The sequence below is a fragment of the Bacillus sp. FSL L8-0167 genome, from assembly GCF_038630295.1.
Taxonomy (GTDB): domain Bacteria; phylum Bacillota; class Bacilli; order Bacillales; family Bacillaceae; genus Bacillus; species Bacillus safensis.
Genome location: NZ_CP152027.1, coordinates 1,324,557 through 1,439,899 on the forward strand (window position 1 = coordinate 1,324,557; position 115,343 = coordinate 1,439,899).

121 protein-coding genes (2 of these 121 cut by a window edge) are annotated in these 115,343 nt (G+C 41.1%); 97 read left to right on the forward strand and 24 right to left on the reverse strand.

Annotation, left to right across the window (positions count from 1 at the left end; translation table 11 throughout):
* Both MHB66_RS06735 and MHB66_RS06740 read left to right on the forward strand, forming a co-directional pair.
* Positions 1-82, forward strand: partial view of an N-acetyldiaminopimelate deacetylase gene (locus tag MHB66_RS06735; RefSeq protein ID WP_034281599.1) — the final stretch only. The gene continues 1,049 nt to the left of window position 1, outside the view; 82 of the gene's 1,131 nt are visible here — the last part of the coding sequence; the start codon falls outside the window, past its left edge; the stop codon is at positions 80-82.
* Between the two features lie 50 nt (positions 83-132).
* Positions 133-375 carry a YkuS family protein gene (locus MHB66_RS06740; protein ID WP_024424725.1) on the forward strand — a complete coding sequence of 81 codons (243 nt, stop codon included), beginning with the start codon at positions 133-135 and terminating at the stop codon, positions 373-375.
* 22 nt (positions 376-397) lie between these two features.
* On the opposite strand, the gene MHB66_RS06745 is transcribed toward MHB66_RS06740, so the two are convergent.
* Positions 398-1,207, reverse strand: coding sequence for a mechanosensitive ion channel family protein (locus tag MHB66_RS06745; protein ID WP_024424726.1), 810 nt, complete (start codon positions 1,205-1,207; stop codon positions 398-400).
* A 271-nt stretch (positions 1,208-1,478) separates the two neighbouring features.
* On the opposite strand from MHB66_RS06745, the gene ahpA reads away from it, so the two are divergent.
* From ahpA to rok, 3 genes are all read left to right on the forward strand, one after another.
* Positions 1,479-2,021 (forward strand): biofilm-specific peroxidase AhpA, encoded by a 543-nt coding sequence (ahpA, locus tag MHB66_RS06750; RefSeq protein ID WP_003211758.1) that lies wholly within the window; start codon positions 1,479-1,481, stop codon positions 2,019-2,021.
* A gap of 82 nt (positions 2,022-2,103) precedes the next feature.
* Positions 2,104-2,562, forward strand: coding sequence for a TlpA disulfide reductase family protein (locus MHB66_RS06755; protein WP_024424727.1), 459 nt, complete (start codon positions 2,104-2,106; stop codon positions 2,560-2,562).
* A 481-nt stretch (positions 2,563-3,043) separates the two neighbouring features.
* Positions 3,044-3,616 (forward strand): transcriptional regulator Rok, encoded by a 573-nt coding sequence (gene rok / locus MHB66_RS06760; RefSeq protein ID WP_024426871.1) that lies wholly within the window; start codon positions 3,044-3,046, stop codon positions 3,614-3,616.
* A gap of 47 nt (positions 3,617-3,663) precedes the next feature.
* On the opposite strand, the gene MHB66_RS06765 is transcribed toward rok, so the two are convergent.
* On the reverse strand, positions 3,664-4,581 hold the full coding sequence (locus tag MHB66_RS06765; protein ID WP_046310808.1) for a hypothetical protein: 918 nt from the start codon (positions 4,579-4,581) through the stop codon (positions 3,664-3,666).
* 85 nt (positions 4,582-4,666) lie between these two features.
* Between MHB66_RS06765 and MHB66_RS06770 the strand changes: the two genes are divergently transcribed.
* The 6 genes from MHB66_RS06770 to moaD are packed head-to-tail and all read left to right on the forward strand — an operon-like array spanning position 4,667 to position 8,801.
* On the forward strand, positions 4,667-5,248 hold the full coding sequence (locus MHB66_RS06770; protein WP_046310811.1) for a molybdenum cofactor guanylyltransferase: 582 nt from the start codon (positions 4,667-4,669) through the stop codon (positions 5,246-5,248).
* 29 nt (positions 5,249-5,277) lie between these two features.
* On the forward strand, positions 5,278-6,294 hold the full coding sequence (locus tag MHB66_RS06775; protein WP_046310813.1) for a thiazole biosynthesis adenylyltransferase ThiF: 1,017 nt from the start codon (positions 5,278-5,280) through the stop codon (positions 6,292-6,294).
* A gap of 9 nt (positions 6,295-6,303) precedes the next feature.
* Positions 6,304-7,581, forward strand: coding sequence for a gephyrin-like molybdotransferase Glp (gene glp / locus MHB66_RS06780; RefSeq protein WP_046310815.1), 1,278 nt, complete (start codon positions 6,304-6,306; stop codon positions 7,579-7,581).
* Positions 7,563-8,087 carry a molybdopterin-guanine dinucleotide biosynthesis protein B gene (mobB, locus tag MHB66_RS06785; protein ID WP_034281948.1) on the forward strand — a complete coding sequence of 175 codons (525 nt, stop codon included), beginning with the start codon at positions 7,563-7,565 and terminating at the stop codon, positions 8,085-8,087. The genes glp and mobB overlap by 19 nt, the downstream gene beginning before the upstream one ends.
* Entirely contained in the window at positions 8,084-8,575 is a 492-nt protein-coding gene (locus MHB66_RS06790; RefSeq protein ID WP_034281605.1) for a molybdenum cofactor biosynthesis protein MoaE, read from the forward strand. The genes mobB and MHB66_RS06790 overlap by 4 nt, the downstream gene beginning before the upstream one ends.
* Entirely contained in the window at positions 8,568-8,801 is a 234-nt protein-coding gene (moaD, locus tag MHB66_RS06795) for a molybdopterin converting factor subunit 1 (protein ID WP_034281607.1), read from the forward strand. The genes MHB66_RS06790 and moaD overlap by 8 nt, the downstream gene beginning before the upstream one ends.
* A gap of 47 nt (positions 8,802-8,848) precedes the next feature.
* Here the strand turns inward: moaD and MHB66_RS06800 are convergent, their stop codons facing one another.
* Positions 8,849-9,226 carry a hypothetical protein gene (locus tag MHB66_RS06800; protein ID WP_034281609.1) on the reverse strand — a complete coding sequence of 126 codons (378 nt, stop codon included), beginning with the start codon at positions 9,224-9,226 and terminating at the stop codon, positions 8,849-8,851.
* A 517-nt stretch (positions 9,227-9,743) separates the two neighbouring features.
* Between MHB66_RS06800 and MHB66_RS06805 the strand changes: the two genes are divergently transcribed.
* The 8 genes from MHB66_RS06805 (at position 9,744) to lepB (ending at position 18,036) form a co-directional block, all read left to right on the forward strand.
* Positions 9,744-10,370 carry a YIP1 family protein gene (locus MHB66_RS06805; protein WP_034281610.1) on the forward strand — a complete coding sequence of 209 codons (627 nt, stop codon included), beginning with the start codon at positions 9,744-9,746 and terminating at the stop codon, positions 10,368-10,370.
* 9 nt (positions 10,371-10,379) lie between these two features.
* Entirely contained in the window at positions 10,380-11,486 is a 1,107-nt protein-coding gene (locus tag MHB66_RS06810) for an efflux RND transporter periplasmic adaptor subunit (protein WP_034281611.1), read from the forward strand.
* Positions 11,483-12,184 carry an ABC transporter ATP-binding protein gene (locus MHB66_RS06815; RefSeq protein ID WP_034281612.1) on the forward strand — a complete coding sequence of 234 codons (702 nt, stop codon included), beginning with the start codon at positions 11,483-11,485 and terminating at the stop codon, positions 12,182-12,184. Before MHB66_RS06810 ends, MHB66_RS06815 begins: the two co-directional genes overlap by 4 nt.
* Positions 12,171-13,364, forward strand: a complete 1,194-nt coding sequence (locus tag MHB66_RS06820) for an ABC transporter permease (protein ID WP_034281613.1) — start codon at positions 12,171-12,173, stop codon at positions 13,362-13,364. Before MHB66_RS06815 ends, MHB66_RS06820 begins: the two co-directional genes overlap by 14 nt.
* A 318-nt stretch (positions 13,365-13,682) precedes the next feature.
* Positions 13,683-14,438, forward strand: a complete 756-nt coding sequence (locus MHB66_RS06825; RefSeq protein ID WP_034281614.1) for a DeoR/GlpR family DNA-binding transcription regulator — start codon at positions 13,683-13,685, stop codon at positions 14,436-14,438.
* Positions 14,435-15,346, forward strand: coding sequence for a 1-phosphofructokinase (gene pfkB, locus MHB66_RS06830; protein WP_034281616.1), 912 nt, complete (start codon positions 14,435-14,437; stop codon positions 15,344-15,346). The genes MHB66_RS06825 and pfkB overlap by 4 nt, the downstream gene beginning before the upstream one ends.
* 13 nt (positions 15,347-15,359) lie before the next feature.
* A complete protein-coding gene (locus MHB66_RS06835) occupies positions 15,360-17,252 on the forward strand; it encodes a PTS fructose transporter subunit IIABC (RefSeq protein ID WP_024424741.1) in 1,893 nt (630 codons plus the stop codon).
* Positions 17,253-17,463: 211 nt separating this feature from the next.
* On the forward strand, positions 17,464-18,036 hold the full coding sequence (lepB, locus tag MHB66_RS06840) for a signal peptidase I (protein WP_029706712.1): 573 nt from the start codon (positions 17,464-17,466) through the stop codon (positions 18,034-18,036).
* Positions 18,037-18,099: 63 nt separating this feature from the next.
* On the opposite strand, the gene MHB66_RS06845 is transcribed toward lepB, so the two are convergent.
* The gene (locus MHB66_RS06845) at positions 18,100-18,375 is read right to left on the reverse strand and encodes a hypothetical protein (protein WP_034281618.1); all 276 of its coding nucleotides are present in this window, start codon (positions 18,373-18,375) and stop codon (positions 18,100-18,102) included.
* A gap of 143 nt (positions 18,376-18,518) precedes the next feature.
* Here MHB66_RS06845 and MHB66_RS06850 point away from each other — a divergent pair, with 143 nt between their 5' ends.
* On the forward strand, positions 18,519-20,138 hold the full coding sequence (locus tag MHB66_RS06850; RefSeq protein WP_024426884.1) for an ATP-binding cassette domain-containing protein: 1,620 nt from the start codon (positions 18,519-18,521) through the stop codon (positions 20,136-20,138).
* A gap of 35 nt (positions 20,139-20,173) precedes the next feature.
* Here MHB66_RS06850 and MHB66_RS06855 read toward each other — a convergent pair whose 3' ends face one another.
* The 3 genes from MHB66_RS06855 to mreBH form a co-directional block, all read right to left on the reverse strand.
* Positions 20,174-21,406 (reverse strand): aminopeptidase, encoded by a 1,233-nt coding sequence (locus MHB66_RS06855; protein ID WP_046310819.1) that lies wholly within the window; start codon positions 21,404-21,406, stop codon positions 20,174-20,176.
* A gap of 107 nt (positions 21,407-21,513) precedes the next feature.
* A complete protein-coding gene (locus MHB66_RS06860) occupies positions 21,514-21,645 on the reverse strand; it encodes a protein YkpC (protein ID WP_003210922.1) in 132 nt (43 codons plus the stop codon).
* A 74-nt stretch (positions 21,646-21,719) separates the two neighbouring features.
* On the reverse strand, positions 21,720-22,727 hold the full coding sequence (mreBH, locus tag MHB66_RS06865) for a rod-share determining protein MreBH (RefSeq protein ID WP_024424745.1): 1,008 nt from the start codon (positions 22,725-22,727) through the stop codon (positions 21,720-21,722).
* A 276-nt stretch (positions 22,728-23,003) separates the two neighbouring features.
* Here mreBH and MHB66_RS06870 point away from each other — a divergent pair, with 276 nt between their 5' ends.
* The 5 genes from MHB66_RS06870 (at position 23,004) to ade (ending at position 28,278) form a co-directional block, all read left to right on the forward strand.
* Complete coding sequence (locus MHB66_RS06870; protein WP_024424746.1) at positions 23,004-23,282, forward strand: AbrB/MazE/SpoVT family DNA-binding domain-containing protein; 279 nt, start codon at positions 23,004-23,006, stop codon at positions 23,280-23,282.
* A gap of 145 nt (positions 23,283-23,427) precedes the next feature.
* The gene (locus MHB66_RS06875) at positions 23,428-24,738 is read left to right on the forward strand and encodes an ATP-binding protein (protein WP_046310821.1); all 1,311 of its coding nucleotides are present in this window, start codon (positions 23,428-23,430) and stop codon (positions 24,736-24,738) included.
* 4 nt (positions 24,739-24,742) lie between these two features.
* The gene (locus MHB66_RS06880; RefSeq protein ID WP_046310824.1) at positions 24,743-25,579 is read left to right on the forward strand and encodes a gamma-glutamylcyclotransferase family protein; all 837 of its coding nucleotides are present in this window, start codon (positions 24,743-24,745) and stop codon (positions 25,577-25,579) included.
* 37 nt (positions 25,580-25,616) lie between these two features.
* Positions 25,617-26,285 (forward strand): TrkA family potassium uptake protein, encoded by a 669-nt coding sequence (locus MHB66_RS06885; protein WP_008345123.1) that lies wholly within the window; start codon positions 25,617-25,619, stop codon positions 26,283-26,285.
* Positions 26,286-26,547: 262 nt separating this feature from the next.
* Positions 26,548-28,278 carry an adenine deaminase gene (gene ade / locus MHB66_RS06890; protein WP_046310827.1) on the forward strand — a complete coding sequence of 577 codons (1,731 nt, stop codon included), beginning with the start codon at positions 26,548-26,550 and terminating at the stop codon, positions 28,276-28,278.
* Between the two features lie 92 nt (positions 28,279-28,370).
* Here ade and rnjA read toward each other — a convergent pair whose 3' ends face one another.
* Both rnjA and MHB66_RS06900 read right to left on the reverse strand, forming a co-directional pair.
* Positions 28,371-30,038, reverse strand: coding sequence for a ribonuclease J1 (gene rnjA, locus MHB66_RS06895; protein WP_012009818.1), 1,668 nt, complete (start codon positions 30,036-30,038; stop codon positions 28,371-28,373).
* Positions 30,039-30,043: 5 nt separating this feature from the next.
* A complete protein-coding gene (locus tag MHB66_RS06900; RefSeq protein ID WP_008345114.1) occupies positions 30,044-30,253 on the reverse strand; it encodes a DNA-directed RNA polymerase subunit epsilon in 210 nt (69 codons plus the stop codon).
* 397 nt (positions 30,254-30,650) lie between these two features.
* On the opposite strand from MHB66_RS06900, the gene MHB66_RS06905 reads away from it, so the two are divergent.
* Complete coding sequence (locus tag MHB66_RS06905) at positions 30,651-31,430, forward strand: Cof-type HAD-IIB family hydrolase (protein WP_046310830.1); 780 nt, start codon at positions 30,651-30,653, stop codon at positions 31,428-31,430.
* A gap of 37 nt (positions 31,431-31,467) precedes the next feature.
* Here the strand turns inward: MHB66_RS06905 and def are convergent, their stop codons facing one another.
* Complete coding sequence (def, locus tag MHB66_RS06910) at positions 31,468-32,025, reverse strand: peptide deformylase (protein WP_024424751.1); 558 nt, start codon at positions 32,023-32,025, stop codon at positions 31,468-31,470.
* Positions 32,026-32,136: 111 nt separating this feature from the next.
* Complete coding sequence (locus MHB66_RS06915; protein ID WP_117733043.1) at positions 32,137-32,313, reverse strand: YjcZ family sporulation protein; 177 nt, start codon at positions 32,311-32,313, stop codon at positions 32,137-32,139.
* Positions 32,314-32,545: 232 nt separating this feature from the next.
* Between MHB66_RS06915 and MHB66_RS06920 the strand changes: the two genes are divergently transcribed.
* From MHB66_RS06920 to lpdA, 5 genes are all read left to right on the forward strand, one after another.
* Positions 32,546-33,214, forward strand: a complete 669-nt coding sequence (locus MHB66_RS06920; RefSeq protein WP_046310835.1) for a YkyA family protein — start codon at positions 32,546-32,548, stop codon at positions 33,212-33,214.
* A gap of 409 nt (positions 33,215-33,623) precedes the next feature.
* Positions 33,624-34,739, forward strand: coding sequence for a pyruvate dehydrogenase (acetyl-transferring) E1 component subunit alpha (gene pdhA / locus MHB66_RS06925; protein ID WP_024424754.1), 1,116 nt, complete (start codon positions 33,624-33,626; stop codon positions 34,737-34,739).
* Positions 34,740-34,742: 3 nt separating this feature from the next.
* Positions 34,743-35,720: a pyruvate dehydrogenase complex E1 component subunit beta gene (gene pdhB / locus MHB66_RS06930; RefSeq protein ID WP_012009824.1), complete on the forward strand. Its 978-nt coding sequence runs from the start codon at positions 34,743-34,745 to the stop codon at positions 35,718-35,720.
* 107 nt (positions 35,721-35,827) lie between these two features.
* Complete coding sequence (locus MHB66_RS06935) at positions 35,828-37,168, forward strand: dihydrolipoamide acetyltransferase family protein (protein ID WP_034281632.1); 1,341 nt, start codon at positions 35,828-35,830, stop codon at positions 37,166-37,168.
* A gap of 4 nt (positions 37,169-37,172) precedes the next feature.
* The gene (gene lpdA / locus MHB66_RS06940; RefSeq protein WP_024426892.1) at positions 37,173-38,585 is read left to right on the forward strand and encodes a dihydrolipoyl dehydrogenase; all 1,413 of its coding nucleotides are present in this window, start codon (positions 37,173-37,175) and stop codon (positions 38,583-38,585) included.
* Between the two features lie 126 nt (positions 38,586-38,711).
* Here lpdA and MHB66_RS06945 read toward each other — a convergent pair whose 3' ends face one another.
* Positions 38,712-39,092, reverse strand: coding sequence for a hypothetical protein (locus MHB66_RS06945; RefSeq protein WP_227001729.1), 381 nt, complete (start codon positions 39,090-39,092; stop codon positions 38,712-38,714).
* A 316-nt stretch (positions 39,093-39,408) separates the two neighbouring features.
* On the opposite strand from MHB66_RS06945, the gene MHB66_RS06950 reads away from it, so the two are divergent.
* Positions 39,409-39,528, forward strand: a complete 120-nt coding sequence (locus MHB66_RS06950) for a GapA-binding peptide SR1P (protein ID WP_003212464.1) — start codon at positions 39,409-39,411, stop codon at positions 39,526-39,528.
* Positions 39,529-39,571: 43 nt separating this feature from the next.
* Here MHB66_RS06950 and MHB66_RS06955 read toward each other — a convergent pair whose 3' ends face one another.
* Positions 39,572-41,044, reverse strand: a complete 1,473-nt coding sequence (locus MHB66_RS06955; protein WP_108909025.1) for an aminotransferase class I/II-fold pyridoxal phosphate-dependent enzyme — start codon at positions 41,042-41,044, stop codon at positions 39,572-39,574.
* A 190-nt stretch (positions 41,045-41,234) separates the two neighbouring features.
* Here MHB66_RS06955 and MHB66_RS06960 point away from each other — a divergent pair, with 190 nt between their 5' ends.
* Positions 41,235-41,504, forward strand: a complete 270-nt coding sequence (locus MHB66_RS06960) for a UPF0223 family protein (protein WP_034281639.1) — start codon at positions 41,235-41,237, stop codon at positions 41,502-41,504.
* Positions 41,505-41,531: 27 nt separating this feature from the next.
* Here the strand turns inward: MHB66_RS06960 and MHB66_RS06965 are convergent, their stop codons facing one another.
* On the reverse strand, positions 41,532-42,167 hold the full coding sequence (locus MHB66_RS06965) for a DUF1054 domain-containing protein (RefSeq protein ID WP_024426894.1): 636 nt from the start codon (positions 42,165-42,167) through the stop codon (positions 41,532-41,534).
* Positions 42,168-42,454: 287 nt separating this feature from the next.
* Here MHB66_RS06965 and MHB66_RS06970 point away from each other — a divergent pair, with 287 nt between their 5' ends.
* Together MHB66_RS06970 and MHB66_RS06975 are read left to right on the forward strand one after the other, a co-directional pair.
* Positions 42,455-42,643, forward strand: a complete 189-nt coding sequence (locus tag MHB66_RS06970) for a hypothetical protein (protein ID WP_024424761.1) — start codon at positions 42,455-42,457, stop codon at positions 42,641-42,643.
* 133 nt (positions 42,644-42,776) lie between these two features.
* Positions 42,777-43,583: an inositol monophosphatase family protein gene (locus tag MHB66_RS06975; RefSeq protein ID WP_046310839.1), complete on the forward strand. Its 807-nt coding sequence runs from the start codon at positions 42,777-42,779 to the stop codon at positions 43,581-43,583.
* A 129-nt stretch (positions 43,584-43,712) separates the two neighbouring features.
* Here MHB66_RS06975 and MHB66_RS06980 read toward each other — a convergent pair whose 3' ends face one another.
* Positions 43,713-44,348, reverse strand: a complete 636-nt coding sequence (locus MHB66_RS06980; protein ID WP_034281643.1) for a hypothetical protein — start codon at positions 44,346-44,348, stop codon at positions 43,713-43,715.
* A 275-nt stretch (positions 44,349-44,623) separates the two neighbouring features.
* On the reverse strand, positions 44,624-44,803 hold the full coding sequence (locus MHB66_RS06985) for a DUF5325 family protein (protein WP_034281645.1): 180 nt from the start codon (positions 44,801-44,803) through the stop codon (positions 44,624-44,626).
* A 113-nt stretch (positions 44,804-44,916) separates the two neighbouring features.
* Here MHB66_RS06985 and typA point away from each other — a divergent pair, with 113 nt between their 5' ends.
* On the forward strand, positions 44,917-46,755 hold the full coding sequence (gene typA, locus MHB66_RS06990; protein WP_041084955.1) for a translational GTPase TypA: 1,839 nt from the start codon (positions 44,917-44,919) through the stop codon (positions 46,753-46,755).
* Positions 46,756-46,809: 54 nt separating this feature from the next.
* Positions 46,810-47,133, forward strand: coding sequence for a YlaH-like family protein (locus MHB66_RS06995; RefSeq protein ID WP_003210819.1), 324 nt, complete (start codon positions 46,810-46,812; stop codon positions 47,131-47,133).
* A gap of 31 nt (positions 47,134-47,164) precedes the next feature.
* Here the strand turns inward: MHB66_RS06995 and MHB66_RS07000 are convergent, their stop codons facing one another.
* Both MHB66_RS07000 and MHB66_RS07005 read right to left on the reverse strand, forming a co-directional pair.
* On the reverse strand, positions 47,165-47,398 hold the full coding sequence (locus tag MHB66_RS07000) for a YlaI family protein (RefSeq protein ID WP_223250959.1): 234 nt from the start codon (positions 47,396-47,398) through the stop codon (positions 47,165-47,167).
* Between the two features lie 99 nt (positions 47,399-47,497).
* Positions 47,498-48,115, reverse strand: a complete 618-nt coding sequence (locus tag MHB66_RS07005) for a YhcN/YlaJ family sporulation lipoprotein (protein ID WP_034281647.1) — start codon at positions 48,113-48,115, stop codon at positions 47,498-47,500.
* A gap of 140 nt (positions 48,116-48,255) precedes the next feature.
* Here MHB66_RS07005 and MHB66_RS07010 point away from each other — a divergent pair, with 140 nt between their 5' ends.
* Positions 48,256-49,578 carry a PhoH family protein gene (locus MHB66_RS07010; protein WP_034281649.1) on the forward strand — a complete coding sequence of 441 codons (1,323 nt, stop codon included), beginning with the start codon at positions 48,256-48,258 and terminating at the stop codon, positions 49,576-49,578.
* 15 nt (positions 49,579-49,593) lie between these two features.
* On the opposite strand, the gene MHB66_RS07015 is transcribed toward MHB66_RS07010, so the two are convergent.
* On the reverse strand, positions 49,594-50,076 hold the full coding sequence (locus tag MHB66_RS07015; protein ID WP_034281650.1) for a hypothetical protein: 483 nt from the start codon (positions 50,074-50,076) through the stop codon (positions 49,594-49,596).
* Between the two features lie 120 nt (positions 50,077-50,196).
* Here MHB66_RS07015 and glsA point away from each other — a divergent pair, with 120 nt between their 5' ends.
* The 5 genes from glsA (at position 50,197) to MHB66_RS07040 (ending at position 58,012) form a co-directional block, all read left to right on the forward strand.
* The gene (gene glsA, locus MHB66_RS07020) at positions 50,197-51,126 is read left to right on the forward strand and encodes a glutaminase A (protein ID WP_034281651.1); all 930 of its coding nucleotides are present in this window, start codon (positions 50,197-50,199) and stop codon (positions 51,124-51,126) included.
* Between the two features lie 122 nt (positions 51,127-51,248).
* Entirely contained in the window at positions 51,249-51,530 is a 282-nt protein-coding gene (locus MHB66_RS07025; protein WP_003212509.1) for a YlaN family protein, read from the forward strand.
* 209 nt (positions 51,531-51,739) lie between these two features.
* The gene (gene ftsW, locus MHB66_RS07030; RefSeq protein WP_046310843.1) at positions 51,740-52,951 is read left to right on the forward strand and encodes a putative lipid II flippase FtsW; all 1,212 of its coding nucleotides are present in this window, start codon (positions 51,740-51,742) and stop codon (positions 52,949-52,951) included.
* A gap of 79 nt (positions 52,952-53,030) precedes the next feature.
* Positions 53,031-56,477 (forward strand): pyruvate carboxylase, encoded by a 3,447-nt coding sequence (gene pyc, locus MHB66_RS07035; protein ID WP_034281655.1) that lies wholly within the window; start codon positions 53,031-53,033, stop codon positions 56,475-56,477.
* Between the two features lie 98 nt (positions 56,478-56,575).
* A complete protein-coding gene (locus tag MHB66_RS07040) occupies positions 56,576-58,012 on the forward strand; it encodes a deoxyribodipyrimidine photo-lyase (RefSeq protein WP_227001716.1) in 1,437 nt (478 codons plus the stop codon).
* 37 nt (positions 58,013-58,049) lie between these two features.
* Here MHB66_RS07040 and MHB66_RS07045 read toward each other — a convergent pair whose 3' ends face one another.
* The gene (locus tag MHB66_RS07045; RefSeq protein ID WP_034281657.1) at positions 58,050-58,973 is read right to left on the reverse strand and encodes a heme A synthase; all 924 of its coding nucleotides are present in this window, start codon (positions 58,971-58,973) and stop codon (positions 58,050-58,052) included.
* Positions 58,974-59,366: 393 nt separating this feature from the next.
* Between MHB66_RS07045 and cyoE the strand changes: the two genes are divergently transcribed.
* From cyoE to ctaG, 6 genes are all read left to right on the forward strand, one after another.
* Complete coding sequence (gene cyoE, locus MHB66_RS07050; RefSeq protein ID WP_034281660.1) at positions 59,367-60,284, forward strand: heme o synthase; 918 nt, start codon at positions 59,367-59,369, stop codon at positions 60,282-60,284.
* 279 nt (positions 60,285-60,563) lie between these two features.
* Positions 60,564-61,631 carry a cytochrome c oxidase subunit II gene (coxB, locus tag MHB66_RS07055; protein ID WP_034281662.1) on the forward strand — a complete coding sequence of 356 codons (1,068 nt, stop codon included), beginning with the start codon at positions 60,564-60,566 and terminating at the stop codon, positions 61,629-61,631.
* A 175-nt stretch (positions 61,632-61,806) separates the two neighbouring features.
* Positions 61,807-63,678, forward strand: coding sequence for a cytochrome c oxidase subunit I (gene ctaD / locus MHB66_RS07060; protein WP_034281664.1), 1,872 nt, complete (start codon positions 61,807-61,809; stop codon positions 63,676-63,678).
* Positions 63,675-64,298: a cytochrome c oxidase subunit III gene (gene ctaE, locus MHB66_RS07065; protein ID WP_087977219.1), complete on the forward strand. Its 624-nt coding sequence runs from the start codon at positions 63,675-63,677 to the stop codon at positions 64,296-64,298. The genes ctaD and ctaE overlap by 4 nt, the downstream gene beginning before the upstream one ends.
* A gap of 2 nt (positions 64,299-64,300) precedes the next feature.
* Positions 64,301-64,630, forward strand: a complete 330-nt coding sequence (gene ctaF, locus MHB66_RS07070) for a cytochrome c oxidase subunit IVB (protein WP_024426910.1) — start codon at positions 64,301-64,303, stop codon at positions 64,628-64,630.
* 30 nt (positions 64,631-64,660) lie between these two features.
* Complete coding sequence (gene ctaG / locus MHB66_RS07075; protein ID WP_034281665.1) at positions 64,661-65,539, forward strand: cytochrome c oxidase assembly factor CtaG; 879 nt, start codon at positions 64,661-64,663, stop codon at positions 65,537-65,539.
* Positions 65,540-65,609: 70 nt separating this feature from the next.
* Here ctaG and MHB66_RS07080 read toward each other — a convergent pair whose 3' ends face one another.
* Positions 65,610-65,975, reverse strand: coding sequence for a YugN family protein (locus MHB66_RS07080; RefSeq protein WP_024426911.1), 366 nt, complete (start codon positions 65,973-65,975; stop codon positions 65,610-65,612).
* A gap of 161 nt (positions 65,976-66,136) precedes the next feature.
* On the opposite strand from MHB66_RS07080, the gene MHB66_RS07085 reads away from it, so the two are divergent.
* From MHB66_RS07085 to coaD, 9 genes are all read left to right on the forward strand, one after another.
* The gene (locus MHB66_RS07085; protein WP_029707658.1) at positions 66,137-66,559 is read left to right on the forward strand and encodes a CBS domain-containing protein; all 423 of its coding nucleotides are present in this window, start codon (positions 66,137-66,139) and stop codon (positions 66,557-66,559) included.
* 122 nt (positions 66,560-66,681) lie between these two features.
* Entirely contained in the window at positions 66,682-67,725 is a 1,044-nt protein-coding gene (locus MHB66_RS07090) for a CAP domain-containing protein (protein WP_024426913.1), read from the forward strand.
* A gap of 110 nt (positions 67,726-67,835) precedes the next feature.
* Entirely contained in the window at positions 67,836-68,249 is a 414-nt protein-coding gene (locus MHB66_RS07095; RefSeq protein ID WP_024426914.1) for a YlbD family protein, read from the forward strand.
* 19 nt (positions 68,250-68,268) lie between these two features.
* Positions 68,269-68,517 carry a YlbE-like family protein gene (locus MHB66_RS07100; RefSeq protein WP_024424278.1) on the forward strand — a complete coding sequence of 83 codons (249 nt, stop codon included), beginning with the start codon at positions 68,269-68,271 and terminating at the stop codon, positions 68,515-68,517.
* Positions 68,518-68,590: 73 nt separating this feature from the next.
* Positions 68,591-68,998, forward strand: coding sequence for a hypothetical protein (locus MHB66_RS07105; RefSeq protein WP_024426915.1), 408 nt, complete (start codon positions 68,591-68,593; stop codon positions 68,996-68,998).
* Positions 68,999-69,055: 57 nt separating this feature from the next.
* A complete protein-coding gene (locus tag MHB66_RS07110; protein ID WP_007499807.1) occupies positions 69,056-69,505 on the forward strand; it encodes a YlbF family regulator in 450 nt (149 codons plus the stop codon).
* A 65-nt stretch (positions 69,506-69,570) separates the two neighbouring features.
* Positions 69,571-69,843: a YlbG family protein gene (locus MHB66_RS07115; protein WP_024424276.1), complete on the forward strand. Its 273-nt coding sequence runs from the start codon at positions 69,571-69,573 to the stop codon at positions 69,841-69,843.
* A 280-nt stretch (positions 69,844-70,123) separates the two neighbouring features.
* Positions 70,124-70,711, forward strand: coding sequence for a 16S rRNA (guanine(966)-N(2))-methyltransferase RsmD (rsmD, locus tag MHB66_RS07120; RefSeq protein ID WP_254967935.1), 588 nt, complete (start codon positions 70,124-70,126; stop codon positions 70,709-70,711).
* A 1-nt stretch (position 70,712) separates the two neighbouring features.
* On the forward strand, positions 70,713-71,195 hold the full coding sequence (gene coaD, locus MHB66_RS07125) for a pantetheine-phosphate adenylyltransferase (RefSeq protein ID WP_024426917.1): 483 nt from the start codon (positions 70,713-70,715) through the stop codon (positions 71,193-71,195).
* 13 nt (positions 71,196-71,208) lie between these two features.
* On the opposite strand, the gene ylbJ is transcribed toward coaD, so the two are convergent.
* Positions 71,209-72,417: a sporulation integral membrane protein YlbJ gene (ylbJ, locus tag MHB66_RS07130; RefSeq protein ID WP_046310846.1), complete on the reverse strand. Its 1,209-nt coding sequence runs from the start codon at positions 72,415-72,417 to the stop codon at positions 71,209-71,211.
* Between the two features lie 156 nt (positions 72,418-72,573).
* Here ylbJ and MHB66_RS07135 point away from each other — a divergent pair, with 156 nt between their 5' ends.
* Positions 72,574-73,353: a patatin-like phospholipase family protein gene (locus MHB66_RS07135; protein ID WP_041117300.1), complete on the forward strand. Its 780-nt coding sequence runs from the start codon at positions 72,574-72,576 to the stop codon at positions 73,351-73,353.
* Positions 73,354-73,357: 4 nt separating this feature from the next.
* Positions 73,358-74,386: a SepM family pheromone-processing serine protease gene (locus tag MHB66_RS07140; RefSeq protein ID WP_046310849.1), complete on the forward strand. Its 1,029-nt coding sequence runs from the start codon at positions 73,358-73,360 to the stop codon at positions 74,384-74,386.
* Positions 74,387-74,619: 233 nt separating this feature from the next.
* On the opposite strand, the gene MHB66_RS07145 is transcribed toward MHB66_RS07140, so the two are convergent.
* Positions 74,620-75,867: a nucleotidyltransferase gene (locus tag MHB66_RS07145; protein ID WP_046312219.1), complete on the reverse strand. Its 1,248-nt coding sequence runs from the start codon at positions 75,865-75,867 to the stop codon at positions 74,620-74,622.
* Between the two features lie 206 nt (positions 75,868-76,073).
* On the opposite strand from MHB66_RS07145, the gene MHB66_RS07150 reads away from it, so the two are divergent.
* From MHB66_RS07150 to gerR, 3 genes are all read left to right on the forward strand, one after another.
* Positions 76,074-76,592 (forward strand): DUF177 domain-containing protein, encoded by a 519-nt coding sequence (locus MHB66_RS07150; RefSeq protein ID WP_019743276.1) that lies wholly within the window; start codon positions 76,074-76,076, stop codon positions 76,590-76,592.
* Between the two features lie 21 nt (positions 76,593-76,613).
* Complete coding sequence (gene rpmF / locus MHB66_RS07155; protein WP_008354700.1) at positions 76,614-76,787, forward strand: 50S ribosomal protein L32; 174 nt, start codon at positions 76,614-76,616, stop codon at positions 76,785-76,787.
* A gap of 138 nt (positions 76,788-76,925) precedes the next feature.
* Positions 76,926-77,465 (forward strand): sporulation-specific transcriptional regulator GerR, encoded by a 540-nt coding sequence (gene gerR, locus MHB66_RS07160; protein WP_034281678.1) that lies wholly within the window; start codon positions 76,926-76,928, stop codon positions 77,463-77,465.
* A 46-nt stretch (positions 77,466-77,511) separates the two neighbouring features.
* Here the strand turns inward: gerR and MHB66_RS07165 are convergent, their stop codons facing one another.
* Positions 77,512-77,991 (reverse strand): N-acetyltransferase, encoded by a 480-nt coding sequence (locus MHB66_RS07165; RefSeq protein WP_007499784.1) that lies wholly within the window; start codon positions 77,989-77,991, stop codon positions 77,512-77,514.
* 210 nt (positions 77,992-78,201) lie between these two features.
* On the opposite strand from MHB66_RS07165, the gene MHB66_RS07170 reads away from it, so the two are divergent.
* The 34 genes from MHB66_RS07170 to sepF all read left to right on the forward strand — a co-directional run.
* The gene (locus tag MHB66_RS07170; protein WP_034281680.1) at positions 78,202-79,101 is read left to right on the forward strand and encodes a 2-dehydropantoate 2-reductase; all 900 of its coding nucleotides are present in this window, start codon (positions 78,202-78,204) and stop codon (positions 79,099-79,101) included.
* A gap of 65 nt (positions 79,102-79,166) precedes the next feature.
* Positions 79,167-80,786, forward strand: coding sequence for a bacillithiol biosynthesis cysteine-adding enzyme BshC (bshC, locus tag MHB66_RS07175; RefSeq protein WP_046310853.1), 1,620 nt, complete (start codon positions 79,167-79,169; stop codon positions 80,784-80,786).
* A gap of 128 nt (positions 80,787-80,914) precedes the next feature.
* The gene (gene mraZ, locus MHB66_RS07180; RefSeq protein ID WP_003211163.1) at positions 80,915-81,346 is read left to right on the forward strand and encodes a division/cell wall cluster transcriptional repressor MraZ; all 432 of its coding nucleotides are present in this window, start codon (positions 80,915-80,917) and stop codon (positions 81,344-81,346) included.
* Positions 81,347-81,412: 66 nt separating this feature from the next.
* A complete protein-coding gene (gene rsmH, locus MHB66_RS07185) occupies positions 81,413-82,345 on the forward strand; it encodes a 16S rRNA (cytosine(1402)-N(4))-methyltransferase RsmH (RefSeq protein WP_034281682.1) in 933 nt (310 codons plus the stop codon).
* Between the two features lie 37 nt (positions 82,346-82,382).
* The gene (gene ftsL / locus MHB66_RS07190) at positions 82,383-82,730 is read left to right on the forward strand and encodes a cell division protein FtsL (RefSeq protein WP_024424265.1); all 348 of its coding nucleotides are present in this window, start codon (positions 82,383-82,385) and stop codon (positions 82,728-82,730) included.
* A 7-nt stretch (positions 82,731-82,737) separates the two neighbouring features.
* Positions 82,738-84,888: a penicillin-binding protein gene (locus tag MHB66_RS07195; protein ID WP_046312222.1), complete on the forward strand. Its 2,151-nt coding sequence runs from the start codon at positions 82,738-82,740 to the stop codon at positions 84,886-84,888.
* A gap of 128 nt (positions 84,889-85,016) precedes the next feature.
* Complete coding sequence (locus tag MHB66_RS07200; protein WP_046310856.1) at positions 85,017-86,936, forward strand: stage V sporulation protein D; 1,920 nt, start codon at positions 85,017-85,019, stop codon at positions 86,934-86,936.
* Between the two features lie 211 nt (positions 86,937-87,147).
* Complete coding sequence (locus MHB66_RS07205; RefSeq protein WP_046310858.1) at positions 87,148-88,623, forward strand: UDP-N-acetylmuramoyl-L-alanyl-D-glutamate--2,6-diaminopimelate ligase; 1,476 nt, start codon at positions 87,148-87,150, stop codon at positions 88,621-88,623.
* A gap of 135 nt (positions 88,624-88,758) precedes the next feature.
* Positions 88,759-89,733 (forward strand): phospho-N-acetylmuramoyl-pentapeptide-transferase, encoded by a 975-nt coding sequence (mraY, locus tag MHB66_RS07210; RefSeq protein WP_003211854.1) that lies wholly within the window; start codon positions 88,759-88,761, stop codon positions 89,731-89,733.
* On the forward strand, positions 89,734-91,089 hold the full coding sequence (gene murD, locus MHB66_RS07215; protein WP_080943444.1) for a UDP-N-acetylmuramoyl-L-alanine--D-glutamate ligase: 1,356 nt from the start codon (positions 89,734-89,736) through the stop codon (positions 91,087-91,089).
* A 59-nt stretch (positions 91,090-91,148) separates the two neighbouring features.
* A complete protein-coding gene (gene spoVE, locus MHB66_RS07220) occupies positions 91,149-92,249 on the forward strand; it encodes a stage V sporulation protein E (RefSeq protein WP_024424259.1) in 1,101 nt (366 codons plus the stop codon).
* Between the two features lie 197 nt (positions 92,250-92,446).
* Entirely contained in the window at positions 92,447-93,541 is a 1,095-nt protein-coding gene (gene murG, locus MHB66_RS07225; protein ID WP_046310860.1) for an undecaprenyldiphospho-muramoylpentapeptide beta-N-acetylglucosaminyltransferase, read from the forward strand.
* A 31-nt stretch (positions 93,542-93,572) separates the two neighbouring features.
* Positions 93,573-94,484 (forward strand): UDP-N-acetylmuramate dehydrogenase, encoded by a 912-nt coding sequence (gene murB / locus MHB66_RS07230; RefSeq protein ID WP_034281685.1) that lies wholly within the window; start codon positions 93,573-93,575, stop codon positions 94,482-94,484.
* A gap of 125 nt (positions 94,485-94,609) precedes the next feature.
* A complete protein-coding gene (locus tag MHB66_RS07235; RefSeq protein ID WP_046310863.1) occupies positions 94,610-95,389 on the forward strand; it encodes a cell division protein FtsQ/DivIB in 780 nt (259 codons plus the stop codon).
* On the forward strand, positions 95,386-96,075 hold the full coding sequence (locus tag MHB66_RS07240) for a DUF881 domain-containing protein (protein ID WP_034281688.1): 690 nt from the start codon (positions 95,386-95,388) through the stop codon (positions 96,073-96,075). Before MHB66_RS07235 ends, MHB66_RS07240 begins: the two co-directional genes overlap by 4 nt.
* 20 nt (positions 96,076-96,095) lie before the next feature.
* The gene (locus MHB66_RS07245) at positions 96,096-96,821 is read left to right on the forward strand and encodes a DUF881 domain-containing protein (protein WP_034281689.1); all 726 of its coding nucleotides are present in this window, start codon (positions 96,096-96,098) and stop codon (positions 96,819-96,821) included.
* Positions 96,821-97,189: a small basic family protein gene (locus MHB66_RS07250; RefSeq protein WP_003210988.1), complete on the forward strand. Its 369-nt coding sequence runs from the start codon at positions 96,821-96,823 to the stop codon at positions 97,187-97,189. Before MHB66_RS07245 ends, MHB66_RS07250 begins: the two co-directional genes overlap by 1 nt.
* Before the next feature lie 159 nt (positions 97,190-97,348).
* The gene (gene ftsA, locus MHB66_RS07255; RefSeq protein ID WP_034281692.1) at positions 97,349-98,671 is read left to right on the forward strand and encodes a cell division protein FtsA; all 1,323 of its coding nucleotides are present in this window, start codon (positions 97,349-97,351) and stop codon (positions 98,669-98,671) included.
* A 33-nt stretch (positions 98,672-98,704) separates the two neighbouring features.
* A complete protein-coding gene (gene ftsZ / locus MHB66_RS07260) occupies positions 98,705-99,850 on the forward strand; it encodes a cell division protein FtsZ (RefSeq protein ID WP_024426931.1) in 1,146 nt (381 codons plus the stop codon).
* Between the two features lie 302 nt (positions 99,851-100,152).
* The gene (locus tag MHB66_RS07265; protein ID WP_046310866.1) at positions 100,153-104,469 is read left to right on the forward strand and encodes a S8 family peptidase; all 4,317 of its coding nucleotides are present in this window, start codon (positions 100,153-100,155) and stop codon (positions 104,467-104,469) included.
* A 250-nt stretch (positions 104,470-104,719) separates the two neighbouring features.
* On the forward strand, positions 104,720-105,649 hold the full coding sequence (spoIIGA, locus tag MHB66_RS07270) for a sigma-E processing peptidase SpoIIGA (RefSeq protein ID WP_046310869.1): 930 nt from the start codon (positions 104,720-104,722) through the stop codon (positions 105,647-105,649).
* A gap of 58 nt (positions 105,650-105,707) precedes the next feature.
* Positions 105,708-106,427 (forward strand): RNA polymerase sporulation sigma factor SigE, encoded by a 720-nt coding sequence (sigE, locus tag MHB66_RS07275; protein WP_007499746.1) that lies wholly within the window; start codon positions 105,708-105,710, stop codon positions 106,425-106,427.
* 143 nt (positions 106,428-106,570) lie between these two features.
* Positions 106,571-107,350, forward strand: a complete 780-nt coding sequence (sigG, locus tag MHB66_RS07280) for an RNA polymerase sporulation sigma factor SigG (RefSeq protein ID WP_024424250.1) — start codon at positions 106,571-106,573, stop codon at positions 107,348-107,350.
* Positions 107,351-107,500: 150 nt separating this feature from the next.
* Positions 107,501-108,439 carry a sugar-binding transcriptional regulator gene (locus MHB66_RS07285; RefSeq protein ID WP_046310871.1) on the forward strand — a complete coding sequence of 313 codons (939 nt, stop codon included), beginning with the start codon at positions 107,501-107,503 and terminating at the stop codon, positions 108,437-108,439.
* A gap of 244 nt (positions 108,440-108,683) precedes the next feature.
* Entirely contained in the window at positions 108,684-109,928 is a 1,245-nt protein-coding gene (locus MHB66_RS07290; protein WP_024426935.1) for an SAF domain-containing protein, read from the forward strand.
* Between the two features lie 12 nt (positions 109,929-109,940).
* Positions 109,941-110,372: a transcriptional regulator GutM gene (locus tag MHB66_RS07295; RefSeq protein ID WP_024424247.1), complete on the forward strand. Its 432-nt coding sequence runs from the start codon at positions 109,941-109,943 to the stop codon at positions 110,370-110,372.
* A gap of 18 nt (positions 110,373-110,390) precedes the next feature.
* Positions 110,391-110,921: a PTS glucitol/sorbitol transporter subunit IIC gene (locus MHB66_RS07300; RefSeq protein WP_024424246.1), complete on the forward strand. Its 531-nt coding sequence runs from the start codon at positions 110,391-110,393 to the stop codon at positions 110,919-110,921.
* Positions 110,922-110,934: 13 nt separating this feature from the next.
* Positions 110,935-111,945, forward strand: a complete 1,011-nt coding sequence (locus MHB66_RS07305; RefSeq protein ID WP_024426936.1) for a PTS glucitol/sorbitol transporter subunit IIB — start codon at positions 110,935-110,937, stop codon at positions 111,943-111,945.
* Between the two features lie 24 nt (positions 111,946-111,969).
* Positions 111,970-112,326, forward strand: a complete 357-nt coding sequence (locus MHB66_RS07310; protein ID WP_007499733.1) for a PTS glucitol/sorbitol transporter subunit IIA — start codon at positions 111,970-111,972, stop codon at positions 112,324-112,326.
* 131 nt (positions 112,327-112,457) lie between these two features.
* A complete protein-coding gene (locus MHB66_RS07315) occupies positions 112,458-113,234 on the forward strand; it encodes an ABC transporter ATP-binding protein (RefSeq protein ID WP_041118122.1) in 777 nt (258 codons plus the stop codon).
* Between the two features lie 79 nt (positions 113,235-113,313).
* Positions 113,314-113,550, forward strand: a complete 237-nt coding sequence (locus tag MHB66_RS07320; RefSeq protein ID WP_008344958.1) for a YlmC/YmxH family sporulation protein — start codon at positions 113,314-113,316, stop codon at positions 113,548-113,550.
* A 235-nt stretch (positions 113,551-113,785) separates the two neighbouring features.
* Positions 113,786-114,625, forward strand: a complete 840-nt coding sequence (gene pgeF, locus MHB66_RS07325) for a peptidoglycan editing factor PgeF (RefSeq protein ID WP_200896492.1) — start codon at positions 113,786-113,788, stop codon at positions 114,623-114,625.
* A 6-nt stretch (positions 114,626-114,631) separates the two neighbouring features.
* Positions 114,632-115,321, forward strand: a complete 690-nt coding sequence (locus MHB66_RS07330) for a YggS family pyridoxal phosphate-dependent enzyme (protein WP_046312227.1) — start codon at positions 114,632-114,634, stop codon at positions 115,319-115,321.
* A gap of 1 nt (position 115,322) precedes the next feature.
* Positions 115,323-115,343, forward strand: partial view of a cell division protein SepF gene (sepF, locus tag MHB66_RS07335; RefSeq protein ID WP_024424241.1) — the 5' end (the start) only. Its footprint extends 438 nt past the window's final position; only the first 21 of its 459 coding nucleotides appear in the window; the start codon lies at positions 115,323-115,325; its stop codon lies beyond the right edge, outside the window.

Sequence of the window (115,343 nt, forward strand, 5' to 3'; positions counted from 1 at the left end):
AAAGCTCCAGCCTGATGAAAACGCGATTGAAACAGCTGTGAATGTCATGACGGCTTATTTTAAAAAGCAAGCTGGGGAATGAATAATCGAGCTGCCTCCTGTACACCTTATGAACAGGAGGTGTTCTTGATTATGACAAGAATTGGTGTAGAACAATCTTTATCCGATGTAGAAGAACTATTGAAGCAAAAAGGATATGATGTCGTACGTATTCAAAATGAACAGCAAATGGATCAGTGTGACTGTTATGTCGTCACAGGACTAGATTCAAATGTTCTTGGCATTTCAGACACAACAACAAAGGCATCTGTTATTACAGCATCAGGTATGACGGCTGATGAAATTTGCCAAGAAGTAGAACAGCGTGTTCAATAAAACAAGAAAAAGAACCGGTAGATTATGATCCCGGTTCTTTTTGCTCTTTTTCTATATCGAGTACTTCTTTCATTTTTTTGCGCAAGATTCGTTCCACTCGCCATTGCTCCATTGTTTCAGTTTTCGCTATGATGCGCAGCACAAGGGAAGAGGAACCGAACGCCTCTACGCCGACAACTTGAGGACCTTCGATAATTTGAGGAGTTTCCTCCCGTACCTCATCACAGGCAGCTTGGAGGGCTGTGATCATCTGATCCACATTTTCATCCGGTGACAGCTCAATATCAACGAGTGCCTGCATCGTCCCTCTTGAATGATTGCTTACATTCAGTATGCTGCGATTTGGAATGAAATGAAGGGTGCCGTCAAAGCTTCGAAGCTGCGTGGTTCTTAGGCCAATTTGTTCGACAATCCCATCGAAGCCAGCGACCGTTATATATTCTCCTACATCAAATTGTTTTTCCAATAATATAAAGAATCCAGTCACAATATCACTCACTAACCCTTGAGCGCCAAAGCCGATCGCAAGTCCCACAACGCCCGCACCTGCCAGTAAAGCGGTCGGGTTATAATGAAATAAGTCGAGGATCATCACAACTAGAATAAAAATCAATAAGTAGGCGAAAATATTTAACGTCAAACTTTGCAGTGTCTGAGCTCTTGATAAAGAGACCTCATGCTTTTCAGCGAATGTTGAATAAGCGCGCTTAATCATCTTGTTTCCTATGGCTCTGATGATAAAGTAAATGGCAAAAATGGCGACTAGTTTTAGCAAAATCATACTGCTATTGAGGATAATGGAAACCCAATCTACTTGTTGAAATGCTCTCATAATCTTCAAAACCTTTCTATGTATGCTCTAAAAGAGAAGCTAATCATTTGTTCCCTTATGCAAGTCATGTTAAACTTTTGATAAGTAGAGCAGGAATTGTGACAAATCGTTAATTAAATTTATTATTAATTAATATTGACTAAAAATCGCATAAGTATTATAATTGTAATTGTGAAGTTATTAACTAAATGAGAATTTTAAGTTTTGATTCTCATTTTATATACAGCTAAGAAGACTGTATAAAGATATTATTTTTTGGAGGGATTTACATATGGCAGAGCGTTTTGTAGGAAAACAAGCTCCACGTTTTGAAATGGAAGCAGTACTTGCTAACAAGGAATTTGGTAAAGTAAGTTTAGAGGAAAACATGAAGAATGACAAATGGACAGTTCTTTTCTTCTATCCAATGGATTTCACATTTGTTTGCCCAACTGAAATTACAGCAATGAGCGATCGTTATGACGAGTTCGAAGATTTAGATGCAGAAATCATTGGTGTATCTACTGATACAATCCACACGCATCTTGCTTGGATCAATACAGACCGTAAAGATAATGGTCTAGGTGAATTAAAATACCCGTTAGCTGCTGATACTAACCACACAGTATCTAGAGAATACGGCGTTTTAATCGAAGAAGAAGGAATTGCTCTTCGCGGTTTATTCATCATTAACCCAGAAGGCGAACTACAATACCAAACAGTATTCCACAACAATATCGGTCGTGATGTAGATGAGACATTACGTGTTCTTCAAGCATTACAAACTGGTGGACTTTGCCCAGCGAACTGGAAACCTGGTCAAAAAACACTTTAATTGATAACTGAAGAAACAGGAGGGTCTAACTGATGTTAGACCTTTTTGTTTCGACACATACAATGGATGGAGGCGCTTCATAATGAAATTACGTCAACCAATGCCAGAACTAACTGGTGCAAAAGAATGGTTAAATGGAGAAGTAACAAAAGAAGATTTGATTGGTGATAAACCAACATTGATTCATTTCTGGTCAGTCAGCTGTCATCTTTGTAAAGAGGCAATGCCTCAAGTCAATCAATTCCGTGATGAATACAAGGATCAATTAAACGTTGTGGCAGTTCATATGCCTCGTTCAGAGGATGACCTAGATCTAGAAAAAATCAAAGAAGTTGCGAAAGAGCATGAAATCACGCAGCCAATCTTTGTGGACAGTGATCATCACTTAACAGAAGCCTTTGAAAACGAATATGTACCGGCATATTATGTATTTGATAAAACAGGTGCTTTGCGCCACTTCCAAGCCGGCGGAAGCGGAATGAAAATGCTTGAAAAACGTGTCAATCGAGTGCTTTCTGAGTCTGAAAAGGCTGCAGAATAAGCTTTTCCCCCATAAATGGGGGTTTTTTCATGGACAAAATTAGGAAGCATATGGCTTCGGATGAGTTTTTATGTAGGTGTTATTCCTAAGAAAAGAGAAAATGAGGGAGTTTATTAAAAAATATCCCTGAAACAAAAAGGTATAACGACCTATTTACATTTTTGTTTTGAAATGAAAATGTAAAGATTTTAACTTTTTACTATTCAGAACGTTTTTGCACAAAAGAAATTTCAGTTAGGTAAATAACTATATAAATCAAGTAGTATAAGCGTTTATTCAATTTTTTTACAATATTTTAAGGTTTGTCAAAAGCCTATAGTGGCAATGAAATGGGTGCCGATTTTTCCTCTTTGGCAAAATTTTAGTTGAAAATACCTATCTGTTAGCAAACTGTAAAATGATAAAAAAATAGTTGATAAAATTAGTTTTCTAATCTAATATTTACTATAGAATATTTTTTATATGATGAGGGGGAAATCCATTGTTTAATGAGAGGGAAGCGTTACGTTTACGATTGGAACAATTAAACGAGGCAGAAGTAAAGGTCATCCGTGAATATCAAATTGAGCGAGATGCGATTTATGCAAAATTAAGAGAATTAGACCGTCAAGGAACAGGTCTAGTGTCAGATACAAAAAAAGAAGTACGTACAGAGAGAAAGACGGATTCACTGCCTGTATTAGCTGAGCTTGCTGCGCAAGAAATGAGAAGCTACCAGCAGCCGGCACAACCACAATCATCATCTTTAGGAACAGGACAGCTAAACGGTGCGCCTGTAGGTATTCCTGAAGGATCGACAAGACGCAGAAGAGGCACAGCTCGTCCTGGCTCTAAGGCAGCGAAGCTTCGTGAAGCTGCGATTAAAACGTTAAAGCGTCATAATGCAGCGATTAAAAGCTCAGAGCTTCAAAAAGAGATCGAAAAAGAGAGCGGTCTTGAAATCCCAAATATGACAACGTTTATGCAAAGCTTAATTAAAATGTACCCTGAAGTGAAGAAGCCTTATCGCGGACAGTATATTTTAGAAGGTGACATTCAAACAGAAGACGAATAAATAAAAAACTGCTGGGCATAAAAGCCAGCAGTTTTTTATTTTGAGAATTATTTCTTTTGATCAACTGTATAGACAATTTTGCGTTCCTTGGGCAGGTGATCACGCTGTTTTTTGAAGCTGTCGATTTTGACTGTCATGACTTCTCCATTACGCTGCACTGCATCGACTTGTTCCTGAAGTGTTTGAACTTGTTCGTTGAGTTTCTTCAAGATCGGTTCGATTTCTTCTGTCGTTTGCAGGATGCGGTCTCGTGAGAATGGCTGTGCATTTGTTTGTGCTGACTGGTCAATATCAGCAAAATGAGAGGCAATCCATTCTTCGCTTTCTGCTAACTGTTTTTGATAGCTTGTGAGCGTTTCGTAAAAAATCGCTTCTTTTGCTTTTTCAATTTGCAGTAATTTCTCCTGTGTTTCATAAAAACGCTCTTGAAGATGTCTGACGCCTTCCTGTAATACATGGAGCTCTGCGTTTTTATTGCCCAATGTTTGCTGCAGCTTCTCAATCACTGCGGATAAAGTATTTCCTTTTTTCTCCTCTTTTGCAAGTCGTTTATCTTGATCCTCTATCCGTTCATTTAATTGTTGAGAGATTTCTTTATATTTGACAACTTTCAAATGCAGCCTGTGTTTTTCTTCTGTTTCTTTTCTTCTATGATAGGTTTCCTTTTGCAGCATCTCATGGAGAAGGACCATTTTATGTAATAATTCTGATTTGCTGTAGGAGAGATCCTGTATTTTTGAGGCAGCATCGTGTTGATCATTGGTCATTTCATCCAATTGTTGTTTTAATTGCGTGAAATCCTTTTTCATCTCATGATATTCTTGAGTTAACTTCTTATTTTTAGAATACGTATATGAGGACTGTAAATCAGAGATCATTTGTTGATATTTGGCAGTTTCAGCTTTTAAGTATAAATTCTCTTGAGATAAATCATGGAATAGGGGAGAAGCATGACGCCTGTTCATCGATAGACCCTCCTTATTCATGTTACCAATAAAGTATGCGAAAGGAGTGCGATTAGAACAACCATATCAAAGGAGGACTTAGAGGATGCACGTAGTGAATGTAATTTTAGCTGGAGGCGCTTCCAGACGCTTTGGAGAGCCAAAGGCAAGTCATATGTATCAAGGGAAACCATTATATGAGCATGTGAAAGAGCAGCTTTTAGGAGGGCAGACGGTTATCATCAGCCATCCGTCGCTTCTTCCTTTTTTCAAAGCAAGAGGTGAACAAAGTGTGTGGTTAGATGATGAAGAGGTGCGCGGATGCGGACCGCTTGCCGGCATATATACGGCGATGCAAAAGCAAAAGGCAGAATGGTATTTAGTAACGGCATGTGACATGCCTTTCATCCGGAAGGAAACGGCGAAAGTATTATCGTCCTATTGTAGCGAGCACACAGACGCCATCATTCCGCTTGTTGAGGGCAGATTACAGCCTTTGTTTGCGCTTTATCACCGCCGCTCTCTGCCGTTTATTCGCGCGTGTTTAAAAGAGAATCAATTAGCCATTAAAGACTTGCTTCAAAAGCTTCAAGTGCGCATCGTTTCAGAGGAAGAACTGAACGTGACATCAAACGAATTTCGTAATATCAATAAAAGAAGCGATTTACCTGAAAACGGTATGATATGATACATAAAAACGGTGAGGAGAGAGCAGCATTGAATGACCGATATTCAAGACAAATCTTGTTCCCTCCGGTGGGGGAAAAAGGACAGCATGGGCTGGCTGAAAGTCATGTTCTGATCGTTGGAGCCGGTGCTCTTGGTACCGCCTCTGCGGAAGGGCTTGTTCGGTCTGGCATCGGTACGCTTACGATTGTCGATCGTGATTATGTGGAATTTTCAAATTTACAGCGGCAGCAGCTGTACACGGAACATGATGCAAAGGCGCATGTGCCAAAAGCAGCAGCGGCAAAAAAACGTCTCGAGCAGATCAATCATGAAGTGAAGATACATGCCCTGATTGAAGATGCAGGGGCGGAGCTGTTAAGGCCGTTATTCCAGAGAGCAGATATCGTCATTGATGCAACAGATAATTTTGAGACAAGAATGGTCATGAATGATTTATCACTAGAAACAAAGACGCCGTGGATATATGGCGCTTGTGTGAGCAGTCAGGGGATGTATATGGCCATATTGCCGGATAAAACGCCATGTTTATCATGTGTGTTCACGGCAATGCCTGTTGGCGGCTTGACGTGCGATACAGCGGGGATTATTTCACCTGCCGTTCAAATGGTTTCTGCTTATCAGCAAACAGAGGCACTCAAATATTTAACAGGTCATGAAGAGCAAATCGAGCGGAAATTTGTCACGTTTGATCTTTGGCAGTCTACATCCTTTAAAATGGATTTATCTCGCACGAAGCAGAAAGACTGTCCAACTTGCGGCACGGCAAGAACCTATCCTTATTTACATGACCAGCGTAAAAAATCGACGGTCCTTTGCGGACGTGACACCGTTCAAATTGTATCAAAGGATTTAGCAAAACTATCATTTCAGCATATAAAAGAGCGGCTCTCATCTATATGTGAGGTGGAAGTAAACGACTTCTTAATCCATGTACGCTACGAAAATTACCGAATGGTCTGTTTCAAAGGGGGACGTGCATTAATCCATGGAACAAACGATGAAAAAGAAGCCAATTCATTACTAGCAAGACTGCTAGGGATATAGGAGTGAAGTGTGATGGAAAGACGGCAGCCAATACAAGTAGAAGAGGCCATAAAGAAAGTCCACCAATACGAAAAACATGGAGAAATAGAATGGGTCCCTTTAAAGGACAGCCTTGGACGGTTTATTGCAGAAGATATTTTGGCAGACCATGATGTTCCGGCATTTGATCGTTCTCCGTATGATGGCTTTGCACTTCGGGCAGAAGATACAAAAGAAGCATCAAGCGAGCATCCAGTTGAATTCGAAGTCATTGATCATATTGGTGCAGGAATGGTCTCAGCAAAAACCATCGGTCCCTTTCAGGCCATTCGTATTATGACAGGAGCAAAAATTCCAAATGGCGCAAATGTCGTTATCATGATTGAACTGACGAAGACTTTTGAAAAAGGCGGCAAATCATTCATGTCACTGAAAAGACCGCTGAAAAAGGGAGACAATATTTCTCGTCAAGGAGAAGAGGTACTCAAAGGAAACGTGATGGTCAAAAAAGGAACAGATGTCACTCCTGGCGTCACGGCTCTATTGGCGACATTCGGATATGCGGTAGTGCCAGTTGTCAAAAAACCGGTGATTGGCATTATCTCAACAGGCACAGAGCTTCTTCAAGTAAGTGATGCCATGGTGGACGGCAAGATTAGAAATAGTAATCTTAGTATGGTCTATGCGCAGGTACTTGAGGCCGGAGCTGAGCCGCTTGATTTAGGCGGAGTCTCCGATGACTTTGACAAAAGTTATCATGCAGTAAAAGCAGCCATAAGCAAGGTAGACATTCTGATCACAACAGGCGGTGTGTCAGTGGGCGATTTTGACTTTCTGCCTGCCATTTATGAAAAACTGGGAGCCAAGGTCCTGTTTAATAAAGTAGCCATGAGACCCGGAAGTGTGACGACTGTTGCTGCAATGCCAAATGGTCAATTGCTGTTTGGGCTGTCCGGAAATCCTGCTGCCTGTTTTGTGGGCTTTGAATTATTTGTGAAGCCGATCATCTATAAATGGTATATGAAAGAAAATCCATTTCCCGCTTTTGCTGAGGCGAAACTCACACATGATTTTCCAAAAGCCAATCCGTTTACTCGTTTTGTTAGGGCTGCCCTTCAATTCACTGGCAGTCACATCAGTGTGACTCCGACAGGTCTTGATAAATCAAGTGCAGTGACCTCTATTGCAGAGGCTGATTGTTTCATCGTGCTGCCTGGGGGAACAAGAGGTTTTCAAGCAGGTGATCAAGTTGCTGTTCTGCTGTTTCAGCACAAAGGCGGTGGTTCCTCGTGCTGGATGACAAATTAAGCATATTACAGCTGGTCGGTTATCAAAATAGCGGCAAGACCACGTTGATCGAAAAGCTCTGTCAGCTGGCTGAACGTGAAGGGCTGAAGCTAGGCTGCTTTAAACACCATGGACATGGCGGGACACCAGATCGTCTTTTCAAAGAAAAAGATACCGATCGATATGTACAAGCAGGGGCATATGCCGCAGGTGTGGAAGGAGAGGGTGAATTTCACTTTTCGATGCAGCACATCACGTTAGAGCAGTTGCTCAGCATGTGTCAGCATCTTCCGTTAGACGCAGTGCTCATAGAGGGGTACAAACAGGCGACTTATCGCAAAATCGTTTGTGTAAAGAATGAAGAGGAGCTTATTGACCTTTCAACTCTTTCTAATATACAAGCAGCTATTTATTTTTCTCAAGAGGATCCATTAACCGAAAATTACCCGTTTCCTGTGTTTTCATCTTTTGATAAGCGCGGGATGACATTTGCTTTTCACTTATTGAAGGGAGGCGGCACGTTTTGAGCGAACTTTTTAAAATAACAAAAACACCGATTGAGGTAAACGAATTGATTCAGCATGTGACAAGACGAAAGGCAGGAGCGATTACAACGTTTATCGGGACGGTCAGAGAATGGACAAACGGCAAGAAAACATTGCGTTTAACGTACGAAGCATACATACCAATGGCGGAAAGCATGCTAAGGCAGATTGGACAAGAAATGAAGAATCGGTGGCCTGACACTGAAGCAGCGATTGTGCACCGTATTGGAACACTTGAGATAACGGATATTGCTGTTGCGATCGCCGTTTCTTCTCCTCATAGGAAGGCTGCCTACGAAGCCAATGAATATGCTATTGAACGAATCAAGGAAATCGTTCCTATTTGGAAAAAAGAATATTGGGAAGATGGAGAGGCCTGGATAGGTAATCAGCTTGAAACGGTTTCATATCCAGAAGGTAAACCTAGCCATCTTCAACTTGCAGAGAAAGAAGGTGATCAGCATGATTAATGTGTTATTGTTCGCCGGCCTTGCTGAGAAGGCCGGGAAACAACAAATCATCATTCAAAAAGAACAAACAACGGTTGATGAGATTAAAATAGAATTACAGGAGGTATATGGTGTTGATGCTGCACAAAATGTAATGGTTGCAGTCAACGAAATATATACGAGGGAAAATGCTGAAGTGCGTAGCGGGGACACTGTTGCACTCATTCCTCCTGTAAGTGGTGGATAATAGATATTAGAGGATTTGGTTATGGCCGCCCGGCTGTAACCAATTTTTTATGTGTGAAAAGTTTGTAGAGGTACTTGGGTATGATCTTCGTAAATAAAACATCCCCTTCTTGCTTTAGAAATGTGAGGATCGAGCTGCTGAATGAGATCATACAATTCGCTGATTCGTCTCACATTGAAATCTGTTTGGGCTTGAAGCTGTTCCTTTAATTCTTTTGTGCTCACAATGCTTCCCTTTTTCTCTTTGATAATATCTACACATCTTGCAGCGTAGTATATTTTGTCGTTAGAAGGTCTGCTTTCTTTCATATCAAGTAATTTGAGCTCATGATAAATCGATTCTCTTTCCTTTCGAAAGTATTGCCATGCTTCTTGTTCCTTTTCATACAGTAAAATCAATTGCATTTTCAATTTTTCTCTTAACATTCACTTGACTCCATTTCCACTATCATTTAACCTACCTCTATTTTACATTATATGAAAAAATAACTTTTGATCAAGTAAAATCCCTTTATTTTTAATTTTTTAATATGAAAGTATTGATACTAAAGACTTATTTGTTCTGTAAAAGAAACCAATCATAGTCCTATAAAGCCGGGATTTGTCCAAATTACTAGGATTATTTTAACAAAAAATTGTTGTGTCTATCTAAGACCATGCGAATCCAAAAGAAAAGGATATTTATTCCGAAAGACATATTGTTTACTTAATAAAATGTTTTTAAGTCAGTAAAAGCACGATTCTTGATATGAATATGGTCGGATCATGGGGTCATTTGAAGGGTTTCATTCGTGAAAATAGAATAATAGATAAAATTTTTTCTCAACGAAAATAAGAAAATCAAATGATCGATCATTTATTGGCAATCTTTTGATAAAATAGAAAGAAAAAGAGCGTCATTGTGCGTTTGCATATTTGCTTGACATAGAGAGGATGACATTTGGTGAAAAAAAACATGCAAAAACCTACGATCATTGGAGTGAGCACAAGACCATCAGAGCACCTGAAAAGAGTATGGGAAAATCCAGTTGTTTGGTGGCCTTTATCTTGTGTGCTTATTTTAACAGTTGTTGTGACTTATTTGTCTGAGCTCGTAAATAAGGGAATGTGGGCAGATTTAAGTTTGCCGGTACCTGTTGTTTATGTGGTGACGCTCATTGGTCTGGTATTTGGGATTGTCATCAATGCTGCTATATATAAGTTCATCGTATTTTTAGCGAAAGGTGATGCATCATTTCGGCAGCTGTTTTCAGCGGTTCTGTTCATTACACCCGTTACGATCATTGGGACGATTATTTCTCATTTGGCAGTAATCCTTTTTCATGTTCCAAAAGATGTCACGGTTACTTCGTTAAACGCACTCATTCGAATTTCTGGTCCATGGCATGCGGTGTTAGCCAATATCGATCTATTTGTGATCTGGAATCTTGTTTTAACAGGCTTTTTATTCATCCAAGTTGGGCGTATATCACCGAGAATTTCTTGGGTGATTATAGGCGTCTTTTATATCTTATCGTTAATTTTTCAATATGTAGGAACAGCAATTAACATATCAGTAAGCTGGGGGTAGAATGTTTTTATGAGAAAGAAAATCATCATCGGATCTATTTTAATTATTGTGATTGGACTATTTATTGGATTTAATATTGCGAAAAACCAAGCAAAGCCTGTTTCTACAGCAGCGATTAAAACAGTCAAACTCACGCCGAAAGAAATCACATCTACGGTGATGACACCCGGGACACTTTCATTCTCTGAAGAGCAGTTCATCTATGAAGAAGAGGAAAAGGGGAAATTGAAGGGAATTGCTGTGAAAGAAGGGGAAAAGGTAAAGGCTGGAACGCCGCTTCTTACATATGAAAACAAGGAACTGGAGCTTGAGGAGCAGCAGCAAGCATTAGCCGCTGAGTCAAGTACATTAAAATTGGAACAATTGCAAAATAGGCTGAGTGAATTAGATGAGAAAAAAGCAGGCGGTTCTGACGCTAATGCCAAAAGCGAGCGAGATCAGCTTCAATTAGAACTGAAAGCGGCTGAATTAGAACAAAAGCAAGCAAAGATCAGCCAAGAAAAAGTAAAGGCGCAAATAGAAGATTTAACCGTACATAGTAAAATTGATGGAACAGTGATTTCCATTGAGCAAGAGGCCGGAGCAGGGGGGCCGGAAGATAGGCAGCCGATCATCCATATTGGTAATGAGAAAAAAATGATCGTGCGGGGTTTGATCTCAGAGTATGATGCCATCAAAATCAAAAAGAAACAAAAAGTGAAGGTAACGTCTGATGTCATTCGCGGGAAGAGCTGGCAAGGAGTCGTGAAAAAAGTAGGTGCTGTTCCTGTCCAGACTGCGGCCGAAACAACTTCGAGCGATCAAACGGTTCAATATCCTGTTGAAGTTGAAATAAAGGGGAAGAAACCTGAGGCGAAGCCTGGTTTTAAAATGATCATGGAAATTGAAACAGATAAGCGCCAGGCGCAAACAATTCCTGAAACAGCAGTAAAAAAAGAGACTGATGGACAATACGTTTATGTTGTTCGAGAAAATGTACTGAAAAAAGTAAAAGTGGTCATAGGGGAAACGTCAGGTCATGATCTTGAAGTGACAAAAGGTGTCAAGGCAGAGGACCAAATCATTGCTCATCCAACAGATGACATGTATGACGGAATGGAAGTGAATGCTGAATGATTCAGCTTTCCAACGTAACAAAAAGCTATGAGGTCGCACACGAAACATTTGATGTATTAAGTGACATGAATCTTGTCATTGAAAAAGGTGAGTATATGTCCATTATGGGCCCGTCAGGCTCTGGAAAGTCAACATTAATGAATATTATTGGCTGTTTAGACCGTCCGACGACGGGACAATATCATTTTCAAGGTACAGAGCTGTCAGCAGCAAAGGATCAAGAGCTCGCGGTTATTCGAAATCAATCCATTGGATTTGTTTTTCAGCAATTTCACCTCCTGCCAAGGTTAAATGCGAGACGCAATGTTGAACTTCCGATGATTTACGCTGGGATCAGCCAAAAGGAAAGAAAAGAACGTGCGGAATTGGCACTTGAAAAGGTTGGTTTGGCAGATCGAATGAAACATATGCCAAGTGAGTTGTCAGGAGGACAAAAGCAAAGGGTGGCAATTGCACGAGCGATTGTCAATAAGCCTCAGCTTATTTTGGCAGACGAACCGACTGGTGCTCTCGACTCAAAAACAAGCATGTCAATTATGGAACAGTTTACACAGCTGAATGAGGAAGGGACAACGATTGTGCTTGTCACCCATGAAGAAGAAATAGCTGCTTATACAAACCGTACGGTCGTTGTGAGAGATGGACGGCTTGTTGAAGATAGATGGATGCAAGGGGACGCTATGAATGAAACTCTTTGAAAATATCAAAATAGCGCTGAATTCGGTTTTAGCTCATAAATTACGTTCTATTTTAACGATGCTTGGGATTATTATTGGTGTTGGATCAGTCATTGCAGTCGTGGCGATCGGTCAAGGCGGTGAGCAAATGTTAAAAGGATCGATTTCAGGTCCAAACAATACCATTGATATGACATATACGCCTTCTGACGAAGAGTTAAATGCAAATCCAAATGCTTTATTCGAAGCCTCATTTACTGAGGAAGACATAAAAAGCATTAGGACAATCAATGGGGTGAAGCAGGTCGCTTCCTCGACTGCACAAGGAATGCAGCTGAGATTTCAAGATACGACAGTTGATGCGACAGTTAACGGCATAAATGAGGGGTATACGGATGTACATTCATTACAAATCGCAGAAGGAAAGAATTTAAGAGATATTGACTTTAGAAGCGGCAGAAGAGCTGCCCTCATCTCGGATGGCTTACAAAAAGAACTATTCAATGGACAAAAGGCATTAGGTGAACTGATTTGGATGAACGGACAGCCAGTTGAAGTCATCGGTGTGTTAGCAAAACAGAAAGGGATGTTTTCATTTGATATGAATGAATTATATGTCCCATTTGCGATGCTCACCTCCACATTTGGTATGAATGAATATGATAAGTTGTCTATTCAAGTCGCACATGCGGATCAAATGAAGGAAGTAGGAAAGAGCGCGGCTGCCATATTAAATGAAAATCATCATACAGAAGATGCTTACGAAATGATCAATATGGAAGAAATCGCAGAAGGGATCGGTCAAATAACGTCCGTTATGACAACGATCATTGGCTCAATAGCCGGAATCTCTTTACTTGTCGGCGGCATCGGTGTGATGAATATTATGCTCGTTTCTGTGACAGAGAGGACAAGAGAAATCGGTATTCGAAAGGCGATGGGCGCAACAAGGGCGCAAATTCTCGTTCAGTTTTTAATTGAGTCTGTCGTTTTAACACTCATCGGCGGGCTGATGGGAATTGCACTTGGTTTAGGCGGTGCTTCGCTAGTTTCACTATTTGCCGGCTGGCCGTCTCTCGTATCTTGGCAAGTGGTTTGTGGAGGCGTACTGTTTAGTATGCTCATTGGTATTGTTTTTGGGTTAATTCCTGCGAATAAAGCAGCGAGACTAGACCCTATTGAATCGCTCAGGTATGAATAATTCGGAGAAGAAAAAAGCATACAAACGGTTTACATTCGCCTTCATTACCCATCAAAAGCTTTTATGCAAATCGCATAAAAGCTTTTTTTAGTTCCATTGAATGAAATAAAAAATGATAGAAATGCTAATATCATGACTTTCATCTTAATGTCACATATTTTTCAGTTTACAAATGGTACATATAAAGGTAAGATGACCATGGTGAAAGATTTTGATAGTTATTGAATGTATTTGATTGTTTTGTATTGATAATGTTGAAAAAAGCGATTACAATAAAGGTGCGCGCAAAATGAATACGTTTTCAAAAGGGGTGTTCTCATGTTAACACCGGAAAGACATCAACTCATTATCGACAGCTTAGAAGAAAATGATGTCATTAAAATACAGGACTTAACGATGATGACGGATGCGTCTGAATCTACAATTAGAAGAGATTTATCAGCCCTTGAAGAAAAAGGATTTCTGAAAAGGGTTCATGGAGGAGCGGCCAAGGTTTCGAGTATTCGCCTTGAACCAGATGTATTTGAGAAATCTGCCAAAAACCTTCAAGAAAAGTCATTGGTAGCAGAGGCAGCGGCATCTCTTTTAAAACAGGGTGACTGTATTTATTTAGATGCAGGTACAACCACACAGCAAATGATTGAATATATCGATCCAGATCAAGATATTGTCGTGGTGACTAACGGTGTGATGCACATTGAAGCACTTATGAGAAAAGGCATTACCTTTTACTTGACAGGCGGATCAGTGAAACATCGAACAGGAGCCATGGTGGGAGCCTCAGCTTTGACAGCGATGGAAAATTATCGTTTTGACAAAAGCTTTGTTGGGACAAACGGCATTCATCCCGAGGCGGGTTTTACAACACCTGATCCAGAGGAAGCACTCATGAAAAAAAGAGCCATGAAACAGGCGAAAAAAACCTATATCTTATCAGATGCCTCGAAGTTTGGCGAAATATCGTTTTCAACCTTTGCTAGTTTACAGGAAGCCACCATTATCACAAACGACGCAAAAGAGGATTCATTCGATAATTACCATGAAAAAACGGTTATAAAGGTAGTGAAAACATGATTTATACAGTTACTTTAAACCCATCAGTTGATTACATTGTACACGTGGAGGATTTTGCAGTCGGCGGTTTAAATCGTTCAACCTATGATCAAAAATATCCAGGTGGTAAAGGAATTAATGTCTCAAGGCTATTAAAACGTCACGGTGTTGAATCAAAAGCACTTGGATTCATTGGTGGATTTACAGGCAAATATATTCAAGATTTTTTACAGAACGAACAATTACAAACAGCCTTTCACGAGGTGTCAGAAGATACAAGAATTAATGTGAAACTAAAAACAGGTGAAGAGACAGAAATCAACGGCCTCGGCCCATCAATTACTGAAGCGCAATTTGAGTCATTTCTATCTCAATTTTCTTCATTAACTGAAGGAGATGTCGTGGTTTTAGCTGGCAGCATTCCTTCTTCATTACCTCATAACACATATGAGCGTATTGCTGAAGTTTGCAAAGAGCAAGGTGTAAGAGTTGTTCTTGATATTTCTGGCGAAGCGTTAAAAAAAGCAGCTGACATGAAACCATTCTTAATGAAGCCAAATCATCATGAACTGGGTGAAATGTTTGAGACGAGTATTTCATCAGCAGAAGAAGCAATTCCTTATGGGAAAAAGCTGTTAGAACAAGGTGCTGAACATGTCATCGTCTCCATGGCTGGAGATGGCGCCCTTTTATTCAGTAAAGAAGGAATCTATCAGTCCAATGTTCCAAAGGGAACGCTCGTTAATTCAGTTGGAGCAGGAGATTCAGTCGTTGCAGGGTTTTTAGCCGGCGTTTCAAAAGGCCTTTCAATTGAAGATTCATTTAAGCTTGGTGTTACTTCAGGAAGCGCTACAGCCTTTTCTGAGGAGCTTGGCACAAAAGAGCTTGTTGACACACTATTACCACAAGTAAAAGTCACACGCATTTAAAGGAGGAGTCATCATGAAAATTACAGAACTACTCACGAAGCATACCATTAAGCTTCAATTAGACAGCCAGCAGAAAGAAGCAGTCATTGAAGAGCTGGTCACTGTTTTAGATACAGCAGGCAAGTTAAATGATAAAGAGGGCTACAAAGAAGCTGTGATCAATCGTGAAAAACAGAGCTCTACTGGTATTGGCGAAGGAATTGCCATCCCGCACGCTAAAACAGCAAGTGTAAAAGAGCCTGCCATTGCATTTGGCCGCTCAACTGCTGGTGTTGATTATGAATCACTAGACGCGCAGCCGAGTCATCTTGTCTTTATGATTGCCGCAACTGAAGGCGCAAACAACACGCACTTAGAGGCACTTTCTCGTTTATCCACACTTCTAATGCGTGAAGAAATCCGAAAGCAGCTCCTTGAAGCGGCGACTGAAGATGAAATCATTGAGATCATCAATACACATGATCAAGATGATGAAGAAGAAGAGGAAGTTCAAGAGGAGCCGGCAGCAGAAGGAAAACCCGCTAAAATTTTAGCAGTAACAGCTTGCCCAACAGGCATTGCCCATACATTTATGGCAGCAGATGCTTTGAAAGAAAAAGCAAAAGAAATGGGCGTTGACATTAAAGTTGAAACAAATGGCTCTGGCGGTATTAAACATGCCCTTACAGCAAAAGAAATTGAAGAAGCACCAGCCATCATTGTGGCAGCGGACAAGCAAGTAGAAATGGAACGCTTTAAAGGCAAGCATGTCATTGAAGTCCCTGTAACAGCTGGTATTCGCCGTCCACAGGAATTAATTGAAAAAGCAATCAATCAAGATGCGCCGATTTATAAAGGTTCAGGCGGCAGTTCTTCTAAAGAAGAAAATGAATCATCTGGCAAAGGAAGAAGCGGATTTTACAAGCACTTAATGAGTGGTGTAAGTAACATGCTTCCATTTGTTGTCGGAGGCGGTATCCTTGTTGCGATTTCATTCTTCTGGGGCATTAACTCAGCAGATCCTAAGGACCCTTCATTTAATTCATTTGCAGCTGTCTTAAAAGGAATTGGCGGCGATAATGCGCTTGCCTTAATCGTTGCTGTATTAGCTGGGTTTATTGCCATGAGTATTGCAGATCGTCCAGGTTTTGCGCCAGGTATGGTCGGTGGTTTTATGGCGTCAGCAGCAGGTGCAGGGTTCTTAGGCGGACTGATTGCTGGTTTCCTAGCAGGTTACATTGTTGTGCTGCTCAAAAAAGTATTCACATTCGTACCGCAGACACTCGACGGGATTAAACCGGTTCTGCTGTATCCATTGTTCGGTATTTTCTTCACAGGCATTATCATGCATTATATTGTCAACACACCAGTGAAAATGGTGATGGACGGATTAACACATTGGCTTGAATCATTAGGTACGGGAAACCTTGTCTTAATGGGTATTATTTTAGCTGGTATGATGGCAATTGATATGGGAGGCCCAATTAACAAAGCGGCTTACACATTTGGTCTTGCAATGATTGCTGCTGGCAACTATGCACCGCATGCTGCAATTATGGCAGGCGGAATGGTACCACCACTAGGTATTGCACTTGCAACAACGATCTTTAGAAATAAGTTCTCAAAACGTGACCGTGAAGCAGGGATTACATGTTACTTCATGGGAGCTGCCTTCATCACTGAAGGGGCGATCCCGTTTGCGGCAGCAGATCCTCTTCGTGTGATTCCTTCAGCTGTTATTGGTGCAGCAGTTGCTGGCGGATTAACGGAATTCTTTAGAGTGACGCTTCCTGCACCGCATGGCGGACTATTTGTTTTCTGGGTAACAAATCATCCAGTTCTTTATATCATCAGCATCTTAATCGGTGCTGTTGTGACAGCGATTTTACTGGGTATTTTGAAAAAACCAGTCAGGCAAGAAGCGTAATGCAGAAGAGAAGCATCGTGAAAAACGGTGCTTCTTTTTGTTTAATCATCAGTGAATTAGGAAAAAATATCTAATTAGATGGTTGTCTTGTGAATTTTTAAATGACATATGATAAAGTAAAGTTATTCAATTCACGTTTCAAGTCTTTTAGCAGAAAGTCTTAGGAGGAAGCAGTATTTTGAACGAAGAAAACAAACAAAACGAAAATGAAATTCAATCTGATGCGAAGCAAGCCAAAACAGAGAAGAAAAGTTCACTGTTTGAATGGATCAAAGCCATTTTAATCGCACTTGCACTCGTCTTGCTCATCCGTACGTTTATATTTGAACCGTATGTGGTGGAAGGAGAGTCAATGGAACCAACACTTCATGATGGGGAAAAGCTGTTTGTCAACAAAACCATTAACTATCTCGGTGGTGTAAAACGCGGTGACATCGTGATTATTAATGGAAAAGATGGTCAGAAGATTCATTATGTCAAACGATTGATCGGCCTTCCAGGTGATACGATTGAAATGAAGGATGATACGCTTTACATTAATGGTAAAAAAGTAGATGAGCCTTATTTAAAAGAGAATAAGGCGCATGCGAAAGAGTATGAAGTGCATTTAACTGGAGATTTTGGCCCAGTGAAAGTACCGAAAAACGATTATTTTGTGATGGGGGACAACAGACTGAATTCCATGGACAGCAGAAATGGACTTGGCCTCATTGAAAAGGATCGGGTTGTCGGGACATCAGAATTTGTTTTCTTCCCATTTGGCGACATTCGACAGACAAAATAAAAGCACCTTCTCATGGGCAAGAGAAAGGTACTTGAACGAGCGACCCTTACAGAAGGGTCGTTTTTAATTTGGCGTGAGCACTGTAACAATGATCACAATCGCTAGAACAGAAGCGAATACAGATCCGGTAATGGCTAAAACGGATCGAAACAACCCGATCTTTAGGTTTTCTTTTCCCCGCTTTTGTAAAAAACGTTTGGAAAAGATGTGAACCAGTGTGTAAATGAGGATAAGCCCAATATAAAGGCCAAAGTCCCTCGCATTAAAGCCTGTTGCAGATAAATAAATGCCCATAAAGAAAATCAATAAACAGTATTCCATCAGTGTGAGTAATCTCAAATCGCCCGAACTCCTTCAATCAATCATTCCCGTTTATTATATCATAATAGACAAAAAGCCTTCGTTCTTAGCGAGAGACGTTTCTATCAAACGTTATTCATGTTATACTTCATATTGATGAATGAGTGATGGAGGATTAATAAATGATTGCAGTAAATAATGTTAGTTTGCGCTTTGCTGATCGTAAACTATTTGAAGAAGTAAATATTAAATTCACTCCTGGCAACTGCTACGGATTAATTGGTGCCAATGGAGCTGGTAAATCAACGTTCCTAAAGATTCTTTCTGGAGAAATTGAGCCTCAAACGGGCGATGTTCATATGAGTCCTGGTGAGCGTTTAGCGATTTTAAAACAGAACCACTTTGAATACGAAGAGTTTGAAGTGCTGAAAGTCGTCATCATGGGTCACAAACGTCTATATGACGTGATGCAGGAGAAAGATGCGATCTATATGAAACCTGATTTCTCAGATGAAGACGGGATTCGTGCAGCGGAGCTTGAAGGTGAGTTTGCTGAATTAAACGGCTGGGAAGCTGAAAGTGAAGCAGCGATCCTATTAAAGGGCCTTGGCATTCCAGAAAGCCTTCAATCGAAGAAAATGTCTGAGCTTGGCGGTTCTGAAAAGGTAAAAGTACTTTTAGCTCAAGCTTTATTTGGCAAGCCTGACGTTCTTCTTCTCGATGAGCCGACGAACCACTTGGACTTACAAGCAATCCAGTGGCTCGAAGAGTTCCTCATTAACTTTGAAAATACCGTCATCGTCGTTTCGCATGATCGTCATTTCTTAAACAAAGTATGTACACATATTGCGGACCTTGATTTCGGAAAAATCCAAGTATACGTCGGTAACTATGATTTTTGGTATGAGTCCAGCCAGTTAGCGCTGAAACTAAGCCAAGAAGCAAATAAGAAAAAAGAAGAACAAATTAAGCAGCTTCAAGAATTCGTTGCCCGGTTTAGTGCGAACGCTTCTAAATCGAAGCAAGCGACATCAAGAAAGAAATTGCTTGATAAAATCTCTTTAGATGACATTAAGCCGTCTTCACGTAAATATCCGTATGTTCATTTTGCGCCAGAGCGCGAAATCGGAAATGATGTCCTTCAAGTAGAAGGTCTATCAAAAACAATTGACGGTGTGAAAGTACTGGATAATGTCAGCTTTATTATGAACCGCGAAGATAAAATTGCGTTCTTAAGCCGTAACGAGCTTGCTGTGTCCACTTTATTTAAAATCCTTGCTGGTGAAATGGAGCCAGACAGCGGATCATTTAAATGGGGCGTCACAACGTCACAAGCCTTTTTCCCGAAAGATAATAGTGAATACTTTGAAGGAAACGATGTTGATCTCGTTGATTGGCTTCGTCAATATTCTCCGAATGATCAAAGCGAAAGCTTCCTGCGTGGTTTCCTAGGACGTATGCTTTTCTCTGGGGAAGAAGTGAAGAAAAAAGCAAGTGTCTTATCAGGAGGAGAAAAGGTTCGTTGTATGTTATCAAAAATGATGCTGTCTGGAGCGAATATATTGCTGCTGGATGAGCCAACGAACCACTTAGACCTAGAATCCATTACAGCGCTGAATAACGGTCTCATGAGCTTTAAAGGAGCCATGCTCTTCTCATCTCATGACCATCAGTTTGTTGAAACAGTCGCAAACCGGATTATCGAAGTGACGCCAAATGGCATCGTCGATAAACAAACAACATATGATGAGTTCTTATCAGATCAAGACATCCAAAAAAGACTTGAAGAGCTTTACGCATAAATAAAAAAAGACATCCATAGGATGTCTTTTTTTGATTAAATCGCCCAGTTTCCATTTCGGAAGATCGGTTCGCGTTTCCCGTCTTTTGTGATCCCGTCAATATTCATTTCCTTTGAACCAATCATAAAATCAACGTGTGTAATACTGCTGTTCACACCTGCTGCATCCAATTCTTCTCGTTTCATTTCTTTTCCGCCTTCGATATTAAACGCATATCCGCTGCCGATGGCAAGGTGGTTTGATGCATTTTCATCGTAAAGTGTATTGTAATAAAGAATATTTGAGTTAGAAATTGGTGAATCATCTGGTACGAGGGCAACCTCACCTAGATAATGAGAGCCTTCATCTGTTTCAACGAGAGATTTTAACATATCTTCGCCTTCTTTTGCTTTCACATCCACAATCCGGCCATTTTCAAAGGTTAATGAGAACTCATCAATGATGTTTCCAGCATAGCTGAGCGGCTTTGTGCTTGAGACTGTCCCGTTTACACCGTCTTTTTTCGGTACGGTAAAGACTTCTTCTGTCGGCATGTTGGCCATGAACGAAACGCCGCGTTCACTTACGCTGCCAGCACCTACCCAAATATGCTGCTCTGGAAGCTCAATCGTTAAGTCTGTGCCCGGTGCTTCATAATGAAGCTTGTGGTAGTGGCGTTCATTGAGTATTTTGACCTTTTCATTTAATGACGCATCGTGCTTTTTCCAAGCCTCAACTGGATCTGCTTGATCAGCGCGTGCGACTTTAAAGATTTGATCCCACAATAACGTGACAGCTTCTTCATCTGTATGATCAGGGAAAATCTTTTTCGCCCATTCTTTTGATGCAGCACCTACGACTGTCCAAGCGACTTTGTCAGATTGAACGTATTGACGATATGTATGTAGTGCTGAACCAGCAGCTTTTTGCTGTGCAGCGATTTTTTTCGAATCAATGCCTCGCAAAAGGTCAGGGCTTTCTGACAGAATGGTAATAAAAGCGCCTCCGCGTTTTGCGATGGTTTCCATCATCTGTGCTTCCCATTCAGGGAATTGCTCAAATACATCTTGCGGTGCATGTTCATACTTTAAACGGGTGAGAACACCATCACTCCAGCGGATATGTACGTTTTTCGCCCCGCGCTCATACGCGTGTTTCGCTACAAGACGAACAAGATGTGCAGATTCAGTAAATGCGGATACAACGACTTCCTGCCCCTTTTGTACATTCACACCGACTTCAATGATGGTCTTCGCATATTGATCTAGTTGTTTTTCAAATGAACTCATAAAAACCCCTCCTTTAGTCATGTTCATCATATCAGATTTATGACCGAAAAGGAAAATGGGGAGCCCGTTTAAAGCCAAAATAAAAAAGCCGCTTTCGTGCGGCTTTTTTAGCGGTTCAGTTGTTTCACAGGCTGTGCATTAGAAGGCGGCATATGTGAAAACGACAGGCTCATTCCTCCTAAAATAATACCCGTTAAAATGACTGTGACAACGACCCGTTTACCTAAATCAAGCAACATGTTCTTCCTCCTTCACGTTTATCCATTTCTCACGATATGATCGAAATGACAAAAAAAGAAGTAGAACAAGAAGATTATTTTAAAGTTTTTTGCAATTTGTCGATCACTTCTAATGAACGACCTGTTCCAATTGCAACAGATTCAAGGGGATTGGCTGCAATATGGACTGGAACAACAATCTCTTGAGAAAGCCATTCTTGAATTCCATTTAAAAGAGCGCCTCCGCCAGTTAAAATGACGCCGCGGTCTACAATATCTCCGCTTAGCTCTGGAGGGCTGTCCTCTAATGTGGCACGGATCGCTTCTAAAATATGAAGAAGTGATTCTCGCATGGCGCCTTGAATTTCATGAGAGACAAGTGTGATCGTTTTTGGCAGACCTGTCACAAGATCGCGCCCGCGCACTTCTAATGATTCAGGCTCATGCTCAATAAGACCATACCCAATTTCCATTTTCACCTGCTCGGCAGTCCGTTCGCCGATTAATAGGTTATATTTCTTTCTGACAAACGTAATGATATCTTCATCCAGCTGATCGCCGCCAATTCGGATCGAATGACAAGAGACAACGCCGCCAAATGAAATGATCGCAACTTCTGTTGTTCCGCCGCCAATATCGACTACGACGTTCGCCACAGGCTCGTCTACCGGAAGATCAGCACCGATTGCAGCTGCAACAGGTTCTTCAATTAAATGCACATGCTTTGCTCCGCAGTTTTTCACAGCATCGCTGATGGCGCGGCGCTCAACAGCTGTTGAACCAGAAGGTGTACATACAACGACAGTTGGCTTTCTAAAGGTAAACCCGATATTTTTTCCTGCTTTTTTCATGATTTGTTTAAGTAAATCTGTTGTCATATCATAATCAGCGATGACACCGTCTTTCATCGGACGGATCGCAACAATTTTCCCAGGTGTTTTCCCGATCATTTCTTTTGCTTCTGATCCGACGGCAAGTACAGTCTTTGTTTCTGTATCGACTGCTACGACGGACGGTTCATTTAAAATAATTCCCTTATTTTTACTATAAACCAATATGTTAGCTGTTCCTAAATCAATTCCAATTTCGGCATTTTGAAACATGTTTTCACCCAATCTCTATTTTTGCTGTTTTAAACAATTTTACATTTAAAAGTTCAGAGGGTTGATGTCATTTGTGGGGGTTTGTGATCACCTTGAAATGAATCTGTAAAATTCAAGTATCATTTTGACAATCACAATAAATTTTCCCTTTGTTTTTTCTTTTATGAAAAAAATTTTTATAGAGGAGAAACCTTTTAAGAATCTCTTACGTCTACGATATATCAATTGGTGAAAAACAGATTGATCTTGAGCTAATGAAAGAAAGAGGGAACGAAATTGAAATCTATCGGAGTCGTAAGAAAAGTAGACGAACTAGGGCGTATTGTGATGCCAATCGAATTGAGAAGAGCACTTGATATCGCTATTAAAGACAGTATGGAATTTTTTATAGATGGAGATAAAATCGTCTTGAAAAAATATCAGCCAGAGGGCGTTTGTCTCATGACTGGTGAGATTACATCAGAGAACCATGAATATGGAAATGGTCAAATTACATTAAGCGCTGAAGGCGCAGAACTGCTGTTAAAAGAACTGCAAGAAGCTCTTCAGAAGTAATCAAAATAGCCTGCTCTCTTCCTCTGTGCTGAGAACAGGCTATTTTTTCTTTAAAAAAGTTCCTTAAAAATGCCCCATCTCCCTCAAAAAATAAGTGGAAAATGGTACAATTGACAAAGAATCTCAGGGCGGCAGGTGGAATCATTTGAACAAAACATATCAAGTGCGGATCGTGTTATCTGTTCTTGCATTTATCTTAATCATAAGCTGGGATTTCTTTTATTATGTAGGCGGCTATCAAATAAATTGGCCGCTCGATCTAGCCTTTACAGTCGTTGTGTTAGCAGGGATCTGGGTTGTCTCAGGATATGTAGACCGCTTGAATTTACTTGTGTCAGATCTAAATAAGAGAGAAAAAGAAGCACACGAACTGACAGAGCGGCTGAATCGAATTACAGATAACTTGCAAGAAATTGTCTTTGAAACAGATGAAAAAGGGCACATCATTTTCTTAAATCAAGCATGGAAACAAATGACCGGCTATGACATAGATGAATGTCTAGGTACGATGTACAATCAGTACTTTGATCAAGAAGAAAGAGTTATTCAGCATTTGTCATCTGTCATCAAAGAGCATAAAGATTCAGGGCGGATCGAGCTGCAGCTTCTTCATAAAGAGGGGAAGAAAGTATGGGGAGACGTTCATTATAAGCTCTACTTTGATGAGGAGCACCAGTTTACTGGAGGTATTGGAACAGTTGCAGATATTACAAAACAAAAGCTGGCAAAGCTTGAGCTTGAAAAATCAAATCAACAAGTGCAAATGCAGGCGCAAAAGCTGGCCGTTGCAGGACAAATAGCCGCTGGAATCGCCCATGAAGTCAGAAATCCGCTGACCTCAGTAAACGGCTTTTTGCAGCTGATGAAAACACAATATCCTGAAAGAACCGATTATTTTGACATTATCTTTTCTGAAATTAAACGGATTGATTTTGTTTTAAGTGAGCTGCTGGTGCTGGCAAAGCCGCAGTCGGTCCATTTTCAAGAAGTTCAGCTTCATGGACTGTTAGAACAGGTGATTACATTGCTAAAAACCAATGCAGTCCTTTCGAATATTGATCTCAAACAGCCATTTAAAAAGCAGGATGCCGGCGCTATATTAGCAGACGCTAACCAAATGAAGCAGCTGTTCATTAATTTAATCAAAAATGCCATTGAGGCAATGCCTGAAGGCGGCAGTATATACATATCAACAGAAAAAGTGATGAACGAATGGAAAATTACCATTCAAGATGAAGGAAAAGGGATGTCTGAAGAGGATATTCAGAAAATATATGATCCTTTCTTCTCCACAAAAACAGAAGGGACGGGACTTGGCCTCACCATCTGTGCAGCGATTTTAAAAGATCATCACGGTAGGATGGATGTGGTCAGTGAGCTGGGAAAAGGTACAGCTTTTCATATCTATTTACCTGTGTGGCAAAAAAGCAGACACCAGCAAGGCGAGAGGACGTGATTTCATGAAGGAGAAAGCTTTATTTGTATATGGGACGCTTCTGCAGCATGAAGAGCACCACGAGACGTATATGAAAGAAAGCAGGCCATTAGCTAAATCAGCTTGGATCAGCGGCAGTATCTATGATACAGGTCAAGGATACCCTGCGTGCGTTCTAAAAGAGAAAAGCACAGTATATGGAGAATTGTACGAGGTAACCGCAAGCACGCTGAATAAGATAGATTTGCTTGAGGAAGGGTATGACAAGCAGGTGGTCGATGTCATGACAGACAAAGGGCCGGTGGCGGCTGTTACATACACTTTACCAAAGCAGAAGGCATCATCGCTGAAGGAGATCGAGAGCGGCTGCTGGAAGGAATATAGAATGTGGCAGCAGCAGCCGGCATCCTTCTATTATTTTGCCTATGGCTCCTGTATGGATGATGCAAGATTTAAACTGGCGGAAGTTGATCATTATTTTAAACAAATCATCGGCGGCGGTGCTCTGAACGGCTTTACAACTAGATTTACATTGGTAAGGCCTGATGGATCAAGAGCAGATATGGTAGAAGACGGCGGAGAAACAGAGGGCGTTTTATATGAGGTTCCTTTTGATGCCATTCGATATTTGTACAAACGAGAAGGCGTCTATGAGGGCACATATCGTCCAGCTTTTGTCGATGTCAAAATAGGTGATCAGATATATGAAGACTGTTTAACCTTTCTTGTTCTTCAAAAGAGCGAAGAAATTGCTCCGCCAGGTCATTACCGCAGTGAAATTGAAAAAGGAGCAGATCTTTACTTAAGTGAAGCATTCCGCAAAAAAATTCGCTCGCATATGGATTCATTAATCAAACCGTAGTAAAATGCATGGTAAGTGAGATAAAAGGAGTCTGAACATGAAAAAGGAATATGCAGTCATTGGTCTTGGACGCTTTGGCGGAAGTATTTGTAAGGCGCTGAGCGAAGAAGGACTTGAAGTCATGGCCATGGATATGAATGAAGATCGAGTGAACGAATACGCGAAAATTGCGTCACATGCGGTCATTGGTGATTCGACGGACGAATCTGTTTTAAAAAATCTCGGCATTCGCAATTTTGATCATGTCATCGTTGCGATTGGTGAAAACATTCAGGCCAGTATTTTAACGACGATTATGCTGAAAGAGCTTGGCGTTAAAATGGTCACAGTAAAAGCGCAGAACGATTACCACGAAAAAGTGTTAAATAAAATTGGAGCTGATCGCATCGTTCATCCAGAGCGGGACATGGGCAGACGAATTGCACATAAAATCATCTCCAATAACGTATTAGATTATCTTGAGCTGTCAGATGAGTACAGCCTCATTGAAATCGTTGCCAACAGCAGGCTTGCTGGGCATTCTCTTTTAGATCTCGATATTAGAGCGAGATATGGCATTAATATTGTGGCGATTAAGCGTGGAAAAGAAGTGATTGTTTCACCGCTCGCAGATGAAATGATTCAAAAAGAAGATATTCTGATTGTCATTGGGGCAGTTGCCGATATCGGACGTTTTGAAAAACGAGAAATGCAGAACGATTATTAAACACTCCTAGGCGGGGTGTTTTTTAATATGATTGTGTACACATGAGGTGGACAGTGAAGAGGGAAGAAGACATTTAAAAGGGCTGTTTTGTTCTGCATAAACAGCTAAAGTCATTCATCATATTTTTCATGCAATTATCACTATTCAGAAATAAAAATCAGTCTTTTTATCTGGGTGATTTTCTCTAAATGTCATTGACTGGGCAAACAGATTCGTTTACGATAAGAAACATTATATTGTTTACTTGGAGGAGGCAGTGTCGTTGGATAAGGAGCTTTTCAGACATCAAATTGAGGTAGCTGCAAAGAGAAAAAAAGCAGCCCTAGTGATTAAACATGCGAAAGTTATGGACGTGTTTAACCAGGAATGGATAGACGCTGATGTCGCTGTTGAAAATGGACAAATAGTAGGGATTGGAGAGTACGAGGGAGAACAGGAGCTGGATGCAGCAGGTCAAATGCTTGTACCCGGTTTTATTGATGGCCACGTTCATATCGAGTCCTCTATGGTTACCCCTGCTGAATTCTCCAAAGCTGTCGTCCCGCGCGGTGTGACAACTGTCGTAACAGACCCGCATGAAATTGCCAATGTGTCAGGGATCACAGGCATCCGTTTTATGCTGGAAGAAGCAAGAAAAGCTGCCTTAAATATTTATTTCATGCTGCCATCCTGCGTACCGGCAGTCAGTTTTGAACGATCAGGTGCTGTTTTAAAAGCGAAAGATTTAAAGCCTTTGTATCAAGAGAAAGAGGTTCTTGGTCTTGCTGAGGTGATGGATTACGTCGGTGTGGAGCAGGCAGAAGAAGATATGCTTCAAAAGCTGCTTGATGCTCAAAACGAGAATAAATTGATTGATGGCCATCTAGCAGGCTTAACAGACCGATTAATAAACGTTTACCGCACAGCGAATGTCCAAACAGATCACGAGGTGACAACAGCCGAAGAAGCCCTTGAACGTGTAAAGAGAGGCATGTATGTCATGCTGAGAGAAGGCTCTGTTGCCAAAAACGTGAAAAGCGTTTTACCAGCTGTGAATGAAAAGAATGCGAGACGCTTTTTCTTTTGTACCGATGATAAACATTTAGATGATTTAATGGCTGAAGGAAGTATTGATGAACAAGTACGTATGTCTATAAAAGAAGGGTTAGACCCATTTTTAGCGTATCAAATGGGAAGTTTAAACGCAGCAGAGTGTTTTGGCCTTAAAACAAAGGGAGCCATTGCGCCAGGCTTTGATGCTGATTTTATGCTCGTCTCTGATCTTCATCAAGTAGACATTACCAGCGTATTTATTGCTGGAGAATTAGTGGCGCAGCATGGAGAGTACAAGCCAGGTGTCGAAAAAATTGCACCGAGTCCAGCCTTATTACAATCTGTTTATGCTATAGACGTTCAAGAGCAAGATCTGGCTCTGCCTATCACAGCTCATCAAAAAATGAATGTCATCCGCATTATTCCAAATCAGCTAGAAACAAAATTAGAACAAATCTCTCCTTCAGAAACGAACGGACAATTCACTAGTGATACAGAAAGAGATCTATTAAAAATGGTGCTTGTCGAACGCCATCAAGGCTTATCTGAAATGGGGATAGGGATTGTAAGCGGCTTTGGATTAGAAAAGGGCGCAATTGCAGCAACGGTTGCGCATGATTCTCACAATTTAATTGCGGTTGGCACAAATGATGCTGATATCGTGAAAGCCATTGACGCGTTAAAAGAATCAGGCGGCGGTTTGACTGTTGTCAAAGAGGGCCAGACTCTTCATACACTGCCATTACCGATCTCTGGTTTACTTTCAGATCAGCCGGCACATCTTGTAAATGAAAGCCTTCATGCACTCCATGAAGCGTTAAAAGAAACAGGTTTTATTTTAGACTTTAACCCGTTTTTGACGCTGTCCTTCTTGGCACTCCCAGTCATTCCTGATGTGAAAATGACGACAAAGGGTTTGTTTGATGTCAGAAGCTTTCAGCATCTCCCAATTCAATCATAAAAAGAGAGAAACCGCATATGTATATATGCGGTTTTTTCAATGAACGGTGAAAAAAAGAGACACAGCCAAGCGGCTTGTGTCTCTTTTTGTGATTACACTTCCATAATAATCGGTAAGATCATTGGACGGCGTCTTGTTTTTTCATAAAGGAAAGGTGCAAGGGTGTCAGTAATTTCGTTCTTAATTTCAGACCACTGAGTTGTCTTACGTTCCATTACTTTTTCAAGATGCTTCGAAATTAAATCCTGTGCATCGTTGATCAGGTCTCCAGATTCTCTCATGTAGACAAAACCTCTTGAGATCAAATCAGGACCAGCAGAGATTTTGAATTCTTTCATGTCCATGCTGACGACCACAATAACAAGGCCCTCTTCAGAAAGAATGCGGCGGTCTCTTAAAACGATGTTTCCGATATCGCCAATACCGCTTCCGTCGATATACACGTTGCCTGATGGGATTTTGCCAGCGACACTTGCTTCGTCACCTTTCAGTGCAAGAACTTCACCGTTATCCATGATAAAGCAGTTTTCCTCAGGGATGCCGCAATCATTCGCAAGTTTGATATGCGTTTTTTGCATGCGGTATTCACCGTGAATCGGCATAAAGAATTTTGGTTTAATTAAACGGAGCATGAGTTTTTGTTCTTCTTGTCCGCCGTGACCAGATGTATGAATATTATTAAGGGAGCCATGAATGACCTCAGCACCTGCACGATAAAGCTGGTTAATGGTGCGGCTTACACTAATATTGTTACCTGGGATCGGTGAAGATGAGAAGACAACAGTGTCTCCAGGGTTAATGGAAATCTGGCGGTGAGTACCGTTCGCAATACGAGAAAGAGCTGCCATCGGTTCACCCTGGCTTCCAGTACAAAGAATGGTCACTTTGTTTGCTGGAAGGCGGTTGATTTCATTATGTTCAATAAACGTGTTTTTTGGACATTTAATATAGCCAAGATCTTGTCCAATATCAATAGCAGACTCCATACTGCGTCCAAATACAGCGACTTTTCTGCCGTTGGCAACAGCAGATTCAATCACTTGCTGAAGTCTGTGAATGTTTGAAGCAAACGTGGCAAAGATGATACGTCCATCGACTTTTCTAAAGATGTCATCAATGCTTTCACCTACGCGTCTTTCAGACATCGTAAATTCTGGGATTTCACTGTTTGTACTATCAGATAAAAGACAAAGAACGCCTTCTTTTCCGATCTCAGCCATTTTGGTTAAATTGGCAGGCTCGCCAACAGGAGTAAAGTCAAATTTGAAATCACCTGTATGTACGATGTTACCAGGAGGTGTCTTGACGACAATTCCATAAGAATCTGGAATACTGTGTGTCGTTCTAAAGAAAGACACAGCTGTTTTTCTAAATTTAATGGTATCTTCTTCTTCAAAAATATGAAGTTTTGTTTGTCTCAAGAGACCATGCTCTTCCAATTTATTACGAAGTAGGCCGATTGCGAGTTTGCCGCCGTAAACTGGAATATTCACTTGCTTAAGAAGGTAAGGGATACCGCCGATGTGGTCTTCATGTCCATGAGTGATGAAAAGACCTTTGATTTTATCTTCGTTTTTAACTAAGTACGTATAGTCAGGGATGACGTAGTCAATTCCAAGAAGCTCGTCTTCAGGAAACTTAATGCCTGCATCAATTAAAATGATTTCATCTTGAAATTGAACGCCATACGTGTTTTTACCGATCTCGCCTAAACCGCCGAGCGCAAAAACTGCCGCCTGATCGTTTTTAACAAATTTCATTCCTCTCATAGCTCCAATACTTTAAAATTTTCACTTTCTCGTTCATAGTCTAAAAAAGCACCGTCTACAGGCTGAATGAATTCAATGTTGTAGTTATGTTTTTTCAACTTATCGCGTACGTCTCTTTCAGAAACCGCTTCAACGTATAGTGAATCTGTGTGTTCTCTTACAGGTACCTCAGTAGTACTTGCCTGAAAAAATACCTTATATATCATCCAAATCTCTCCTTAAATACCGTATGTTACACTCGCTTATTCTATTATATTAAAAAAACGCGCATAAGAAAAGTCTCTGAGAAAAAAGGACCTTCGGCAAATGTGCGGAAGATCCTTTTAAGCAATTGATTTTTTGCGAAGCATGTCCTTCCATTGTCTTCGAATTTTCTTACGCAGACGACGAAGCATCACATGCCGCCTCCTTTCGGGTTGAAGTAAGCTTAACCAGTGTGTTCCGGTCTCTCTATATACTTGTATTATATGATGTTTCTATTGAATGTTACATGGTTATATGTGGGAAATAGGCGCTTTCAAAAGGAATTGGTTTCGAAAGCTGAAATCTTTCTGTATGATGAAAGGGAGTGTGTATACATAACGAAGAGCAGGAGGGCGAGATATGAATAAAAAAGTCATCTTCTTTGATATCGACGGTACTTTATATGACCATGATAAAAATATACCTGAGTCAACGAAGCGAGCGGTTCATTTATTAAAAGAAAAAGGTCATCATCTCTTTATTGCATCTGGGCGTTCTCCTTTTCTGATCCGGCCCATTTTAGAAGAATTAGGGCTTGACTCATTCATTGCTTATAACGGTCAGTATGTCATGTATGAGGGAGACGTTATTTACGGCAATCCGCTGAAGCAGGAGCTGATGGAGCGGATTTATGAGACAGCGGATCGTCATGATCATCCGCTCGTTTTTATGGGAGAGGAAACGATGAAGGCGTCTGTGCCGAATCATCCGTTTATCCATGAAGGAATCGGTACTTTGAAAACAGAGCATCCTGAGCACGATGTATCTTTCTTTAAAGAAAACGACATTTTTCAAATGCTGTTATTTTGTAAGGCAGAAGAGGAAGTGGAGTATATGGCATTCCGCGAAGAAATTGACCTTGTCAGATGGCATGAGCTGTCAACGGACGTTCTGCCAAAAGGCGGATCAAAAGCTGAAGGAATCAAACGAGTCATCGAAAGACTTCCTTACGATCAAAAGGATACCATTGCCTTTGGAGACGGATTGAATGATAGAGAAATGATTTCGTTTGCTGGAACAGGCGTGGCGATGGGAAATGCTGTGAGTGAACTGAAAGCATTGGCTGATTTTGTGACAAAGCCGGTAGATGAGGACGGCATATTCCATGCAGTGACCCAGCTTGGCCTCATTGAAGAATAAAAAAGAAGACCCTTAGATCGCGGGTCTTCTTTTTATGTTATGATCTGCCGATCGCAACAGAGTTTTCTGGCTCAGCGAACGGCTGATCCTTTTGAATATGATCATAAAACATAATGCCATTTAAATGGTCAATTTCATGCTGAAAAACAATAGCGGGGAACCCTTTTAGACGGATATCAATGTCCTCTCCTTCAAGCGTAGTGGCCTTGACCCTGATTTTTTGATATCGAGGAACAAATCCAGGGATGGCTTCATCAACTGATAAGCAGCCTTCACCAGTCGCTAAATAAGCTCTTTTGACTGAATGACTGACAATACGCGGGTTGAACAGAGCATAGCTGTATTCTTCTCCGTCTTCATCCTCACAGTGAACAGCGATCATGCGTTTACTAATATTGATTTGCGGAGCTGCCAATCCAACGCCGGGTCTTAGTCCGTATTTTTCAGCAATGTCAGCATCCTGACTGTTTTTGACGAATTCGATCATGTCAGCTAATTGCTGTTTTTCCTCTTCTGTCGGCGGGAGCTCGACCGCTTCAGCTGTTTGTCTTAAGACGGGATGTCCGTCCCTTACGATATCATCCATGGTAATCACAAAACTTCACTCCTATTTCCTTTGTATGTAAAGTATATAAAATGATACACAACATATGCAATGAAATAAAGAAGACCGGTCCTGTGAGACCGGTCAGAGGCTTAAACAGCCTTAGCAGCAGCCACCGCCGCCGCCTAAGAATGCTGCGCCAACGATAATTAATAGGATGAAAAGCACAACGATTAAAGCGAATGTACGTCCGCCGCCGTATCCGTATCCACCGCCATAACTTGGGTAACAACAGCCGCCGCCATATCCATACCCGTAACCGCCGTATCCACCATACATACTTCCATGACTATAATTAGACATACTTTTGACCTCCTTTGGGAATACACTTGGCCTCTCATAAGTGAAGGCGAAGCGTGTAATATAAACTATGTATGAATGCACTATTTGTATAGTCATGCGCCTATTGCTTGAAAAAAATCTTCTCCGCCTCACATGACTGACCTCTTTCCTTGTCACAAACGTCTATAAAAATTATAGTGGTATGTGGAGATGTAAAGGGGGCCTTGTGATGAGACAGATGAAAAGAAGCTTGAAAGCAGGTGCTGCTTTAGCGGGGATATGTACCCTTTTGCTGACAGGGTGCGGAGGTCAAAGTCCATTCAATGATATGCAGGACGCGATGACGAAAATGAGTGAAAAAGAAGCATCCTTCGAAAAAGAGCAAGGTACACTGCAAAGCTATGAGGAAAAAGAGCAGAAGCTGTATAAAAAAATGATTCAAACAACAAAGGACCATACAAAAACAGTGGCAAGCCTTTCTGATCAGGCGTTAGCATCGGCAGCACAAAGAGAAGAACATTTAAAAACAGAAAAAGTCAGTATGGATGAATCGAAAAAAGAATTGAAAACAGTAAAGGAATCTGCTGCTCGATTGCAAGATGCGGAGTTAAAAGAGAAAGCAGATCAAACGGTCAAATCAATCGAGAAACGATATGCGTCATATGATCAGCTTTACAAGGAGTATCAAAAGGCGCTGAAACAAGATCAGCTTTTGTATCAATCTTTAAAGAAAAAGGATCTAGGATATGAAGAGCTGAAGTCAAAGCTGAAGACCGTGAATCGTTCATATAGCAAAGTCAGAAAAGAAAGTAAGAAGTTCAATCGATATACAGATCAATTGAATGATCATAAAAAGGCTTTGTATAAAGCAGCAGATCAAGAGTCGAAAAAGAGCTGAAAAACAGCTCTTTTTTTATTTTTCGACAAAAACAAACATTTTCTATTGTAGTACAGTAGTACACTCTATACTAGTACAGATTAGGTTGTTTGTTAAACAGATTGATACAGTTCACCATAAAAAGTAAAGCGAATACATTTATTTAAATAAAGCCGTTAAATCAATTGACGGACTATTTTTCTTGTTGTAAACTATTCCTTGTTAACAGAAGTTGTATTAGTTTTTTGTGAACTATCGTTAATACAGTTATAAGGACTCAAAAACGAGTGATCAACCAATGTTTCGACAACGATCTTAGTGGCTATTATATACAGGAGTCATATGAGTATTTTGGGTTATCCTATATCTGTATGTATAAATGGATTCACGACAAATGGACTGTTAAAAGAAAGGAAGAGGTGACTTTAGAATGGCTGCAAAAACAAAAAAAGCAATTGTTGATAGCAAAAAGCAATTTGATGCCATCAAAAAGCAGTTTGAAACGTTTCAAATTTTAAACGAAAAAGGCGAAGTCGTAAACGAAGCGGCAATGCCGGATCTTTCAGATGACCAATTAAAAGAATTAATGCGCCGTATGGTGTTTACACGAGTATTAGATCAACGTTCAATTTCATTGAACCGTCAAGGACGTCTTGGCTTCTATGCGCCAACAGCTGGACAAGAGGCTTCTCAGCTTGCAACTCACTTTGCACTTGAGAAAGAAGATTTCATTCTTCCAGGATATCGTGATGTACCACAATTAATCTGGCATGGTCTTCCGCTAACAAAAGCATTCTTGTTCTCTCGCGGACACTTTGTTGGTAACCAAATGCCTGAAGATGTGAATGCACTTTCACCGCAAATCATTATCGGTGCTCAAATCATTCAAGCAGCTGGTGTAGCTCTTGGTTTGAAAAAGCGCGGTAAAAAAGCTGTTGCAATCACTTACACTGGTGACGGTGGAGCTTCACAAGGTGATTTCTACGAAGGTATTAACTTTGCAGGGGCTTACAAAGCGCCAGCGATTTTTGTTGTCCAAAACAACAGATATGCGATCTCTACACCTGTTGAAAAGCAGTCTGCTGCACAAACAATTGCACAAAAAGCAGCTGCAGCTGGTATCGTAGGCGTACAAGTTGACGGTATGGATGCATTAGCTGTTTATGCAGCAACTGCTGAAGCTCGTGAGCGCGCTGTAAATGGTGAAGGTCCAACATTAATCGAAACTCTTACATTCCGTTACGGCCCACATACAATGGCTGGTGACGATCCAACAAGATATCGTACAAAAGAAGATGAAAACGAGTGGGAGCAAAAAGATCCATTGGTACGCTACCGCAAATTCTTGGAAAACAAAGGCCTATGGTCTGAAGAAGAAGAGAATAAAGTGATCGAAGATGCAAAAGAACAAATCAAACAAGCGATCAAAGAAGCTGACGAACAGCCTAAGCAAAAAGTCACTGACTTGATTGAAAACATGTACGATGTAAAACCATTCAACTTAGTTGAACAGCTTGAAATTTACAAACAGAAGGAGTCGAAGTAAGCCATGGCGCAAATGACAATGATTCAAGCGATCACTGATGCGTTACGCACAGAACTGAAAAATGACGAAAACGTTCTCGTTTTCGGAGAAGACGTTGGTAAAAACGGCGGCGTATTCCGTGCGACTGAAGGATTGCAAAAAGAGTTTGGTGAGGATCGTGTATTCGATACTCCACTTGCTGAATCTGGTATTGGCGGTCTTGCTATTGGCCTTGGACTACAAGAATTCCGCCCGGTAATGGAAATTCAATTCTTCGGATTCGTTTACGAAGTATTAGATTCTGTTTCTGGACAAATGGCTCGTATGCGTTACCGTTCTGGCGGACGCTGGCATTCCCCAGTGACAATCCGTTCTCCATTCGGCGGGGGAGTTCACACACCTGAGCTTCACGCTGACAGCTTAGAAGGACTTATCGCACAACAGCCTGGTATCAAGGTTGTTATTCCTTCAACACCTTACGATGCAAAAGGACTTTTAATTTCTGCAATTCGTGACAACGATCCTGTAGTGTTCCTTGAGCATATGAAACTTTATCGTTCTTTCCGTCAGGAAGTTCCTGAAGAAGAGTACACAATTGAAATCGGTAAAGCTGACGTGAAACGTGAAGGTTCTGACCTTTCAATCATCACTTACGGTGCAATGGTTCACGAATCACTAAAAGCTGCTGAAGAGCTAGAAAAAGAAGGCGTTTCTGCTGAGGTTATCGACCTTCGTACAGTAAGCCCGCTTGATATTGAAACAATCATCGCTTCTGTTGAAAAAACAGGCCGTGCGATCGTTGTTCAAGAAGCACAAAAACAAGCTGGTATTGCTGCAAACGTAGTAGCTGAAATCAATGACAGAGCGATCCTTAGCTTGGAAGCACCAGTACTTCGTGTAGCTGCACCTGATACTGTATTTGCTTTCTCTCAAGCTGAGAGCGTATGGCTTCCAAACCATAAAGATGTACTTGAAACAGCGAAGAAAGTTCTTGAATTTTAATTAAATGACAGAGGGGAAAAGAATTTATTTCTCTTCCCCTTTATCAATTACATGACCGTGTAAATATACACAACAAGGGTTCAACAAAATCTAGGAGGCGAAAAACAGTGGCATTTGAATTTAAACTTCCGGACATCGGAGAAGGTATCCACGAAGGTGAGATCGTTAAGTGGTTTGTTAAACCAAACGACGAAATCAATGAAGATGACGTTTTAGCAGAGGTACAAAATGATAAAGCAGTTGTAGAAATTCCTTCACCTGTTAAAGGAAAAGTATTAGAATTAAAAGTTGAAGAGGGAACAGTTGCAACTGTAGGACAAACAATCATTACGTTTGATGCACCTGGTTACGAAAATCTTCAATTTAAAGGCAGCGAAGAAGAAGGCGAAGCAAAAACTGAAGCTCAAGTACAAGGTACTGCTGAAGCTGGTAACGAGCCAGAGAAGAAAGAAGTAGCACAAGAAGAAGCGGCAGCAGCAACTGGTGCAGGCGCACAAGAGCAAGTAGACGCTGATCCAAACAAACGCGTGATCGCTATGCCATCTGTACGTAAATATGCTCGCGAAAAAGGCGTTGAAATTTACAAAGTTGCAGGTTCTGGTAAAAACGGCCGTGTGTTAAAAGAAGATATCGACAGCTTCGTTAATGGTGGTTCTGCAGCTCAAGAAGCAGCACCTCAAGCAGCTGAAAGTGCGAAAGAAGCAGCAGCTCCTAAAGCGGCAGCAGCTCCAGTTCTTGAAGGAGAATTCCCAGAAACTCGCGAGAAAATGAGCGGAATCCGCAAAGCAATCGCAAAAGCAATGGTGAACTCTAAGCATACAGCTCCTCACGTAACATTAATGGATGAAGTTGATGTAACAAACCTTGTTGCACATCGTAAACAATTCAAACAAGTTGCAGCTGATCAAGGAATCAAGTTAACTTACTTGCCTTACGTTGTAAAAGCTCTAACTTCTGCTTTGAAAAAGTACCCAGTACTTAACACTTCTATCGATGATAAAACGGATGAAGTTGTTCAAAAGCATTACTACAACATCGGAATTGCAGCTGACACTGAAAAAGGCTTGCTAGTTCCAGTTGTGAAAAATGCAGATCGCAAAGCGATTTTCGAAGTTTCTAACGAAATCAATGAGCTTGCAACAAAAGCACGTGATGGTAAATTGGCTCCAGCTGAAATGAAAGGTGCATCTTGCACAATCACAAACATCGGTTCTGCTGGTGGACAATGGTTTACTCCAGTCATCAACCACCCAGAAGTAGCGATCCTTGGTATTGGACGTATCGCTGAAAAAGCGGTTGTTCGTGATGGCGAAATCGTTGCAGCTCCAGTCTTAGCTCTTTCCCTAAGCTTTGACCACCGTATGATTGACGGAGCTACTGCGCAAAATGCCCTTAACCACATCAAGCGTTTATTGAATGATCCACAATTAATTTTAATGGAGGCGTAATGTCATGGTAGTAGGAGATTTCCCAATCGAAACAGATACTCTTGTCATCGGTGCAGGTCCTGGTGGATATGTAGCTGCTATTCGTGCTGCACAGCTTGGACAAAAAGTAACAATCGTTGAAAAAGGAACACTTGGCGGTGTATGTCTAAACGTTGGCTGTATCCCTTCAAAAGCATTAATCAATGCTGGCCATCGTTTCGAAAATGCTAAGCATTCTGAAGACATGGGTATCAAAGCTGAAAACGTAACAGTTGATTTCACAAAAGTTCAAGAGTGGAAAGCTTCTGTTGTTAATAAGTTAACAGGTGGAGTTCAAGGTCTTCTTAAAGGAAATAAAGTAGACATCGTCAAAGGTGAAGCTTATTTCGTAGACAGCAACTCTGTACGTGTAATGGATGATAATTCAGCACAGACTTATACGTTCAAAAATGCAATTCTTGCAACTGGATCTCGTCCAATTGAATTGCCTACTTTTAAATACACAGACCGCGTGATCAACTCAACTGGTGCTTTAGCGCTTAAAGAAGTACCTAAAAAGTTAGTTGTCATCGGTGGTGGATACATCGGTACTGAGCTTGGTACTGCTTATGCAAACTTTGGAACAGAAGTTGTGATCCTTGAAGGTGGAGACGAAATCCTTCCAGGTTTCGAGAAGCAAATGAGCTCATTGGTTAAACGCAACCTGAAGAAAAAAGGAAACGTTGAAATCCATACAAACGCTCTTGCAAAAGGCGTTGAAGAAAAATCTGATGGTGTCACTGTTACGTTCGAAGTAAAAGGCGAAGAAAAAACAGTTGATGCTGATTACGTACTTGTGACTGTTGGTCGTCGTCCAAACACTGATGAGCTTGGTCTTGAGCAAGTTGGTGTTGAATTGACTGACCGCGGAGTTGTCAAAACAGACAAACAATGCCGTACAAGCGTATCTAACATCTATGCAATTGGTGACATCGTTGATGGACCACCACTTGCTCACAAAGCTTCTTACGAAGGTAAAATTGCAGCTGAAGCAATCGCTGGAGAGCCAGCTGAAATTGATTACCTTGGTATTCCTGCTGTTGTATTCTCTGAGCCAGAACTTGCAACTGTTGGATACACTGAAGCAGAAGCAAAAGCAGAAGGTATCGAAATCGTTGCAGCGAAATTCCCATTCGCAGCGAACGGACGTGCACTTTCTCTTGATGCAACTGATGGCTTCATGAAAATGATCACTCGTAAAGAGGATGGTCTAGTGATCGGTGCTCAAATCGCAGGTGTTGGCGCTTCTGATATGATTTCAGAGCTTAGCCTTGCAATCGAAGCTGGAGTGACTGCTGAAGATATCGCTATGACAATTCACGCTCACCCAACATTAGGTGAAATTACAATGGAAACGGCTGAAGTAGCAATCGGAAGCCCAATCCACATCGTAAAATAATGAAACCTATGAAGCCCTCTCCTTGATGGAGAGGGTTTTTTTGCTGCTCTGAACACCATATGAAAAACCCCTCATGAGATGAGGGGTTTTTTCATATGGATATATATAAGTGTAAGGTAAATATCATTAGTTTGTATTGACGCGGTCTAAAGCATGACATAAAGGCGATAAGATCTCCTGTTTACTGCGGACATTTCCTTCCACCTTCACGATCACTTTTTCATCATTGACAAGTAAAATAGCCGGTAATTCGTCCACTTCATTTTTCCAGCCTTTACGATCTTCTTTCACAATCATTTTTGACATTTCCTTAGGGTATTCATTTTTTAATTCGAGGACTGCATCATAATATGGGCTTTCTTTATCAAGGTTTTCTGCATCAGTAAAAAAGAGAATTCTCGGTTTTTGAATATGACGGACTTGGTCGGTCTGATTCGGTATGATATACGCAAATGAGCATGAACTAAGTACAAAGAGCATGGGGAATATAATGAGAAGTGTCCTCATAAAATTCAATCTATTCACCTCAAAATCATTTGGGGTTGTCCCAACATTTTTAGGAGCTTGTTCCCTGTTAGTCACTCTAGTGTATCATGTCCCTTTTGACAATTTTCGATTGTTACTCAATTGTTACAGAATTGATATGAAGCAAAATACAATTGAAACGTTCCCTCAATATGATGAGAAAAAAGCACATATTTATAAAAAATGATTAAATGTGTCATACAATTAACCGTTGACAACTTAAATGTGACATCATATTATAGAAATAAGAAATAGATCAAACGCTTTCAAACTATGAATGAAGAAAAGGGGAATGTACGTGGGTACAATTATTTGTCAAGATTGCAATGAAACCATTGATCAGTTTGAAAATGAAAAAGTGACAACGCTATACGGAACGTGCGGTCACTGTCATTGCTGTGATGAAGCCTCTGAATAAATAAAAAAGCATGCAGCTCCATTTGGGGCTGCATGTTTCTTTTTTATAAAATTGGTTTTTGTTCCTTAATCACACGGATCATTTCAAGCGTTGAATCTTCAGGTCCTTGGACAGGGAGACCAATTTCAATATTTTTAAAGATATACGATATATTTTCTTCTGTGATAATTTCACCTGGTATAAAAATCGGAATACCTGGCGGATACACCATCACAAACTCTGCGATAATGCGGCCGACTGCTTCCTTAAACGGAACGACTTCCGTTGTAGCGTAAAAGGCGTCACGCGGCGTCATAGCAAGCGATGGAATCTCAGGCAGCAGCACTTCCGTTACCGCTTGTTTGCCGCCCTCACGAGTAGAGGCTGCGGCAATTTCCTGCATCGCCGTCACGAGCGTATCAATTGTCTCATCTGAATCGCCAGGGGTGACGATACATAAAATGTTGTACAGGTCAGAGAGCTCTACTTCAATTCGGTAACTTTCTCTCAGCCACTTTTCGACATCATGTCCGTTTAACCCAAGGTCTTTAATAGAGATAATTAATTTCGTTGGGTCATAATCGTAAGTGGAAGCTGAACCGAGTACTTCCTTGCCAATGCAGGTAATGCCGTCAATTTGATTCAAACGGTCTCTCGCTGATTCAGCCAAACGAATGGCTTCATCAGCTAGTGCCTTACCTTCAGTGGCTAATCGTTTTCGAGCGACATCAAGTGACGCTAAGAGCAAATAAGAAGTGGACGTTGTCGTCAGCATACTCAAAATCGATTGCACGCGGTCTTTTGAAACAAGCCCTTCCTTCATATTTAAAATAGAGCTCTGCGTAAGAGAGCCGCCAAGTTTATGGACACTTGTTGCTGCCATGTCGGCACCTGCCTGCATGGCAGAGAGGGGAAGCTCATCATGAAAATGTATATGCACACCGTGTGCTTCATCGACAAGGACAGGCACATCAAATGAATGGGCAATGTCTACGATTGATTTTAAGTCTGCTGAAATACCAAAATACGTTGGATTAATGACAAGCAAACCTTTCGCATCTGGATGCTCAGTGAGCGCCTTTTTGGCTGATTCAGGTGTAATCCCGTGAGAGATGCCAAGCTCTTTGTCTATTTCTGGGTGAATAAAAACAGGAACTGCGCCAGAAAATACAATCGCGGACATAATTGATTTATGGACATTACGCGGAACGATAATTTTATCTCCAGGTCCGCATACCGTCATCACCATTGTCATGATGGCCCCGCTTGTTCCTTGAATGGAGAAAAACGTATGATCAGCACCGAAGGCTTCAGCAGCAAGCTCCTGTGCTTCTTTTATCATCCCTCGAGGTGAATGTAAATCATCGAGAGGTTCTATATTAATGAGGTCAATGCTTAATGCATTGTCGCCAATGAATGCTCTAAATTCAGGATCCATTCCGGCTCCTTTTTTATGGCCTGGAATGTGAAATTGGACTGGATTCGTTGCTGCGTGTTTTTTTAGTCCAGTATATAAGGGTGTATCATGTTGTGACAATTGCTTTCCCACCTTCATCGAAATACCTGCTATTATTGTGCCAATTACAGCAGATTTCATTGCATAAAACAAAAGAATTATATTATGAACTGATCGGAATGTAAAGCATAAAATCAATCGGTTTCTGATCAAACAGATGCTATAATAAAAGTTCAAATGAGAAATGAGTGTTAAAGTGAGGGACAAGTAAATGGAATATCAATATCCAATGGATGTCGACTGGACGACAGAGGAAAAAATTGCGGTCATTTCATTTTTTCAGGCTGTTGAAAAAGCCTATGAAAAAGGAATTGCGAAGCAGGAGTTATTAGATGCTTATAAACGATTTAAAGAGGTTGTGCCATCAAAAGCAGAGGAAAAAACGCATTGTGCGGCTTTTGAAAAGGGAAGCGGGTATTCCCCTTATCGTGCAGTGAAAACCGCAAGAGAGGCAGAAGAGACAGCCGTTATACGCATGTAAAAAACGAGCCTATAAGGGCTCGTTTTTTTATACAGATTCTTTCTGTGTGAAGCGGTATAGATACGTCAGCGTGCGGAAGGCATTTTCGATTTTCGATAGGAATTCTTCATTATTCATTTGAACGACTTCCTCTCTAGGCAGCTGGATGCCGCATAGAAGCTCGGCTTTCTTGACTGTTTGAACACGTTCAAAAAGCGTTTTCAGCTGTTCGGAATCTAGTTCGCTGTGCCGCATGACATCTGGTTTCATATGATCTTTAGACCAAACAAAATCTTGCGGTATTTTCTGCTGGATGGTGTCTAGCTCTTTTTCAAACAGCTGGCCGTACTCACCTTTCACTGGAGATTCATAAATGAGCGCAAACCAGACAAAGACATGTGTTTTCCAAAGCCCAATTTGAAAATGAGGGAGTTTTTTATATCCGCGCTTACTGTTTGCAAAAGCAACCCATGTATCATTTGGCGGGTTGACAGATCTTCTAGCATGCTTTGCGACGTGTACAAACATTTCGTCTCCTGTAATAGAAGAAAGAAGTGGTGCAAAATGTTCGCCAAGTGCCTCAAGCTTTGGACGTACTCTTTCTTTTAATACAGTCATTCGTTCATCTAAACCATCAACTGTGAATGTTTCAAAATCTTCATCTCTAAAACGCATTTCACTCATGTTATGCCTCCTGTATCTTTTCGCTGATCATATTTTATCATAGCTTGGGTCAAGCTCAAAAAAAGATGCACCGTCAGATAAAAGATTGTAAAGGGCGTGGTGCAGCGTTTAAAACCTTTCATTATGTGGTACATCATTAATAGGTAAAGACACAATTTTCAGAATGTCGTTGCGGTTATGCGATCGCTTCATACGATATAAGCAAGAACAATTTCTCTTATCGATTGAATTTTTTATCAATGAAAACTGACAAGGAATGAATCATTCTCTGGAAGGGGCGTTGACCAATGAAGCAAATCGTGAAGCAGGGCTATAGACAGGAGAAGAAAAATCGCATCGCTGTGTGGAGATTAGAGGTTGATTATGAGCTTTCTACGCTTCATGAAGCCATCGAACAAAAAGATGACATCCAAATCGAACGCAGCAAACGAAAGCTTGAGCGCCTAAGAAAAGAATGGGAGCAGCTTCAAGGGTAAAACAGGGTGAGGTAAAAACGAACCAATTCATCGGTTCGTTTTTGTATGAAGCTGCTTTTTTCTTGCTTTTACGTACATAATATCAGTATGCTATTACAAATAGGTCCTACATAGAAAAGAGGTTTACAATCTGATGACAAACTGGGTGGAAATTGACCGTCTTGCAAAGCTCTGGGTAAAAGAAGCAGGGAGCCGTATTAAAGCGTCCATGCAGGAAGGTCTATCAATTGAAACAAAATCAAATCCAAATGATCTAGTCACGAATATCGATAAAGAAACAGAACGTTTTTTTATTGAAAAAATACAGTCGGCATTTTCAGATCATCACATTTTAGGAGAAGAGGGACAAGGGGAAGAGGTCACCTCACTCGATGGAATTGTGTGGATCATTGATCCGATTGATGGCACAATGAACTTTGTCCATCAAAAGCGCAACTTTGCCATTTCAATCGGGATATTTGAAAATGGTGTGGGGAAAATCGGTCTTATTTATGACGTCATTCATGACGAGCTCTACCATGCCATTAAAGGAGAAGGAGCCTATATGAACGATATCCTGCTCCCTCCATTAAAAGATGTGGAGATTGAAAAAGCCATTGTGGGTATTAATCCGACATGGGCGATTGAAAGTCCTTATTTTGACGCCAAACCATTTGCCCGTCTAGTGCGTGACGTGAGAGGGACACGAACGATTGGATCAGCTGCCCTTGAGCTTGCTTATATTGCAAGCGGCAGAAGTGACGCATATGTCACCTTAAGGCTTGCACCGTGGGATTATGCAGCGGGCTGCGTGCTGCTTGATGAAGTAGGGGCCGTTTACTCAAATATTCACGGAGAACGTCTTACGTTCCTAGACAAAAACAGCATAGTGGCTGGAAATCGATCCATTTGTGAAAAAATCTTGCATGATTACATAAAAGAAAGCGGAAATAAAAAATAAACGACATCACTTCATGAGAATGAAGTGATTTTTTGTTTTTCCTGAAACTGTAAGGCGGAAGTCTATACGCTTTATTGGCTGAAATAAAAAACCCCCATCTGGATGAACCAGGTGGGAGTTTTTCTGAGATTAGCTTAATTTTTCTTTCGCAATTTGAACTGCATCATAGAACGTTTTCAATTGCTCTTGAGGAATTTTCTTAAGCATTTGGTTGAAAACAAGTAATTCAGTAGAGCTGAATCCAAGACCTTTTGCGATTTTTGAATCAATCACAACGTTTCCTTTTTTGTCTAGAACAAGGGCATCACCAGCAAGATCAGCAATTCTGATCACTGATTTGAAAAGCTTTTCAAATTTAGCCGCTTCTTCTTTTGTAAGACCAAGTTCAACAGCTTTTGCTGCATCAAAAACCAATTTCCCTTTTTCGTTTTTAGTGATGCTTTCACTGAAAACGATTGTAAGAACAGCTGCGCGATCTAAGAATTTCTCAGCAGTCGCCGCTTCTTCTTCAGTTAGTCCGAGCTCAACAGCTTTTTTCACATCAAATGTGTAGCTGTTGTCTTCCTCAACAAATGAATTGATGAGAATGTTGATGACACGCTCGTTTTTCTCCAATAATTCTTTAATGATTTGCTGCTGTTCAAAAGGAATTCCTTTGAAAGTTGCAGCGCTTGCTTGCCCAGGAGCTACTGTTGTGAAAGTAAGAATGATAGCTAAAGCGAAAAATACAACAGAGCTGAGCGATTTGCTCAAAAACTTCTTCATGCTTCTTTTCTCTCCCTTTTCTGTTAAATTTTGTTGCAAGAAAAGCATACCATGAGAAACTTTGTGGAAGAATAGGAAAAATGTAACTTTCTGTTTGATTTTGGAGAACTATAAAAGTTCTTGTCGAAAAATGGAGGGGTTCAGATTGCTTACTTTTGTCAACTCTTCAAGATACGTTCCGTCTGATGAATGAAGCTTTCATAGGTGATTTGTCTTGTTTTTACTCAAAATAAAAAGCCTTCTACATATAGAATGTAAAAGGCTTTTAACTAATTTTATGATTGCACGTTTAATTTTCTTTTTAATGTAAATCCTGTACCCATGAAAATCATGGCGAACACGATACTAAAACATATGCCCAGTATGTTTTTTTCTGCAAGAGATACCCCAATAAACGCCATACTGACAACTGCAAGTAATGCACATAATAATAGAAGCCATTTGATTTGTTTCATTTGTCTCCATCCCTTTTTTTAGAGTTAATATAAGTTTACAGAAAAACGATCGGCATTTAAAGGGGATTGTGATATAATATGAAAGTTATCTAATTATTTTAGGAGATGAAAATGTGAAACTTCGAAAAGACCTTCGCAACATCGCAATTATTGCCCACGTTGACCATGGTAAAACGACGCTTGTTGACCAATTGCTCCATCAAGCTGGTACTTTCCGTGCGAATGAAAATATCGCTGAGAGAGCCATGGATTCAAATGATTTAGAGCGAGAGCGCGGTATTACGATTTTAGCTAAAAATACTGCGATCCATTATAAAGATACACGCATTAATATTTTAGATACACCAGGACACGCCGATTTCGGTGGTGAAGTTGAGCGTATCATGAAAATGGTAGATGGTGTACTCCTCGTTGTGGATGCTTATGAAGGCTGTATGCCTCAAACACGCTTTGTGCTGAAAAAAGCACTTGAGCAAAACTTAACACCAATCGTTGTCGTCAATAAAATTGACCGCGACTTTGCTCGTCCGGCTGAAGTAGTTGATGAAGTGATCGACTTGTTCATTGAATTGGATGCAACAGAAGAACAGCTTGAATTCCCAGTTGTCTATGCATCAGCAATCAATGGTACAGCAAGTAACGATGCGAGCAAGCAAGATGAAAACATGGAATCTTTGTTTGAAGCCATTGTGAACCATATTCCTTGCCCAGTTGATAACCATGAAGAGCCGCTTCAATTCCAAGTGGCACTACTTGATTACAATGATTATGTTGGCAGAATTGGAATCGGCCGTGTATTCAGAGGAACAATGCAAGTAGGACAGCAGGTAGCCTTGATGAAAGTCGACGGCACTGTGAAACAATTCCGAGTAACAAAGATCTTTGGTTTCCAAGGGTTAAAACGAGTGGAAATCAACGAAGCGAAAGCGGGAGATCTTGTCGCTGTATCTGGAATGGAAGACATCAACGTAGGTGAAACGGTTTGTCCGGTAGAACACCAAGAAGCACTTCCAATCCTTCGTATTGATGAGCCGACACTTCAAATGACGTTTGTTGTAAACAACAGCCCATTTGCAGGCCGTGAAGGAAAATACGTGACATCACGTAAAATTGAAGAGCGTTTAGAGCAGCAGCTTCAAACAGACGTCAGTCTTCGTGTGGATCCAACTGATTCACCTGATGCTTGGGTTGTTTCTGGACGCGGAGAGCTTCACTTATCCATTCTCATTGAGAATATGAGACGTGAAGGTTTTGAATTACAAGTATCGAAGCCAGAAGTTATTGTAAAAGAAGTTGATGGTGTTCGATGTGAGCCTGTAGAGCGCGTTCAAATTGATGTACCAGAAGAGCATACTGGCTCTGTTATGGAATCAATGGGTGCAAGAAAAGGTGAAATGATTGACATGATCAATAATGGTAACGGTCAAGTTCGCCTGATCTTTACAGTGCCATCACGTGGTTTAATTGGTTATACAACTGAATTTCTTTCATTAACTCGTGGTTTTGGTATTTTGAACCATACGTTTGACAGCTACCAGCCAATGCAGTCTGGTCAAGTTGGCGGACGCCGTCAAGGTGTACTTGTTTCAATGGAAACAGGTAAAGCGACTGCTTACGGAATCCAAGGTGTTGAAGAGCGCGGTGTGATCTTCGTTGAGCCGGGTACTGAAGTATACCAAGGGATGATTGTTGGGGAGCATAATCGTGAGAATGACCTTGTTGTAAACGTAAGCCGTATGAAACAACAAACAAACGTACGTTCAGCGACGAAAGATCAAACGGTTAGCATGAAAAAACCTCGTATTATGTCACTTGAGGAATCTCTTGAGTACTTGAATGAAGACGAATACTGTGAGGTTACACCTGAATCAATTCGTCTTAGAAAGAAAATTTTAGACAAAAACGAACGTGAGAAAGCAGCGAAGAAGAAAAAGCTAGCAGGATTATCTTAATTCCATGAAGAATTAAAAAGATAGAACCCTGAAAGATAAGGGGAGGGAATCTTTTTGAATGATCAGGAAGTAAGTGAAAATCTATCCTTTTTCGCGATGCTGTTTCGTGTCGATGAAAATCCGCAAACAGGGATGTGGCTCCTATATGGCACCATCCTTGTTTTAGCGATTATTGTTTTTAAGCTCGGCTTTGCAAGACGTTTACCGATTTTAAAAGCGCTCGTGATTTATTTGTTTTTGATTTTTGGCTGCACGTTTCTCACATTTCTAGGTATCTTCCTTCCAGTAGCGGAAGGACTGGTTGTGGCAGCTGCCATTTTGATTATTTATAAAATACGGCTGCATCGTGCGAAAAAAGAAGGAACAGTTAATACGTAAAAAAAGACCTGAACATGTGTCAGGTCTTTTTTTATGTCTTTTGTTCTTTCTTTCCTTTTTTCTTCTTTTTCTCTTTCGTCGCAGGATCCTGATAAAGAGAGAATCTGCCAGTTTTGATGCGAGCTTCAGTCTTTATTTTAATGCGTTCTTGGCAGTCATCGCACATATATGTATGAATTGGCCGGTTTCTTAACCGTTTAGCAACAAGTGTATCATCATCAATGGTTTCAAGCTTTTCACATAATGAGCACTTCACTCTCATCATTTTCACCTCACTTTATTGCATTTATTATAGCATGTTTTCCAGCTACTTAAAATCAGCGTAGAAAAAGGCTTATATCACAGGAGATATAAGCCGTTCTCATTATTTCTTCTGATTCATATGATGGTTTGATTGGTCGTTTTGATTTTTTTCTAACTGTTTTTGATCCTGTTCTTTGAGCTGATTATTCGGATCATTTGTCGGGTCTTTTTCGTTACGCTCGATCTCATTTCTCGGCATCTCTGGCATCACGCGGCCGACAATGGCAGCCAGTTCGTCCATAATACCGCTTACCGGACGGCCTGCTTGGATTTCTTTGCCCATTTCTTTTAAACGGCTGACTGTATCTGGATCAGCAACCACAACAGCATTTGCACCTTCAGGGTCATTTCTCAGCGCTTTTGCAACTGAATATTTAATGGTTTCTACTTTGCTTCTATCTAAATCATCTTTTACATCAATACCAACAACAGCATAGCGGCCGATGACAATTGCCGTTGCATCATTGACATCTGCTACATGCTCTGTCACATTGACAAGATGCTGCGCAACATCTGTAGATGGGCGGGCTTGATTTGTCTTTTTCTTGGATGAGTCTGACACCCGTACTAAGTGCTGGCGTCCATCTTGCTTGTCCAGCGCTTCTGGCTTTTCCTGCTGCTGGCAAGCGCCTAACAGAATGATCGTTTGAATCATGAATAATGTTAAAAATAGTCGCATCTAAATTCCCTCCTTCACAAACTGCATGATTTATTTTATTGTTGAATTAACCTTCTAACTTTATTCATGAAAACATATATTTTAACAATCGTTTTGGGAAAGACAAGGATGAATGAAACCCCGATCAGGAGGCGAAGGACCTGAGTAAAATTTATGTATTAGACACAAATGTGTTATTACAGGATCCGAATTCAATCTTTTCATTTGAAGACAACGAAGTCGTCATTCCGGCCGTTGTGTTAGAAGAAGTAGACTCGAAAAAGAGATATATGGACGAGGTTGGGCAAAACGCCCGGCGCGTCTCACGTTTAATCGACGGTTTGAGATCGAAAGGGAAACTGCATGAAAAAATTACGCTAGAGTCAAAAGGGACGCTGCGCATCGAGCTGAATCATCGCTCTTTCCATGAGCTTCAAGAAATTTTTATTGAAAAAACGAACGATAATCGGATTTTAGCGGTCGCGAAAAATTTGAGCTTAGAGGAAGAAACAAAGCCTCACGGCCGGCCTGTCATTTTGGTCAGTAAGGATGTCTTAGTCAGGGTAAAGGCAGATGCGATAGGTCTTCAGGCAGAGGACTTCTTAAGTGACCGTGTGCTGCAAAACGAAGACATTGATAACGGCTATCATGAGCTCTATATTCCGACCGAGCAATTGAATACATTTTATAAGCAAAGTCAATTGCCGATAAAAGAAGTCACAAGTGCACCATTAAACCCTCATCAATTTGTCATTATGAAGGGGAATGAAGGCGGTTCTGCTTTAGGAATGCTTGATCAAAAAGCAGAGAACGTGAAACGGCTTATTTATGATCAAGAGCATGTTTGGGGAATCCGTCCGAAAAATGTTCAGCAGACGATGGCCCTAGAGCTGCTATTGCGCCGTGATATTCCGCTTGTGACATTGATCGGAAAAGCGGGTACTGGTAAAACACTGCTTGCACTTGCTGCCGGATTAATGCAGACAGAGGATCTCGGCATGTTTAAAAAACTGATCGTAGCCCGTTCCATTGTTCCTGTCGGCAAGGATTTAGGCTACTTGCCAGGTGAAAAGGAAGAGAAACTCAGACCATGGATGCAGCCGATTTATGACAACCTGGAATTTTTATTTAATACAAAAAAACCTGGTGAACTTGATGCGATTTTGGCGGGTATTGGTTCTATTCAAGTCGAAGCTTTAACGTATATCCGCGGAAGAAGTATCCCTGATCAATTTATTATCATTGATGAGGCGCAGAATTTAACGAAACACGAGGTGAAAACATTATTAACGCGCGTCGGAGAGGGAAGTAAAATTGTGCTGATGGGGGACCCGGAGCAGATTGATCATCCTTATTTAGACAGCTTAAATAATGGGCTTACGTATGTCATTGAGCGGTTCAAAGGACAGCAAATATCTGGACATGTCAAGCTTGTCAAAGGAGAAAGGTCTGGACTTGCACAGCTTGCAGCTGATTTGCTGTAGTCCAGACCCTCTGTCTTATGTAATGATGAGCTCTTTGACACCTTTTATCGGCTGAGTGAGGTTGGACTGATCTGCGAAATAAACGTGGATTGGTCCTTCTTCAGTCATCGGCTTCCCATTTTGGCTGAAGTGTGCAATGCTTTCCATTGCCTGAGAAAGCGGAACAGCAATTGTCTCTGTTTCTGTGACAAATTCGCATGTATCTGCATGTTCAAGCGGTTCTGCATTTTTCAGCATATCACCCAGCTTCATTCCGAAGCTGCCTGTGACGAGTCTTTCCTTTTCGTACTTCTTCTCTGTTTTTAAAGTGGGTGGAAGTGTTTGACCTTCTCTGATCACCCGCTCTTGGTCAAGCTCCTGATCCAGCTGATTTTCTTCATTTGCTGCGCTGTTTTCAAAAAATGAATCCATTAAAAATTTGCGGTCATCAAAAATCCATACACTTGGATCAATGGTGATCTTGTACTTTACGTTCCCCTTAATTTGAATAATACTCATGTTCAAGACAACCCCTTTCCACCATAAATTATAGAAGTTTTCTCCTGCTTTGTCACTTTCATAAACATGCTTCTCCTTGTACACACTAATCGTACATGAAACATAGGGAGGATATTGGGCATGGCATGTCGCGACAATGAAGAGCTTCAGCGATTTGTAGAAGAAGCAAAAAAAGTGGCCAAAGATGGCAAAGTAGCATCCTATATTCCCGCTCTCGCCAAAGCGGATCAGACAGATTTATCTGTGGCTGTGTACCATGTGAGTAATACTTGCCACTCGGCAGGAGATGTAGATAAACGCTTTACCCTGCAAAGTATTTCTAAAGTATTAGCCCTTGCGCTCGTACTCTCAGAAGAAGGGCCAAAAAAAGTCTTTCAATTTGTTGGACAAGAGCCTACAGGTGATCCGTTTAATTCAATGATTAAGCTGGAAACAGCAAGTCCGAATAAGCCGCTGAATCCAATGATTAATGCAGGAGCGCTTGCAGTCACAAGCTTAATAAGAGGAGCGACTCCGCAAGATCAGCTGAACCGCCTGCTTGGCTTTATTAGAGAGCTCGCAAATGATAAAAGCATTACATACTGCAAAGAGACAGCGGCATCCGAATTTGAGACATCGATGATTAACCGGGCTATGTGCTATTATATGAAGCAATATCATATTATTAGAGGGAACGTAGAAGAGGTCATGGACGTGTATACGAAACAATGCGCCATCATGATGAACAGCTTAGATTTGGCGAAAATTGCTTGTGTTTTTTCATTAGATGGCAGACATCCAGAGACGGGCCAGCAAATTCTTTCAAAAGATGTCGCTAGAATTTGTAAAACCTTTATGGTGACGTGCGGCATGTATAATGCAAGCGGGGAATTTGCCATTAATATCGGCATACCTGCTAAAAGCGGTGTTTCAGGCGGGATTATGGGAGCGGCACCATATGATTTTGGGATCGGAATTTTCGGTCCTGCCCTGGATGAAAAAGGGAATAGTATTGCTGGGATTAAGCTGCTTGAGCTCATGAGTGAAAAATATGAGATGAGTATCTTTTAATGAGGAATGTCTTCTTTTTATTTTTACAAAGCGAACTGTACAAATCTGCTTGCAATTTTGGGCGTTTCGCTTTATGATAAATAGAAGAATTAGGTACTCGCCTGGGGAACGGAGGGATACTTTTGGCGTCAGAAATTTTAGTCGATCATCGGCAAAAAGCACTGGCTTTATTAAAATTGGATGCAGATAAAATTTTAAAATTGATCCAAGTGCAAATGGACAACTTAACGATGCCGCAATGTCCTCTTTATGAAGAGGTTTTAGATACTCAAATGTTCGGATTATCGAGGGAGATTGATTTTGCTGTCCGGCTTGGATTAGTTGATCAACATGAAGGCAAGAAACTACTCGATAAACTTGAGAGAGAGCTTTCCGCACTTCATGATGCGTTCACAAAAAAATAACGATTGAAAACTCAAACTTCCACAACATAGGTTTGAGTTTTTTTGTCCTCTCATTTCTTTTATGGATTGACGGCAAACGGACTTGATTCTTTCATGAATGACGAACAATATAAAAGAGGTAAAACGGGATCAAACGGAGAAAATGTAGTAGAATAAGAACAGCTAAGAAGATATCAAGCAGTAGAAACAGACGTTAGGAAGAGGATTATATGTTAAAGAGAATGCTAAAATCGTATGACTACTCATTATTGTTCGCCATCATCTTAATCAGCGCATTCGGTTTGGTTATGGTATATAGCTCAAGTATGATTACATCTGTTATCAGATACGATGCCGCGCCAGATAACTTTTTTAAGAAACAGCTCTTATTTATGATTGTTGGAGCAGCCATCTTAATCTTTACAGCATTAGTTCCATATCAGCTGTTTTCAAATAAGAAATTCCAGATTGGTATGCTGCTGATTTCAGTTTTTTCCCTCATCTATGTGTACTTTCTCGGTCATGTTGCAGGGAACGCAAGAAGCTGGATCAAATTAGGCCCTTTTAGTCTTCAGCCAGCTGAATTTGTGAAGATTGTCGTCATCATCTATCTTGCTGCGGTCTATGCCAAAAAGCAGCATTATATTGATCATATTTTAAGAGGTGTCACGCCTCCAATCGTGATTGTCTCTATCCTGTGCGGATTTATCATTTTGCAGCCAGACTATGGGACAGCCTTTATTATTGGCATGATTGCCCTTGCGATGATTTTATGCTCAGGCTTTAGCGGCAAAACGCTTGCGAAGCTGCTGGCGCTATTTAGTGCAGTGATGGTCGTCGTGACCCCGTTTATTATTCTTTTTTGGGATAAAATTTTCACGCAAAATCGTCTCGGACGTTTTGAGAGTTTCCAAGATCCATTTAAAGATGCAGGGGCTACTGGGCATCAATTGATTAATTCATATTATGCGATTGGATCAGGCGGCTTTTTTGGACTCGGTCTAGGGGAAAGTGTTCAAAAGTACGGGTATCTTCCAGAACCGCACACAGATTTTATCATGGCAATTATCTCAGAAGAGCTTGGTTTTTTCGGCGTGTTTTTTGTTCTCGCTCTTCTTGGTTTCATCGTCGTGAAAGGTTTTTATATTGCGAGAAAGTGTGAAGATCCGTTTGGAAGTTTGCTTGCAATAGGAATTTCCTCCATGATTGCGATCCAAACTTGTATCAATTTAGGCGGTGTTTCAGGTCTTATTCCAATTACTGGGGTGACACTTCCGTTTATCAGCTACGGGGGATCGTCTATCATTTTACTTAGCATCTGTATGGGAATGCTGCTGAATATCAGCATGTTTACTGAATATAAAGAGCGTTATAAAAAGAAAAAATCAATGAGCAAACCATCGGTTGAAAAAAATGGATTGCAGAAAACTTTGAATCTTTAGAAAACAAAAGTGTACAGTTTTCATTTCTTCCTTTATTATAGAGTACATATAAAATTTTAAGGGATATGGAGGAGTGAGAATGTCACAGAGAACAATTCAAAAGGTTCTAGTTGCAAACAGAGGGGAAATCGCTATCAGAGTCTTCAGGGCCTGTACGGAGCTCAACTTACGTACAGTGGCCATTTATTCCAAAGAAGACTCGGGCTCTTATCATCGCTATAAAGCTGATGAAGCATATCTAGTTGGAGAAGGGAAGAAACCGATTGATGCCTACCTCGATATCGAGGGGATCATCGAAATTGCAAAACGAAATGACGTGGATGCGATTCATCCAGGCTACGGATTTTTATCCGAAAACATTCATTTTGCAAGACGATGCGAAGAGGAAGGCATTCAATTTATCGGTCCAACTTCTCAGCATTTAGATATGTTTGGAGATAAAGTAAAGGCGAGAGATGAAGCGAAAAAGGCTGGTATTCCAGTCATTCCAGGAAGTGACGGACCAGTTGATTCGGTCGAAGAAGTCGAAAAATTCGGTGAAGAATACGGTTACCCGTTTATTATTAAAGCTTCACTAGGCGGCGGCGGCCGGGGTATGCGCATTGTCAGATCAAAAGAAGAGCTGAAGGAAGCCTATGACCGTGCGAAGTCAGAGGCAAAAGCTGCTTTTGGAAATGACGAAGTATACGTTGAAAAGCTGATTGAAAATCCAAAACATATTGAAGTGCAGGTGATTGGAGACAATCACGGCAATATCATTCATTTATATGAGCGTGACTGCTCTGTTCAAAGGCGGCATCAAAAGGTCATTGAAGTGGCGCCAAGTGTGTCTCTAACAGATCAATTGCGTGAAGATATTTGCGAAGCAGCTGTCCAGCTGGCCAAGAATGTATCGTACATTAATGCAGGGACTGTAGAATTCCTTGTTGCAAATGGAGAGTTTTACTTTATTGAAGTCAATCCAAGGGTGCAGGTAGAACACACGATTACAGAAATGATCACAGGTGTCGATATCGTTCAAACCCAAATTCTTGTTGCAAAGGGGCATAACCTTCACAGCAAAGAAGTTGGTATTCCAAAGCAAGAAGATATCTTTACACACGGCTTTGCCATTCAATCAAGGGTCACAACAGAAGATCCTTTAAATGACTTTATGCCAGACACAGGAAAAATTATGGCCTACCGCTCAGGTGGGGGATTTGGTGTACGTCTTGATACAGGGAACAGCTTCCAAGGTGCGGTCATTACACCTTATTACGACTCACTATTGGTCAAGCTGTCTACATGGGCGCTCACGTTTGATCAAGCGGCTGCTAAAATGGTTCGAAATTTACAAGAATTCAGGATTCGCGGGATTAAAACTAACATCCCATTTCTTGAAAATGTGGCTAAGCATGAGAAGTTCCTAAAAGGGGAATACGATACATCGTTTATCGACTCAACGCCAGAGCTATTTAATTTCCCTAAGCAAAAAGACCGTGGAACGAAGATGCTGACTTATATTGGTAACGTTACCATTAATGGGTTCCCGGGTATTGCGGAGAAAAAGAAGCCTCATTTTGACAAGCCAGACGTACCGAAGCTTCCTCTTAATCAAGAGATTCCGTCTGGGACAAAACAATTGTTAGATACGCATGGACCTGAGGGACTTGCCAACTGGGTAAAAGAACAAAATAACGTCCTTTTAACTGACACAACCTTTAGAGATGCGCATCAGTCTCTGCTTGCGACACGCTTCAGAACACATGATTTAAAGAAAGTTGCCCAGCCGACAGCAGGTTTATGGCCAGAGCTGTTTAGTATGGAAATGTGGGGCGGGGCTACATTTGATGTTGCGTACCGTTTCTTAAAAGAAGATCCTTGGGAACGATTGAAAGAGCTTCGTCAAGAAGTGCCAAACACGCTGTTCCAAATGCTGTTAAGATCATCAAATGCTGTCGGATATACAAACTATCCGGATAATGTGATCAAAGCATTTGTAAAAGAATCAGCCGAGGCAGGCATTGATGTGTTCCGTATTTTCGACAGCTTAAACTGGGTCAAAGGCATGACGCTTGCCATTGATTCTGTTCGGGAATCAGGCAAAGTGGCAGAGGCGGCGATTTGTTATACGGGAGATATTCTTGATCCATCTCGTCCAAAATATGATCTTGATTACTATGTATCTCTTGCAAAAGAGCTTGAATCTGCCGGCGCGCATATTTTAGGTATTAAAGATATGGCGGGGCTATTAAAACCGCAGGCAGCCTACGAGCTAGTCTCTGCTTTAAAAGATGAGCTTACGATCCCTATCCACCTTCATACGCATGACACGAGTGGAAATGGACTGTTCACCTATGCAAGAGCGATTGATGCAGGTGTTGATATTGTGGATGTTGCCGTCAGCTCTATGGCAGGACTCACATCGCAGCCAAGTGCAAGCTCACTTTATTATGCTTTAGATGGACATGAAAGAAAGCCAGACATGAATGTCCAATCTGTCGAACGCCTTTCTCAATACTGGGATTCCGTCAGAAAATACTATCATGAATTTGAAAGCGGCATGAATTCGCCTCATACAGAAATTTATGAGCATGAAATGCCTGGCGGTCAATATAGTAACTTGCAGCAGCAGGCGAAAGGTGTCGGTCTTGGCGAGCGCTGGAATGAAGTAAAGGAAATGTACAGACGTGTGAATGACATGTTTGGTGATATTGTAAAGGTAACACCATCCTCTAAAGTAGTTGGAGATATGGCACTTTACATGGTGCAAAATGATCTAACAGAAGAAGATGTTTATGAAAAAGGCGCAACACTAGACTTCCCGGATTCTGTTGTGGAATTATTTAAAGGCTATTTAGGCCAGCCGCATGGCGGATTCCCAGAAAAGCTGCAAAAGCTGATTTTAAAAGGGGAAGAGCCTCTTACTGTCAGACCTGGTGAGAAGCTGAAGCCAGTGGACTTTGAAGACATTAAGAAGCAGTTCAAAGAATCTCATGACCTGACGTTAACAGAGCAAGACGCAATTGCGTATGCCTTATATCCGAAAGTCTTTTCTGAATTTGTCCAAACAGCAGAAAGCTATGGTGACATCTCTGTTCTTGATACACCAACGTTCTTCTACGGGATGAGGCTTGGAGAAGAGATTGAGGTAGAAATCGAAAAAGGAAAAACCCTGATTGTCAAACTCGTATCAATTGGTGAACCGAATCCAGATGCCACAAGAGTTCTTTACTTTGAGTTAAATGGCCAGCCGCGTGAAGTGGTGATTAAGGATGAAAGCATCAAATCCTCCGTTCAAGAAAAAATGAAGGCGGACCGTTCAAATCCAAATCACATCGCCGCATCGATGCCAGGCACTGTCATTAAAGTACTCGTGGAAAAAGGGCAGAAAATTTCACAAGGTGAGCATTTGATGATCAATGAAGCCATGAAAATGGAAACGACTGTACAAGCACCATTTTCTGCGGTCGTAGATGAAATACATGTGACAAATGGAGAACCGATTCAAACCGGTGATCTGTTAATCGTATTAAAGCCTGAATAAGAAGTGAGACACATCCACCGTGATGTGTCTTTTTTGAGCGCATTAAAATGTGCAGCAGCCAGTGAGAGTGATTACACTATAGAGTGAGGTGAAGAAGGTTGGACAACATTGTTGTGATTTGGTTTCGCCGGGATATGCGATTAGATGATCATATCGCCTTATCAAAAGCGATCACATATGCAAAAAAACACGAGTACAAATTATTTGCTCTTTATCATCTAGATCCATTTTTTACTGAAATGGACCTCGATTTAAACAACGAACATTTTTTTCAAAGCTTGGCGCATTTTATCAAGAAAGCAAGAGAATCTCAAATGTATGTTCATCTTCTCTATGGTGATGTCTTGCGTGCCTTTCAGCAAGTTATCGATGTGTATGACATCAAAGCTGTCTTTTTTAATGAAGATCAAGTGGGAATCGGTCAAAAGCGTGACCATCAAGTAACCGCTTTTTTAGAAAAGAAGGGCATTCATGTATCAAAATGGCAAGATACACACCTTCACGGGGCGCAAGATATCTTAAAAAGGGATGGCACTCATTATCAAGTGTTTACTCCATACTATCAATCATGGCGAAAGCAAGAGAAGCAGCCTGTGATAAAAGTTGACAAATCATTTCTCAGCAGCGCTCATACGATTTGTGATGAGTCACTTTCACACAAAGGGAATGACAAACTACGCAGTATAATCATGAGATGCTCAAGAAAATTTGATCAAATCGGTTCACGCAAAGCGATGAACACGCTGCATGACTTTATCCAAAAAAGACTAACACGTTACCATGAAAAACGAGATATGCCATCTGTTTTTGGAACGAGCAAGCTGTCACGTTTCTTGAAAACAGGGACTATCTCAATTCGAACGATCTTTTATGCGGTACATGAGGAAGCACTGTTTGAAGACGAGGGCAGAGAAACCTTTATCAAAGAGCTGGCGTGGCGAGATTTTTACCATATGATTTATGCTCATTATCCAGAAATGAAAGAAAAAGAAATCAATTCAGCGTTTCAAGGGATGAAATGGAATGAAGATGAGACGCTGTTTGAAGCATGGTGTAAAGGTGAAACAGGCTTTCCTCTCGTTGATGCAGGGATGAGACAGTTAAATGAGGAAGGCTGGATGCATAACCGTTTAAGGATGGTCACCGCCTCATTTTTAACAAAGGATTATTTGATTGATTGGAGAAAGGGAGAATCGTATTTTGCAAAAAAGCTTGTGGATTATGATGAGGCTTCGAATATCGGAGGATTTCAGTGGGCAGCTTCTGTTGGGACAGATGCCGTGCCGTACTTCCGTATTTTTAACCCAACGACCCAGTCAAAGCGGTTTGATCCAAGCGGGGAATATATTAGAAGATATGTACGAGAGCTAGAGCATGTTGAGGAAAAATGGATTCATGAACCAAGTAAAATGCCGATAGATGAACAACGGAAATCGAGCTGTGTGCTGGGTGATACATACCCGCTGCCGACAGTTGATCACAAGGAAAGACGCAAAAAAGCCATCTCGCTATTCGAAGAAGCAAAACGACAATAAAGAATCCCCCTCTCTACATGAAAGGGGGATACAATTTTTATCTAAATGGCTCTTTGCTTTCATATTTAAACCGGGCAATAAGTAAGCAGAAGTAGCATAGTACCCCAAACAAACAAGAAATAAAGAATGAATGAGCCAGCGCGTAACCAAGTGCAAGCTGAGAATAAACAGACATCACACCTGAAATGGCTTGAAGTGTAATCAGAATGGCTGAGATAATCCACCCATAATAAAGCTGCTTCTGTTCTTTATAATGTTTTATGGCATGGAACATAGCGACAAATATCCAGACGAATAAAAGAAGTGCTGCTGCTCGGTGAGACATTTGAACCCACTGATTAAAATACGCTGGAAGCGCACCGTCTTTTGAACAAAACGGGAAGACAGAACAAGCAAGGCTTGACTTTGTATGTCTCACATAAGCGCCCGTATATACCACGATATACGTATACGTAATCAACCCATAAATATGGAACTGCATTTTTTTGCCGATATGAAGCGGCTTCACAAGCTTTGTTTCAGATCTGGTTGCTTCAAAGACAAGAAGTGCAAGCAGTAATACTGAAGCAAATGAAATGAGTGAAATACCGAAGTGCAGTGCCATCACAAGTGCGTTAGAACCAAATACGACGGCAAGAGCTCCTAACAGCGCTTGAAGCATTAAAAATATAATGGACATGATGACCAAAAATTTGGTTTCACGGAATACTGGACTAATTTTTTTCCAGCATAAGACCGCCAGTGCCAGAACAAGAATGGTGGAAACCCCTGTTGACATGCGGTGACTCCATTCGATGATGGAAGCGGGGTTCATTTCAGGAAAGAAACGACCGTGGCAAAGGGGCCACTGTCTACCGCAGCCAAGACCCGAACCGGTTTTCGTCACAAGCGCACCGCCAATCAGCACGATCAGCATCACAAACGTTGTGATCACGCTCAATAGCCTTAAAGCAAATTTCATCAAATTATTTCACCTTCTCTAAAAAACTTCTGATGTAAATGAAAACCTCACATGCTCTCAAGTTTAAGCCAAATGCGTGTTCTGTTGCAATTCATAATGACCAAAGTTCACAAAAAAATGATATGTTAGTTCACAAAGTTTACAGATTTAGAGTGCTTGATCTTTCTTTGACAGTCTGATAGAAATAGAGGAGAGAATATTTCATTTTGCACCGCCTTCTGAAACACACATATATCCTAATAAATTCACGAAAAGTTCACAAATAACTTCAAGTTTGTCGTTTATTATTTAATAGGATGTTTTTTTACAGCTGTTTATCTTGTATGATAGAGTTGTAATGATTTTACGTGTCATTCGTTCGTTTGAAGGTTTGGGCAAGGGAGGTTATACACATTGGCAAATTCCAAAACAGCCGCGGAAGCAGCTATTCATGGACAAATAGAAGAAACAACAGCGTGGAAAGATTTTCTTGCTCTGATTAAAATGGGCATCGTCAATTCCAATTTCATTACGACATTTACTGGAATGTGGCTTGCTTTTTATTTTACAGGTATGAGTTTTCTTGGAAATCTTGATATTGTGCTGTTAACAATGATTGGTTCTTCTCTTATTATTGCCGGTTCATGCGCAATTAATAATGCGTTTGACCGTGATATTGATATATTAATGGAAAGAACAAAAACAAGACCGACGGTTACAGGTAAAATTCAGCCGGGGCAAGCGTATGCATTTGGCATTCTGCTTGTTGTATTAGGACTCATTATGCTTCTGATGACAACCATTACATCAGCAGTGATTGGATTTATTGGAGTCTTTACTTATGCGGTTCTTTACACCATGTGGTCTAAACGCCATTACACGATCAATACAGTTATCGGAAGTGTATCTGGCGCGGTTCCGCCATTAATCGGCTGGACAGCTGTCACAGGTACAATCGACACAACGGCTTGGGTTTTGTTTATGATTATGTTCATTTGGCAAATCCCGCACTTCCTGTCACTTGCGATTAAGAAAACGGAAGATTACCGTAAGGCGGGCATTCCAATGCTGCCAGTTGTTTACGGCTTTGAAGTCACAAAACGCCAGATCATCATTTGGACAGCATGTCTTCTACCGCTTCCATTTTTCTTAGGTGGATTAGGATGGCCGATTGTCGCACTTGGTACATTGCTTAATATTGGATGGCTTGTTATTGGCCTTATGGGCTTTAAAATGAAAGACATCATGAAGTGGTCGACGCTCATGTTCGTTTATTCATTAAACTACTTAACCATCTTTTTCGTAGCGATGATTATTATTACACTATTCTAGAGTGAAATACACTTTGATCACATCAAAACAATGGCTATATCTTATAACACAACATTTTCTAACAACTATGAAAGCCGCCTGATATTCAGTTCTATTTAGGCGGCTTTCTGTTTATACATAGATGGTATTTTGAGTAAAAACATCATTTTTTTATGAAAAGAGGAAATGTAAGTGCTTTTATAAGAGGCGGGGGTTATAGATGGGTGAGAAGTGATTTTATAAATAAGAGGTAAAAAGCGAAAGGCAAAGGAGATCAAGCAAAAGGGGTTGGGACAAATTATGATAAGAAAATGGCGTGTTTATTCACTGTTTCTCTTACTGACGCTCGTTTTGGCGGGCTGTGGTGAACCATACTTATCAACACTCAAGCCAGTTGGGGAAGTAGCAGATAAACAGTTTTTCCTAACGGTACTGAGTACACTTATTATGGTTCTTGTCGTCATTGTTGTATCGATCATTTTCTTTTACGTCATCATTAAATTCAAACGTTCTAAAGTGGGAGAAGATACGATTCCAAAGCAGGTGGAAGGGAACCGCAACTTGGAAATCACATGGACAGCGATTCCGATTCTTCTACTCATTATTCTCGTTGTACCTGTTGTTGCATACACGCTTGAACTAGGGGACACAAGCGCTATGGATAAGAAAAAACGAGATCCTGAAAAGACACTTGTTGTTAATGTAAGGGCCAGCTTATATTGGTGGGAATTTGAATACCCTGATTATGGGATTGTCACAAGTCAGGAATTGATCGTACCAACAGATCAAAAGGTGTATTTTAAGCTGAAAGCATCCGATGTCAAACACTCATTCTGGATTCCATCGGCTGGCGGTAAAATTGATACAAACACAGATAATGAGAACAAATTTTATTTAACCTTTGACTCGAAACGAACGAAAGATGCAGGGGAATATTTCTACGGGAAATGTGCGGAGCTTTGCGGGCCGTCACATGCTTTAATGGACTTTAAAGTTAAAACGCTTTCTCAAGATGAGTTCTTAGGATGGACGAAAAAAATGGCTGATTACAAGAAGCCTGAATCCACAAAGGATCTCGCTTTAGAGGGTGAAAAGCTATTTAAAGAGAAAAACTGCTTAAGCTGTCACGCAGTAGAGCCTGGTGACAAACGGCCGGAAGCAGCAAGGACAGCACCAAACCTTGCGACCTTCGGAGAGCGAACGAAAGTAGCTGGAATCAAAGACATGAACAAAGAAAATGTGAAAGCATGGCTGAAAGATCCGGAAAGCTTTAAACCAGGTAATAAAATGACAGGAACGTACCCTAAATTAAATGACTCAGAAGCAGATGCACTTTACGAGTATTTAAAAGGTCTTAAAATCGAGTAACGCCTAGAGCAGATATTCAAGAGGGTATGTGATCGATGTGAAGTTTTTGTTAAGAGCTCCCGAATATGTCTCTACAACCGAGAAGCCGTCATCTGTCAGACATAGTCTGCTTAAAGGATCGTGAAGAAAGACATCTATATGAAAAGGGGCAAATGGGAGATAAGAGGGGGATTTCATGGTGAGTACAATAGCTAAAAAGCGGGGGTTTGGCGCTGTCTTATGGGATTACTTGACAACGGTTGACCACAAAAAAATTGCCATATTATATTTAGTGGCAGGGGGATTTTTCTTTTTGGTTGGCGGGATAGAAGCGATGTTTATCCGTATTCAGCTAGCCATCCCTGAAAGTGATTTTGTCAGTGCAGGGGTTTACAATGAAATCATGACGATGCATGGAACGACAATGATTTTCCTTGCAGCTATGCCGCTTTTATTTGCATTAATGAATGCGGTTGTACCAATTCAAATTGGTGCACGTGACGTAGCATTTCCGTTTGTGAATTCACTTGGTTTTTGGTTATTCTTTTTCGGAGGAATTTTCTTAAACCTTGGATGGTTTATGGGCGGAGCACCTGATGCTGGCTGGACTGCATACGCTTCGCTCACGCTGAATTCAGAAGGGCATGGAATGGATTTCTATATTTTAGGTTTGCAGATTGCGGGTATTGGTACGCTGATTGCCGGGATTAACTTTCTTGCAACGATTATTAATATGAGAGCGCCTGGCATGACGTATATGAGAATGCCGCTCTTTACTTGGACGACATTTGTCGCCTCTGCACTTATTTTATTCGCATTCCCGCCGCTGACAGCAGGGCTTGCGATGCTGATGCTTGATAGAATGTTTGATACGAGCTTTTTCAATCCAGAGCTTGGAGGAAATACAATCATTTGGGAGCATTTGTTCTGGATTTTCGGACACCCGGAAGTATATATCTTGATCCTGCCGGCATTCGGGATCTTCTCTGAGATCATTCCGGTGTTTGCAAGAAAAAGATTGTTTGGTTACTCGTCCATGGTGTTCGCTACTGTATTGATTGGTTTCCTTGGATTCATGGTATGGGCGCATCACATGTTCACTACGGGGCTTGGACCTATCGCCAATGCGATCTTTGCTGTAGCGACAATGGCAATTGCGGTGCCAACAGGAATTAAAGTATTCAACTGGCTGCTCACGATATGGGGCGGTAATGTGAAGTTTACAACGCCGATGCTTTATTCTGTTGCCTTTATTCCGTCGTTCTTACTTGGCGGGGTAACTGGGGTCATGCTTGCGGCAGCTGCAGCGGATTATCAGTTCCATGATACGTATTTTGTTGTGGCGCATTTTCATTACGTCATTATCGGCGGGGTTGTATTCGGTATTCTAGCAGGTGTGCATTACTGGTGGCCGAAGATGTTTGGAAAAATACTGAATGAGAAGCTTGGAAAAATTGGCTTTGTGCTGTTTTTCATCGGTTTCCATTTAACTTTCTTTATCCAGCATTTTCTCGGTCTATGGGGCATGCCGCGCCGGGTCTTTACATTCCTGCCAGGTCAGGGTCTCGAGCTTGGGAACTTGATCAGTACGATTGGGGCACTGTTTATGTTTGTAGCTGTTGTGATCATGCTGATTAATATCATCTGGACAACAGCCAAAGGGGAGCGTGTATCGAGCGATCCTTGGGGAGATGGAAGAACACTTGAATGGGCAGTGTCTTCGCCTCCGCCAGAATACAACTTTAAACAGCTTCCGCTTGTTAGAGGACTAGATCCATTATGGATTGAAAAAATGGATGGTAAAAAAGGAATGACAGCATCTGAACCGCTCGATGATATTCACATGCCGAATAACTCCATCTTGCCTGTCATTATCTCATTCGGTCTATTTGTGTCAGCGTTTGGTTTCATGTATCGTCAAGAGCACAGCTGGGGGCTTCCGGTGATCTTCATTGGTCTTGGCATTACGTTTGCGACCATGCTGGTTAGGTCTCTGAAAGATGATCATGGATACCATATTCACAAAGAAGATTTGACTGACGACGATGATAAAGGGGTGAAAGCATAATGGAACCACAAAAAATGACGGCGGAAACCTTTCCGGCTTCTCCTGAGAAGGCCACGTTAGAAGGGAAGAATAAGTTTGTCGGGTTCTGGCTGTTTCTTGGAGGAGAAACCGTTCTGTTTGCATCGCTTTTCGCCACTTATTTGGCGCTGAAAAACTCAAATGCAGGCGGAGCAAAAACAACTGATATGTTTGACCTCACACTTGTCTTTATTGCCACAATGCTTCTATTAACGAGTAGTTTAACGAGTGTGTATGCCATGTATCATATGAAAAACTTTGCCTTTAAAAAGATGCAGCTTTGGCTTGGTATCACGGTCCTTTTAGGTGCTGGATTTTTAGGGGTTGAGATTTATGAGTTTTATCACTATGTGCATGCGTATGAGTTTACGATTACCAGCTCAGCTCTTGGTTCTTCCTTCTATACACTTGTAGGAACTCACGGAGCTCACGTTGCCTTCGGACTTTGCTGGATTACCGCTCTTATGATTCGAAATATGAGACGCGGACTTGATTTATACAATGCGCCGAAATATTATGTGGCAAGTCTCTATTGGCACTTCATTGATGTTGTGTGGGTCTTCATCTTTACCGTTGTATATTTAATGGGAATGGTGGGATAAGAATGGGAAATAAAAACACAAATCAGTCCAAAGTCGATCTTGTATATCGTAAAAAGAAAAATGCCGAGGAAATGAAGCATCAGCTCATTTCCTTCGGCTTGATGATTGGATTAACATTTGTTGCGTTTTTAACGATCGCCTCAGAAGACGTTGGAAATTGGTTCGCAGTACCATTTATTTTACTGCTTGCAGGCATTCAGGTAGCTTTTCAGCTTTATTATTTTATGCACATGAACCAAAAAGGGCATGAAACACCCGCCTTGTTTCTATACTCAGGTGTGTTTGTTGCGTTTATTACCGTATTAGCCTTTTTGACCATTATATGGTGGTAAACCCGCTTTGCCCTTGAAGGAGGCGCAGCAATGGAGAACTTAGAAATATTCGGATTTCGGGCATTATGGAGCCCTTATTATTTGACTTGTATTGTGATAGCAGCTGCTCTTTATCTGCTTCTTGTGACAAAGGGAAAGCACCGTGCGACGGTGAAAGAGAAAACGTTATTTCTGACGGGGCTTGTTCTGTTATATGCTGTGAAAGGGAGCCCAATTGATTTAATGGGGCATATTATGTTTAGTGCACATATGGCGCAAATGGCGGTGCTGTACCTAGTCATCCCGCCTCTCCTTATTACAGGATTGCCTCCAGCCATATGGGAGCGGATCATTCAAACACCAGGTATTCAAGCTGTTTTCCGTTTGTTTTCCAAACCTTTAATTGCACTGCTTGGATTTAACGGATTGTTTTCGCTGTATCACATTCCGCTTGTGTTTGATTTTGTGAAAACAGATCCGTTTTACCACGCATTGATGACGGTGGTTATTTTTATCGCTGCCTTTTTCATGTGGTGGCCGCTTGTCCATAAAGTCCAAAGTCAGCCGCAGATCACAGGCATTTTGAAGCTTGGATATATCATGGCAGACGGGATATTGATGACTCCGGCCTGTGCACTCATCATGTTTAGTGAGGCACCGATCTATGCAACCTATTCAGATGCAGGCGCATGGATACAAGCACTGCATTTATGTGTGCCAAGTGATATGCTTGCAGGCCTTGCTCTCACTGGCCCTGATATGTTCCACACATTGCCGCTGCTAGAGGACCAGCAGCTAGGTGCCATTTTAATGAAAATTATTCAGGAGATTGTGTACGGCTCTATTCTTGCTGTTGTCTTCTTTGACTGGGCAAGAAAAGAAAGAGCGAAAGATGCCGTACCAGATGCGCTTATTCCGAAATATGAATAAAAAAAGCACAGCCATCTGGCTGTGCTTTCATCGTATGAGGAAAAGGGCTAAATCATTTTAGCTCTTTGTTTTATGCTTCAGCCGTCATGGCTTCTAGTTTTTCCTTCAGCTGTGCAAGTGTTTTTTTGCTCGATTGGATGAGAGACTTAGGGAATTCTTCGCCTTCGCCGTATTCAACGCCATGTGGATAATAGTGTTTTCCAAGTAATGGTGTTAGAAGCTGAATGTGTGCCTTTTTGGCACCGACATCTCCTTCAGTAGCGTAGCCGGAAATCCGTAAATAAAAGGTTCCCTCTACCATGCTGTACTTTCTGTCGTACGTCACACGCTCATAATCCCATTGATCGGCTCGTACAAATCCTTCGCTTTCCATAATGAAATCTAATTTATTTAAGTCAGCTGATACCTCTTCAATCCCCGTACCTTCAAACTTCACCCAAAACCCCTCCTTATAAAATTTCCCTTTACTGACAATCATAGTATGAAAGCGTTAAACTTTCAACTGTGAAAGGTATGTTCTTTTATAAGCTGGTTACAGTAATAAAGAAAATAACGGATGGAGGAATCAACGTGAAAACGAAAAAAATCAAAGATATTATGACAAAAAAAGTAGTGACATGTCAGCAAGATGACAATACGTATGAAGCAGCAGTCAAAATGAGAGATGCTGATATCGGTGCCATTCCAGTGGTTGACGGAGATCAGCTCGTTGGGATAGTGACAGACCGTGACCTTGTGCTTAGAGGCATTGCAGAAAAAAAGCCAAACTCACAGGAAGTGGGCTCGCTGATGACAAAGGAAGTACTAACAGCTGAAGAAGATGCAACACTTGAAGAAATTGTCCGGCTCATGTCAGAGCATCAGCTCCGCCGCATTCCTGTTGTAAAAAACGGCGCATTAACAGGGATTGTCGCTCTAGGAGATTTATCAGTCGAAGATTTATCAAATGATCGCGCGGGAGAGGCACTGACAGAAATCTCTCAACAGGATCAAGATCATGGACAAGGATTTCTTCATTAAGAGGGGCATATTTTAAATTCGTGTTAAATAGGTTGTATTGTCGTTGATAAATGGAGCAAGTTTTGTTTAAATGACAGTAGAAGGTACTTTTTGTACCTTGCCAATTTAACGGAGGTGTTTATTTGAAAACTGTGCTCAAAACACTCCTCATCCTCCTGATTATATCTGGAACATATGTTCTGTTTATTCAATATGGATCTTCACCAGAAAAAGAAAACAGCAATGAACCGAAGGTGTCTAATGAAGAAACATCTAGCGATAAGCCGATCAACATCCCAAAAAAGGGACTCATGTCCTTTATGGGGAAATCTTCAAACGAAGTGCTTAAACAGCTGGGAGAACCAGATCGCATTGATCCTTCCGCATATGATTATGACTGGTGGATTTACAACCAATCGAAGAAGCACTATATTCAAGTAGGGGTAAAGGATAGTAAAGTGGTGACCTTGTTTGCAACAGGAGACGGACTGAATGTAGAACCGTTTAAAATCGGTCAAGCCACAAGTGAAGTATTTAAGAAAACACAAATTGCACCTTACATTCATGTAGAGGATGAACAAAATTCATACCGCTTTGAATTCTCAGAAGATGATATGAATACAAGACCCACTGTGAAAGTCGGAGATGATGTGTATGTTCAGCTTTACATGGATAAGTTTGAAAGCACCCTTTCAAGTATCAGGGCCTTTAACGCAGATACATTTGTGAAACAAAAGCCGTATGAGGTGGTCTATCGAGGTCAATTGATAGAACCTGAGGCGATATCAGGCGAAAAGTGGAAAGATATCGAAGCTTCCAGTCAAAAACAAATTTTTGATATGACCAATATTATCCGCCATAAGTACAACCTGCCGATCTTAAAGTGGGATGATGAAACCTCTGAAGTGGCCTTCATGCATAGTGAGGACATGAAAGAGAATCATTATTTCTCCCATGAATCTAAAAAATACGGTACGCTGAAAGACCGGTTAGAAAGAGGCGAGGTGGGCTTTCAGCTCGCAGGTGAAAACATTGCTTATAACTATGTCGATGGACCCGCAGCGGTAGAGGGCTGGCTCAATAGTGAAGGTCACAGGAAGGCGTTATTAAATAAAGATTACACGCATCTTGGCGTAGGAGTAAAAGAAAAATATTACACCCAAAATTTCATCAAGAAAACATCTTAAACGAAAGCAGCTGCATGGTCGCAGCTGCTTTTTTGATGGTTAAAAAGAGGCTCACCAAAACAGATGCTGATGTATATAGTATAGTAGGCATTTGTATGGGGGGTGAGGATATGACAAACAAGCAAAAACAAACATCCATTGATGAATTTAAACAATTCGTCAGACGCCATCCGAAGTTAATTCAAGAAGTGCAATCGCAAGAAAAAAGCTGGCAAAGTGTATACGAGAATTGGGTCATGTTTGGTGAGGAAGATGAGATGTGGTCACCTTACCGGCAATCGAAATCTGAAGATGCGAAAGAAGAAAAAGCCTCTAAGCCAAGTGAAACAGGAAAAGCAGATTTTATGTCTAAAATGGTTTCTGCTGTGAAAAAAATGGACGCTGATCAAATGAATGAACAGATTAACAAAATGAGCCAGTCTATTTCCTCTTTACAAAGCTTACTCGGCCAATTTTCATCCAATGGTTCAAAGAAAGGTTCATCTGGAGGCAGTCAGCACCCATTCTCCTTCAGGAAAGATTAAGTGAAAGGGGATGCTTCTGGTGCGAAAAGAAGTACAGGAATTTGTCATGGCCGAAGAGGAGCGAATCAAATTCATAAGGCAGCGTCCTATCTGGTACAGACAGCTGACGCGGCATCCTGAAAATCTAACGTCCTTTGAATTAGATAAAATGAACTTTTACGAAAAAACCATTCCTCATCGTGTGAGTCAGTTGAGCAATAGCGTCCAAATGGCTGAAATGATGATTCAAATGTTCCAAGCAATGCGCAATCAAAATGGAGCCGGCTGAGGCTTTTTTTGAGTTGATTAAGATGTCTATTTCCTGAGCATCCTATAAAAGTAGATGAAAGGAGAATCAGATGATGAAATGGATGCTGTCAATAGGCGCATTGCTTTTTCTTGTCACCGGGTGTCAAAGTCAACATGGAGAAGAGCAAGTGATTAAGCAAGACCCAGCAGTACCAGTCATGCAGCAGGCCCAAAGCGAAATGAAGCAGCAAGGCTTTTTGAAATACAAAGTGCAAGGGTCGTCTGTCTATATAGAAAGTACACTTCAAGATTTTCATCTTCAGCCAGAGCGTCTGAAAAAGAACGAGAAGGCGGGATATTTTACAGTGTATGTAGACGGGAAACGTGCAGGGAATGAGTATACCGCGGCATTTGTGGTCAAGCATCTTTCAAAAGGAAAGCATAAAATGACCGTTGTGCTGAATTCCCGTCATCCAGAATATAAACAAAAAAGAGAAACATGGGATGTATTTGTCACGTAAAAGCATTTTCTGATCCATAGGTTTCGTGGTAAACTATGAATTGGAGGTGCAACATTTATGTATGCGACAATCGAATCTGTGGAGCTCCAAGAGGAAGCAAATCAATTGGCTGCCATGATTCTTCAGTCGGAGGAGGCTGAACATTACCGCAACTGCTTTAAGCGTCTCCAGCAAGACGAAGAAGCCCAACAAATTATTGCCCATTTTACAAAAGTAAAAGAGCAGTATGAGGATGTGCAGCGGTTCGGCAAGTATCATCCGGACTATAGAACGATCTCAAAGGAAATGCGTGAGGTCAAAAGAAAGCTAGATCTTCACGATACAGTGGTTGATTTCAAAAAAGCAGAAACAGCGATTCAATCCATCTTAGATGAGATTAGTATTGAAATCGGTCAAGCTGTATCAGCATATATTAAAGTTCCAACAGGGAACCCATATTTTGATGGTCTATCATCATGCGGCGGCGGCTGTGGATCAGGTGGCAGCTGCGGCTGTAAAGTATCTTGACGAGACTTGAATGTCTCGTCTTTTACATAATGAATGAAAAGAATTGAAAAGCGGCAGGTGAAAAGATGGAAACCAAACGTCAAGGGATGGTTGTCTGGCTGCATTCGTTAAAGCAGTCAAAAGCGCTAAGAAAATTTGGGAATGTTCACTATATTTCAAGGAAAATGAAATATGCCGTGATCTATTGTGATATGGATGATCTTGAGCGCCATATGGCTAAACTCAGCTCGTTACCATTTGTGAAACGTGTTGAGCCTTCATATAAACCTTTTATTAAATTAGAGTACGAATCCAAATTGGATAAAGCAAAAGAGTATGATTATAAGGTGGGCTTTTAAAGACACAAAAAAATCCCCGCGGCATCACCCGCGGGGTCCTTCTATTCTTAATGATTCATTAAGGAGAAGGCAAAGGGAGAGGAGAAACCGGAGGAAGAACTTATGGGGAAACGTAAGTCTTCTCCGCGGTTGGCAACAGCACCACATCAGATGCTGTTATAAGTAGTATGACCCCGGATTTCTTGATCTATACATAGAAAATGAATGAATATCCGCGCATTGTTCCTTGAGGAGTGATGTGGTAAGATAATGTTGAATTTTTTGTCATAAACAATGACGAATAGAAGCAAGCAGAAAAAGTGGTGGAAAAATGAGAGTCATCTCTGGAACGAGAAAAGGCCGCACACTTAAAGCGGTACCAGGTCAATCAACAAGACCGACGACAGATAAAGTAAAAGAATCAATATTTAATATGATCGGCCCGTATTTTGATGGCGGATGGGCTCTTGATTTATTTGCAGGAAGCGGTGGTTTAGGGATTGAAGCGCTTTCTAGAGGATTCGATCATTGCATATTTGTTGATCGAGATATAAAGGCGATTCAGACGATTAAAGGAAACCTGAATCAATTGTCGCTAATGGATCAAAGTGAAGTGTTTCGAAATGAAGCAAAGCGTGCACTTGCAGCTGTTGTGAAACGAGAGGAATCCTTTCAAGCCATTTTCCTTGATCCGCCCTATAAAGATCAACAGCTAAAAGCACTTCTTGAAATGATTGACGAGCACGCCTTGTTAACAGATGACGGCGTGATCGTGTGTGAGCATGATAAAGACGTGAAGCTGCCAGAAGAAGCAGGACAGCTTCACATCACAAGACAGGAACTGTACGGATTGACTGGTATTACGATTTATAGAAAGCGGGGAAATTAGCATGGGGAACATAGCCGTTTGTCCGGGCAGCTTCGATCCAGTTACATTGGGGCATTTGGATATCATCAAAAGAGGTGCAAAGATTTTTGATGAAGTGTATGTATGTGTATTAAATAACTCATCTAAAAAACCGTTATTTACTGTTGAAGAACGGTGTGAGCTTATTCGCCAAGCGACGAAGGAGCTGCCAAATATCAAAGTTGAATCGTTTCACGGCCTGCTTGTTGATTATGCAAAGCAAAAAGAAGCCAAAGTCATTTTACGCGGATTAAGGGCTGTGACGGACTTTGAGTATGAGATGCAAGGCACCTCAATGAACAAAGTGTTAGACGATGAAATTGAAACGTTTTTTATGATGACCAACAATCAGTATTCCTTCTTAAGCTCCAGTATTGTCAAAGAAGTAGCGAAATATCATGGGGCAGTCAAAGATCTTGTACCAAAAGAGGTAGAAGCAGCGCTGAAGGAAAAATTTAATGGATGAGTGCACCCAGCACTCATCCATTTTTTAATTTCCAATAGTACAGTGCGATATACACAATCAAGCTGCAAAGTGTGATCAAAGGACCAGCTGTCACAAGCTGATTCCAAACCACGCTGCTGAACATGACGACCTGCTGGCCTGCATCAAAGGCACCCGCTGGGAGAGCCATGTCTGATCGAGAGACATAAAGAGGCTTGAATAATAAAAAGGCAAAAACAGCTGCATAAATTCCGTGAAGCAAACGGGCGAAGAAAAACGGTTTAAAGCGGATATCGGTTGCCGCCAAAATGCCGGCGACTTGGGCTTGAACAGAAAACCCGCTGAATCCTAAAATAAAGCTGACGACAATGGTTTTAGCGAGAAGGGTGACTTCCTGTGACCCCGTCATCTGGCTTCCTAATGTGATTTCAAATAAACCGGCAATCATGGCAAGGTCTAATTCTGGCGGAAGATGCATCGTTTGCAGCATATATCCGAGCCCGATGGATAAAAGGTCTGTCACATGGACAACTGACAGCATTTTGCTAAACACAGAAAATAAGATAATAAAGCCGCCAATCATAAAGAGTGTTTGGACTGATGACATGACTGCATCACTTAAAATTTGGCCGAGCGGTCTTTTCTCTGCGAGTCTTGCTGTATGAAGAGCATTGAATGCCTCTTTAAACGGCGGGAATAAAAACTTCTTGCGGCTTCTTAGGTGTGCATCATGCCGCGCTTTATACGCGCGCATCGTCACACCAACAGCGAGATTCCCTAAATAATGAGCGCTGGCGAGTACAATGCCTAAAGCTGGGTGATGAAAAAAACCAACAGCCACCGCACCGAAAATAAACAATGGATTTGATGAATTTGTAAAGGAAACGAGACGCTCTGCTTCGATCCGCGTCAGCTGCCTTTCCTGCCTCAGTCTTGTCGTTAATTTCGCACCAGAAGGAAACCCTGAAGCCATTCCCATAGCCAGTACAAATCCGCCTACACCCGGCACCCGGAAGATGGGGCGCATAAATGGCTCTAATAATACCCCGACAAATCTGACAATCCCGAAACTAATTAATAGCTCGGACAAAATAAAAAAAGGAAGCAATGATGGAAATACAACCTCCCACCACATTGCAAGTCCATTTTTCGACGCTTGCAAAGAGGCTTGTGGATGTGTAATCACAGTGGCTGTTAAAAAAATAAAAAAAGCAGCGATGAACAGAGTGTTCCATTTTTTCATGGAGATTTCGCCCCTTGCCGTTATGATCTATTGGCGAGCTCGTGATATTAGAAAAAGAAACTAGCCGAGCCTGTCTTCTATTACTATACGAGCAGTAGGGGCATGTTTAGACCTATAGATTCGTATATATGCATAGAAAGAGGAGGGTGGATTTTCATGAAGCGACCGATCATCGGGCTTGCACTAGGCTCCGGGGGTGCGAGGGGAATGGCGCATATCGGGGTATTGTCTAGTCTTGAGAAGCAAGGAATACAGGTAGATATGATTGCTGGAAGCAGTATTGGCGCACTTGTTGGGAGCTTTTATGCGGCAGGACAAGACGTAGAAAAAATGAAAAAACTTGCACTTGTCTTCAGAAGAAAGTATTATGCTGACTATACACTGCCAAAAATCGGTCTTTTAAAAGGAAATCGAATTTTGCAGCTGATTCACACGTTTACATATGGGAAAACATTCGAAGAATTAAGAATGCCCCTTGCGGTGGTTGCCTGTGACCTCGAAACAGGGGAGAAGGTTGTGTTTAAAGAAGGATCTGTCTCACAAGCAGTCAGAGCAAGCATCAGCATTCCAGGCGTGTTTGTTCCTCACGAAATGGGCGGCAGACAGCTAGTGGATGGAGCGGTTGTTGACCGCATTCCTGTGTCTGTTTTAAAAGAAATGGGCGCAGACCTTATTATCGCCTCTGATGTATCAAGGGTGAAAAAAACAGAAAAGGCGACGAGATTATCGGATGTGATTATGCAAAGTTTGGACATCCTTCAAAATGAATTGGTCCGTCATCAAACCATTCATGCAGATCTCATGATCCGGCCGAGGCTTGAAACATTTAGCTCTAGTTCGTTCACCCAGGTTCAGGAGATGATTGAAGCTGGTGAGCTCGCCGCAGATCAACTAGCAGGTAAACTGAAAGATGTCATTGATAAATGGGAGTGTTAATCGAATGAAAAAATTGAATATTCGCTGGCTCAGCTTTTTTGTCGTTGTTCTTGTCTTATTTGGCTTAACTTTTGTTAAACTGCCGTATTACGTGACAAAGCCGGGTGATGCAACAGAGATTGCCCCTCACATTCAAGTGGACGGTGGATACGGCGAGAAGGGCAGCTTCTCTCTTATGACGATAAAAGTAGGTCCAGCCAATCCGTATACGTATTTACTTGCGAAAATGAATAAATATGACGAGATCGTCCCAGAAGAAAATATTAAAGCGGACGGAGAGTCGGATGAAGATTATATGAAAAGACAGCTTCAGCTGATGAAAAGCTCTCAAGAAAATGCCATGATTGCAGCGTATACAAAAGCAGGCAAAAAAGTAGATTATACGTTTAATGGGGTATATGCGAGCTACGTCATGAAAGGCATGCCTGCTTATGGCAAAATTGAAGTGGGCGACCGGATTAAAAGCGTTGATGGCAAGACGTATGATTCTGCTGATAAAATGGTGTCGTATATCAGCCGTCAAAAAGCTGGTACATCTGTCCGTTTTGTCCTTGAACGAAACGGCAAGGATATCACGCAGAAAGTGAAGTTAAAGCCTTTTAAAGAAGAGCCGAACCGAGTCGGAATTGGCGTATCATTATTTACAGACCGAAATGTGAAAGTATCGCCTTCCATTAAGGTGGATATTGAAAATATCGGCGGCCCGTCGGCAGGTTTAATGATGTCACTTGAAATTTATAACCAGCTGACAAAAGAAGACGAAACACATGGCTATGCGATTGCAGGGACTGGAACGATTGACGCTGATGGCACGGTCGGGCCAATTGGCGGAATTGATCAAAAGGTTGTTGCAGCAGATAAATCAGGAAAAGATATCTTCTTTGCACCAAACGATAAAGGTGATCCAAATTCAGACTACAAAAATGCAGTGAAAACAGCAAAAGATATCAAAAGTAATATGAAAATCGTTCCTGTGGACACAATGCAGGACGCACTGAACTATTTAAACAAGTTAAAAGAGAAAGCATCTTAATTGAAAAAAGAGCAGCCTTCATCAAAGGCTGCTCTCAGCGTGTAGACAAACCCTCGCATTCGGTGTCAGGTCTCTGCGCCGGTACTCACGAATGTCAAATTCGCTCCGTTCCGGTGCTCGCCCTTTCTAGACTTCAAAGGTTTTCTATCACGCTGAAAAGAGGACAAAGGACTAAAATAAAGATCCTTTTAGCCCTTTGTCAACAATCAGAGAGCAGCCTTAGGCTGCTTTTTTTATCGAGATTGGAAGAGACCAGTCTCTTCATCATAGCGGATCGGTGAGGTTTTAAATTCTGCTTCTGTTAACTTTGTTTGCATTGGTTCGCTGATGGGAAGGCTGAAGACGCGGGAAGCGCGAATGTCAAGATCAAGGGCAGGATGTGAAAAGGAAGACAGCTTGCTGACAAGCGGTACGTCCAATTCCTTTTTTACAAGAGATAAGTATTGCTGACCTTTCTTTGACATACCAAGTAAACGAATGTATGGTGCTTGTTTCTCCTTTAGCAGCTCATGCATGACCGTTTTCTTCACCCTCATTAAAAGGTGCGTATTCATCCGCTGCAGCCTTGTCCACGTATATCGTTTTGTTTTCACAAGTGATAGATATTCCTCGTAGGAGGACGCATGTGTGATCGCCTTTTGCATGCGGTGTTCGATGCCTTCTTCAATTTCATAGATGCCTTCTAGTTCTGCTGTATCCATTGTGTGAAACACATGTTTTAAGAAGCTGAAATAGTCTTCTTGCGTATGTAAAAGATCATAAGAAGAATAATAGTCATGTAATTGCTTAAGCGAGGCTGCCGGGAGATAAGAGGCGACAGTTTCAAATGACCCATTCTCTTTTAAGGCTTTTCGGATGCTTGTAGCGCTTGCGATTTTCTGATGTTTAGGAAGCTCTTGATCATGATAACCGGATGCAATTCTTTGAGAGGTAAAGGGCTCTATGTGAGGAGATCTCTCTAAGATGGCTTTGACATAATGGAAGCCTAAAATGTTATTAGGCCTAGACAGATCCAGTAAGTGTTTCGGATCAATGACCTCTTGAAACGCAGCGGCAGCGGCAGCCGGATAACTAAGACCTTCTTTTACCTTTGCTTTTGTGAAAAGGTCGATTTCTTCTTTTTTCTCATGCCAAGCGTGCGCTGTTCGCTCAAATGCTTTGATGTCTCCGTCCTCACTTCCGAAAAAAAGGGAGCGGCATTTTAAAGCATCTAGAATAGACACAGCGCCGTTTGCAAAGGTTTCTGCCTTTTGCACTGCATATATGTATGGAAGCTCACACACGATGTCTACACCGTTTTGCAATGCCATTTTTGTTCGTGCCCATTTTGAGACGATAGCGGGCTCTCCGCGCTGGAGAAAGGATCCGCTCATGACGGCAATGGCTACATCTGAGGAGGTATGTGTTTTCGCCTGGCGAACATGATAGGCATGTCCATAATGAAATGGATTGTACTCGACAACAACTCCTGTTGCTTTCAATAGATGTTCCGCCTTTCTTGCTATGGTTAAATGGTCTATGCTACAGTAGCATAAGGGAAAAATGAAGCCCATTTTTTTCAGTGTAGGCATTCCGTGAACTGATGTCAAACAACGCTCTGACATCACAAAGGACTGTAAAGAAAAAATATTGACAAATAGCATGATGAAAGCTATAATCATGTTTGTTGCTCTTAGAGGTGATACAATTGAAATGGACAGTTTATCAGTTACATCAAAAAGCTAAAAACAGCTTCGATTTTCATGAGACGGTTGACTTAAATGAACTTACTAGCCTTCATTCAGATATACGTCGTATTTCACCGGTAGAGGTGAAAGGGACTGGAGTGATCGAATCAAAGCAAGTCGCATTTGATTTAACCATCACAGGTGAAATGACACTGCCTTGTTCAAGAACGCTTGTTGATGTAAATTATCCATTTGCGATTTCAACGAAAGAACTATTTGTACTTCATAAGACAGACGATATAGAAGATGAAGACGTATCTGTTGTAGAAGACGATATCATCGACTTAACGCCTATAGTCAAGGAAGAAATTCTTCTTGAAGTGCCGATGCAAATCTTTTGCGACCAAACAGACGTAAAAGGTGCTGCGCCACAGGAAGGGAATGACTGGGCGGTCATTTCGGAAGATGCACATCAAAACCGAATTGATCCGCGTCTGGAAGGCTTGAAGAAGCTCTTAGAAGAAAATAATGAATCTTAACTCTTTAAGGAGGTGGGAATAATGGCTGTACCTTTTAGAAGAACTTCTAAAATGAAAAAAAGATTGCGTCGTACGCATTTCAAACTACAAGTACCTGGTATGGTAGCTTGCCCAGAATGCGGTGAAATGAAAATTTCTCATCGTGTCTGCAAATCTTGCGGAACATACAAAGGCAAAGACGTAAAAAGCAACTAATGCTTGATAAAAAAGCGTAAGGGAATCTTCCCTTGCGTTTTTTTATTTGTCTATTTTTTAGGTTTCTCTCCTGCAAATAGTCTATCTACTCTAGTAAGCGCATATGATGTGGTATTCAGATTCAGGGGGGATGATCAATTGACGATTACAAGGCAGGACGCATGGACACAAGATGAAGATTTACTTTTAGCAGAAGTCGTCTTAAGGCATATTCGAGATGGAGGAACGCAGCTTTCCGCATTTGAGGAAGTCGGGAAAGCATTGTCAAGAACAGCGGCAGCATGTGGATTCAGATGGAACTCATACGTCAGAAAACAATATCAGGCAGGCATTGAGCTGGCGAAAAAACAGCGGAAAGAACTGCGTAAAAAGATTGGAATTCATTCCTCGGGTTTACCGCAAAATACGCTAACCATAGAAGAGAAGGCATCTTCAGATCAGGCTGAATTGACCTTGCGAGAAGTGATTCAGTTTTTAGAGAAGCTTGAAAAAGAACCGGCTGGCTCAGCTTATTTACGCGAAGAACTGGCGGACACGCAGCATCAACTGAAGTCGCTCACAGAAGAAAATGAACATTTGAAGCGGCAATTAAAAATGACAGAAGAAGACTACCGGGCACTTATTGGGATTGTTGAAAGAGTCAAACAGAATATCAACTTAAAAGAATATGCTAAATAAGAAAACGCCCCTCACAGAGAAAGGAGGGGCGTTTTGCCATCAGTGATTAAGCGGATTCACCTGTATTCTTTTGAATATGGGCAGGTTCCCAGATGAGTGGATTTTCACCTTTGTCGCGTTCCATATCATATTTTACCGCTTCAAAGCCCATTTTATCCCAAAAACCAGCAGATTTGACGCGTGGATTGGTCCGGATTGGCAGTCCGAAAGATTTGGCGAAATCAACAAGTGCCTCGCCGTACCCTTTACGCTGATACCCAGGAAGCACTTCCAGCTTCCACAGCTCTAAATAATCATGATTGTGGTCAAAATACGTTGTCGTCGAGCCGTCCACTTGATAAAGGCTCATACGTGCAACCAGCTTATCTCCAAAATAAATCCCGTAAAATGGAGAGTTGCTGTCATTTTCAATCATATTACTTTCAAGGTCTTCAAGCATGGATAGTTCTTGTATGCCATATTCCTTAAATTGTTTAAATTCCTCTAAAGTTTTGTAATTGATTAGAAGTCGTTTTACTTGTGTCATATGATCTTCCCCCTTACACACATAATGTTGACAGTGATGTCGTTGAAGGCGTTTTCATCCCATCCGCCTCAAAAAGTTTTTACACTTATTATTATAGTTTTTAAATTAAAAAAATTCAATCGCGGCGCGCCATCTGCTTTTTGCATCGCGGCTTGAAACTGTTAAAATGGTTGATATGATGAAGTAAACAGAAAAAGGGAAGTGCGGCAGTTGAACATTGGAATCATTGGCGGCGGTGCGATTGGTCTGCTTTGTGCCAGTTATTTATCACAGCATCATGACATCACTGTTTTGACAAGAAGAAAAGAACAAGCAGAGAAGATTCGAACATCAGGTATTAAGCGAACGGTAAAAGGAGACACATTCCTGGCGTCTGCGGAGGCAAGGGCAGGGATTACAGGAGTATTTGATCTGCTGATTGTGACGGTGAAATATCACCAGCTGCAAGAGGTGCTTGATGAACTATCCACATTACCTCGTCAACGAATCTTATTTTTACAAAATGGCATGGCCCACTTATTAGATTTAGAAAACTGGGACACGCCGCATTCGATATATATCGGTGTTGTAGAGCACGGGGCGATGAAGGTATCAGATCATGCAGTAAACCATACAGGGATTGGTGTCATCAAGTGGGGGGCTTTTCATCCTGAGGATGCAGCTGATGTGAGAAATGCTTTGAATGAAACGCCGGCCCAATTTCAGATGATTTATACGGATGAATGGAAAAAAGTGCTGGAGGAAAAACTGCTGGTCAATGTCTGTATTAACCCGCTCACGGCTTTATTGCATGTGAAAAATGGAGAATTGATCGCAACTCCTGCATATGAATACATGATGAAATGTGCATTTGAAGAAGCATTGTCCATTCTAGGTCTGGCTGAAAAAGAGCGGCTCTGGTCACACGTCGTTTCCATTTGTAAGAAAACGGCCGCCAATCAATCGTCAATGCTTCAAGATATCGTCAAAGGCCGTGAAACCGAAAGAAAAGCCATCGTTGGCTATCTTTTAAAAAAGGCTCAAGCTCAAGAAATTCTGGCGCCACATCTTACTTTCTTCAATCGAAGCTTGGAAGTATTGGAAAAAAAGCAAACAAAATCTTTTGAGTGAGCTCATTTACATGCTATACTTTTTTCGGGAAACTAACTATTTATTGAAGAAAGGAAGTTCTAAACATGCAATTGACTGAACTTTCCATCCGAAGTCAGAATTTATTCATACGTGATTATATAGAAGAAAAAAAAGAGATGACTGCTTTTTTTGATTATGATATACATTCTGAGCACACATGGAAAAAAAGATACGACGATCTCATGGAAATGAGCTTCCCGCGCGAGGCTTTAGCGGATTATATGAGCGCATACCACGCAAAGTTTGAATCGGCAGCGATGCGTCAGAACATTGAAAAGATCCGTGATGAACGGAGTGTCATGGTGGTTGGAGGACAGCAGGCAGGCCTACTGGCAGGACCGCTTTATACCATACATAAAATCATATCCATTATTCAGTTCGCAAAAGAAAAAGAATCAGTGCTTGGCGTTCCTGTGATTCCAGTCTTTTGGGTAGCAGGTGAGGATCATGACGTAGATGAAATTAATTTTGTCTACACATCTGGCGAAAAAGGTCCAGTCAAGCAAAAGCTGCCATTACATAACGTCAAAAAAACTGCTGCCAAAAGAACACCTCTGCATCAAGAAAAAACAGAGAAATGGCTCCGCGATGTGTTTTCAACATATGAAGAATCTGCGTATACAAATGACTTGCTTGATCAGCTTCTTCGATGTTTACGCAAATCACAAACATTTACGGATTTCTTTGAATGGATTGTATGCGACCTTTTTGAAGAAGATGGACTGCTTCTATTTAATTCAGGAGACTTAGGCGTCAAACCACTTGAGCGTACGTTATTCAAGCATATTGTTGAGACAAATGATGCGGTCACAGCTCGTTTGAATGAAACGCAGGCTGCCATGAAACGAGCGGGATATCAGCCTATCATAGAAGCTGGTGACAATCAGGCGAACCTGTTTTACGAATATGATGAAGAGCGTTTCCTTATTGAAAAAGAAAACGGCCAGTTTTCTATATCAGAAGTGGGGCTTACGTGGACAAAAGAAGAGCTTTTGCAGGAAATTGAGGAGCACCCAGAACGGTTCAGCAACAATGTGGTGACGCGTCCCTTAATGCAGGAAACCCTTCTCCCAACACTTGCTTTTATGGCAGGCCACGGTGAAGTCAACTATTGGGGAGAACTGAAAGGAATTTTTGAGCATTTTGAATTAAAGATGGCACCCGTTCTTCCAAGACTGCACGTGACCATTCTTGAAAGGCACATCGATAAGAAGCTGCCGGTCAGAGAACTTTCTCTTGAAGAAGTGCTCACAAACGGAGTAAAAGAAAAGAAAGAGGCTCACTTTGAGCAAAGCCTTCCAGACAGCTTTGTTCAAGCCGTTGATCAGGCGAAACGTGAATTAGCGAATGTTCATGGCGTACTGAGGCAAGAAGCACTGGAGGTTGAACCAAACTTCGAACAGCTGCTAGATAAAAATGCCAAATTTATCGAAGACCAGCTTCAATTTGTTTATCAAAAGGTGGCGCAGCGTGTGGAAGAGAAGGAAGGATATATCCTTCGAGATTTTGAACGGATTGAAAACAGCTTAAAACCATTAGATGCCCCGCAAGAAAGAATTTGGAATATCATGTACTTTTTAAACAAATATGGTCCAGAATTCTTCAAAACGTTCAAAAATCTGCCATTTTCATTTCAAAACAAGCAGCAAATTGTCAAACTTTGAAATAAAGTTTTAATGAACCCTGACTAGTTCAGGGTTTTTTTTTATGTAGAAACAGTGTAAAATAAGTTTTGTGGAGAGAAGTGGTGGATAGTGGAGAGTAAGGGTGAGAAAGTGGGGCTCTGATTATCATGTTCATGGGTGAATACCAACATACGATTGATACAAAAGGGCGCATGATCATCCCTGCTAAATTTAGAGACGGTCTCGGAGAACAGTTTGTGCTGACGAGAGGGCTTGATCAATGTTTATTTGGCTACCCTATGAGTGAGTGGAAACTAATCGAAGAGAAACTCAAAGCACTGCCGCTAACGAAAAAAGATGCACGTGCGTTTACCCGGTTCTTCTTCTCTGGCGCAGTTGAATGCGATCTGGACAAGCAGGGGCGTATTAACATCGCATCAAACCTACTCCAATATGCAAAACTCGAAAAAGAATGTGTGGTCATCGGCGTTTCAAATCGAATTGAGTTGTGGAGTAAGTCGATCTGGGAACAATATACAGAAGAGCAAGAAGATTCTTTTGCTGAAATTGCTGAAAACATGATTGGATTTGATATATAATAATCCCTTGTGCAGCAAGCTTTCTACACATTCATTTCTATTTGAAAAAGGTGGGACCATAACATCATGTTCCAACATGAGACAGTATTATTAAAAGAAACAGTTGACGGTTTAAACGTCAAAGAAGACGGTACATATGTAGACTGCACGCTAGGCGGAGCAGGTCATAGCTCATATTTACTATCTCAACTATCAGAAAAAGGTACATTGATTGGATTTGACCAAGACGATGCTGCACTGGATCATGCACGAGAGAAGCTCGCGGATTCTAAAGCGAACATTCTTTTCATAAAAAGCAACTTCCGATATTTAAAAGAACGTCTGAATGAACAAGGTATTACAAGCGTAGACGGTGTGATTTTTGACCTTGGGGTTTCATCTCCTCAGCTCGACACACCAGAGAGAGGCTTTAGTTATCACCATGATGCACCTCTTGACATGCGAATGGATCAAACAGCCGCATTGTCGGCAAAACAAGTGGTGAATGAATGGCCATTTGAAGATCTAGTTCGGATTTTCTACAAATATGGGGAAGAAAAATTCAGCAAGCAAATCGCACGCAAAATTGAAGAAGCTAGAAAAAAAGGACCAATTGAAACTACAGGTGAGCTTGTCGACATTATCAAAGAAGGAATTCCCGCACCTGCAAGACGAACTGGCGGACATCCAGCAAAAAGAGTGTTTCAAGCGATCCGAATTGCCGTAAATGATGAATTGAAAGTTTTTGAAGAAGCACTAGAACAAGCAATAGAGTTACTCAATCCGAAGGGGAGAATTTCTGTCATTACATTCCATTCACTTGAAGACCGGATTTGTAAAAGTACATTTAAAGAAATGTCTTCTCTTCCAGAACTTCCGCACGGACTACCAGTGATTCCAGAAGGACTTGAACCAAAGCTGAAGCTGATCACGAGAAAACCAATCGTTGCATCAGAACAAGAGCTGGAACATAACAACCGTGCCCGTTCAGCGAAGCTCCGAATTGCAGAAAAAAAGTAAAACGACACCATAGATGATGATAAAAAGGAGGTTTCTTATGAGTAATTTGGCTTACCAAAGAGAAGTAAAACAATATCAAACAGAGCAGCAAGGCCAATCGGTTGTTATTAAAAGAAGAGGTTCTATCACACTTGGTGAAAAAATCTTACTTGTCATGTTTGTCATGGCTCTTATGTGCAGCTCCATTCTCATCATTTCTAAAGCCTTTGCTGTCTATCACGCTAATATTGAAGTCCAGAAATTAGAACAGCAAGTATCTTTAGAATCGAAGAAGATCACTGAGCTTCAAAAAGAAAAAGACTTGCTGAGTGAACCGGAGAGAGTCATTGATACTGCGAAAAAAGCAGGCTTAAGCATTTCGAAAGATGTTAAGAAGGTCGATTAAGATGGCGATGCCTAAAAAGAATAAAATGATGAACAGAGGCGCGGCAATTGCGAGTATTTGCTTCGCCCTGTTTTTCTTTATCATCCTTGCACGTTTTATCTATATTCAGATTACAGGAACGGTCGATGGCCAAGTGTTAGCCGCAAAGGCAAATGAACAATATCAATCGAAGAAAACACTTGAAGCCAAAAGAGGGTCTATTTTAGACCGAAATGGAAATGTGATTGCAGAGGATACGTCTGTTTATAAGCTCATTGCGGTCATGAGCAAGAAAATGACAGTCGACCCAAAGCACCCGATGCATGTCGTCGACAAAGAAAAGACAGCAAAAGAGCTGTCAAAAGTCATTGATATGAGTGAAAGCGAAATTTTAAAGCGTCTGAATACTAAAGGTGCGTTCCAAGTGGAGTTTGGTAAAGCTGGGAAAGACATCAGTTTTTCAACAAAGGAAAAAATTGAAAAGCTAAAGCTTCCAGGGATCGCATTTGAAAAAGACACGAAGCGATATTATCCAAACGGCATGTTTGCGTCGAATCTGATCGGTTATGCAAGATTAGATGAGGCAACGAAGGACATGTCAGGCGCGATGGGACTTGAGAAGGCGCTGAACAAATTTTTAAAAGAAAAAGACGGCTATGTGACATATAACAGTGACAGAAGCGGATGGGCTCTTCCAAATAGTAAAGAAGACATTGTCGCTCCGAAGGATGGGAAAAATGTCACGCTGACCATCGATCAAAAAATCCAGGCGTTCCTTGAAGAAAGTATGACGCAGGTTGCCAAAAAATATAAACCGAAGAAAATCATTGCCACAGTCGTTGACCCAAAAACGGGAAAGGTGCTCGCGATGGGACAGCGGCCAAGCTTTAATTTAAATGAATTAGACATTACGAATTATAACAATGATGTCATTTCATATGCGTTTGAACCAGGTTCAACGATGAAAATCTTCACACTTGCTGCAGCAATCCAAGAAGGGGTCTACCAAGGCAATGATAAATATCAATCTGGTACTTATAAAGTAGGAGGAGGCCTTGTAAGAGACCACAACAATGGAAATGGATGGGGAAAAATTGACTTTCATGAAGGTGTTCTCCGTTCGTCTAACGTAGCTTTTGCAAAGCTGGCAAAAGAAAAACTAGGCTTCACGCGCTACGAACAATATTTGCAGAAGTTCCATTTCTATGACAAAACAGGTATTGACTTGCCGAACGAAGCGTCTAGTAAAATCAATTACAGATACGAATATGACAAAGCATCGACGGCTTACGGTCAAGCGTCTGCCATTACACCGATTCAACAAATAGAAGCAGCGACAGCGATAGCAAACGGTGGAACGATGATGAAGCCATATGTTATTGATCATATTACAGACCCGAACACAAACAAAACAATTTTACAGCACGAACCAACAGTAGCTGGAAAGCCAATTTCCTCTGATACAGCAAAGCAAGTCCGTGACATTTTAGGTGAGGTGGTTTCCTCGAAGATTGGAACAGGCCAGCCTTACCAAATCAAAGGATTTGACGTTGCTGGGAAAACAGGAACAGGACAAATTGGCGGTGCCGGCGGTTATCTCAAAGGAAGAAACGATTACGTCTTTTCATTTATGGGAATGGCGCCAAAAGATGATCCGAAGCTGCTCGTTTATGTAGCTGTACAGCAGCCGCAGCTGTCTGACACAGAAACTGGCTCTGCCCCAGTTGCACAAATCTTTAACCCAGTGATGAAAAATAGTCTGCTATATTTAAATATTGCACCAACAAAAACAGACGATAAAAAATCAGGCGAACAAAAAGTGAAGCAAGAAACAATGCCTTCATTCTTAGATTTAGAAGTGAAGCAGGCGGAAACAGAAGCCAAAAACAAAAACTTAACGCCTGTTGTCATCGGCGACGGCCTCTCCATTAAACGACAGTGGCCAAGTGCAGGCTCTGAATTCTCTGAAAGCCAGAAAGTTTTCTTGAAAACAGCAGGAAAAACGATAAAAATGCCTGATATGACAGGCTGGTCGAGACGGGAAGTCCTTCAATATGCATCCATTTCCGGTGTGCATATCGAAACAAAGGGACAAGGATATGCTGTCAAACAAAGTGTGAAAAGAGGATCGGAGATTTCAGATAAAGTCGTCACTGTGACATTTAAAAGTCCGAATTAACTGCAAAACCTAGCAAACCACTTGCTAGGTTTTTTCTTTTGCCGAGCGGGATAGACGAGACGTTCTACATAAGGACGGGCCTGCATATGATGGAAACAAGCCATATGTATGTAAGGAGTGAACCAGGCGTGCGAGTATCAAGTGTAACAGTGAGAAAACGATTGCTTTTCGTGCTGCTGTTTGGGGTGATCATTTTTTTCATCATAGATACTAGATTAGGATATGTACAGTTTATTATGGGCGAGAAGCTCACAAGCTTAGCAAAAGATTCATGGAGCCGGAACCTCCCGTTCGAACCAGAAAGGGGAGATATTTTGGACCGAAATGGGGTAGAGCTTGCGACGAACAAAAGTGCCCCATCTATATTGGTCGTCCCGCGGCAAATTAAAAATCCGGCAGAAACAAGCAAAAAACTGGCGGCAGTACTGAATATGTCTGAAGAGAAAGCGTACAAGCACGTCACAAAGAAAACATCCATCGAACGAATTTCTCCAGAAGGGAGAAAAGTATCTCATGAAAAAGCAAAAGAAGTCAGAGAGCTTGATTTAGATGGTGTTTATGTTGCAGAAGACAGCATCAGACACTATCCATTTGGCAGTTTTCTTTCTCATGTGCTGGGCTTCGCTGGAATTGATAATCAAGGGTTACTTGGACTGGAAGCCTATTATGATGATGACCTAAAAGGTGAAAAAGGCTCTGTAAAGTTCTATTCCGATGCAAAAGGGCAGAAAATGCCAGATGAAGCAGATGATTATACACCGCCTAAAGATGGTCTTGATATGAAGTTAACTGTCGATGCGAAGGTGCAAACCATTATAGAACGGGAATTAGACAATGCGCAGGCAAAATATAACCCAGATGGGATGATTGCAATTGCGATGAACCCGAAGAACGGTGAAGTGCTTGGGATGTCGAGCAGACCGGATTTTGATCCAGCGGATTATCAATCAGTTGACTCGAAAGTGTTTAACCGAAATCTACCGGTGTGGAGCACATATGAGCCAGGTTCGACGTTTAAAATTATTACGCTTGCAGCAGCACTAGAAGAGAAAAAAGTCAATTTAAAACGCGATCATTTTTTTGACAGCGGTTCTGTGACAGTTGATGGTGCAAGACTTAGGTGCTGGAAAAAAGGCGGCCACGGATCACAGTCATTTTTAGAAGTGGTTCAAAACTCCTGTAACCCCGGTTTTGTTGAACTAGGCGACCGTCTAGGAAAGGATAAATTATTTTCCTATATTAAAAATTTCGGATTTGGCCAAAAAACAGGAATCGATCTTCAAGGGGAAGGGCGAGGCATTTTGTTCCCGCTGGACCGGGTTGGCCCTGTAGAGCAGGCGACAACTGCCTTTGGTCAAGGTGTATCTGTTACGCCGATACAGCAAGTAGCTGCCGTAGCAGCTGCGGTAAATGGCGGAACACTTTACACGCCGTACATTGCAAAAGAATGGATAGATCCAATCACAAAAGAGGTAGTGAAAAAGCAATCACCGATTGCCAAAAAGAAAGTGATTTCAGCAGAAACATCCAAAGAAATCAGATATGCGCTTGAAAGTGTAGTCGCTCAAGGAACTGGCCGAAATGCATTTGTTGAAGGATATCGAGTTGGCGGAAAAACAGGGACAGCACAGAAAGTAAAAGACGGCAAGTACATGGAAAATAACCACATTGTGTCGTTTATCGGGTTTGCGCCTGCTGATGATCCAAGTATCGTTGTATATGTGGCTGTAGATAACCCGAAAGGCACTATTCAATTTGGCGGGACAGTTGCTGCACCAATTGTGGGTCATATTATGCGGGACAGCCTGCCTGAGATGGGTGTGAAAAAAAGAAAAGGACAAATTGAAAAGAAGTACCAGTGGCTGGACACAAAAACCATTGAAGTACCGAATCTTGTAGGGGGATCTGTTTCAGACCTTGAATCCTTACTGATTAACCTTAAGATCGATGCTTCTGGAACGGGCAGTAAAGTGGTGAAGCAATCGCCTGCTGCCGGGACAAAGGTCAAGGAAGGCTCCACCATCAGATTATACTTAAACGATGAATAATAAAGAATGAACAGAGGGTAGCCGCACTCATTCGGCTGCCTCTTTTTGTTGAAAGAGAAGGTCTGTTTGAAAAAAAGAGCCTAAAGTGTGTTTTTTCCAAGAGAAACTTAAGGAATACGCTGGATGTATCCTTTTTTTTACGATAAAATATAGACTGTGTGTTTTTTTCACAAGACATGCACGTGAACGAATTTGAGAGGTTTGATATGAAATGAAATTACAAGAACTCCTTACATACTTTAAAAGTGAAAATGACGAATTAATAAACGAAAATCCTGATATCACTTCCATTGAAATGGATTCAAGAGAGGTGAAAAAAGGAAGCCTTTTTGTCTGTATAAAAGGCTATACAGTAGATGGACACGATTATGCTGAAAAAGCGGTGAAAAGCGGGGCTGCAGCGATTGTAGCAGAACACCCTCTTAACATATCAGATGTACCAGTCATTATTGTAAAACACTCTCAAAGAGCTCTTGCAAGAATAGCTGATGCGTTTTACGAGCAGCCAACTCATAAGCTGAATCTCATCGGGATCACAGGAACAAACGGAAAAACTTCGACAACACACATGATTGAACAAATGATGAGAAAAGCTGAAAAGAAAACAGGCTTAATCGGTACAATGTATATAAAGGTGAATGATGACATTCTCGATGTGAAAAACACTACACCTGAAAGTGTCACACTTCAGAAAACCTTTAAACAGATGCTTGACCAAGATGTAGACACAGCCATTATGGAAGTTTCATCACATGCACTGCATCTTGGCAGGGTACATGGATGTGATTATGATATTGCCGTTTTCACAAACCTTTCGCAGGACCATCTTGATTACCACAACACAATGGAAGAATATAAACATGCGAAAAGCTTGCTATTTTCACAGCTTGGCAGTGCCTTTCATCACGATAAGCCAAAGCATGCGATTTTAAATGCAGATGATGACGCTTCGAGTTATTATGAAAAAGTTACAGCTGCTGAAGTCATGACATATGGCTTAGAGCAAAAAGCAGATGTGATGGCAAAGAATATTCAAATCAAACCGAAGGGAACTCAATTTGATTTGATCACTCCAATTGGCACAAAAAATGTGACAGTTGCCCTCATCGGTAAGTTTAATGTGTACAACATCCTAGCAGCTGTATCAGTAGGGATCGTATCTGGCTTAACATTTGAAACGATTGTAAGTGCTATTGAAGAGCTGGAGGGAGTCAAAGGCCGATTTGAACTTGTGAACTGTGATCAAGATTTTCCTGTTATTGTCGATTACGCCCATACACCTGACAGCTTAGAAAATGTCCTGACAACGTGTAGAGAATTAACAGAGGGCAAAATTTTCTGTGTGATAGGCTGCGGCGGTGACCGTGATAAAACAAAGCGTCCTCAAATGGCCCAAATCGCTGTGAAGTATGCAGATGAACCTGTATTTACATCAGACAACCCAAGAAGCGAAGATCCTTCAGCTATTTTAAAGGATATGGAAAATGGGGTGCCAGACGCATATTATCATAGTTTTGTGAATCGCAAACAAGCCATCTTTTTTGCAATTGCCAATGCGAAAAAAGGCGATACAGTCTTAATAGCGGGTAAAGGTCATGAGACATATCAAATCGTTGGCGATCAAGTTTACGATTTTGATGATGCACAGGTTGCTATGGACGCTATTTTAGATCTAAACAAATCTTAAAATGATGAAAAGAGTGTAATGAAATGAAGCATTTTGTACAAAAACAACATACGAAGAACGTGAATGAATACCTTAATAATGAATGTAATTTTCTGATGGAAAACGGCTTTGGAAATTCGGAAGGAGTAAAGAACGATGCTTGAACAGGTGATATTGTTTACAATCATAATGGGATTTTTAATCAGTGTTCTTTTATCCCCGATTTTTATTCCGTTTTTAAGAAGGCTTAAATTTGGTCAAAGTATTAGAGAAGAAGGACCACAGTCTCACCAAAAGAAATCAGGTACTCCGACAATGGGCGGAATTATGATTATCTTTTCTATTACAATTACAACGATTGTGATGATCAACAAATTTTCTGAGATTAGTCCAGAAATGTTTTTATTGTTATTTGTCACGCTTGGCTACGGTCTATTAGGATTTTTAGATGATTATATTAAAGTAGCGATGAAACGAAACCTAGGTTTAACATCGAAACAGAAATTAATCGGTCAAATCGTGATCGCAGTGATTTTTTATGCAGTCTTCCATTATTATCAGTTTGCAACGACGATTCGCATTCCAGGAACAGATGTCAGCTTTGATTTAGGATGGGCTTACTTTATCCTTGTCGTTTTCATGCTTGTCGGAGGTTCTAATGCCGTGAACTTAACGGATGGACTGGATGGTCTATTATCTGGAACTGCTGCAATTGCCTTCGGAGCCTTTGCTATACTGGCTTGGAATCAATCACAGTACGATGTAGCGATCTTTTCAGTAGCTGTTGCTGGAGCCGTTCTTGGGTTTCTTGTGTTTAACGCGCATCCTGCAAAAGTATTTATGGGTGATACAGGGTCGCTTGCTTTAGGCGGAGCGATTGTAGCGATTGCCATTTTAACAAAGCTTGAAATTTTGCTTGTCATTATTGGAGGAGTATTTGTTGTCGAAACGTTATCTGTTATTCTTCAAGTGATCTCCTTTAAAACAACTGGAAAAAGAATCTTCAAGATGAGTCCGCTTCACCACCACTATGAGTTAGTTGGCTGGTCTGAGTGGAGAGTAGTTGTCACCTTCTGGACAGCTGGTTTATTACTTGCTGTTTTAGGAATTTACATCGAGGTGTGGTTATAATTGAATAAGATGCAAATGTTAAAAAACGAACATGTACTAGTATTAGGTCTTGCAAAAAGCGGATATGCGGCAGCTTCAATTCTTCATGAGCATGGAGTAAATGTCATAGTAAATGACCAAAAGCCGTTTGAAGAAAATGAACCTGCTCAGCTTCTTTCTGAAAAGGGGATAGATGTCATTTGCGGCAGCCATCCTCTTCGTATGTTCGATGATAAAGAAATTACGATTTTAATTAAAAATCCTGGAATTCCATATGAAAATGTGATGGTTCAAGAGGCGCTTCGCCGCCAAATTCCAGTTTGGACGGAAATAGAATTAGCTTATCATTTAACCTCAGCTCCTTTTATTGGGATTACTGGATCAAATGGAAAAACCACTACCACGACTTTGATTTATGAAATGTTGAAACAAGACCGTCAAAAAACTTTAGTGGCAGGTAATATTGGCACAGTTGCCAGCGAAGTCGCTGCAAAGGCAGCTGGTGATGAGTGGATCGTAACTGAACTCTCTTCTTTTCAGTTAATGGGAACAGTTGAATTCAGACCTAAAATCAGCTTAATATTAAATATTTTTGATGCACATTTAGACTATCACCACACTCGTGATGAATATGAAAAAGCAAAGCAGAAAGTTTACGCACATCAACTGGATGATGACATAGCAGTCATTAACCTCGATGATCCATCAGTCGTAAAACTGGCTGAAGCTTCAAAAGCAAAAAAAGTGTTTTTCTCCGTGAAAGAGCAAGTAGAACATGGTGCGTATATTAAAAATGGTGCGATCTACTACATGAATGAACATATCATCGATTTAAAGGATGTTGTTCTTCCTGGTGAGCATAACCAAGAAAATATTTTGGCAGCTATTTGTGTCGTGAAAAATGCAGGCTGTTCAAATGAAGCAATCGCACACGTTCTCACGACATTTAGTGGAGTGAAGCACCGTCTGCAGTTTGTAGATACAATTCAAAGCAGAAAATTCTATAACGATAGTAAAGCCACCAATATACTGGCAACAAGTAAAGCATTGTCAGCTTTTGAGCAGCCGACTATTTTATTAGCCGGCGGACTTGACCGGGGCAATGAATTTGATGAATTGAAACCTTTTATGAAAAATGTAAAAGGAATTATTACATTTGGTGAGACGGCACCTAAGTTTGTGAAGCTTGGTGAAGAACTGGGAATACATCACGTAAAACATGTCGATAATGTTGAACAAGCAGTACCTGCGGCGTTTAACATTTCTGAAGAAGAAGACGTGATTTTATTATCCCCGGCTTGTGCAAGCTGGGATCAGCATAAAACATTTGAAGAACGTGGAGACATGTTTGTAAACGCCGTGCATATGCTTAAATAAGGGCTTGTCTCTCGTATGACTGACAGCCCAAATGAAATTATGCTTGGGGTGTCGGTCTCTTGACGAATAAGAAAACTTCTCCGGACTTTTTGCTTGTTGTCATTACGTTACTTTTATTGACGATTGGTTTAATTATGGTGTACAGCGCTAGTGCTGTGTGGGCATCGTATAAATTTGATGATTCGTTTTATTTTGCAAAAAGACAGCTTTTGTTTGCCGGAATCGGAGTTATCGCGATGTTTTTCATTATGCGAGTCGATTATTGGACGTGGCGGACTTGGTCAAAGATATTGATTGCTGTTTGTTTTCTCCTTTTGTTGCTTGTACTTATTCCTGGTATCGGTATGGAGAGAAATGGATCAAGAAGCTGGATCGGTGTCGGTGCGTTTAGTATTCAGCCCTCTGAATTTATGAAGCTTGCGATGATTGCGTTTCTTGCAAAATTCTTATCTGAAAAACAAAAAAATATCACATCCTTTCGTAAAGGTTTCGCACCAGCATTAGGCATTGTGTTTTCTGCATTTGCCATCATCATGCTGCAGCCAGATTTGGGAACAGGGACGGTAATGGTTGGAACCTGTATTATTATGATATTTGTTTCAGGTGCGAGAATTGCTCACTTTATATTTCTCGGTCTTTTAGGGCTCAGCGGATTTGCTGCACTAGTCTTATCAGCGCCCTACCGCATAAAACGAATTACATCGTACTTAAATCCTTGGGAAGATCCACTAGGCAGTGGGTTTCAAATTATTCAATCCTTATACGCTGTTGGTCCAGGCGGTTTGTTCGGGATGGGTCTCGGTCAAAGTAGACAAAAATTCTTTTATTTACCTGAGCCTCAAACAGACTTCATCTTTGCAATATTGTCTGAAGAACTTGGCTTTATAGGAGGATCACTCATTTTGCTGCTCTTTAGTGTTCTATTATGGAGAGGCATACGAATAGCACTTGGAGCCCCAGACTTATATGGAAGTTTCCTAGCAGTTGGCATTATTTCAATGGTTGCCATTCAAGTGATGATTAATATCGCAGTTGTTACTGGACTTATCCCTGTGACAGGTATCACGCTCCCATTCCTAAGTTATGGCGGCTCATCACTGACATTAATGCTGATGGCCATTGGCGTACTCTTGAATGTAAGCAGGTACGCTAGATACTAATGCTGCTAGTTCATGAAACCATGATGACATTTATTTTGCAAAAGTACAAAAAAATGATTTGAAGAGTGAAAAAGACAGCTTTAGTATCCGAAAACATGTTTTTTACCTCTTCTTTACAGGTTTTAACGGAGCCCTGTTGTTTAAAACAGGGTTTATACTTTGTTCAGAGCAGAAAAAAATTGAGGGGAAATGGTATAATGCGTATAGTAATCAGTGGAGGCGGAACAGGCGGACATATTTATCCGGCCTTAGCTTTTATTAAAGAAGTGAAAAGACTGCATCCTGATGTAGAATTTTTATATATTGGTACTGAAAATGGACTTGAAAAGAAAATTGTAGAAAGAGAAAATATCCCTTTCAAGTCCATAGAAATTTCAGGTTTTAAAAGAAAGCTTTCCTTTGATAATGTAAAAACGGTGATGAGATTTCTAAAAGGCGTTCAAAAAAGTAAATCTTACTTAAAGGAATTTAAGCCAGATGCGGTCATTGGAACAGGTGGTTATGTGTGCGGCCCTGTTGTTTATGCAGCTTCTAAGCTGAAGATTCCGACCATTATTCACGAACAGAACAGCCTGCCTGGTATCACAAATAAGTTTTTAGCAAGGTATGTTGATAAGGTAGCCATCTGTTTTGAAGAAGCAAAGGCACATTTTCCATCTGAAAAGGTTGTATTTACGGGAAACCCTAGAGCCTCTGAAGTCGTCTCTATAAAAGAGGGGAAATCTCTGAAGGAGTTTGGGCTGGATGAAAAGAAAAAAACGGTTCTTATTTTTGGCGGGAGCCGGGGGGCTGCGCCGATTAATAGAGCAGTTATTGACATGCAAGATGAATTAAAGGCTAAGAACTATCAGCTTTTATATATCACAGGTGAGGTTCATTATGAAAAAGTGCTGAACGAACTAAAGGAAAAAGGTGCAGCACCTAATATGATTACAAAGCCTTTCTTGCATCAAATGCCGGAGTACTTGAAATCGATTGATGTGATTGTTGCAAGAGCGGGAGCCACAACGATTGCTGAAGTGACAGCCCTTGGAATTCCAACTATTTTTATTCCAAGTCCATACGTGACGGCAAATCACCAGGAAATCAATGCAAGATCACTAGAAAAGCATGACGCTGCAATCGTTTTAAGAGAATCAGAGCTTTCTGGAGAGAGCCTCCTTCATGCCATTGATGAAATTGCTGGTCATGAAGAAAAATTAAACGAAATGAGCCGTTTAACAAAAGAACTCGGAGTACCAGATGCGGCTGGACGTTTATATAATGTATTAAAAGAAATTACGACTACATGATGGAATGATATTAGGTAAGGCGGAGGGTAATATGGAGAACTTGAAGAATGAATTATTAGAAGCGCAAGTCGGTAAAGTGCTTGAAAATGAGCCGCTTGCAAATCATACGACAATGAAAATAGGCGGGCCGGCTGATCTATTGATCGTTCCTAAAGATATTGATGCAGTTAAAACGATCATGGATCAGATAAAAAAACACCATGCGGACTGGACGGTTATTGGAAGAGGATCAAATTTACTCGTACTTGATAAAGGAATACGCGGTGTCGTCCTGAAGTTAGGCGCTGGACTTGATCACTTAACTGTAAATGGTGAAGAAATTACAGTTGGCGGCGGCTATTCTGTTGTAAGGCTTGCAACGTCTCTTAGTAAGCAGGGTCTTTCAGGGCTGGAATTTGCAGCTGGTATTCCAGGGTCTATTGGCGGCGCTGTTTATATGAACGCAGGTGCGCACGGATCTGATATCAGTAAAATTCTTGTGAAAGCGAGAATCTTATTTGAAGATGGAAGCATCGAGTGGCTAACAAATGAGCAGATGAACTTTAGCTACAGAACGTCTGTCCTTCAAAAGGAACGACCAGGCATTGTTCTCGAGGCCGTGTTTAAGTTAAAACAGGATGATCGCGAGAAAATCACAAAGAAAATGCAGCAAAATAAAGACTATCGCAAGGAAACACAGCCTTATAATCGACCATGTGCGGGAAGTATTTTTCGAAATCCGCTGCCTGAATATGCAGGACAGCTTGTAGAAAAAGCGAATTTAAAAGGGTACCAAATTGGCGGAGCAAGAATCTCTGACATGCATGGAAACTTTATTGTGAACGCTGGCGGGGCTACTGCTCAAGACGTGCTGGACTTAATTCAGTACATCCAAAAGAAAATTAAAGATGACTACAATGTAGATATGCATACAGAAGTAGAAATTATCGGTGAAGCAAATTAAAAGCAAGATTTATGAATGATGGCATCACAGGAAAACAAACGGCATGAAGAATGCCGTTTGTTTTCTCATCAAAATGATGACCCAAAGGTGTGGACAAGCAGCTTTGAATGGGGTGAAGAATATATATGCGGCCTGATCATGAAAATGAAAAGATCGTCAATATAGAAGAACGGATTCCTAAAATTAAAGAACAAAGGAAGCAGAAAGCGAATCGGAGACTAATCTCTTTTATTCTACTGTTTTTTATCATGGTTTTAATCATTATTTATTTGCAGACACCAATCAGTAAAATTTCTTCTTTAACTATTACGGGTAACGAGCATGTCCCTACAAAACAGCTTGTGAAACTTTCCCAGATTAAAGAAGGCGAAACAGAGTTTTGGAATTTAAATAAAGATTTAACAGCAGATCATATTAAACAAAACAAACTGATTAAAAGTGTCAGTATCAAAAAACATTTTCCAAATAAGGTTAGTATTGCTGTCAAAGAATATGCCAATATTGCTTATCTTCAAAAGGGAAATCTATACTATGAGCTTCTTGAAAATGGGACAGTATTTCCAGAAGAAGTCACACCAAGTCATGCAGGACCTATTTTTGTTGATTGGGACAATAAAGAGAAGCTGAAGCAAACGGTTAGAACTTTAAATCAGCTGCCAGCCTCTATTCAGGAACTCATCTCAGAAATATATTATGTGCCGACAAGCTCAAACCAGTGGCTCGTTAAATTTTATATGAATGACGGGAACACCGTGATTGCATCAATTAAAACATTCGCTGATAAAATGAAAACCTATCCTGCCATTGTAAAAGAACTTTCGCCATCTGAAAAAGGCACAATCCATATGGAAGTCGCGACGTATTTTGAAGCGTTTAAATCTAAGAAAAAGGAAGATGAACGTTGAGAGGCAAAACAGTTATATTCTCAATTGTAATGCTTGTTCTTGGTTTTCTGATTTCTTTTTCATACCAATATACAAAGCAGCATCAGGCAGATGTCATCCGAACAGAGCAATGGAAAAAAGAATATTCCTTGAAAAGTCAGCTGACAAAGCAAGAAAAGGCGAATCAGAAACTTGAAAAAGAATTATATAGCCTACAATCACAGGTTCAAGCCACTGAGGCCAATTTGAAAAATGAAAAAGAGCAGTATTTTAATGTATTGGAAGATGTTGAGAAATACAGGATGTTTACAGGAGAGATCGGTGTAAAAGGAAAAGGGGTAAAAGTATCCCTTGAAGATGCATCTTATATCCCGAGTGGACAAAATGTCAATAATTACATTGTTCATGAGAGCCACATTTTTCATGTGATAAACGAACTGTTTATATCAGGGGCCTCTGCTGTATCTATTAATGGACAGAGAATTACACACCAATCGTACATACATTGTAACGGCCCAGTTGTTACAGTTGACGGGGTTCAGCATCCAGCGCCATTTGTTATTTCTGCTATTGGTGATCCGGCTGTGTTAATACCTGCATTAAATATTGCAGGAGGAGTAGTCGATCAGCTGACAAGTGATCACATTTCGATGACGATTGAAAAAAAGGATATTCGTATGAATCCTCTTTTAAAACACAAAGATTAAAAGTGAAAAGGTGAGTGGTGTTGAGGAAAAAGAAGCCTTTACTTAGTTTGACAGCCTTAATGGTGATATTCGGCATCATGGTCTCCATCCAATTTAATTCATTGCAAAAGCCCAAAGTTCGTGATACTCGCGATGTGTGGGAGCTAAGAGAGGATTTATCTGCATCTAAAAGTAAAGAATTGGATTTACTGAAAGAAATTGATAAATACGATGAAATGCTGAAAAAGTATGGTCATCAAGGAGATCAATCAAAAGAAGCTCAACTGACAAAAACATTAAAAGATTTAAAAGAAAAGGCTGGTTTTACAGAAGTGACAGGGGAAGGAATTGAAGTTGACATCTCTCAGCTTTTCTCCAAGGAACTGACCGGGGAAGAAGTGAAAAATATCCCGCCTGATCTTCTGAAAAAGTTAATCAACGAAGCAAATATGTATGGGGCAAAACATATTTCCATTAATGACCACCGTGTGATTAATACAAGTGTGATTCGAGATATTAATGGCACGACGAAAATGGATGGCTACAGCTTAGATGGTGATGAAGTGACCATCAAGATGATCAGCGACCAGGCCGACAAATTATATAGCCGTTTAAATGTATCAGATATTGGTGATTTGTTTGCTCAGGAAAATTTCGGCTTAAGTATTAGCCAGCCGAAGCAGCAAATTCAATTAAAAGCATATGACGGTGCGATTCAGTTAAACGAGTTGAAGCCTCTTGACGATGTAAAGGAGGGAAAATCTTAATGTGGCTTCCTGTACTTGGCTTAATCATAGGAGTTGCGATCGGTTTCTTAACAAATTTTACGATACCGAATGAGTATTCTAATTATCTTTCCCTCGCTGTACTTGCTGCGCTTGATACATTGATTGGTGGAATCAGGGCACATCTGCAAGGGGCATACGATGAACTAGTGTTTGTATCAGGCTTTTTCTTTAATATTATACTTGCAATAAGTTTAGCTTTTCTGGGCGTCCATCTTGGTGTAGACTTGTATTTAGTCGGAATGTTTGCTTTCGGCGTTAGATTGTTTCAAAATATAGCAGTTATTCGAAGAATTCTACTAACAAAATGGACAATTTCTAGAGAAAAAAAGAAAAAAAGTGAGTCATAAAAAAGGATATACATATGATGTAACGAATATTTTCAGTAATCCTAATAAAAAATGTTGATTTTTTAAGTTTTGTTACACACTTGTAAAAACACATTCATTGTATTGTTGTTCAGCAAATAATAGAATAGAAAGTATTGATATGTGAGGAGGTGCCATAGAATGAACAACAATGAAATTTACGTCAGCCTTGACATCGGTACATCCAATATAAAAGTCATCGTCGGAGAAATGGCGGATGATTCGCTTAACATTATAGGTGTTGGAAATGTCCCTTCAGAAGGGTTAAAAAAAGGATCGATTGTTGATATAGATGAGACAGTTCATTCTATTAGACAAGCATTTGAACAGGCTGAAAGAATGGTAGGTTTTCCTTTACAAAAGGCGATTGTCGGAATTAACGGAAACCACATTCATATTCAGAACACGAGCGGCGTGGTCGCAGTATCTAGTGAAAACAAAGAAATACATGCTGAAGATGTGAGACGTGTCTTAGATGCTGCACAGGTAGTATCTATTCCTCAAGAACATCTCGTCGTAGACGTCATCCCGAGACAATTTATCGTCGACGGAAGAGATGAGATCACTGATCCGAAAAAAATGCTTGGTGTTCGGCTAGAGGTGGATGGAACGTTAATTACAGGTTCTAAGACGATTCTACATAACTGGCTCCGATGTGTAGAAAGAGCTGGAATTGAAATTATGGATATTTGCTTGCAGCCGCTCGCATCGGGCTCAGCAGCATTATCGAAAGATGAAAAAAATCTAGGGGTAGCTCTCGTCGATATTGGCGGCGGATCTACAACGATTTCCGTATTTGAAAACGGGCATCTCTATTCTACTCACAGTATCCCTTTGGGCGGAGAGAACATTACAAAAGATTTGTCTATAGGACTTAGAACTTCTACTGAAGAAGCTGAACGAATCAAAAAACAATTTGGACATGCGTTTTATGATGAGGCATCGTCTGAGGAAACATTTGAAGTTTCTGTCATCGGTACCGATCAGAAACAGACGTATACACAGCTTGAAGCGGCTAATATCATCGAGGCGCGGCTGGAAGAAATCTTGCTCTTTGTGGCAGAGGAATTAAGAAATATGGGTGTCCATGATTTGCCTGGAGGATTCGTTTTAACAGGTGGACAGGCAGCTATACCAGGTATCCTTTCTCTTGCACAAACGGTCTTGCAAAACAATGTTAGAATTGCAAGTCCGAATTATATTGGGGTGAGAGAACCTCAGTATATGACAGGAGTGGGTCTGATCCACTTTGCTTATCGCAATGCAAAGATTCAGGGCAGACAGGTTGGATTCCAAATGCCGGATGAGGCGTTTCATGAAGTAGGCGCGTCCATGGAGCCGGTTTCTTCTGCACCACAAGTAAAAGAAGCGCAGCCAAGACCGAAAGTAAAACAAAAAGCACAAGAAGAGACAAATAAAAAACCGGGCAAAATGAAAAAACTATTTAATATGTTCTGGGAATAGAATTAGATTTTCGACGGATTAGGAGGATTCAGCATGTTGGAGTTTGAAACAAATATAGACGGCCTAGCATCAATTAAAGTAATCGGAGTAGGTGGAGGCGGAAATAACGCTGTCAACCGAATGATCGAAAATGACGTACAAGGTGTCGATTTCATTGCAGTCAACACAGATGCACAGGCGTTAAATCTATCAAAAGCAGAAACGAAAATGCAAATCGGTGCTAAGCTGACAAGAGGGCTTGGAGCAGGTGCGAATCCTGAAGTCGGTAAAAAAGCTGCTGAGGAAAGCAAAGAACAGATTGAAGAAGTATTAAAAGGCGCAGACATGGTCTTTGTTACTGCTGGTATGGGCGGTGGAACTGGTACGGGTGCTGCACCTGTCATTGCAAAAATCGCAAAAGATTCTGGTGCATTGACAGTTGGAGTCGTGACTCGTCCTTTCACATTTGAAGGAAGAAAGCGTCAGCTTCAAGCAGTCGAAGGAATTGCTTCTATGAAGGAAGCAGTTGACACATTAATTGTGATTCCAAATGATCGCTTGCTTGAAATTGTTGATAAAAACACGCCAATGCTTGAAGCATTCCGTGCAGCAGATAACGTGCTACGACAAGGTGTTCAAGGGATCTCAGATCTTATTGCTACACCAGGTTTAATCAACCTTGACTTTGCTGACGTGAAAACGATCATGTCCAATAAAGGTTCTGCTCTTATGGGTATCGGTGTTGCGACTGGTGAAAATCGTGCCGCTGAAGCTGCGAAGAAAGCTATTTCTTCACCACTTCTGGAAACGGCAATCGACGGTGCACAAGGTGTCATCATGAATATTACTGGTGGTACGAACCTAAGTCTTTATGAGGTACAAGAAGCAGCGGACATTGTGGCTTCTGCATCTGATGAAGATGTAAACATGATTTTCGGTTCTGTCATTAATGATAACTTGAAGGATGAAATTGTGGTAACCGTGATCGCAACGGGATTTATTGAGCAAGAGCCAGAGGTGTCAAAACCACAAAGAAATCCATTAGGGCAAGGATTAAAGCAAAATCAATCCATTCCTCAAAAACGTGAAGTCAAGCGTGAGGAACATCAGCAGTCATCATCTCAGCCGAGACAAAATACACAATCAAGCGATGATACGCTGGATATCCCAACGTTCTTGCGCAATCGTAATAAACGCTAATCGAGTATCACTCATCCCCTTCCACCGGAAGGGGATTTTTTCATGTCCAATATATAAAGAAACCTGTATCACTCCTAATCAAAAAGTCTTAAATCTGTCTGGGCTACTTTATTCAACATATGTATTTCGACTTAGAGTGATTAAGTAAAAAGAATCATTTTTAAATCCTATTACAAAAAGCGACAAAATGATGAACTTTATTTGACTACATTAAATAGAACACCATGAATCTTGTCATGAACAAAGGAAAGGGAGGAGTTAAACCCATACACTGTTTGACCATTTGAGGAGGAGGGATTTGATTGAAAGTGAAGTTTCGCAAGACCGCCGGCTATCGTTTGATGAGTCTTTTGGTGATTGGTACTTTAACGATGACAAGCTTTGGGATGGTTCAAGCAAAATCGACTTCTACCTCATATCAAGATGAAGCTGTTTCCTCCAAGAAAACAAAAGCAAAGATCTCATCTAGATTAATGAAACAGTTTCAACAAGAAGACAAGGTGACCTTTTTAGTCAAAATGAAGGAACAAACCAATGTCAAAAAAGTGGCGAAGGATGCTGTGTCAAAGGCCAAAAAACAGAAGTTAACAGCAGCTAAAACGCAGTACACAAAAAGATCAGCTGTCGTATCAGAACTAAGAGCGACGTCTGAAGAGACGCAAGAAGCGCTGCTTGCTTATTTACAAAAGGCACAAAAGAAAAAGCAAGTGAAGGATATTCATTCGTACTATATTGTAAATGGTCTCGCTGTGACGGGAACGAAAGAAGTCATGGAAAAGGTGGCTTCCTTCCCAGAAGTAGATCAAGTGCTGCCAAATGAAATCCGTCAAATCCATCGTCCTGTTGATTTGAAGACTTCAAAGAAAAACAAACAAATCAAAGCAGCAGATGGAATCGAGTGGAACATTTCTCAAGTTCATGCCCCAGAAGCGTGGGCTTTAGGCTATGACGGAACTGGTACCGTTGTGGCAAGTATTGATACAGGTGTGGAATGGGATCATCCTGCATTAAAAGAAAAATACCGTGGATTTGATCCTGCACGTCCGAATGAACCTTCTCATGAATTCAATTGGTACGATGCAACGACAGGTTCTGAAGCGCCATACGATGATTTAGAGCATGGTACACATGTAACGGGAACGATGGTTGGCTCTGAGCCAAATGGAGAGAATCAAATTGGAGTCGCACCAGGTGCAAAATGGATCGCGGTGAAAGCTTTCTCAGAAGATGGTGGATCAGATGCTGATCTGCTTGACGCAGGTGAATGGATTTTAGCTCCAAAAGATAAAAACGGAACCCCTCATCCAGAAAAGGCGCCAGATGTGGTCAATAATTCTTGGGGCGGTGGGCCTGGTCTTGATGATTGGTATAAAGATGTGGTCAATGCTTGGAGAGCTGCGGACATCTTCCCAGAATTTTCAGCTGGTAATACGGATTTATTTAACCCTGGCGGTGAGGGATCTATTGCAAATCCTGCGAACTATCCCGAAGCCTTTGCGACGGGTGCAACAGATCAAAACAACAAACTGGGTTCTTTCTCTTTGCAAGGTCCCTCTCCATATGGGGTCATGAAACCAGATATTGCGGCCCCAGGGGTAAACATTCGTTCTTCTATTCCAGGGAAAGGGTATGAGGATGGCTGGAATGGAACCTCGATGGCAGGTCCGCATGTTTCAGCTGTTGTGGCTCTTCTGCGCCAAGTACAGTCAGATCTGTCTGTTGAAGAGATTGAAGAAATTCTCATTGATACTGCAAAACCACTGACAGATCAACAATTCCCGGAATCCCCTAACAATGGCTATGGGGCAGGATTAGTTGATGCAAAAGAAGCCATTACAGCATTAACAGATGGAATTGGCAAGATTGAAGGGCAGGTAACAACAGAAGGAGAAGATACAGAACCACCTGTTTTTTCTCATAAAGGACCGAATGAAATTTTTGCCTCTACGCCAACACCTCTTAGTATTACAGCAGAAGATGAAGTAGCTGTGACAAATGTCTCCTTGAGCTATCAAGTGGATCAAGGGAAAAGGGAGACGCTTCAAGCAAAACGAACGGATGGAAATCATTTAAAAGGGACATATGTTGTCCAGCTCCCAGAACTTGAGGGAGAAAACGTCACGTACCGATGGATTGTGAAAGATTTTGGAGAAAATGAAGCCGCATCAGAACCGTATACGCTTTCGATTAAAACATCCATCACGACTGGCTACTCGCAAGATTTTGAAGCTTGGCCAAGTGGATGGTTCAGTGGTGGAACAAAAGATCCTTGGCAGTGGGGGAAGCCGACCACAGGTCCGAAACAGGCCTTTACTGGAGATCATGTCTACGCTACAAACCTAGACAGTCCTTATGAAAATCAAACAGATGCTCATTTATCTATGCCGATGATTGCTGTACCTGAGTCAGGCTCCTCCTTTTTACAATTTCAATACTGGCATGACCTTGAAGCAAATTATGACTATGTGCATATTCATGTGCAGCCTGAGGGGGAAGATGCTGTCCAAGTGGCAGCCTACACAGGCAAAACAAGTGGATGGACAAAAGGAGAAGTAGATTTATCTGCCTACAAAGGTCAGAACGTGAGAGTTATTTTTCAGCTAAGAACGGATGGCAGTGTGACAAAAGACGGTTTTTATTTAGATGATGTGAAAATAACAGATCAAGCCTTGCCTCAAAAGGCAAAGAAACAACTTGGCGTCATCAAAAAAGAAAAGCCAGCACAGGAGCAGAAGAAACCCGTCGATCCGAAAAGTGCAAAGCCTGCTAAAATAAAAGAAAAGCATGTCCAGATGAAAAAGGAAAAAAGCTTAGATGCCCCATCTATCAAAGCTCTTCCGATGAAGGCAGAAATCAGTGTTCTTGAAAGCGGCAAGTCCACGTACACAGATGAAGCGACAGGGAGATATCAGCTTTCTCATGGTGCAGGGGAATTTACAGTGAAAGCTGAAGCATATGGCTTTGAATCACGCACACAAAAAGTCAATATTTCTGCAAATGATCAAGCAGAGGCAAATTTTTCATTACAGCCACTAGAAAAACGAACGATATCTGGCACAATTGTCAATGAAACAACGGGTGAAAAAGTAAAGGATGCTACGGTTTATCTTGTAGAGGATGCGAAAATTGAGCCGGTGAAAACAGATGAATCTGGCGAGTTTTCTCTAGAGGCATTGAGCGGTGTGTATACAGTCAAAGTATTTGCGAAAGGGTTTAAAGGATATTCGTTTACAGCCGATGTGACAGAAAAACCGTTTGAAAAAGCAATCAAGCTGGAACCTTTCATCGGTTTTGCTGGCGAAATTGGCTACGATGACGGAACAGCTGAAAATGCGCGGGCGTTCTATGATCCTGGTAATGGCTGGGCGGTGAAATTTTCATTAGAAAAAGGGAAGAAACAAGCGCAGGTCACAGGGGGGCTTTTCCGTTTCTGGACAACAGAGTGGCCAGCCCCTGGCGGGAATGAATTTGCGGTTGAAGTGTATGATGCTTCCGGAAAGGACGGCGCTCCAGGTGAGAAAATCGCGGGACCTTTTAAAGCGAATGCGCTGCGTAATGGTGAATGGACAAAAGTAGATTTAGAAGATCAAGCCATTACGGTGGATGGAGATTTCTATCTTGTCTATATTCAAACGAAAAAGAATACGGAATCTCCAGGCCTTGCAACAGATGAAGATGGACCAAATGCTGAAAGAAGCTGGCAGCTGACAAGCGGTGCCTTTTCTCCTTCTCCAAAAGAAGAGGGAAATTATATGATTCGTGCGCTTGTCCAATATGAAGCAGATGTGCCAGAAATAACATCTCCAAAGGCTGGAACGATCACGAACAAAGATGAACTGGAGATTGAAGGTAAAGCCTCTCCAGGGCTTGATGTAGCGATCTATCAAGACGATAAAGAGATTGCCAAAGTGAAAGCAGATCAGTCGGGTGCTTTCAAAGAGAAGGTTACAGTGTCAAGCGGAGAGCATGTATTTACGGCTGCCACTGTTACGGATAAAGGCGCAACGAAAAAATCCAAATCAGTCAAGGTGATCATTGATCAAACAGCCCCAGTGGTAACGATAGATACACCAAAAAAAGGGGGGAAATCTAACAAAGAATCACTCACTGTAGAAGGAAAGGTAACCGATGATCATCTTGATCAAGTCACTGTGAATGGAAAAAAGGCAGCAATAAAAGATGGGAAATATTCTGCAAGAATCCTGCTTGAGAACGGGAAAAATACGATCAAAGTTACAGCAAAAGATGCAGCAGGAAACAAAACGACTAAAAAAGTCGATATCGATGTTCAATACGAAGCGCCTGAGATTTCTAAGCTGACCCCAGCAGAGAATGTCAATCTATCATCAGGTGAGTCTGTTAAAATTTCATTTAACAGCAGAGAAAAGCTAGACGCAACGTTTGTCATTCATATGCCGCTGACAAACGCGAGATCAAAGCTGCAAAATACAACAGAACTTCCGCTTCGTGAGGTAGCCGGCGGAACATATGAAGGCTACTGGACAGCTACTTCTACCGCTAAAGCAAAAGGTGCAGTCATTGAAGTGATTGTTCGGGATGATTATGGAAATGTTACTCGACAAAAGGCTTCAGGCACATTAAATATCAATGAAAAATAATCCTTAAAAAAAGGCACGACTCCTTGGAGCGTGTCTTTTTCGTTTCGAATAATTGTTTGAAAGCTTGTCCGGAAGCACACTCTCTTGCTTTGTGCTCTCATTCCTCGACAAAAACAATAACAATCCACCAAAAGTTCTCTATCATCCCCAACAAGAATTGACAGACTTCCATCTCTTGGCTGTTTTATACTGGTACAAACAAGTGCAAGTACTGCTTTTGATTCTTTGTTTCAGATGAAAGGAGCAGAAGGTGGTCATTTATTTAGATGTGATTTGGCTGTTAAACTTTTGTTTTGATCTATTGCTTCTCTTACTCACTGCATTTATTCTCAAACGACAAGTAAAAAAACGGCGATATATGTTAGGAGCTCTGATTGGATCGAGCATTGTTCTCTTGCTCTTTACACCATTTGCAATGTTTGTGTCACACCCTTTGGGCAAACTGCTTTTTTCTGTCTTGATCGTGCTTGCTACTTTTGGATTTCAAAGATTTCGATCCTTTTTTCAAAACCTGTTTGCTTTTTACTTTATCACATTTTTGATGGGAGGAGGCATGATCGGGGTTCATTCGTTTTTACAAACCAATACTGTTATTCAAGACGGGCTGCTGATTTCACAAAATGATGGCTTTGGTGATCCCATTAGCTGGCTTTTCGTTTTAACCGGCTTTCCTGCGATTTGGCTGTTTTCAAAGAAAAGATTAGGAGAGGTCGGTGCGAAAAAAAGACAGTTTGATGAACAAGTCCTTGTGGAGATACACATTCACGGGGAGATCATCCGTTTAAAGGGACTCGTCGATTCCGGTAATCAGCTGTATGATCCTATGACGAAAACACCTGTGATGATCGTTCAAGCAGATCAGCTCATGTCCATTTGCGGAGAGCCATTTATAGAGCTTATGAAGCAGTCTCATCCTGTTGAAGTGATGCAAAAGCTCGATGATCAATTTCCGCTTCTTGACCGTTTAAGACTTGTTCCATATCGAGCGGTCGGTCATGATCACGGGTTTCTTCTATGCTTAAAACCAGATACGGTCATCATTTATTCAAAGACGCATATGATCCAGCCAGCCAAGTGTTTTGTAGGCATGAGTCTGAGCGGTTTATCAGCAGATCAGGAATTTCAATCCATCATTCATCCAGATATGTTAGACGGAAAAATCATCCAAGGGGTGTCTTAAGTTTTGGTGATGTCTTTTATCTTACGAGGTCAACTTGACATTTAGAAGGGAGAAGAAGATGAAAAAATTAAAATTTAAACTCACTTACTACTGGTATAAACTCCTCATGAAGCTAGGTCTTAAGAGTGATGAGATTTATTATATTGGTGGTAGTGAGGCGCTGCCGCCGCCATTATCAAAGGATGAAGAGCAGGAACTGCTTGTCAAATTACCAAAAGGTGATCAAACAGCAAGGGCTATCCTGATTGAAAGAAATTTGCGGTTGGTGGTCTACATCGCAAGAAAATTTGAAAACACAGGGATTAATATTGAGGATTTAATTAGTATTGGAACTATTGGCCTGATTAAGGCAGTCAATACATTTAATCCAGAAAAAAAGATCAAGCTTGCGACATATGCTTCGAGATGTATTGAAAACGAGATTTTGATGTATTTGCGCCGAAATAATAAAATTCGTTCAGAAGTGTCGTTTGATGAGCCGCTCAACATTGATTGGGACGGAAATGAACTGCTTTTATCAGACGTACTTGGAACAGATGATGATATTATCACACGGGATATTGAAGCAAATGTAGATAAAAAACTTTTGAAAAAAGCGCTGGAGCAATTAAATGACCGCGAAAAGCAGATTATGGAGCTCAGATTCGGTTTAGTTGGCGGTGAAGAAAAAACCCAAAAAGATGTCGCTGATATGTTAGGAATTTCCCAGTCGTATATTTCAAGACTTGAAAAAAGAATTATTAAACGATTACAAAAAGAATTTAACAAAATGGTCTAAAAAAATTTTTTTGAAAGCTCTGTCCCTTTGCTGTCAAAGGTATCAACTTCTTTTCTCATGATTCTCATCATCACTCGTGCATATTTTTCCAACCCAAGGAGATACTGAACTTTGTACAACAGCTCCTGTAGGGAGGGAAAAAAGTGTCCAGAAATAAAGTGGAAATCTGCGGAGTCGACACCTCCAAACTGCCTGTTCTGAAAAACGAAGAGATGAGAAAATTGTTCAGACAGCTGCAGGATGAGGGTGACGATACAGCAAGAGAAAAGCTAGTCAATGGCAATTTGCGGTTGGTTTTAAGTGTGATTCAGCGTTTTAACAACAGAGGCGAGTATGTGGATGATCTCTTCCAAGTAGGCTGTATCGGATTAATGAAATCAATTGATAATTTTGATTTAAGCCACAATGTCAGATTTTCAACTTATGCGGTCCCTATGATCATAGGAGAAATCCGTCGATACTTGCGTGATAACAACCCAATTCGGGTGTCTCGTTCACTTAGAGATATTGCCTACAAAGCGCTTCAGGTTCGTGAGAGGCTGATAAGTGAGACAAGCAAGGAGCCAACGGCAGAAGACATTGCCAAAGTGCTGGAAGTGCCTCATGAGGAAATTGTCTTTGCCCTAGATGCGATTCAAGATCCTGTTTCTTTGTTTGAACCGATCTATAATGACGGAGGAGATCCGATTTATGTGATGGATCAAATTAGTGATGATCGGAACAAAGACACACAATGGGTAGAGGAATTGGCCTTAAAAGAGGGAATGCGCCGATTGAATGATCGAGAAAAAATGATTCTGCGCAAACGCTTCTTCCAAGGAAAAACGCAAATGGAAGTCGCTGAAGAGATCGGAATTTCTCAAGCACAAGTCTCAAGACTTGAAAAAGCAGCCATTAAACAAATGAATAAAAACATCTTTTAAAGCCGCCGCTTCATGTGCGGCTTTTTTCATTCTTGGAAAGAGCACGTCTCTAGTATTGACTCTGTTATTTTTTTCATTTAATCTGTTTTTAACAAATGTTATTTTAGATATCATTTGTTAGGGAACACTTAAGCGGAAAGAAGGGTTATTATGACATTCCATGATGAAAGAAGACTGCTCATTAAGGTTGCGCATATGTATTATGAAGAAGGCGCCACTCAATCTAAAATAGCAGAAGCGGTTGGGGTTAGCCGTTCGCTCATATCGAAATATTTGGCAAAAGCACGTGAAGCAGGAATCGTGGAAATCATTATTCATGATGAAGTGAATCAACAATATGGATCATTAGAAAGAAAAATAGAGCGGAAATATGGGCTGCGAGAAGTCGTCTGTGTGGAAACGCTCAGTCAAGAAACAACAAAAAGCCGAATTGGCGCTGCGGCGGCAGGCTTTTTATTAAAAGTCATGAAGGATGGACAAGTCATCGGTTTTTCCTCAGGAACCACTTTGCATGAAATGGCGAAAGCGCTTACGTCAGTTCAGCACTACCCATCCGTGACATTTGTTCCTCTAGTCGGGGGTGTGGGAAACGAAGATGTTGATATCCATGCCAATTATATTATTGCGAGATGCACAGAGGCACTCAAATCTAAATGTGAGTTTTTACATGTGCCTGTCATGCTTGATACGAAAGAAGCGAAGGATGTACTGATTCGGCAGCCGTCAATCAAAAAAGTGATTGAACTAGGAGAATCATCAAATATTGCGGTTGTCGGGATTGGCGGGGTTCCGCAGCATTCAACGATGGTGAAATCTTATATGACAAGCGGAGAGGAGGATATTCTTCAAGCGAAGGATGTAGCGGGTGACATTTGCTATAACTTTATTGATCACCAAGGGGAAGTGTATCCTCACCCATGGAACGACAGGGTAATGGGCATAAGCCCGCAAAAGCTGAAAGAAATCCCGCTTGTCATTGGTGTTGCTGGAGGAGAAGAAAAAATTGAAGCGATCCGGGCAGCATTAGAAGGTGGATTAATTCATGTATTAATTACGGATGAACGAACAGGAGATGCCTTATTAAAGTAACTACCTAATCATATTAGGTAGTTTTTTTGAGTCTTTAGACTCAAAAAGATTGAAAATTTTATCGATTTTATCTTGACACAAAGTTGACACATCATATAAACTAAGTTCATAACAAATGATAAATAAAATAACAAATGTTACAAGAAGCAGATTTTTGTTAATTTTTATAACATTTGTTAAAAGTTTCAGATTATTTTTCTAGCAATCTACCCGAGAAGCAAGAAAACCTGAAAGGATGATTTAGATGTCAATCTATCAACAGTTGTTAGCTCGAGAACGCAGTGGAGATCCAATCAAAGTAGGAATTATTGGGGCAGGCCAAATGGGCTTTGGACTTATTTCACAAATTTCTAAAATTCCAGGCATGATTGTAGCAGGTGTTTGTGATATTCACCTTAGTGCAGCAGAGAAGGCAGCGAATTTTTACAAGCAGCATGCGAAGCCGCATCAAATGGTCGTCACAAATGATTATAGAGAAGTAATTCAATCAGATTTTGTGGAAGTTGTCGTAGATGCAACAGGAGTGCCAGAGGTCGGAGCAAACATTTCTTTGGAAGCGCTTAATTCAAAGAAACATCTCGTTCTTTTAAATGTAGAAGTTGATATTACCATCGGTTTGGTGATGCATAAATTATTCACAAATGCAGGACTTGTTTATTCTGGATCAGCTGGAGACGAACCGGCAGCAACACTAGAATTATATGAATTTGCAAAAACAATGGGACTTGAGGTGCTCGTTGCTGGGAAAGGCAAGAACAACCCATTCTTCCCAGAAGCAAATCCAGATACGTGTAAAGCAGAAGCAGATAGTAAACATATGAGTGCACATATGCTCGCTGCCTTCCAAGATGGAACAAAAACAATGGCAGAAATGAACTTATTAAGTAACGCGACAGGGCTTTTGCCAGATAAAGTCGGTATGCACGGAGTCGAAGCAAATTTAGAGAATGTAGCAGATAAATTGAATCAAAAACAACAAGGCGGCGTGCTCGATAACTTCGGAGTCGTGGAATATGTAAACGGACTTGCTCCAGGTGTATTCGTTATCGTCAAGAGTGATCTAGAGCCAGTAGATGAAGAGCTTCGTTACTTAAAAGTTGGAAAAGGTCCTCACTACACGCTTTACCGTCCTTTCCACTTAGCGAGCCTTGAAACACCTGTTACGATCGCAAAAGCGGTCTTACAGCATGATTCATCGATCCACCCGATTGGTGTACCAGTCTCAGAAACAGTCGCTGTTGCGAAAAGAGATATTAAAGCAGGAGAATCACTTGACGGAATTGGCGGATACTCCGTAAGAGGTGTACTTGAAACACATCAAGACATGAAAACGAACGGTCACATTCCAATTGGCTTAATCAGCGGAAAAGTTGTAGCGAAAAAAGACATCAAATTAGGACAGTTCCTTACTCATGATGATGTAGAGCTTGATTCAAACACAACCGTCTGGAAGCTGCGTTCATTACAAGATCACTTATTTCAATCATAAGGACGTGAAGCTATGGAAAAATTAGCAATCGTACTTTGTATCATTCTCATTGTGCAATATGGGTTATCTTTTATCCAAATCAAGTATTACCGCAAAAGCATGGACTCACTAATTGATGACTACAGAGGGAAACAGGGATATCACTTATTTTCAGGAATGGAACGGCGCAAAGTTGGCCCTGGAGCCATTGCGCTCATCATTGTGGATGAATCATATATCATTCAAAAATGCCATGTGCTTGGCGGCGTGTCGATCTTATCTAAATTTAAAGAAGTCCCTGCATATGAAGGCAAGCATGTAGGGGCTGTGCTGGACGAGCACCATATGATGAAGAAGACGTTGAAAAAGCGCAAAAAAGCGCCAGCTGTCATGCAAGCTCTTTCCATGGCGGCTGAGCAGGCACTTGTCTCAATTTCGAAAAAAAATATAACAAATGTGAACTAAAGAAAGGGGAGATGAAACATGGAATGGATTCAATGGTTTGGAGAGCACTTTATCGGAATGTTTGAAGCCGGCGGAAAGCAGTTCATGGGTCTAATTACAGGTATCGTTCCAACGCTTGTTGTGTTACTTACTTTCACTTATGCTGTCATGAAATTTATTGGAGAAGAGCGAGTGAATAGAGCCATTCAGTTTGCAGCGAAATATACCATTTTGCGCTACACGTTAATGCCGATCTTATCTGTTCTTATTTTGACAAACCCAATGGCTTATACGTTTGGCCGCTTCTTACCTGAAAAACAAAAACCAGCATTCTATGATTCAGCTGTTTCATTTGTTCATCCGGTGACATCACTGTTCCCGTATGCCAACGCAGGAGAACTATTTGTCTACTTAGGAATTGCGAACGGGATTAAAGAAGCTGGATATTCAATGTCAGAGCTTGCTGTTCGTTACTTCTTAGTCGGGATCGTCGTCATTTTACTACGCGGAATCATTACTGAATGGATTACAAAATATTTAGCAGGAAAAATGAAAGCGAATTCACAATAGGGGAGGGTTAGACATGACAAACCACAAAGTATTTGTTGCAAAAGGTGCTGGCGGATGGGGAGAAGGCTTAGAGCTTGAACCAACTGGTAAAAGAAGAAAGGTTGTTTCCATTACAGGGGGAGGCATTCACCCGGTTGCACGTAAAATTGCAGAAATGACAGGGACAGAAGCATGTGACGGCTTTAAAAACTCTATACCAGAAGATGAAATGATGTGTGTTGTCATTGACTGCGGTGGAACAGCGCGAATCGGACTTTATCCAATGAAACGCATTCCTACTGTAGACGTTTTGGCATCCTCTCCTTCTGGGCCGCTTGCTAAACATATTACAGAAGATATCTTCGTATCAGGCGTAACAGAAAAAGATATTTCCTATGCAGAAGCATCTGATGGTGAGGCGAAAGCAGAAGGTCAGGAAAACAGTGAGTCGATTGACAAAGAGAATTTCAAAGAAACGTATGCAAAGCTGAAAGAGGAAAATATTGAGCGGCAGGAAAAAGGCAATTTCCTGATGAGATTCTCACGCGGAATCGGGAAAGTCACCGGTACGTTCTACCAGGCCGGCCGTGATTCTGTTGATATGCTTTTGAAAAACATTATTCCTTTCATGGCATTTGTCAGTATGTTAATTGGAATTATCAATTATACAAAAATCGGTGACTTGATTGCCCATTTTCTATCACCTTTGGCAGGATCTCTTTGGGGGCTCTTACTGCTCGTTGTGGTCTGTACACTGCCGTTCCTATCACCTGTCTTAGGACCTGGAGCAGTCATTGCCCAAGTCATCGGTGTTCTGATTGGCAGTCAAATTGCACTAGGAAACATTCCGCCTCAATTTGCACTTCCTGCACTATTTGCCATCAACGGCCAAGTAGGGTGTGATTTTATTCCAGTGGGGCTGTCACTTGGTGAAGCGAAGCCGGAAACGGTACAATATGGGGTACCAGCTGTTTTGTATAGCCGTCTTATTACAGGGGTTCTATCTGTTGTGATCGCATACGTTGCCAGCTTCGGTATGTATTAAGTATTAAAGGAGGAATCGAGATACATGGTAACACAATCTGTCGTAAAAGAAATTGGGATCTTAGTCCCTCAATTTAAAGAAGATAAGCTGATTGTTTTATTTGGACCCGCAGCGCCGCAGGAATTAAGAGATATGTCTGTCATTCATGAGTTCGAGCATCTAGAAGAAGAGCCGCTGAAGCTGGGCGGAACCATTCAAGTGGGCGATCAAACGTACACGATCACAGCCCTCGGCAATAAAGCAAATGACAACTTTAAAGAGCTCGGCCATATTTCGATCTACTTCCAAGAGCCGTTTGATGATGTATTACCAGGTGCTGTTTTTGCATCCCCGCACACGTTTCCTGATATAAAAGAAGGCGTACGAATTGAAATTTCGTAACCATGCAAAAAAAAGCTGTTCCTAATAAGGAGCAGCTTTTTTATATGAGGTTTACCGGAAAGAGCATTTACGATATGCTGTAAACATTCATTATTTGTATATTCGGAATTTTTAATCAGGAGGAAGTTATGGTGTCACTTGAATTGAAGAATGTTTCATTAAAAAGAAATGGGAAATGGCTGCTGCAGTCTATTGACTGGCAGGTGAACAAGCAGGAACACTGGGTGCTTTACGGTTTAAATGGTGCGGGAAAAACCGCTTTATTAAATATGCTCTGCTCCTATTATTTCCCCACGTCAGGCGAGATGACAGTGCTGGGACATGTCTTTGGCAAGGAAGCTCTTGGTGAAAAGCTCAGGAGGAAAATTGGTCTCATCTCAGCGGGACTTGAAAAGAAATTGCATAGAGACGACAATGCTTTTGAAATTGTACTTAGCGGCGCATTTGCTTCTATCGGGCTTTATGAAACCCCGACAGATGAAATGAGAGAGAAAGCCATTGATCTATTAAAAGCATTTGGTTCATTCAAATATGCCAACAGAACATATGAAACCCTCTCACAGGGAGAGAAGCAAAAAGTCTTGATTGCGAGGGCTTTAATGAATGATCCGCAGCTTTTGATTTTAGATGAACCTGTGACGGGTCTTGATTTTTTAGCAAGAGAGCAAGTGCTGGAGACCATCTCATTTATTGCAGCAAAGCCTGATGCGCCTACTTTGCTCTATACGACCCATCATGCAGAGGAGATTCTGCCTGTTTTTCAGCACACCTTATTATTAAAAGATGGATCTGTTTTTGATCAAGGAGAAACGAAAGAAATGATGACAAGCGGCTTGCTTTCTTCTTTTTTTGAATGTCCGGTAGATGTCATGTGGAGAAATGGCCGTCCGCATTTAAGTAAATTGTAGATAAAAGAAACTATTGGTCTGCGTCCCTGCTTTTCCATCATACATATTATAGTAGAAAACGAAAGGCGGGGAAGGACAGATGATCAGTATTTCTGAATTCCAAATCAAGGATGTCGTCGATGTATCCAGCGGAAAAAAACTAGGCACCATTGGGGACATTGATATTAATGTGACAAGCGGCAAAATACAAGCGATTATTATTGGCGGCACAGGGAAAATGATGGGATTTTTCGGAAAAGAAGAGGAAATGATCGTCCCTTGGCGAAATATAGTAAAAATTGGCGAAGATGTAATACTTGTCCGATTGTCTTCTTAATTCGTATAACTCCTCAATGAATCATTCAATTTTTCCTTAAAACAAACTCTCCATTCTCAGCAAACAATGTCTTTTTCGGGTAAAAAGATTACGTTTTCATATCAATTTGAAAAAAAACCTGCAGAAAGGGCACATTTGAGTGTAATATTTAATGAATCCCACTAACTGTCTATGCATGTCTTGTGGTAAAATAGGAGCGATATAAAGAGAGATGAATGAAAGGTGGGAGGCAGCTTTGACACACAAATATGACCCCTTTCAGCAGAAATCACCATATGCAATGACCATTCATGATTGGACGAACATGACATGTTCTGGAAAAGAGGTATTGGCCGGATTTACGACAAAAAATGGCGGCTTCAGCCTACCTCCATATCAATCATTGAACACTGGACTCCATGTAGGAGATGATGCTTCTAGTGTTCAAATGAATCGTCAAGTCATAGCAGATGCTGCTGCTGTGCCGCTCTCTGATTGGGTGTTTGCAGACCAAACACACGAGAATCGCATCCTGAAAGTCACCAAGGAGCAAAGAGGAAGAGGAAGTCTTCATTATCATGAGGCACTGCCTGGTACAGACGGTTTATATACCTCTGAGACGAACATGATGCTCGCTCTTTGTTTCGCTGATTGTGTTCCGCTTTATTTTCTAGCTCCGCAAAACGGATTAATTGGAACGGCTCATGCCGGCTGGAAAGGAACCGTCAAGCAAATTGGTGCAAAGATGGTTGATGAATGGGTCCGCCAAGAAGGTGCCAAGGCCGATCATATTCAAGTCGTCATTGGACCATCCATTGGCAGCTGCTGCTACATAGTCGATGACGTAGTCATGGATCAAGTGAAACAGCTTCCTTTTTCAACAGAGGATGTGTATTCCGAGATTTCACAAGGACAATATAAAATTGATTTGAAAACATTAAACAAAAACGTATTGCTTCATGCAGGAATAAAAGAAGAAAACATACATGTCAGTTCGATGTGCACAAGCTGCAATGATCAGCTATTCTTCTCACACCGGCGTGATCAAGGCAAAACAGGACGTATGATGTCTTTTGTCGGGTTTAAGGAGGCATAAGTGCAATTGAATGTACGAGAGAATCTCAGACAAATAAATGAACAAATAAACGAAGCATGTAAAAGAGCCGGTAGACATCCAGCAGATGTATCGGTCGTTGCTGTGACAAAGTATGTCTCAATTGAACGAGCACAAGAAGCCAAAGAAGCAGGAATTATGCATTTTGGTGAAAATCGTGACCAAGGGTTACTTGAAAAGCAGGCGGCCATAACCGATGAAAACATTAGCTGGCACTTCATCGGCAGTTTACAAACACGTAAAGTGAAATCTGTCATTCAGACAATTGACTACTTACATTCGCTGGACAGGATGTCTCTTGCGAATGAAATTGAAAAAAGAGCGGATCACACAGTTCGCTGTTTTGTACAAGTGAACACGTCACTTGAGGAGTCAAAACACGGCTTGAAAAGTGAAGACGTCATTCCATTTGTGAAGCAACTCGCTGATTTCAAACAGATTGAAATTGCAGGACTGATGACGATGGCTCCATTTACAGATGATTACACTGTGATTCGAAACTGTTTTAAAACATTAAAAAACCTTCGAGAAGAAGTAAAACATCTTAACCAAGTAAATGCACCTTGTCAGCATTTATCGATGGGCATGTCAAATGATTTTGAAATCGCAATTGAAGAAGGTGCGACATTCGTTCGGATTGGCTCTTCACTTGTTGGAAATGAAACAGGAGGTGCGTGACATGAGCATAAAAAATAAGTTT

Excerpts from the sequence above, each read along its gene's own strand:
- MHB66_RS06960 (WP_034281639.1), top strand. The coding sequence starts at position 41,235 with ATGGAATATCAATATCCAATGGATGTCGACTGGACGACAGAGGAAAAA.
- MHB66_RS06770 (WP_046310811.1), top strand. The coding sequence starts at position 4,667 with ATGCACGTAGTGAATGTAATTTTAGCTGGAGGCGCTTCCAGACGCTTT.
- mraZ (WP_003211163.1), top strand. The coding sequence starts at position 80,915 with ATGTTCATGGGTGAATACCAACATACGATTGATACAAAAGGGCGCATG.
- MHB66_RS07135 (WP_041117300.1), top strand. The coding sequence starts at position 72,574 with ATGAAGCGACCGATCATCGGGCTTGCACTAGGCTCCGGGGGTGCGAGG.
- rsmH (WP_034281682.1), top strand. The coding sequence starts at position 81,413 with ATGTTCCAACATGAGACAGTATTATTAAAAGAAACAGTTGACGGTTTA.
- ftsZ (WP_024426931.1), top strand. The coding sequence starts at position 98,705 with ATGTTGGAGTTTGAAACAAATATAGACGGCCTAGCATCAATTAAAGTA.
- MHB66_RS07290 (WP_024426935.1), top strand. The coding sequence starts at position 108,684 with ATGTCAATCTATCAACAGTTGTTAGCTCGAGAACGCAGTGGAGATCCA.
- MHB66_RS07250 (WP_003210988.1), top strand. The coding sequence starts at position 96,821 with ATGTGGCTTCCTGTACTTGGCTTAATCATAGGAGTTGCGATCGGTTTC.
- MHB66_RS06825 (WP_034281614.1), top strand. The coding sequence starts at position 13,683 with ATGTTAACACCGGAAAGACATCAACTCATTATCGACAGCTTAGAAGAA.
- bshC (WP_046310853.1), top strand. The coding sequence starts at position 79,167 with ATGCAATTGACTGAACTTTCCATCCGAAGTCAGAATTTATTCATACGT.
- MHB66_RS06740 (WP_024424725.1), top strand. The coding sequence starts at position 133 with ATGACAAGAATTGGTGTAGAACAATCTTTATCCGATGTAGAAGAACTA.
- ftsW (WP_046310843.1), top strand. The coding sequence starts at position 51,740 with ATGTTAAAGAGAATGCTAAAATCGTATGACTACTCATTATTGTTCGCC.
- MHB66_RS07105 (WP_024426915.1), top strand. The coding sequence starts at position 68,591 with ATGAAATGGATGCTGTCAATAGGCGCATTGCTTTTTCTTGTCACCGGG.
- MHB66_RS06920 (WP_046310835.1), top strand. The coding sequence starts at position 32,546 with ATGAGACAGATGAAAAGAAGCTTGAAAGCAGGTGCTGCTTTAGCGGGG.
- MHB66_RS07205 (WP_046310858.1), top strand. The coding sequence starts at position 87,148 with ATGAAATTACAAGAACTCCTTACATACTTTAAAAGTGAAAATGACGAA.
- pfkB (WP_034281616.1), top strand. The coding sequence starts at position 14,435 with ATGATTTATACAGTTACTTTAAACCCATCAGTTGATTACATTGTACAC.
- MHB66_RS07195 (WP_046312222.1), top strand. The coding sequence starts at position 82,738 with ATGCCTAAAAAGAATAAAATGATGAACAGAGGCGCGGCAATTGCGAGT.
- ctaG (WP_034281665.1), top strand. The coding sequence starts at position 64,661 with ATGGAGAACTTAGAAATATTCGGATTTCGGGCATTATGGAGCCCTTAT.
- MHB66_RS06855 (WP_046310819.1), bottom strand. The coding sequence starts at position 21,406 with ATGAGTTCATTTGAAAAACAACTAGATCAATATGCGAAGACCATCATT.
- moaD (WP_034281607.1), top strand. The coding sequence starts at position 8,568 with ATGATTAATGTGTTATTGTTCGCCGGCCTTGCTGAGAAGGCCGGGAAA.
- MHB66_RS06850 (WP_024426884.1), top strand. The coding sequence starts at position 18,519 with ATGATTGCAGTAAATAATGTTAGTTTGCGCTTTGCTGATCGTAAACTA.
- MHB66_RS07320 (WP_008344958.1), top strand. The coding sequence starts at position 113,314 with ATGATCAGTATTTCTGAATTCCAAATCAAGGATGTCGTCGATGTATCC.
- MHB66_RS06745 (WP_024424726.1), bottom strand. The coding sequence starts at position 1,207 with ATGAGAGCATTTCAACAAGTAGATTGGGTTTCCATTATCCTCAATAGC.
- MHB66_RS06885 (WP_008345123.1), top strand. The coding sequence starts at position 25,617 with ATGAAAAAGGAATATGCAGTCATTGGTCTTGGACGCTTTGGCGGAAGT.
- MHB66_RS06815 (WP_034281612.1), top strand. The coding sequence starts at position 11,483 with ATGATTCAGCTTTCCAACGTAACAAAAAGCTATGAGGTCGCACACGAA.
- murG (WP_046310860.1), top strand. The coding sequence starts at position 92,447 with ATGCGTATAGTAATCAGTGGAGGCGGAACAGGCGGACATATTTATCCG.
- MHB66_RS06755 (WP_024424727.1), top strand. The coding sequence starts at position 2,104 with ATGAAATTACGTCAACCAATGCCAGAACTAACTGGTGCAAAAGAATGG.
- glsA (WP_034281651.1), top strand. The coding sequence starts at position 50,197 with ATGGCATGTCGCGACAATGAAGAGCTTCAGCGATTTGTAGAAGAAGCA.
- MHB66_RS06965 (WP_024426894.1), bottom strand. The coding sequence starts at position 42,167 with ATGAGTGAAATGCGTTTTAGAGATGAAGATTTTGAAACATTCACAGTT.
- MHB66_RS07045 (WP_034281657.1), bottom strand. The coding sequence starts at position 58,973 with ATGAAATTTGCTTTAAGGCTATTGAGCGTGATCACAACGTTTGTGATG.
- mraY (WP_003211854.1), top strand. The coding sequence starts at position 88,759 with ATGCTTGAACAGGTGATATTGTTTACAATCATAATGGGATTTTTAATC.
- MHB66_RS06980 (WP_034281643.1), bottom strand. The coding sequence starts at position 44,348 with ATGAAGAAGTTTTTGAGCAAATCGCTCAGCTCTGTTGTATTTTTCGCT.
- ylbJ (WP_046310846.1), bottom strand. The coding sequence starts at position 72,417 with ATGAAAAAATGGAACACTCTGTTCATCGCTGCTTTTTTTATTTTTTTA.
- MHB66_RS06975 (WP_046310839.1), top strand. The coding sequence starts at position 42,777 with ATGACAAACTGGGTGGAAATTGACCGTCTTGCAAAGCTCTGGGTAAAA.
- MHB66_RS06970 (WP_024424761.1), top strand. The coding sequence starts at position 42,455 with ATGAAGCAAATCGTGAAGCAGGGCTATAGACAGGAGAAGAAAAATCGC.
- MHB66_RS06985 (WP_034281645.1), bottom strand. The coding sequence starts at position 44,803 with ATGAAACAAATCAAATGGCTTCTATTATTATGTGCATTACTTGCAGTT.
- MHB66_RS06820 (WP_034281613.1), top strand. The coding sequence starts at position 12,171 with ATGAAACTCTTTGAAAATATCAAAATAGCGCTGAATTCGGTTTTAGCT.
- MHB66_RS07310 (WP_007499733.1), top strand. The coding sequence starts at position 111,970 with ATGGTAACACAATCTGTCGTAAAAGAAATTGGGATCTTAGTCCCTCAA.
- MHB66_RS07165 (WP_007499784.1), bottom strand. The coding sequence starts at position 77,991 with ATGACACAAGTAAAACGACTTCTAATCAATTACAAAACTTTAGAGGAA.
- MHB66_RS06945 (WP_227001729.1), bottom strand. The coding sequence starts at position 39,092 with ATGAGGACACTTCTCATTATATTCCCCATGCTCTTTGTACTTAGTTCA.
- MHB66_RS07085 (WP_029707658.1), top strand. The coding sequence starts at position 66,137 with ATGACAAAAAAAGTAGTGACATGTCAGCAAGATGACAATACGTATGAA.
- MHB66_RS07235 (WP_046310863.1), top strand. The coding sequence starts at position 94,610 with ATGCGGCCTGATCATGAAAATGAAAAGATCGTCAATATAGAAGAACGG.
- murB (WP_034281685.1), top strand. The coding sequence starts at position 93,573 with ATGGAGAACTTGAAGAATGAATTATTAGAAGCGCAAGTCGGTAAAGTG.
- ahpA (WP_003211758.1), top strand. The coding sequence starts at position 1,479 with ATGGCAGAGCGTTTTGTAGGAAAACAAGCTCCACGTTTTGAAATGGAA.
- MHB66_RS06915 (WP_117733043.1), bottom strand. The coding sequence starts at position 32,313 with ATGTATGGTGGATACGGCGGTTACGGGTATGGATATGGCGGCGGCTGT.
- ftsA (WP_034281692.1), top strand. The coding sequence starts at position 97,349 with ATGAACAACAATGAAATTTACGTCAGCCTTGACATCGGTACATCCAAT.
- MHB66_RS07305 (WP_024426936.1), top strand. The coding sequence starts at position 110,935 with ATGACAAACCACAAAGTATTTGTTGCAAAAGGTGCTGGCGGATGGGGA.
- MHB66_RS07015 (WP_034281650.1), bottom strand. The coding sequence starts at position 50,076 with ATGAGTATTATTCAAATTAAGGGGAACGTAAAGTACAAGATCACCATT.
- ctaD (WP_034281664.1), top strand. The coding sequence starts at position 61,807 with ATGGTGAGTACAATAGCTAAAAAGCGGGGGTTTGGCGCTGTCTTATGG.
- MHB66_RS06860 (WP_003210922.1), bottom strand. The coding sequence starts at position 21,645 with ATGTTGCTTGATTTAGGTAAACGGGTCGTTGTCACAGTCATTTTAACG.
- MHB66_RS06835 (WP_024424741.1), top strand. The coding sequence starts at position 15,360 with ATGAAAATTACAGAACTACTCACGAAGCATACCATTAAGCTTCAATTA.
- MHB66_RS06810 (WP_034281611.1), top strand. The coding sequence starts at position 10,380 with ATGAGAAAGAAAATCATCATCGGATCTATTTTAATTATTGTGATTGGA.
- sigE (WP_007499746.1), top strand. The coding sequence starts at position 105,708 with ATGAAAAAATTAAAATTTAAACTCACTTACTACTGGTATAAACTCCTC.
- pdhB (WP_012009824.1), top strand. The coding sequence starts at position 34,743 with ATGGCGCAAATGACAATGATTCAAGCGATCACTGATGCGTTACGCACA.
- MHB66_RS07300 (WP_024424246.1), top strand. The coding sequence starts at position 110,391 with ATGGAATGGATTCAATGGTTTGGAGAGCACTTTATCGGAATGTTTGAA.
- MHB66_RS07005 (WP_034281647.1), bottom strand. The coding sequence starts at position 48,115 with ATGCGACTATTTTTAACATTATTCATGATTCAAACGATCATTCTGTTA.
- rpmF (WP_008354700.1), top strand. The coding sequence starts at position 76,614 with ATGGCTGTACCTTTTAGAAGAACTTCTAAAATGAAAAAAAGATTGCGT.
- MHB66_RS07295 (WP_024424247.1), top strand. The coding sequence starts at position 109,941 with ATGGAAAAATTAGCAATCGTACTTTGTATCATTCTCATTGTGCAATAT.
- pyc (WP_034281655.1), top strand. The coding sequence starts at position 53,031 with ATGTCACAGAGAACAATTCAAAAGGTTCTAGTTGCAAACAGAGGGGAA.
- MHB66_RS07140 (WP_046310849.1), top strand. The coding sequence starts at position 73,358 with ATGAAAAAATTGAATATTCGCTGGCTCAGCTTTTTTGTCGTTGTTCTT.
- pdhA (WP_024424754.1), top strand. The coding sequence starts at position 33,624 with ATGGCTGCAAAAACAAAAAAAGCAATTGTTGATAGCAAAAAGCAATTT.
- coxB (WP_034281662.1), top strand. The coding sequence starts at position 60,564 with ATGATAAGAAAATGGCGTGTTTATTCACTGTTTCTCTTACTGACGCTC.
- rnjA (WP_012009818.1), bottom strand. The coding sequence starts at position 30,038 with ATGAAATTTGTTAAAAACGATCAGGCGGCAGTTTTTGCGCTCGGCGGT.
- MHB66_RS06765 (WP_046310808.1), bottom strand. The coding sequence starts at position 4,581 with ATGAACAGGCGTCATGCTTCTCCCCTATTCCATGATTTATCTCAAGAG.
- MHB66_RS07115 (WP_024424276.1), top strand. The coding sequence starts at position 69,571 with ATGGAAACCAAACGTCAAGGGATGGTTGTCTGGCTGCATTCGTTAAAG.
- MHB66_RS07285 (WP_046310871.1), top strand. The coding sequence starts at position 107,501 with ATGACATTCCATGATGAAAGAAGACTGCTCATTAAGGTTGCGCATATG.
- ftsL (WP_024424265.1), top strand. The coding sequence starts at position 82,383 with ATGAGTAATTTGGCTTACCAAAGAGAAGTAAAACAATATCAAACAGAG.
- MHB66_RS07095 (WP_024426914.1), top strand. The coding sequence starts at position 67,836 with ATGACAAACAAGCAAAAACAAACATCCATTGATGAATTTAAACAATTC.
- MHB66_RS06905 (WP_046310830.1), top strand. The coding sequence starts at position 30,651 with ATGAATAAAAAAGTCATCTTCTTTGATATCGACGGTACTTTATATGAC.
- MHB66_RS06900 (WP_008345114.1), bottom strand. The coding sequence starts at position 30,253 with ATGATATATAAGGTATTTTTTCAGGCAAGTACTACTGAGGTACCTGTA.
- MHB66_RS07110 (WP_007499807.1), top strand. The coding sequence starts at position 69,056 with ATGTATGCGACAATCGAATCTGTGGAGCTCCAAGAGGAAGCAAATCAA.
- lpdA (WP_024426892.1), top strand. The coding sequence starts at position 37,173 with ATGGTAGTAGGAGATTTCCCAATCGAAACAGATACTCTTGTCATCGGT.
- ctaF (WP_024426910.1), top strand. The coding sequence starts at position 64,301 with ATGGGAAATAAAAACACAAATCAGTCCAAAGTCGATCTTGTATATCGT.
- MHB66_RS07000 (WP_223250959.1), bottom strand. The coding sequence starts at position 47,398 with ATGATGAGAGTGAAGTGCTCATTATGTGAAAAGCTTGAAACCATTGAT.
- mreBH (WP_024424745.1), bottom strand. The coding sequence starts at position 22,727 with ATGTTTCAAAATGCCGAAATTGGAATTGATTTAGGAACAGCTAACATA.
- MHB66_RS06880 (WP_046310824.1), top strand. The coding sequence starts at position 24,743 with ATGAAGGAGAAAGCTTTATTTGTATATGGGACGCTTCTGCAGCATGAA.
- coaD (WP_024426917.1), top strand. The coding sequence starts at position 70,713 with ATGGGGAACATAGCCGTTTGTCCGGGCAGCTTCGATCCAGTTACATTG.
- MHB66_RS06800 (WP_034281609.1), bottom strand. The coding sequence starts at position 9,226 with ATGTTAAGAGAAAAATTGAAAATGCAATTGATTTTACTGTATGAAAAG.